The 115093-nt window shown below is 66.5% G+C and carries 106 protein-coding genes and 1 pseudogene (1 of these 107 cut by a window edge); 79 read left to right on the forward strand and 28 right to left on the reverse strand.

Features of this window, described 5'->3' with window-relative positions; all coding sequences use genetic code 11:
• On the reverse strand, positions 1-1000 hold a 1000-nt coding region (locus AB839_RS05860; RefSeq protein WP_156476620.1), incomplete at its 3' end, for a Clp protease N-terminal domain-containing protein.
• A gap of 403 nt (positions 1001-1403) precedes the next feature.
• Here AB839_RS05860 and AB839_RS05865 point away from each other — a divergent pair.
• Positions 1404-3680, forward strand: coding sequence for an FdhF/YdeP family oxidoreductase (locus AB839_RS05865; RefSeq protein WP_061478654.1), 2277 nt, complete (start codon positions 1404-1406; stop codon positions 3678-3680).
• Between the two features lie 523 nt (positions 3681-4203).
• Here the strand turns inward: AB839_RS05865 and AB839_RS05870 are convergent.
• Positions 4204-4683: a GNAT family N-acetyltransferase gene (locus tag AB839_RS05870; protein ID WP_061478655.1), complete on the reverse strand. Its 480-nt coding sequence runs from the start codon at positions 4681-4683 to the stop codon at positions 4204-4206.
• A gap of 133 nt (positions 4684-4816) precedes the next feature.
• On the opposite strand from AB839_RS05870, the gene AB839_RS05875 reads away from it, so the two are divergent.
• Complete coding sequence (locus AB839_RS05875; protein WP_061478656.1) at positions 4817-7012, forward strand: hypothetical protein; 2196 nt, start codon at positions 4817-4819, stop codon at positions 7010-7012.
• A gap of 73 nt (positions 7013-7085) precedes the next feature.
• Positions 7086-7571 (forward strand): TspO/MBR family protein, encoded by a 486-nt coding sequence (locus AB839_RS05880; protein ID WP_061478657.1) that lies wholly within the window; start codon positions 7086-7088, stop codon positions 7569-7571.
• Between the two features lie 10 nt (positions 7572-7581).
• Here the strand turns inward: AB839_RS05880 and AB839_RS05885 are convergent, their stop codons facing one another.
• Positions 7582-7875 carry a hypothetical protein gene (locus AB839_RS05885; RefSeq protein WP_061478658.1) on the reverse strand — a complete coding sequence of 98 codons (294 nt, stop codon included), beginning with the start codon at positions 7873-7875 and terminating at the stop codon, positions 7582-7584.
• 127 nt (positions 7876-8002) lie between these two features.
• Here AB839_RS05885 and AB839_RS21010 point away from each other — a divergent pair, with 127 nt between their 5' ends.
• From AB839_RS21010 to AB839_RS05905, 4 genes are all read left to right on the forward strand, one after another.
• Positions 8003-8590: a biliverdin-producing heme oxygenase gene (locus AB839_RS21010; protein WP_197467670.1), complete on the forward strand. Its 588-nt coding sequence runs from the start codon at positions 8003-8005 to the stop codon at positions 8588-8590.
• Between the two features lie 115 nt (positions 8591-8705).
• Positions 8706-10946: an ATP-binding protein gene (locus AB839_RS05895; protein WP_061478660.1), complete on the forward strand. Its 2241-nt coding sequence runs from the start codon at positions 8706-8708 to the stop codon at positions 10944-10946.
• Complete coding sequence (locus AB839_RS05900) at positions 10943-11410, forward strand: response regulator (protein ID WP_049414761.1); 468 nt, start codon at positions 10943-10945, stop codon at positions 11408-11410. The genes AB839_RS05895 and AB839_RS05900 overlap by 4 nt, the downstream gene beginning before the upstream one ends.
• Complete coding sequence (locus AB839_RS05905) at positions 11403-13802, forward strand: hybrid sensor histidine kinase/response regulator (protein ID WP_061478661.1); 2400 nt, start codon at positions 11403-11405, stop codon at positions 13800-13802. Before AB839_RS05900 ends, AB839_RS05905 begins: the two co-directional genes overlap by 8 nt.
• A 2-nt stretch (positions 13803-13804) precedes the next feature.
• On the opposite strand, the gene AB839_RS05910 is transcribed toward AB839_RS05905, so the two are convergent.
• From AB839_RS05910 to AB839_RS05920, 3 genes are read right to left on the reverse strand one after another with little or no spacing between them, the layout of a single operon-like run.
• The gene (locus AB839_RS05910; RefSeq protein ID WP_061478732.1) at positions 13805-14497 is read right to left on the reverse strand and encodes an NAD-dependent epimerase/dehydratase family protein; all 693 of its coding nucleotides are present in this window, start codon (positions 14495-14497) and stop codon (positions 13805-13807) included.
• Between the two features lie 13 nt (positions 14498-14510).
• Entirely contained in the window at positions 14511-15185 is a 675-nt protein-coding gene (locus tag AB839_RS05915; RefSeq protein WP_061478662.1) for a ChrR family anti-sigma-E factor, read from the reverse strand.
• Positions 15182-15805 (reverse strand): sigma-70 family RNA polymerase sigma factor, encoded by a 624-nt coding sequence (locus AB839_RS05920; protein ID WP_061478663.1) that lies wholly within the window; start codon positions 15803-15805, stop codon positions 15182-15184. The genes AB839_RS05915 and AB839_RS05920 overlap by 4 nt, the downstream gene beginning before the upstream one ends.
• A gap of 131 nt (positions 15806-15936) precedes the next feature.
• Between AB839_RS05920 and AB839_RS05925 the strand changes: the two genes are divergently transcribed.
• The 11 genes from AB839_RS05925 (at position 15937) to AB839_RS05975 (ending at position 27282) form a co-directional block, all read left to right on the forward strand.
• On the forward strand, positions 15937-16704 hold the full coding sequence (locus AB839_RS05925) for a hypothetical protein (protein WP_061478733.1): 768 nt from the start codon (positions 15937-15939) through the stop codon (positions 16702-16704).
• An 81-nt stretch (positions 16705-16785) separates the two neighbouring features.
• On the forward strand, positions 16786-17736 hold the full coding sequence (locus AB839_RS05930; RefSeq protein WP_061478664.1) for an acyl-CoA desaturase: 951 nt from the start codon (positions 16786-16788) through the stop codon (positions 17734-17736).
• A gap of 1 nt (position 17737) precedes the next feature.
• A complete protein-coding gene (locus AB839_RS05935) occupies positions 17738-19015 on the forward strand; it encodes an FAD-dependent oxidoreductase (protein WP_061478665.1) in 1278 nt (425 codons plus the stop codon).
• Positions 19012-19779 carry a DUF1365 domain-containing protein gene (locus AB839_RS05940; protein WP_061478666.1) on the forward strand — a complete coding sequence of 256 codons (768 nt, stop codon included), beginning with the start codon at positions 19012-19014 and terminating at the stop codon, positions 19777-19779. The genes AB839_RS05935 and AB839_RS05940 overlap by 4 nt, the downstream gene beginning before the upstream one ends.
• Positions 19776-21035, forward strand: a complete 1260-nt coding sequence (locus tag AB839_RS05945) for a cyclopropane-fatty-acyl-phospholipid synthase family protein (protein ID WP_061478667.1) — start codon at positions 19776-19778, stop codon at positions 21033-21035. Before AB839_RS05940 ends, AB839_RS05945 begins: the two co-directional genes overlap by 4 nt.
• A 1-nt stretch (position 21036) precedes the next feature.
• Positions 21037-21582: a DUF2878 domain-containing protein gene (locus AB839_RS05950; RefSeq protein WP_061478668.1), complete on the forward strand. Its 546-nt coding sequence runs from the start codon at positions 21037-21039 to the stop codon at positions 21580-21582.
• A complete protein-coding gene (locus tag AB839_RS05955; protein ID WP_061478669.1) occupies positions 21579-22364 on the forward strand; it encodes a DUF1295 domain-containing protein in 786 nt (261 codons plus the stop codon). Before AB839_RS05950 ends, AB839_RS05955 begins: the two co-directional genes overlap by 4 nt.
• Positions 22361-23434, forward strand: a complete 1074-nt coding sequence (locus AB839_RS05960) for a cyclopropane-fatty-acyl-phospholipid synthase family protein (protein WP_061478670.1) — start codon at positions 22361-22363, stop codon at positions 23432-23434. Before AB839_RS05955 ends, AB839_RS05960 begins: the two co-directional genes overlap by 4 nt.
• An 8-nt stretch (positions 23435-23442) precedes the next feature.
• A complete protein-coding gene (locus AB839_RS05965; protein ID WP_061478671.1) occupies positions 23443-23976 on the forward strand; it encodes a lipocalin family protein in 534 nt (177 codons plus the stop codon).
• A 289-nt stretch (positions 23977-24265) separates the two neighbouring features.
• Positions 24266-24916: a response regulator transcription factor gene (locus tag AB839_RS05970; protein WP_241776749.1), complete on the forward strand. Its 651-nt coding sequence runs from the start codon at positions 24266-24268 to the stop codon at positions 24914-24916.
• Positions 24913-27282 (forward strand): ATP-binding protein, encoded by a 2370-nt coding sequence (locus tag AB839_RS05975; RefSeq protein WP_061478673.1) that lies wholly within the window; start codon positions 24913-24915, stop codon positions 27280-27282. The genes AB839_RS05970 and AB839_RS05975 overlap by 4 nt, the downstream gene beginning before the upstream one ends.
• Here the strand turns inward: AB839_RS05975 and AB839_RS05980 are convergent.
• From AB839_RS05980 to AB839_RS06020, 9 genes are all read right to left on the reverse strand, one after another.
• Positions 27239-27994, reverse strand: coding sequence for a SapC family protein (locus tag AB839_RS05980; RefSeq protein WP_061478674.1), 756 nt, complete (start codon positions 27992-27994; stop codon positions 27239-27241). The genes AB839_RS05975 and AB839_RS05980 overlap by 44 nt on opposite strands.
• Before the next feature lie 110 nt (positions 27995-28104).
• Positions 28105-28377 (reverse strand): hypothetical protein, encoded by a 273-nt coding sequence (locus AB839_RS05985; RefSeq protein ID WP_005409616.1) that lies wholly within the window; start codon positions 28375-28377, stop codon positions 28105-28107.
• Positions 28378-28628: 251 nt separating this feature from the next.
• Positions 28629-30665: an elongation factor G gene (gene fusA / locus AB839_RS05990; RefSeq protein WP_061478675.1), complete on the reverse strand. Its 2037-nt coding sequence runs from the start codon at positions 30663-30665 to the stop codon at positions 28629-28631.
• 415 nt (positions 30666-31080) lie between these two features.
• Positions 31081-31830, reverse strand: a complete 750-nt coding sequence (locus AB839_RS05995) for a hypothetical protein (protein WP_061478676.1) — start codon at positions 31828-31830, stop codon at positions 31081-31083.
• 64 nt (positions 31831-31894) lie between these two features.
• A complete protein-coding gene (locus AB839_RS06000) occupies positions 31895-32656 on the reverse strand; it encodes a heme ABC transporter ATP-binding protein (RefSeq protein WP_061478677.1) in 762 nt (253 codons plus the stop codon).
• Complete coding sequence (locus AB839_RS06005; protein WP_061478678.1) at positions 32653-33696, reverse strand: iron ABC transporter permease; 1044 nt, start codon at positions 33694-33696, stop codon at positions 32653-32655. Before AB839_RS06005 ends, AB839_RS06000 begins: the two co-directional genes overlap by 4 nt.
• Positions 33693-34739: an ABC transporter substrate-binding protein gene (locus AB839_RS06010; RefSeq protein WP_061478679.1), complete on the reverse strand. Its 1047-nt coding sequence runs from the start codon at positions 34737-34739 to the stop codon at positions 33693-33695. The genes AB839_RS06005 and AB839_RS06010 overlap by 4 nt, the downstream gene beginning before the upstream one ends.
• A 51-nt stretch (positions 34740-34790) precedes the next feature.
• Positions 34791-36167: a YncE family protein gene (locus tag AB839_RS06015; protein WP_061478680.1), complete on the reverse strand. Its 1377-nt coding sequence runs from the start codon at positions 36165-36167 to the stop codon at positions 34791-34793.
• Between the two features lie 122 nt (positions 36168-36289).
• Complete coding sequence (locus AB839_RS06020; protein ID WP_061478681.1) at positions 36290-37318, reverse strand: alpha/beta hydrolase-fold protein; 1029 nt, start codon at positions 37316-37318, stop codon at positions 36290-36292.
• Positions 37319-37639: 321 nt separating this feature from the next.
• Here AB839_RS06020 and AB839_RS06025 point away from each other — a divergent pair, with 321 nt between their 5' ends.
• Entirely contained in the window at positions 37640-38014 is a 375-nt protein-coding gene (locus AB839_RS06025) for a hypothetical protein (protein ID WP_061478682.1), read from the forward strand.
• 73 nt (positions 38015-38087) lie between these two features.
• Here the strand turns inward: AB839_RS06025 and AB839_RS06030 are convergent, their stop codons facing one another.
• The 5 genes from AB839_RS06030 to AB839_RS06050 all read right to left on the reverse strand — a co-directional run bounded on the left by AB839_RS06030 (position 38088) and on the right by AB839_RS06050 (position 45254).
• Positions 38088-38459, reverse strand: coding sequence for a DUF805 domain-containing protein (locus AB839_RS06030; RefSeq protein WP_026346975.1), 372 nt, complete (start codon positions 38457-38459; stop codon positions 38088-38090).
• Between the two features lie 188 nt (positions 38460-38647).
• Positions 38648-39925 carry a replication-associated recombination protein A gene (locus AB839_RS06035; RefSeq protein WP_227836677.1) on the reverse strand — a complete coding sequence of 426 codons (1278 nt, stop codon included), beginning with the start codon at positions 39923-39925 and terminating at the stop codon, positions 38648-38650.
• Positions 39926-40166: 241 nt separating this feature from the next.
• Positions 40167-40805, reverse strand: a complete 639-nt coding sequence (gene lolA, locus AB839_RS06040; protein ID WP_005413289.1) for an outer membrane lipoprotein chaperone LolA — start codon at positions 40803-40805, stop codon at positions 40167-40169.
• A gap of 111 nt (positions 40806-40916) precedes the next feature.
• Positions 40917-42854 (reverse strand): DUF3857 domain-containing protein, encoded by a 1938-nt coding sequence (locus AB839_RS06045; RefSeq protein ID WP_061478683.1) that lies wholly within the window; start codon positions 42852-42854, stop codon positions 40917-40919.
• A gap of 39 nt (positions 42855-42893) precedes the next feature.
• A complete protein-coding gene (locus AB839_RS06050) occupies positions 42894-45254 on the reverse strand; it encodes a DNA translocase FtsK (RefSeq protein WP_061478684.1) in 2361 nt (786 codons plus the stop codon).
• A gap of 233 nt (positions 45255-45487) precedes the next feature.
• On the opposite strand from AB839_RS06050, the gene trxB reads away from it, so the two are divergent.
• Positions 45488-46459 (forward strand): thioredoxin-disulfide reductase, encoded by a 972-nt coding sequence (gene trxB, locus AB839_RS06055; protein WP_005416486.1) that lies wholly within the window; start codon positions 45488-45490, stop codon positions 46457-46459.
• Positions 46460-46559: 100 nt separating this feature from the next.
• Here the strand turns inward: trxB and AB839_RS06060 are convergent, their stop codons facing one another.
• On the reverse strand, positions 46560-48038 hold the full coding sequence (locus AB839_RS06060) for an N-acetylmuramoyl-L-alanine amidase (RefSeq protein WP_061478685.1): 1479 nt from the start codon (positions 48036-48038) through the stop codon (positions 46560-46562).
• 192 nt (positions 48039-48230) lie between these two features.
• On the opposite strand from AB839_RS06060, the gene AB839_RS06065 reads away from it, so the two are divergent.
• The 4 genes and pseudogenes from AB839_RS06065 (at position 48231) to AB839_RS06080 (ending at position 51050) form a co-directional block, all read left to right on the forward strand.
• Positions 48231-49355 (forward strand): GNAT family N-acetyltransferase, encoded by a 1125-nt coding sequence (locus AB839_RS06065; RefSeq protein WP_061478686.1) that lies wholly within the window; start codon positions 48231-48233, stop codon positions 49353-49355.
• A gap of 65 nt (positions 49356-49420) precedes the next feature.
• Positions 49421-50086 (forward strand): annotated as a pseudogene (aat, locus tag AB839_RS06070) (leucyl/phenylalanyl-tRNA--protein transferase); the annotation flags it as partial.
• 161 nt (positions 50087-50247) lie between these two features.
• On the forward strand, positions 50248-50466 hold the full coding sequence (gene infA, locus AB839_RS06075; protein ID WP_005409596.1) for a translation initiation factor IF-1: 219 nt from the start codon (positions 50248-50250) through the stop codon (positions 50464-50466).
• Positions 50467-50555: 89 nt separating this feature from the next.
• Positions 50556-51050 (forward strand): hypothetical protein, encoded by a 495-nt coding sequence (locus AB839_RS06080; protein ID WP_313770389.1) that lies wholly within the window; start codon positions 50556-50558, stop codon positions 51048-51050.
• A gap of 72 nt (positions 51051-51122) precedes the next feature.
• Here AB839_RS06080 and clpA read toward each other — a convergent pair whose 3' ends face one another.
• Positions 51123-53408: an ATP-dependent Clp protease ATP-binding subunit ClpA gene (gene clpA / locus AB839_RS06085; RefSeq protein ID WP_061478688.1), complete on the reverse strand. Its 2286-nt coding sequence runs from the start codon at positions 53406-53408 to the stop codon at positions 51123-51125.
• Between the two features lie 138 nt (positions 53409-53546).
• Here clpA and AB839_RS06090 point away from each other — a divergent pair, with 138 nt between their 5' ends.
• A complete protein-coding gene (locus AB839_RS06090) occupies positions 53547-54359 on the forward strand; it encodes an APH(6) family putative aminoglycoside O-phosphotransferase (protein ID WP_061478689.1) in 813 nt (270 codons plus the stop codon).
• A 175-nt stretch (positions 54360-54534) separates the two neighbouring features.
• Here AB839_RS06090 and clpS read toward each other — a convergent pair whose 3' ends face one another.
• The gene (gene clpS, locus AB839_RS06095) at positions 54535-54861 is read right to left on the reverse strand and encodes an ATP-dependent Clp protease adapter ClpS (protein ID WP_005416477.1); all 327 of its coding nucleotides are present in this window, start codon (positions 54859-54861) and stop codon (positions 54535-54537) included.
• A gap of 112 nt (positions 54862-54973) precedes the next feature.
• Here clpS and AB839_RS06100 point away from each other — a divergent pair, with 112 nt between their 5' ends.
• From AB839_RS06100 to AB839_RS06140, 9 genes are all read left to right on the forward strand, one after another.
• Positions 54974-55447 carry a hypothetical protein gene (locus AB839_RS06100; RefSeq protein ID WP_005416476.1) on the forward strand — a complete coding sequence of 158 codons (474 nt, stop codon included), beginning with the start codon at positions 54974-54976 and terminating at the stop codon, positions 55445-55447.
• 1 nt (position 55448) lies between these two features.
• A complete protein-coding gene (locus tag AB839_RS06105; RefSeq protein WP_061478690.1) occupies positions 55449-55910 on the forward strand; it encodes an NUDIX hydrolase in 462 nt (153 codons plus the stop codon).
• Complete coding sequence (mnmA, locus tag AB839_RS06110; protein WP_061478691.1) at positions 55907-57049, forward strand: tRNA 2-thiouridine(34) synthase MnmA; 1143 nt, start codon at positions 55907-55909, stop codon at positions 57047-57049. Before AB839_RS06105 ends, mnmA begins: the two co-directional genes overlap by 4 nt.
• A complete protein-coding gene (gene hflD / locus AB839_RS06115) occupies positions 57046-57660 on the forward strand; it encodes a high frequency lysogenization protein HflD (RefSeq protein WP_005416473.1) in 615 nt (204 codons plus the stop codon). The genes mnmA and hflD overlap by 4 nt, the downstream gene beginning before the upstream one ends.
• A 162-nt stretch (positions 57661-57822) precedes the next feature.
• Positions 57823-59013 carry a methyl-accepting chemotaxis protein gene (locus AB839_RS06120; RefSeq protein ID WP_014647075.1) on the forward strand — a complete coding sequence of 397 codons (1191 nt, stop codon included), beginning with the start codon at positions 57823-57825 and terminating at the stop codon, positions 59011-59013.
• 98 nt (positions 59014-59111) lie between these two features.
• The gene (locus tag AB839_RS06125) at positions 59112-59327 is read left to right on the forward strand and encodes a hypothetical protein (protein WP_061478692.1); all 216 of its coding nucleotides are present in this window, start codon (positions 59112-59114) and stop codon (positions 59325-59327) included.
• 135 nt (positions 59328-59462) lie between these two features.
• Positions 59463-59927 carry a hypothetical protein gene (locus AB839_RS06130; protein ID WP_061478693.1) on the forward strand — a complete coding sequence of 155 codons (465 nt, stop codon included), beginning with the start codon at positions 59463-59465 and terminating at the stop codon, positions 59925-59927.
• A 108-nt stretch (positions 59928-60035) separates the two neighbouring features.
• On the forward strand, positions 60036-60542 hold the full coding sequence (locus AB839_RS06135; protein ID WP_061478694.1) for a hypothetical protein: 507 nt from the start codon (positions 60036-60038) through the stop codon (positions 60540-60542).
• A gap of 140 nt (positions 60543-60682) precedes the next feature.
• Complete coding sequence (locus AB839_RS06140; protein WP_197467671.1) at positions 60683-61828, forward strand: GAD-like domain-containing protein; 1146 nt, start codon at positions 60683-60685, stop codon at positions 61826-61828.
• 202 nt (positions 61829-62030) lie between these two features.
• Here AB839_RS06140 and AB839_RS06145 read toward each other — a convergent pair whose 3' ends face one another.
• The gene (locus AB839_RS06145; RefSeq protein WP_061478696.1) at positions 62031-64790 is read right to left on the reverse strand and encodes an EAL domain-containing protein; all 2760 of its coding nucleotides are present in this window, start codon (positions 64788-64790) and stop codon (positions 62031-62033) included.
• Between the two features lie 130 nt (positions 64791-64920).
• On the opposite strand from AB839_RS06145, the gene AB839_RS06150 reads away from it, so the two are divergent.
• Positions 64921-67023, forward strand: a complete 2103-nt coding sequence (locus AB839_RS06150) for a PAS domain S-box protein (protein WP_061478697.1) — start codon at positions 64921-64923, stop codon at positions 67021-67023.
• A 3-nt stretch (positions 67024-67026) separates the two neighbouring features.
• Positions 67027-68799: an EAL domain-containing protein gene (locus tag AB839_RS06155; protein ID WP_005416466.1), complete on the forward strand. Its 1773-nt coding sequence runs from the start codon at positions 67027-67029 to the stop codon at positions 68797-68799.
• Between the two features lie 93 nt (positions 68800-68892).
• On the opposite strand, the gene AB839_RS06160 is transcribed toward AB839_RS06155, so the two are convergent.
• The 4 genes from AB839_RS06160 to flgA form a co-directional block, all read right to left on the reverse strand.
• On the reverse strand, positions 68893-70113 hold the full coding sequence (locus AB839_RS06160) for an ATP-binding protein (protein WP_053496680.1): 1221 nt from the start codon (positions 70111-70113) through the stop codon (positions 68893-68895).
• 91 nt (positions 70114-70204) lie between these two features.
• Positions 70205-70543: a FlgN family protein gene (locus AB839_RS06165; RefSeq protein WP_014037132.1), complete on the reverse strand. Its 339-nt coding sequence runs from the start codon at positions 70541-70543 to the stop codon at positions 70205-70207.
• Complete coding sequence (gene flgM, locus AB839_RS06170) at positions 70540-70845, reverse strand: flagellar biosynthesis anti-sigma factor FlgM (RefSeq protein WP_005409579.1); 306 nt, start codon at positions 70843-70845, stop codon at positions 70540-70542. Before flgM ends, AB839_RS06165 begins: the two co-directional genes overlap by 4 nt.
• Positions 70846-70920: 75 nt before the next feature.
• Positions 70921-71577, reverse strand: a complete 657-nt coding sequence (flgA, locus tag AB839_RS06175; RefSeq protein ID WP_061478698.1) for a flagellar basal body P-ring formation chaperone FlgA — start codon at positions 71575-71577, stop codon at positions 70921-70923.
• 165 nt (positions 71578-71742) lie between these two features.
• Between flgA and AB839_RS06180 the strand changes: the two genes are divergently transcribed.
• From AB839_RS06180 to AB839_RS06395, 43 genes are all read left to right on the forward strand, one after another.
• Positions 71743-72687 (forward strand): chemotaxis protein, encoded by a 945-nt coding sequence (locus tag AB839_RS06180; protein ID WP_019659622.1) that lies wholly within the window; start codon positions 71743-71745, stop codon positions 72685-72687.
• A gap of 156 nt (positions 72688-72843) precedes the next feature.
• Complete coding sequence (gene flgB / locus AB839_RS06185; protein WP_005409576.1) at positions 72844-73239, forward strand: flagellar basal body rod protein FlgB; 396 nt, start codon at positions 72844-72846, stop codon at positions 73237-73239.
• 3 nt (positions 73240-73242) lie between these two features.
• Positions 73243-73650, forward strand: coding sequence for a flagellar basal body rod protein FlgC (gene flgC / locus AB839_RS06190; RefSeq protein ID WP_005416461.1), 408 nt, complete (start codon positions 73243-73245; stop codon positions 73648-73650).
• A gap of 23 nt (positions 73651-73673) precedes the next feature.
• Positions 73674-74357: a flagellar hook capping FlgD N-terminal domain-containing protein gene (locus AB839_RS06195; protein ID WP_005416460.1), complete on the forward strand. Its 684-nt coding sequence runs from the start codon at positions 73674-73676 to the stop codon at positions 74355-74357.
• A 32-nt stretch (positions 74358-74389) separates the two neighbouring features.
• Positions 74390-75613, forward strand: a complete 1224-nt coding sequence (gene flgE, locus AB839_RS06200) for a flagellar hook protein FlgE (RefSeq protein WP_061478699.1) — start codon at positions 74390-74392, stop codon at positions 75611-75613.
• A 32-nt stretch (positions 75614-75645) separates the two neighbouring features.
• Complete coding sequence (locus tag AB839_RS06205; RefSeq protein WP_049412405.1) at positions 75646-76395, forward strand: flagellar basal body rod protein FlgF; 750 nt, start codon at positions 75646-75648, stop codon at positions 76393-76395.
• A gap of 102 nt (positions 76396-76497) precedes the next feature.
• Positions 76498-77283, forward strand: a complete 786-nt coding sequence (flgG, locus tag AB839_RS06210; protein WP_005416457.1) for a flagellar basal-body rod protein FlgG — start codon at positions 76498-76500, stop codon at positions 77281-77283.
• Between the two features lie 22 nt (positions 77284-77305).
• Positions 77306-77998, forward strand: a complete 693-nt coding sequence (flgH, locus tag AB839_RS06215; RefSeq protein WP_005416456.1) for a flagellar basal body L-ring protein FlgH — start codon at positions 77306-77308, stop codon at positions 77996-77998.
• A gap of 2 nt (positions 77999-78000) precedes the next feature.
• Entirely contained in the window at positions 78001-79137 is a 1137-nt protein-coding gene (locus tag AB839_RS06220; RefSeq protein WP_134968535.1) for a flagellar basal body P-ring protein FlgI, read from the forward strand.
• Position 79138: 1 nt separating this feature from the next.
• Positions 79139-80338, forward strand: coding sequence for a flagellar assembly peptidoglycan hydrolase FlgJ (gene flgJ, locus AB839_RS06225; protein ID WP_061478700.1), 1200 nt, complete (start codon positions 79139-79141; stop codon positions 80336-80338).
• Between the two features lie 8 nt (positions 80339-80346).
• On the forward strand, positions 80347-82227 hold the full coding sequence (flgK, locus tag AB839_RS06230; protein WP_061478701.1) for a flagellar hook-associated protein FlgK: 1881 nt from the start codon (positions 80347-80349) through the stop codon (positions 82225-82227).
• The gene (gene flgL / locus AB839_RS06235) at positions 82224-83426 is read left to right on the forward strand and encodes a flagellar hook-associated protein FlgL (RefSeq protein ID WP_061478702.1); all 1203 of its coding nucleotides are present in this window, start codon (positions 82224-82226) and stop codon (positions 83424-83426) included. The genes flgK and flgL overlap by 4 nt, the downstream gene beginning before the upstream one ends.
• A 399-nt stretch (positions 83427-83825) precedes the next feature.
• The gene (locus tag AB839_RS06245; protein ID WP_061478704.1) at positions 83826-85043 is read left to right on the forward strand and encodes a flagellin; all 1218 of its coding nucleotides are present in this window, start codon (positions 83826-83828) and stop codon (positions 85041-85043) included.
• 72 nt (positions 85044-85115) lie between these two features.
• A complete protein-coding gene (locus AB839_RS06250) occupies positions 85116-86306 on the forward strand; it encodes a flagellin (protein ID WP_061478705.1) in 1191 nt (396 codons plus the stop codon).
• Positions 86307-86392: 86 nt separating this feature from the next.
• Positions 86393-87562, forward strand: coding sequence for a flagellin (locus AB839_RS06255; protein ID WP_061478706.1), 1170 nt, complete (start codon positions 86393-86395; stop codon positions 87560-87562).
• 441 nt (positions 87563-88003) lie between these two features.
• Entirely contained in the window at positions 88004-89419 is a 1416-nt protein-coding gene (fliD, locus tag AB839_RS06260; RefSeq protein WP_061478707.1) for a flagellar filament capping protein FliD, read from the forward strand.
• Positions 89420-89547: 128 nt separating this feature from the next.
• Positions 89548-89964 (forward strand): flagellar export chaperone FliS, encoded by a 417-nt coding sequence (gene fliS, locus AB839_RS06265; RefSeq protein WP_005416447.1) that lies wholly within the window; start codon positions 89548-89550, stop codon positions 89962-89964.
• Positions 89961-90254 (forward strand): hypothetical protein, encoded by a 294-nt coding sequence (locus tag AB839_RS06270; protein ID WP_005416446.1) that lies wholly within the window; start codon positions 89961-89963, stop codon positions 90252-90254. Before fliS ends, AB839_RS06270 begins: the two co-directional genes overlap by 4 nt.
• Positions 90251-90829: a PilZ domain-containing protein gene (locus AB839_RS06275; RefSeq protein ID WP_061478708.1), complete on the forward strand. Its 579-nt coding sequence runs from the start codon at positions 90251-90253 to the stop codon at positions 90827-90829. The genes AB839_RS06270 and AB839_RS06275 overlap by 4 nt, the downstream gene beginning before the upstream one ends.
• Positions 90830-90921: 92 nt before the next feature.
• Positions 90922-91554: a response regulator transcription factor gene (locus tag AB839_RS06280; RefSeq protein ID WP_005413261.1), complete on the forward strand. Its 633-nt coding sequence runs from the start codon at positions 90922-90924 to the stop codon at positions 91552-91554.
• 284 nt (positions 91555-91838) lie between these two features.
• Entirely contained in the window at positions 91839-93248 is a 1410-nt protein-coding gene (rpoN, locus tag AB839_RS06285; RefSeq protein WP_061478709.1) for an RNA polymerase factor sigma-54, read from the forward strand.
• 14 nt (positions 93249-93262) lie between these two features.
• A complete protein-coding gene (locus AB839_RS06290; protein WP_005409556.1) occupies positions 93263-93640 on the forward strand; it encodes a response regulator transcription factor in 378 nt (125 codons plus the stop codon).
• Entirely contained in the window at positions 93637-95139 is a 1503-nt protein-coding gene (locus AB839_RS06295) for a sigma-54 dependent transcriptional regulator (RefSeq protein WP_061478710.1), read from the forward strand. Before AB839_RS06290 ends, AB839_RS06295 begins: the two co-directional genes overlap by 4 nt.
• Positions 95140-95325: 186 nt before the next feature.
• Positions 95326-95742 (forward strand): hypothetical protein, encoded by a 417-nt coding sequence (locus AB839_RS06300; protein ID WP_061478711.1) that lies wholly within the window; start codon positions 95326-95328, stop codon positions 95740-95742.
• 428 nt (positions 95743-96170) lie between these two features.
• A complete protein-coding gene (gene fliE / locus AB839_RS06305; RefSeq protein WP_061478712.1) occupies positions 96171-96536 on the forward strand; it encodes a flagellar hook-basal body complex protein FliE in 366 nt (121 codons plus the stop codon).
• Between the two features lie 13 nt (positions 96537-96549).
• Positions 96550-98196: a flagellar basal-body MS-ring/collar protein FliF gene (gene fliF, locus AB839_RS06310; protein ID WP_061478713.1), complete on the forward strand. Its 1647-nt coding sequence runs from the start codon at positions 96550-96552 to the stop codon at positions 98194-98196.
• Positions 98197-98203: 7 nt separating this feature from the next.
• Positions 98204-99190, forward strand: a complete 987-nt coding sequence (gene fliG, locus AB839_RS06315; RefSeq protein WP_024958226.1) for a flagellar motor switch protein FliG — start codon at positions 98204-98206, stop codon at positions 99188-99190.
• Between the two features lie 29 nt (positions 99191-99219).
• Positions 99220-99828 (forward strand): FliH/SctL family protein, encoded by a 609-nt coding sequence (locus AB839_RS06320; protein WP_180886214.1) that lies wholly within the window; start codon positions 99220-99222, stop codon positions 99826-99828.
• A complete protein-coding gene (locus AB839_RS06325) occupies positions 99825-101210 on the forward strand; it encodes a FliI/YscN family ATPase (RefSeq protein ID WP_061478715.1) in 1386 nt (461 codons plus the stop codon). The genes AB839_RS06320 and AB839_RS06325 overlap by 4 nt, the downstream gene beginning before the upstream one ends.
• A 3-nt stretch (positions 101211-101213) precedes the next feature.
• Positions 101214-101681 (forward strand): flagellar export protein FliJ, encoded by a 468-nt coding sequence (gene fliJ / locus AB839_RS06330; protein WP_005416437.1) that lies wholly within the window; start codon positions 101214-101216, stop codon positions 101679-101681.
• A complete protein-coding gene (locus tag AB839_RS06335; RefSeq protein ID WP_061478716.1) occupies positions 101681-102850 on the forward strand; it encodes a flagellar hook-length control protein FliK in 1170 nt (389 codons plus the stop codon). Before fliJ ends, AB839_RS06335 begins: the two co-directional genes overlap by 1 nt.
• 128 nt (positions 102851-102978) lie before the next feature.
• Positions 102979-103494 carry a flagellar basal body-associated FliL family protein gene (locus AB839_RS06340; RefSeq protein WP_005416435.1) on the forward strand — a complete coding sequence of 172 codons (516 nt, stop codon included), beginning with the start codon at positions 102979-102981 and terminating at the stop codon, positions 103492-103494.
• Positions 103495-103504: 10 nt separating this feature from the next.
• Entirely contained in the window at positions 103505-104509 is a 1005-nt protein-coding gene (gene fliM, locus AB839_RS06345) for a flagellar motor switch protein FliM (protein WP_005416434.1), read from the forward strand.
• Positions 104506-104841: a flagellar motor switch protein FliN gene (fliN, locus tag AB839_RS06350; RefSeq protein ID WP_005409543.1), complete on the forward strand. Its 336-nt coding sequence runs from the start codon at positions 104506-104508 to the stop codon at positions 104839-104841. Before fliM ends, fliN begins: the two co-directional genes overlap by 4 nt.
• Complete coding sequence (gene fliO / locus AB839_RS06355) at positions 104838-105257, forward strand: flagellar biosynthetic protein FliO (protein WP_061478717.1); 420 nt, start codon at positions 104838-104840, stop codon at positions 105255-105257. Before fliN ends, fliO begins: the two co-directional genes overlap by 4 nt.
• A 1-nt stretch (position 105258) precedes the next feature.
• Positions 105259-106038, forward strand: a complete 780-nt coding sequence (gene fliP / locus AB839_RS06360; protein ID WP_061478718.1) for a flagellar type III secretion system pore protein FliP — start codon at positions 105259-105261, stop codon at positions 106036-106038.
• A 59-nt stretch (positions 106039-106097) separates the two neighbouring features.
• On the forward strand, positions 106098-106367 hold the full coding sequence (locus tag AB839_RS06365) for a flagellar biosynthetic protein FliQ (protein ID WP_005413254.1): 270 nt from the start codon (positions 106098-106100) through the stop codon (positions 106365-106367).
• Between the two features lie 13 nt (positions 106368-106380).
• A complete protein-coding gene (gene fliR, locus AB839_RS06370) occupies positions 106381-107172 on the forward strand; it encodes a flagellar biosynthetic protein FliR (protein WP_061478719.1) in 792 nt (263 codons plus the stop codon).
• Positions 107173-107450: 278 nt separating this feature from the next.
• Positions 107451-109583: a bifunctional diguanylate cyclase/phosphodiesterase gene (locus tag AB839_RS06375; protein ID WP_061478720.1), complete on the forward strand. Its 2133-nt coding sequence runs from the start codon at positions 107451-107453 to the stop codon at positions 109581-109583.
• Between the two features lie 207 nt (positions 109584-109790).
• Positions 109791-110921 carry a flagellar biosynthesis protein FlhB gene (gene flhB, locus AB839_RS06380; RefSeq protein WP_061478721.1) on the forward strand — a complete coding sequence of 377 codons (1131 nt, stop codon included), beginning with the start codon at positions 109791-109793 and terminating at the stop codon, positions 110919-110921.
• 44 nt (positions 110922-110965) lie between these two features.
• Positions 110966-113026, forward strand: coding sequence for a flagellar biosynthesis protein FlhA (gene flhA, locus AB839_RS06385; RefSeq protein ID WP_197467672.1), 2061 nt, complete (start codon positions 110966-110968; stop codon positions 113024-113026).
• Between the two features lie 145 nt (positions 113027-113171).
• Positions 113172-114800 carry a flagellar biosynthesis protein FlhF gene (gene flhF, locus AB839_RS06390; RefSeq protein WP_061478723.1) on the forward strand — a complete coding sequence of 543 codons (1629 nt, stop codon included), beginning with the start codon at positions 113172-113174 and terminating at the stop codon, positions 114798-114800.
• Positions 114787-115093, forward strand: the 5' end (the start) of a protein-coding gene (locus AB839_RS06395) for a P-loop NTPase (RefSeq protein ID WP_061478724.1). 581 nt of this gene lie beyond the right edge of the window; the window shows 307 of its 888 coding nt (coding positions 1-307); its start codon is at positions 114787-114789; its stop codon lies beyond the right edge, outside the window. The genes flhF and AB839_RS06395 overlap by 14 nt, the downstream gene beginning before the upstream one ends.

Consider the following 115093-nt stretch of genomic DNA (forward strand, 5'->3'; position numbering starts at 1 on the left):
GGAAGCGGCGCTCCAGCGCAGCGTCCTTCTCGATGTACTTGCGGTATTCGTCCAGCGTGGTCGCACCGATGCAGTGCAGCTCGCCGCGTGCCAGCGCCGGCTTCAGCATGTTGCCGGCATCCATCGCGCCATCAGCCTTGCCGGCGCCGACCATGGTGTGCAGCTCGTCGATGAACAGGATGATCTGGCCTTCGTTCTTGGCCAGGTCGTTGAGTACGCCCTTCAGGCGCTCCTCGAATTCACCGCGGAACTTGGCGCCGGCGATCAGCGCGCCCATGTCCAGCGACAGCACACGCTTGCCGCGCAGGCCTTCGGGCACTTCGTCATTGATGATGCGCTGGGCCAGCCCTTCCACGATCGCGGTCTTGCCCACGCCGGGCTCGCCGATGAGCACCGGGTTGTTCTTGGTCCGGCGCTGCAGCACCTGGATGGTGCGGCGGATTTCCTCGTCACGGCCGATCACCGGGTCGAGCTTGCCGCTCTCGGCGCGCGCGGTCAGGTCGATGGTGTACTTCTCCAGCGCCTGCCGCTGCTCCTCGGCGTTCTCCGACTGCACGTTCTCGCCGCCGCGCAGCTTGTCGATGGCCGCCTGCAGGCGGGTCTTGTCGGCACCGGCGGCGCGCAGCGCCATGCCCAGCGTGCCACCATCCTCCAGCGCCGCCAGCACGAACCACTCGCTGGCGATGAAGGCATCACCGTGCTGCTGGGCCAGCTTGTCGGTCTGGTTCAGCAGGCGCCCCAGGTCATTGCCCATCGAGACGTTGCCGGCCTGACCGGACACCTTGGGCAGTGCGTCCAGCGCCTCGGTCAGGCGCTCGCGCAGGACCGGTACGTTCACCCCGGCCTGGGCCAGCAGCGGGCGCGTGCTGCCGCCCTGCTGGTCCAGCAGCGCGCTGAACAGGTGGACCGGTTCGATGATGCTGTTGTCGCGGCCCACGGCCAGCGACTGTGCGTCTGCCAGCGCCTGCTGGAAACGCGAGGTGAGCTTGTCCATCCGCATTCGACGACCCCGATCGTTGATAAATGAAGGTGCAAGGAGGGTAGCGCCTAAGGGATATGCGACAGCCCATCAGGGAACTTCAAGGGCTAATCAAGGCTTCCCAATGGTGGCTATCCAGCCAGAACCGTATCGAATTCGCGAACAGCGTAGCCCGACGACCAACGCTCAAACAACGGCCAAAATGTCTGTGCAGACGGACAATCTGTCCAATCCAGGATCGTCACATGGAAACAACATTGTGGCGCCCAGTCTCCTGCTACGGAGGGGCCAGATGGCTCCTGAAGTACCCCGCGCCAAGCGTTCCGGGACCCTCCCGCTCTTGTTCTCGCTCGTTATCCCATCTATCGATATCCCATCTATCGATGTACTGACACATGAGTGTACTGACACATGAGGTGGTGCTATGGCAGAGAAGGACATTCCCGGCATTCGTAAGTACGACGCGCCGGCTGGTGGTTGGGGGGCACTGCGTGCAACTGCAAAGGCAATCAGTGAACAGATGGTGGCACCTGAGGCAGCCATCACGCTGTTCCGGACAAACAAGCCAGAAGGCTTTGATTGCCCAGGGTGTGCATGGCCAGATCGTAAGCACACATCGACCTTCCAGTTCTGCGAGAACGGTGCAAAGGCCGTGACCTGGGAGGCCACGAAGAAGCGGGTGACCCCGGAATTCTTCGCCGCCAACACTGTTACATCACTGTTGGAATGGACGGACTATCAACTGGAAGATCAGGGCCGCCTAACCAATCCCATGGCCTACAACCCGGAAAAGGACATCTTTGAGGCAGTTGATTGGGACCAGGCACTCAGTCGAATCGGCGAGATACTGCGGTCGCAGGCAGATCCGAACATGGTTGAGTTCTACACATCTGGCCGCGCTTCCAATGAAGCGGCCTTCCTGTACCAGATCTTTGCCCGTGAGTACGGGACCAACAATTTTCCGGACTGCTCCAACATGTGCCATGAGGCGACCAGCGTCGGGCTCCCTCAGTCGATCGGGATCGGGAAAGGAACCGTTTCGTTGGACGATTTTGATTCCTGCGAACTGATCATCGCCATGGGACACAATCCCGGCACGAACCATCCCCGCATGATGGGTACCCTGCACGAAGTATCCAGGCGTGGCGCACCCATCATCGTATTCAATCCATTGCGCGAGCGAGCACTTGAGCGCTTTGCCGATCCGCAGGACGCATTGGAGATGGCGACCTTCGGTGCAACCGAGATCGCTTCAACCTATTTGCAGCCACGTGTCGGAGGTGATGCCGCGGCGCTGAAGGGCATCATGAAGGCCCTCCTTGAGATGGATGCCATCCACGGGGAGGCCGCCAACATCCTCGATCGCGAGTTCATACGTGGGCACACGCACGGCTTTGAAGCCTTTGCTGACGATCTGCGCTCTACTGTGTGGGGCGATATCGTGACCCAGTCCGGCCTATCCGAAGACGACTTGCGCAAGGTCGCGGCAGCCTACGCCAAATCCAACGCAACCATCGTTACCTATGGGATGGGTGTGACCCAGCACAGCACGGGAACCGAGAACGTCCAGCAGATTGCGAATCTCCTTCTGTTGAGGGGGAATTTTGGGAAGCCTGGCGCGGGCATATGCCCATTACGGGGGCATTCAAACGTCCAAGGGGATCGCAGCGTCGGGATCACCGAAAAGCCCAGCGCAGACATGATCGACAGGATCGAGAAGCGATTCGGTTTCCGTGCCCCAAGCCACCACGGTCACGACGCAGTTGCTGCCATGCAGGCCATCATTGACGGCCGCTCACGGGCGCTCATATGCCTCGGTGGCAACCTCGCGGTTGCCCTGCCGGACTCAGACGCTTGCTTTGCAGGCATGCGAGGGTTGGAGCTGTCCGTGCATATTGCGACCAAATTGAATCGAAGCCATTTGCTGGTCGGAAAGAACACATTCATCCTGCCGTGCCTGGGCAGAACCGAGCAGGATCTGCAGGCGACGGGCCCCCAAGCCGTGACGGTCGAAGACTCCATGTCCATGGTGCACGCATCGCGCGGAAAGCTGAAACCCGCCTCCGATCTATTGCGATCGGAACCCGCAATCGTTGCAGGGATTGCCAGCGCGACCCTGCCGTCCAGCACGGTGCGCTGGTCGGACATGGTCGCAGACTACGACGTGATACGCGACGCAATTGAAGCCGTCTTCCCCGAGTTCTCGGATTACAACGCCAGAATTCGCATCCCTGGTGGATTCCGCCTTCCTCTCCCTCCCACTGAGCGGGTGTGGCCAACCGCCTCGGGAAAGGCAGAGTTCATCCGGTTCCAAGGGTTGGCCGAAGATCCGACACCAATCGACTCTGCAGTTCTAAAGCTCGCCACCCTGCGGAGCCATGACCAATACAACACCACGATCTACAGCCTCGATGACCGCTACCGTGGCGTGTTTGGCAGGCGCGACGTTGTTTTTATGAATGAAGAAGACATGAGCGAGCGCGGCATCCAGCAAGGCGATCAGATTCGCATAACCACTGCGCTCGACAATGAGCAAGGCCGGGTCCTGGAGAACGTCATTGCCATTGGTTACAAGATCTCCCGCGGCTCCGTGGCAACGTACTATCCCGAGGGAAATTGCCTCATTCCTTTGAACTACATTGATCCGGTAAGCGGCACCCCCTCTTACAAGTCTGTACCGGTTCATATCACTTTGGCGTAGAGGGAGCTACCCCTCACCCAGGCATCCGATGGTGTGCTCCGGATTCGGCCAAGAGTAGAAGTATGGGCCGTCTCCGTTGCACGCCTCAGCTGCGTGGTTCCCGGCCTGGGATGACGCCTACCCAGGGTCGACAGCAGCGAGTCTTGCCTCCCCCCTGTGACAGGGTGCCGATAGGATTACTGCACGCACGACGGCTCGCTTCAGCTGCAGCACGCCGATCGCCCTCCTCGCCGTGCTCTGAAGACGATATCCGTCTGAGTGGGAGCGCATAGTGTTCGATCGCTAGCATGTGCTATACGGCGCCGCAACGGTTGACTCCCCGCTTGCCCGTCGTTGATCGAGCGGCCGGAAGGAAGAGATCGGCGCGCAGGTAGATCCATCCTCCGATAGCCATGGAGCTGAGTGCAGTGTGCCCGAAGGGCGCCACTTGGCGCGGCGCGCCACTCGGCTGCGTCGCGCAGGCCGCCAAGACCCGCACAAGCAAGGAAAGGACAGCAGCTCGCCAGCCCGTCCCTGAAGCCCTCTACAGAAACCGGTGCATCACGTAGACATCCACCAGGCCCAGCGTCCCATGCCGGAACGCCTTCGGTAGCGTTCCCACCACCTCGAACCCCAGCTTCCGGTACAGCGCCACCGCCGGGCCATTGGTACTGACCACGTAATTGAACTGCATGGCCAGGAATCCTTCCGCACTCGCCCGCTCCAGGCTGTGCTCCACCAGCGCCCGGCCCACGCCTTGCCCTTGTGCCGGCGCATCCACCACATACGTGGCGCTGGCCACATGCGCCCCCAGATCAGGGAAGTTCGGGCCCATCTTGTACATGCCCACAACCCGGCCCTCCAGCATAGCTACATGAGGTGCCTGGGCCTGGAACCAGTGCGCGCGAAACGTTTCGACTCCAAAAGAGCCGGCAAAGGGCAGCGCATCCTGCGCCGCAATGGCCGCCTTGAACATGCCCCACATCGCGTCGAAATCGCCTGCACGGGCGGGCCGGATCTCCATGCGTCTCCTGCAGATCTGTGGTGATGACCAGGCCGGACACTACCAGAATCCAGCCCGTGCCCCATGGCTGCTTCACGCGCCACCGCCATCGGCTCCGCAATAGTTGTGGAAATTCCGGCCCTCAGAGCAGTAGATGTCTCCTGTTTCCGTGCACATCCCGCACCGGCTTCGACGGTGGCGCGTTCCCGCCTACGTCCTGCTGGGCATCTACCTGCTGTACCTGCTGGCCGGCAACATCTTCCTCAATTCCCCGCTGTTCGACCAGGTCACCAACCGCAAGCCGCACAAGTTCGTGATGACCACCGGCCCGGCCATCACGCTGCTGCCCGGCCATGTCATCGCCTGGAACGTGCACATGCGCGGCCACGTGAACCACACGGTCTACGTGCTGCATGCCGAGCGCGCCAGCGCCCGGTTGGCGGTGCTGCCCCTGTTCCAGCGCGAGGTACGGGTTCCGCGCTTGCAGGCGACGGGGGTTTCCGCCGAAATCAGCCGCGTCGAAGAAGCCATCCCGCCACCGCCGCGCAGCGACCGCGGCTGGACGCTCCGTTTCGATGCCATCCACAGCGACAGCATCCGCAGCGCACGCTTTGGCAAGTTGCTGATCATTGGCAAGGGCCGGGGTACGGTGGGCTTCCTCAAGCAGCTGCGCGGCGGGCCGTCGGAGCTCTTCGAATCCGAGGTGGCGTTCAGCGATGCGGACACCAGTTTTGACGGCGTGCAGCTGTTGGGCGACATGGATCTCACCGCGCGCTTCAGCTATCCGCGCCACTATCGGGACCAGGCGCCCGGTCTGGCCAAGTTGAAGTTGCTGCATGCCCAGCTCGAGGTCGACGCCCGCAGCCAGGGCCTGCGCATGGACACGGATGCCACAACGCCGAAGATCTCCAGCGCGCCCGTGCCCGGACGCCTGCAGCTGGCGCTGCACCTGATCGACGGCCAGCTGCAGCCCGGGGACCGCGCAATCTGGCAGGTGCCACTCTACCTGGGTGACGGCGCCCCCGATCGCGGCGTGCTGGCGCTGCAGTTCAATGTGTCCAACGACCTGCGCCTGCAGGCCCGCCTGCCGCCAAAGCCCGGCTCAGGCAGCGAAGTGGATGCCGATCTGCACATCAGTGGCCGGAACATTCCCTTCCAGCAGCCCGCCCAGCTGCTGGAACGCAGCTCCGGCACAGTGCGCGGCGAATGGACGTTCACTTCGCTCAACTGGATCCCTGCCCTGTTCGTTCGCAAGCCGTGGCTGCAGCTGGACGGCGGCGGCACGCTGAAGGCGGACCTGCGCGTGCGCAACGGCGAACTGATCGAAGGCAGCACCGTGGACATTCCGGCCGCCGAAGCCGTGGCCGAAGTCGCCGGCGTACGACTGGCGGGCACGGCCAGCGCCCATGGCGAACTGAAGGCCGGCAGCCCCAGCCAGGCACAGCTGGCTGTCCGGCTGCCACGATTCACTGCTCGGCCAACCGATGCCAAGGACGTGCGCCTGTTCGACGGCCGTGATCTGGCCCTGGACCTGACCGGTGATGGTCGCCTGCAGGAGCTGCGCAAGGGTGTCCGCGCGCACCTGCGCTTCAGCCAAGCAACGATTCCCGACCTGGCCGCCTACAACCGCTACCTGGACTCGCCGCAGGTGCGACTGCTCCGTGGCACCGGCAGCCTGAGCGGCGATGCCACGCTCGACACCGATGGACGCGTCGGCCAAGGCACTGCCCGGCTGCTGGGGCGCAATGCCAGCGCCAAGGTGGCAGGGCTGGACATGGGCGGCGACGTCGACGTGAAGGCAACGCTGCGCCGCGGTGACTTCAATCAGCGTCATTTCGATCTGTCCGGCACCACCGTCGAGCTGCGCAATGTGCAGGTGGCGGATACAGAGCAAACAAGCGCATGGAAAGGCCGCGTGGCCTTCAAGCGTGGCCGCATCGACGCGCAGTCGCCCTTCCAGGTCGATGCCACCACGGATCTGGATCTCAGCGATGCCCGCCCGTTGCTTGCACTGTTCGCAGAGCGTACCGACTACCCGCGCTGGACCCTGTCGCTGTTGGATTCCGGCCAGGTGCAGGCACGGGCGACGCTGCGCTGGCGCCCGGGCCATCTGATCATCGATGGATTGCAGGCCGAGAACGATCGGCTTTCGGTACGCGCGCGGCTGGATCTGCTCGACCAGCGCAAGCGCGGTGATCTCTACCTGCGCTGGGGGCTGCTGGGTGCGGGCATCGAGCTGGACGGTGACCAGCGCCAATGGCACCTGGCCAGGGCACGCGAGTGGTTTGACCAGCGACCTTCCCTGTTGCCAGCGAGCCAGGGAGCCGGTGCCGTCGGCTCTTCAGATTGAAGGCCGACAGCCTGCATCCATTCGCTGCCCCTGTGCGTAGACAGGCCGCATACGTATCAAGGAGCTGCACGGTATGAAGCGGAGTTCACAGGTTTCCGGACTTCTGGGATGGGTGGCGATCACCTTCGTTGCGGCAACCCTGGGGGCGTGGGCGTCCACGTCCGCGGCAAGCTTCTACGCCAGCCTTGCCCTCCCCGCATGGGCACCACCGGCCAGCGTCTTTGGCCCGGTGTGGACACTGCTCTACGCCATGATGGCGGTTGCCGCGTGGCTGGTCTGGCGCGAACGCGGTTGGCGCGGCGCACGGCCCGCGGTGCTGCTCTATCTGGTGCAGCTGGCCGTCAACGCGCTATGGAGCTGGCTGTTCTTCGGCTGGAAGCTGGGCGCGCTTGCCTTCGCCGACATTCTTGTATTGATCGTGTTGGTGTGCGCGACGATCGTCATGTTCGCGCGCATCCGCCGGCTTGCGGCGGTGCTGCTGCTTCCTTACCTTGCCTGGATTTCGTTCGCCTCGGCGCTCAACTTCGCCGTCTGGCGGGCCAATCCCGGGCTGCTGTGATCTCTGCTGCTCACGCCTGGGCCACGGCCTGCGGGCGCCAGGTTCGCAGCAGGGCCGGCTTGAACGCCTGCTGCCCGCAACCGGTGGGGCACCGCACTACCCGCGCCGCGGTATGGCTGACCAGGCCCTGCCCTTCTTCTGCCTTGAAGATCGTCTCGCAGGAAAGGCAACGCGCTACCAGCGAGTACAGGTGCAGCAGCCGGCCGCTGGCGGGATCCTGTAGTGCATCCACATCCAGCAGTTCAAATTGGCAGCTGTCAGGGAGCATGCGGTACTCGGGCGCGGATGCGGTCTGCAGGTTCACGGGCGTGGCATCTGTTGGAAGTGCAGTCACCGTAGGGCAGTCGCTGTCTAGCCGGCGTGCAGCGCAGATGTGCTGGCCGCGAAACCTGCACCGGCCTCCGCATCGAAATCTGCTAGGGTGCGCGCCGATGCCTACATCCATATTGCCAGCACAGCCCGATCACCCCATTGCCCTAAGCGCCGCCCTGAAAGCGCACACCCGAACGGCCCACGATCGCCTCGACCAGCACCTGTTGCAGCAACACATCTTCGCGTCGCGCCAGCGTTACCTCTGCTTCCTGCGCGTGCAATGGCACTTCCATAGCGCCGTTGCGCCGCTGTACCGGATGCAGGATCCGGGCGCGACCCGCTTGCCGCTGATCGAGGAGGATCTTCGCGACCTCGGCGCTTCCATGCCGGTACCCCATGCCTGGCAACCGCAGCCTCAAGCATTCTCGAAAGCGACCGTTCTGGGCTGGCGCTACGTGGCGGAGGGCTCGACGCTGGGAGCGTCCGTGCTGTTGAAGATGGCCGCTGCGTTGCAGCTTCATGCCGGGTACGGGGCGCGCCACCTGCGCCCTTCCAACCTCGGTGTGGCCGAGTACTGGAGACGCGAGCGGGAGGAGCTGGATGCGCTCGTTTTAAGTGGCCAGGAGCGCGCACAGGCATGCAGGGGCGCGACAGACGCCTTCCAGTTCATCCGTCGCTGCGTAGATGAAGAATTCAGGTTTGAATGAAAGCCCCTTCACATTCACGTGGTGGTATGCGGCGGCACGCTTTTGCTTCACCATCCATGCACACCGGATGCAGTGCTGGGCTGTTCCAGCCATCCACGAATCATGAGTCCCGCCCTTGACGCCTCCTGCCGAATCCGCGCACGACACTGCCTTGTCCCGTTGCGCGCGCGAACCGATCCACACCCCCGGCGCGATCCAGCCCTACGGTGTGCTTCTGGTCGTTGAACCGCAGTCCCTGCAGGTACGCGAGCGCGCCATCAGCCACCCCGGGCTGCTGAAACAGTTCGGCGAACCGTTGATGAAGCACGTCAGTGAGGTGCTGGGCGGCGTGCTGGCACCGTTCCAAGGCGCGTTGCAACAGGCGACGGTGGGCAGCAGCGCGCATGTCGGTGCCGTGCACCTGGATGGGCACGGCCGCCATCAGCTGCTGGTGCACCGCTCCGCCACGGACCTTCTGGTTGAGCTGGAAGCACCGGTTCCCGGCCAGCCCGGCTCGCTGGAAGAACTGTATCCAGCCATCCGCGAGCTGATGACCGGCATTGAATCGGCAGCGACGGTGGAAGACCTGTGCAGGCTTGCGGCCGCGCACATGCGGCGGCTCACCGGCTTTGACCGCACCCTGGTCTATCAATTCGATGCCGGCTGGAATGGCATCGTGGTGGCCGAAGATGGCAATGGCCTGTTGCCATCCTACCTCGACCTGCGCTTCCCGGAGTCGGACATTCCCGCACAGGCCCGCGAACTCTACCGCCGGAACCGGGTGCGCCTGATCGCGGACAACAACTACACCCCTGCCCCGCTGATGCGGGCCGAAGACCACCGCGAGGCGCCACCGACCGACCTGAGCCTGGCTGTGCTGCGCAGCGTGTCCCCCGTGCATCTTCAGTACATGCGCAACATGGGGACCGGGGCGTCGATGTCGGTGTCACTTGTACATGAGGGGCGGTTGTGGGGCCTGATGTCCTGCCATACCGTGCAGCCACGCCGCCTGCCCTACCACGTGCGTACTGCCTGCGAGTTCATGGGCCAGATCCTGTCGCTGCAGATCGCGCTGAAGGAGCGCGCCCGTGCAATCGAAGAGCGCGTGGCCCGGCGTTCGGTGCTGGTCAAGCTCTTGGCACGCATGGCCGGTGATGAGGACTTCATGGCTGCACTGCGCCACGACGAGGCCAGCCTGCTGTCGCTGACCGGCGCGGCCGGTGCGGCCATCGTACACAAGGGCGACTGCATGCGCGTGGGTGAGTGCCCACCGGCCAGCGACGTGCTGGCCCTGGCCGATTGGCTGGCTACCCGGCAGGCCGGGCAGGAAACCTACTGCACCGACCACCTTGCCGCCCACTGGTCGCCTGCCGCACACCTGGCCGATGTAGCCAGCGGCCTGCTGGCAGTGTCCATTTCGCAGCTGCATGACAGCTACCTGATGTGGTTCCGGCCGGAGGTGGTGCGAACCGTGCGCTGGGGGGGAGACCCCCGCAAGACCGCAGCGCCCGGCGTGGCACTGTCCCCGCGGAGCTCCTTCGATGCCTGGAAAGAGACCGTGCGGCAGCGCAGCCTGCCGTGGAATGATGCTGATTGCGATGCGGCGCACGAGATGCGCACAGCCATCGTCGATATCGTGCTGCGCAAGGCCGAGGAGATGGCGGAGCTGAACGAGCAGCTCCTGCGCAGCAACAAGGAACTGGAGGCCTTTTCCTATTCGGTCAGCCACGACCTGCGCGCCCCCTTCCGCCACATCGTGGGCTATTCGGAGCTGCTTGGCAGCTCGGCGGGCGAACGCCTCAACGAGACCGAGCGCCGCTTCCTGGATACGATCGTCGATTCGGCAAAGTCCGCCGGCACACTGGTGGACGACCTGCTCAGCTTCTCGCAGATGGGACGCTCCACGCTGGGGCGGGTGCGTCTGGACATGGCTGCGCTGGCCGAGGACGTGCGCCGGAGCCTGGCGCTGGATTACGACGGCCGCGACGTGCAGTGGACGCTCGCGCCGCTGCCGGAGGTGGAAGCCGACCCGACGATGCTTCGTCTGGTCTGGCAGAACCTGCTGGCCAACGCGATCAAGTTCACCCGCGAGCGCGAGCACGCGATGATCGAGATTGGGCACGACCGCAGCGACGACGAAGATCACTTCTTCGTGCGCGACAACGGCTGCGGCTTCGACATGCGTTACGTCGACAAGCTGTTCGGTGTGTTCCAGCGCCTGCACCACGTGGAAGAATTCGAAGGCACCGGCATCGGTCTGGCCAACGTACGCCGCATCATCGGCCGCCATGGCGGCCGTACCTGGGCCGAGGGCGAGCCCGGCAAGGGCGCCACCATTCACTTCACCCTACCCCGCTCCACAGGAGAACACCCATGAGGGACCTGCGGCCGATCCTCCTGGTGGAGGACAGCCCCAAGGATGCAGAGCTGACGATGGCCGCGCTTGCGCGCTGCCAGCTGCTCAACGATGTCATCCATGTACGCGACGGCGCCGAAGCGCTGGACTACCTGCGCTGCGAAGGCAAGTTTGCCGGCGCCATGCACGGCGGTCCGGTGGTGGTGCTGCTGGACCTCAAGCTGCCCAAGGTCAATGGCCTTGAAGTACTGGAACAGGTACGCGGCGATGCGAATCTGAGCAGCACGCCGGTGGTGATGCTGACCTCCTCGCGCGAAGAGCAGGACCTGGTACGCAGTTACGAACTGGGCGTCAACGCGTTCGTGGTCAAGCCGGTCGACTTCAAGGAATTCTTTGACGCCATCCAGGGCCTGGGCATGTTCTGGGGCATCACCAACCAGCCGCCACCGCATCGGCCCAACGGTTCGGGGCAGCGCAATGCGTGATGGATCGCGCCGCAGCGAGCGCCTGCGCATCCTCATGCTGGAGGACAGCGCGCTTGATGCGGAGCTGATCAGCGCCCAGCTGCAGCGTGCCGGCCTCGATTTCGAGGCCGAGCGCCTGTGGACCCGCAACGCGTTCATCGAGGCCATCGAAAACCGCCCGTTCGACGTGATCCTCGCCGATCATGTCCTGCCAGGCTTCGATGGTGACGCAGCACTTGCCCTGGCGCGCGAGCGCGTGCCGCAGACGCCTTTCATCTTTGTTTCCGGCACCCTGACCGAGGAACTGGCAGTACAGGCACTCACGCGCGGTGCCCGCGACTACGTGGTGAAGCAACGCCTGCAACGCTTGCCCGATGCGATCCGACGCGCCCGCCAAGAGGCGCACGAGCGTACCCAGCTGGCCAATGCGCAGGCCGCGCTGAACGAAAGCCAGGCCCAGCTGCAGATGGTGACCGATGCCGTCCCGGCGCTGATCGCCCAGTTGGACAAGGACCATCGCTACCGGTTTGCCAACAAGGCGTTCCTGGACTGGCATGGATTCAGCCTTGCAGAACTGCTGGGTCGGCCGGCTCGGGATGTCAGCGGCATTTCCGCCTTCGAGCACGCCCTGCCCAGCCTGGAACGGGTACTGCAGGGCGAGCGCACCCGCTTCCAGGTCGAACTGATCCATCGCAGCGGCGAATCACGATTCGTACAGATGGACTGCGTGCCTGAGCATGCCGCCGATGGCAGTGTGGCCGGGTATATCTGCCTGGGCAGCGACGTCTCGCTGCTGAAACAGGCCGAGCTGGCCCTGCGCGAAGACAACCAGCTGCTCGAGCAGCAGGTACAGGCACGCACGGCCGAGTTGCGCGCCAGCAAGCGGCGCCTGCAGGCGATCTTCGAATCCAGTTTCCAGCACCAGGTGCTGCTGGATCTGTCCGGACGCGTGGTCGATGCCAATGACGCGTCACTGGCCGCGGTGCTGGCAGACAAGAAGGACGTCGTTGGCCAACGCTTCGCCGAATCGGTCTGGTTCGGCACCACCGAGGGCATGGCAGCGCTGATCGATCGGGCCGTGGCCGCAGCGGTACAGGGCCGCAGTTCACTGCATGCGCTGGAACTGGAACTCCCGACCGGGCGGCGCAGCTTTGATTTCTCGTTCCGTCCACTACTCGATACGGAGGGCGTGGTCACCGCTGTGGTCTCCGAGGCCGTGGAAACCACCGCGCGCGTGCACGCTGAGCATGCCCTGCGCCAGTCGCAGAAAATCGAGGCGGTCGGCCAGCTCACCGGCGGCATCGCACATGATTTCAACAACATCCTGACGGTCATCTCAGGCAACGTCGAGCACGCCATGCTGCTCAGCGAGCGCGCGGGCGAACCCGGAGCGATGGTGAGCCGTGCGCTGGACAATGCACTGAAGGGTGTCGGCCGTGCCGCCAGCCTGACCCAGCGCCTGCTGGCGTTTGCCCGCCGCCAGCCGCTGCGCAGCCAGGCCGCCAACCTCAACGAGCGCCTGCTGGACATGCACGACATGCTGCAGCGTGCGCTGGGTGAGCTGGTGCAGTTGGAGATCCGCAGCGCCGAGGACATCTGGTGCGTCGAGATCGACGTCAGCCAGCTGGAGGCCTCTGTACTGAACCTGGCGGTGAATGCCCGCGATGCGATGCCGCACGGCGGCAGGCTGGTGATCGAGGTCGACAACAGCCACCTCGACCACGACTACGCCGCACTGTTCCCGGACGCAACGCCGGGCGAGTACGTGATGCTGCGGGTGCGTGACAACGGCCACGGCATGGACGCGGCGACGCTTGCCCGGGTCTTCGAACCCTTCTTCACTACCAAGCAGGTTGGCCGTGGCACCGGCCTGGGCCTATCGATGGTGCATGGCTTCGTCAAGCAGTCCGGGGGCCACGTGCTGATCGATTCGGTGGAAGGCGGCGGCACCAGCATCACCATGATGTTCCCGCGCTCACCGCTGGCCCTGCCCTCCGAAGCGCGCACCCCGCAGACCGGCCTGGCGAGCTACTCGCCGCGCGAGGAAACCATCCTGGTGACTGAGGACAACGACGATGTCCGCGCCTACACGGTGGATGCACTGCGGCTGCTGGGCTACCGGGTATTGGAAGCCCACGACGGCCCCTCCGCGCTGCGGCTGCTGGAACGCCCTGATACCAAGGTGGACCTGCTGTTCTCTGACGTGGTGATGCCCGGCATGTCGGGCTGGGAGCTGGTGCGTGAAGTCCGTGAGCGCTGGCCGGAAGTTGCCGTCCTGTTCACGTCGGGCTATCCGCGCGACCACGACCAGGTGGGCAGCCAGGGCCGGGCCGTTGCGCTGCTGCCGAAGCCGTTTACCCGCAGTGACCTGGCGACTGCGGTGCGCACCGCGCTGGAGGCGATGCCACACTGAGATCAGGACGCCGGATCGCGCGCGCCAGCGGCGATCCGATTGATGTCCGCGCATTCCACTGTGCCCGGCGGATGCTCCCTGGCGGCCAAGGCAACCATCGCCTGGCCCAGTGCCAGATTGCTCGTCACCAGCGAAGGCGCAACCGCGCCGGCCAGTTTCATCAATGGCGCACCGCCCCAGTACAGCGGCTTCAGCAGTGCATGACGGGTGCCGGTACCCGGGACCGGACGAACGCCTCCGGGACGCAGCATCACCGTGCGCACCGGCAGGGCCTGCAATGCCACTTCGGTCTCGCCCTTGACCCTCAGCGGCATTACCCGGCTCTGCGGATCCGCTCCCGCACCGGATACATACAGAAAGCGCCCCTCGGGATTCGCCGCCGCCCAGGCGCGTGCAACCGCCAGCGTGATGTCCAGGGTCACGCGTCGATACTCGGCCTCTGCCGTGCCGACCGGTGGCGCACCGGCACAGTAGAAGCATGCGTCGAAGCCTGCCAGTTGCTCATGCCGGCCTTGCATTTGCAGAAAATCGGGGACGATCAGTTCGCTGCCAGGCCCGTTCAGGCTGCCCGGCCTGCGGACCAGGGCAGTCAGGTGGGCCACCTGCGGCGAGCGCTGGCAGGCCAGCGCAACACCCTGCCCCACCAGGCCCGCAGCACCGGTCAACAGAATCCTCAACGCACCTTTCCCGGTCATGGTCGCACCCACGCTAGAGTCTCACGAAACGCTGGATCTTCCGCGCCAACCAGCCACTGAACACCAACGGCGCGTCCAGCGCTGACACGCAGATGCAGGGAACACCGGGTGCAGTTACCGGTTGATGCTCCACCTCCTCGTCCAGGTCCGCCACGTCGCCCGGCGCGAACAGCCCCAGCGCGTCGTTGTACGAGCCTCGAAGGATCTGGGTCAGTTCGCTGCGGCCATGGCTGTGCATCGGCAGGCACTTGCCCGGGGCAATCTTCAGCATGATCAGCGAGGGCATCTGCTCAGCCCTGATGCAGTGCACGCCGGGCGCCATCCAGCGCCAGCGCAGGGCACTGAGCGAAGCGCCGAAGTAAGGATGCAACGAGGCGGGCAGATGGTCCGGATCGGCCTCGGGCCGCTCCCTCGGCACCGGGCGCCTGGTTCCGGTGATGGCGCTCGGCGCGTCCGAGGCCAGCTGCATCAGCATGGCCTCGCGCAACTGCTCGCGACGCGTATCGGCCGCGGGCGGTTGGGTCTGCTCCAGCAGAACCGAGCCGATCGCCTCGGCATCGCGCAGGCGCTGGCGGCAGTGGGGGCACTGCTCAAGGTGGGCACCGGCCACGATGCTCAACGGCGCCGGCAGCGCGCCGGCGGCATAGCTCATCAGCGTGGATTCGTGCAGGTGGTGATGCGGATTCACAGCGCACCTCCCACTTTGGCCTGCAGTTGCAGGAACGCACGTCGCAGGTGTGACTTTACCGTTCCCAGCGGCATGCCCAGCGCCTGGGCAATCTCGCTGTGGCTCTTCGCCTCGAAATAGGACATCCGCACCAGCCTCGCCTGCACGGCGGGCAGCTCGTTGATGCGCTGGCGAAGGCGCGCCTGGTCGGCGAACTGCTCGGCGCTGCTGCGCTCGATCATGTCCACGGCCGCGGCGTCTTCCACCGCTGCCTGCACCTGCATCCAACTGCGCTCTCGACGGATGCGGTCGATATGCAGGTTGCGCGCGATCCGGTACAGCCAGGTACTCAGCGCGCCTTGGGCCGCATCATACTCGGCCGCCCGCAACCACAGGCGCAGCAGGCACTCCTGCGCCATTTCCTCGGCCACGGCGTCGGGTGCCCCCAGGCCACGCAGATACACGCACAGCCGCGGCATGAAGTAGTCATAGATCCGCATGAAACAGCCGCGGTCGCGCAGCCGCGCCACACTGTCCATGTCATCGGCCCAGTTCGTCGGCTCGCTGCTGGGCTGCTGGGAACTGGACACGGTGCGTGCGGTATCGAAGTTGAGGAGGGTGCTGGCAGCGTCAGGGTACATCTGCGTGAGCGGCGGGCAGGTGAAGGTCTGTCCTCTCTACGCGCAGGGGCGGCCATTGGATGCAGCAGGCACTGTGCATCCAAGCAGCCGCGCCCGCCGTATGACCTGAGCCTCCCTACCGGATGAACACCATGCGCACTGCCTGGCTGCTGCTGTGCCTGCCCCATGCCGCGCTGGCGGCGCCCTGGCTGCGCAACGAGGGCGTGGCCACCTCGGCGCAGGGCGACCTTCTCTATCGTGAAGTGCACTGGCGGCGCGGCCCATCGGAGGGGGCCGAGCGCTGGGTGCTCTATCAGTGCCCGGATGGCCGCCCCTTCGCCCGCAAGCATCTACCGGCCAGCGCCCGCCCGCAGGCCCGGGGTTATTCGCTGCAGGACAGCCGTAGCGGGCAAACCGCTGAAGTCGACGCGAGTGGCGAGTCGGTGTCGATCGCCTGGAAAGAAGATGCCGCCAGCGAGCTGCGTCAGCGTCGGCTTGAACTGGCACCGGATGCGGTGATCGACACGGGCTTCGACGCCGCGGTGCGCCAGCATTGGCCAGCGCTGCTGCGAGGTGAGCGCATCAGCCTGCCCTTCCTGGTGCCGGGGCGGCAGCGCTTCTTCCCGGTGCAGGTGCGGCGTACCGGCCCTGTTCGCTGGCAGGGCATCGACGCCCAGGCCATCGAGGTCAGTCTGGACACGTGGTACGGCGGCATCGCGCCGCGCCTGTCGCTGGTCTATGCCAGCGCCGACCGCCGCCTGCTGGAATTCCGCGGAACCAGCAACCTGCGCGATACCCGCGGCACCTACCCACAGGTCACGGTGCGCTTCAGTTCGCCGGTGGCCGAGCGGCCCGCCAGCGAATTGCAACAGGCCTGGGCGCAACCGCTGATCGAACGCTGCAGCGTGATGCCCAAGTGAAGCCGGAATTTTCCACAGTCGGCCGCATCCATTGCGCGCACTGCTGCGTAAAGGAAGACACGACACCCGCCGAGAACCGCCATGGCCTCTGTAGCGCCCCTCCCCCGCCGACGCTGGCGCCTGCTGCGCACCCTGAAGCGCTGGGTCGACACCGGCAGCGCTGCAGACCACGCCACTGGCAAGCCCGGACGCATCGACTGGCTGCGCGCCGTACCGTTCGCGTTGATGCACCTGGCCTGCATCGCGGTGATCTGGGTAGGCATCTCGTGGACGGCAGTGATCGTCGCCGCAGCCCTCTACGCAGTGCGCATGTTTGCGATCACCGCCTTTTACCACCGCTACTTCTCGCACCGGACGTTCCAGGCATCGCGAACGGTGCAATTCGTGTTCGCGGTGATCGGCGCGTCCAGCGTGCAACGTGGGCCGCTGTGGTGGGCGGCCCACCATCGCCATCACCATCGGCATGCCGACCAACCGCTGGACCCGCACTCGCCGCGCGAAGGCGGCTTCTGGCGCAGCCACATGGGCTGGTTCCTCACCCGCGAGGCATTCGCCACGGATCTATCGCGCGTGCCTGACCTGGCGCGCTTCCCCGAGCTGCGCTGGCTGGACCGCTTTGATACGGCGGTGCCGGTACTGCTGGCTGCCGCGCTGTACGCACTCGGCGCCGGCCTGGAGCGCTGGGCGCCCGGACTGCACACCTCTGGCCCGCAGTTGCTGGTGTGGGGCTTCTTCATTTCCACCGTGGTGCTGTTCCACGCCACCGTCACCATCAACTCGCTGGCCCATCGTTTTGGCCGGCGGCGCTTCGAGACCCGTGACGACAGCCGCAACAACCTCTGGCTGGCGCTGCTTACCTTCGGTGAAGGCTGGCACAACAACCACCATTTCTTCCCTGGGACCGTCCGCCAAGGGTTCCGCTGGTGGGAGATCGACCTGACCTGGTACGGGCTGCGCGCAATGGCGGCCATGGGCCTGGTGAGGGGGCTCAAGCCCATCCCCGAGTGGGTACTGACCAAGGCGAGGTACTGACATGCGCATCGCGATCATCGGCTCCGGCATTGCCGGCCTGGCCAGTGCCTGGTGGCTGGACGGCGAACACGAAGTGACGCTGTTCGAGGCCAACGATTACCTGGGCGGACATACCCACACCCATGACGTGCAGGTGGACGGCACGCGCATGGCGGTGGATACCGGTTTCATCGTCTTCAATCCCCTGCACTACCCACTGCTGACGGCACTGTTCGAAGAACTGGGTGTGGCCTCGCAGCCGACCACCATGAGCTTCTCCATGCACAGCGAGCGAAGTGGCGTCGAGTACAACGCCACTTCGCTGGATGGCCTGTTCTGCCAACGTCGCAATCTGGTTTCGCCACGTTTCTGGGGAATGCTGGCCGACCTGCGCCGGTTCTACCGGGATGCGCCGCTGCTGCTGGCGGAAGACGAAGGCCCGACACTGGGCCAGTACCTGCGCAGCCAGCGCTACGGCACCGCTTTCATCGACGAGCACCTGCTGCCGATGGCTTCGGCACTGTGGTCGTCACCGACCGCCACGGTCATGCAGTTCCCGGCCCGCTACCTGGCCCAGTTCATGGCCAACCACCAGATGCTGCAGATGACCGGGCGCGCCCCCTGGCGGGTGGTCAGCGGTGGCTCGGCACGCTATGTCGATGCCCTTCGCGCCCGCTGGCGGGTGCGTGAGCGGCTGGAATGCCCGGTTCACTCGGTCGAACGCATGCCGTGGGGCGCGCGCGTGCACAGCGCGGCCGGCGTGGAGGGGTTCGACGAGGTCATCCTGGCGTGCCACAGCGACCAGGCGCTTGCCCTGCTGCGTGACGCCGATCAGGTCGAACGCGAAGTACTCGGCGCCATCCGCTACCAGCCCAACGAAGCAGTACTGCATACCGATGCATCGTTGCTGCCGCGCAACCGCAAAGCATGGGCTGCATGGAATGCACACGTTCCCAGGGATCCAGGCGCGCCCTGTACGGTCAGCTATTGCATGAACCTCCTGCAGGGCCTGCCCGGTGACACCCCGCTGGTCGTGACCCTCAACCGCAGCGAGGCGATCGATCCGGCCAAGGTGCTACGCAGGCTGCACTATGCCCACCCGGTGCACGATCATGCCGCTATCCGCGCCCAGCAGCGCTGGGCAGAGCTGCAGGGCCGCCGCCACACCTGGTTCGCCGGCGCATACTGGGGCTGGGGCTTCCACGAAGACGGCATCCGCAGCGCCCGCCGCGTGGTGGACGCGATGCGCGAGTGCACCGCGCACCTTGACAGCGTTGCGCCCGGCGAGGTGGCAGCGTGAGTGCCAGCGCACTCTACTTCGGGCAGGTGATGCACCGACGGCATCATCCGCAGCCCCACGCGTTCCGCTATCCGATCGCGCAGCTGCTGCTCGATCTGGACGAGCTGGAGACCGTGTTCGCCGGGCGCTGGCTGTGGTCGGTCAATCGCCGCAACCTGGCCGAGTTCCGCCGCAGCGATTACTTCGGCAATCCCGCACAACCGCTGGCCGATGCGGTGCGCGATCATGCTGCGGCTACCCTGGGCTATCGGCCTGCCGGCCCGGTACGCCTGCTCACCCATCTTCGCTTCGGCGGGCACGTATTCAACCCGGTCAGCTTCTACTACTGCTACCAGTCCGATGGCAGCACCCTGGACTGCATCGTCGCCGAGATCACCAATACGCCCTGGAAGGAACGGCACGCCTATGTGCTGCCAGCCGCCACGGCCACCCACGAAGGCGCCTCGCTGCGCTGGCGGTTCGACAAGCGCTTCCATGTCTCGCCGTTCATGCCGATGGATTGCCACTACGACTGGCGGTTCAACCGCCCGGATGATGATCTGCGCGTGCACATGCAGGTCTGGCGCCAAGGCGTTCGCCAGTTTGATGCCACCCAGGCCATGCAGCGACACGCCCTGGACGGCCGCGGGCTGGCCCGGGTCCTGGCCTGCTATCCCTTGATGACCCTGCAGGTGATGGCCGCCATCCACTGGCACGCGCTGCGGCTGTGGCTGAAACGCAACCCCGTGCATGACCACCCTGCCCTTGCCGAGAAACCGCGATGAACTCGATGACTCCCCTGGTCGCCCTGCCACGTCCCGGCGCCTTGGATGCCTTCCTGCGCCGCCGCCTGCTGCAACAGCTTGCCCCCATGCGCGACGGCCGCCTGTGCGTGCGTGATGCACTCGGCGAAGTCTGGCTGGGCGATGCCCATGGCGAGCTGCATGTGACCGTCACCATCGATGACCCGGCGTTCTACCGCAAGGTTGCAGCGCAAGGCAGCGTGGGCGCAGGTGAAAGCTACATACAGGGGGAATGGCACTGCGATGACCTGGTGGCGCTGATCCGGCTGCTGGTACGCAATCGCGACCTGCTCGACGGCATGGAGCGCGGCCCGGCCCGCGTGGGTGGCTGGCTGCTGCGCGGCTGGAACCGCCTGCGCCGCAACAGCCGTGAAGGCAGCCGCCGCAACATTGCCGCGCACTACGACCTTGGCAACGACTTCTTTGCCCTGTTCCTGTCGCCGGACCTGATGTATTCCTCAGCCCTGTTCGACACAGAAGACGAGTCGCTGGAATCCGCCTCCCGGCGCAAGCTGGACCGCATCTGCCAGCAGCTCCAGCTCAAGCCGGGCGATCGCGTGGTGGAGATCGGCACCGGCTGGGGTGGTTTTGCGCTGCACGCCGCGCAGCACTACGGCTGCCACGTCACCACCACCACCATCTCCGCCGAGCAGCACGCGCTGGCTGCCCAGCGCGTGCAGGCAGCTGGCCTGCAGGACCGGGTCACGCTGCTGATGCAGGACTACCGCGACCTGCAGGGCCAGTTCGACAAGCTGGTGTCGATCGAGATGATCGAAGCCATCGGCGCGGAATACCTGGACACCTACATGGCCACGCTGCAGCGCCTGCTCAAGCCTGATGGCGTTGCCCTGCTGCAGGCCATCACCATCGAGGACCATCGCTACGAGCAGGCCCGGCGCAGCGTCGACTACATCAAGCGCTATGTGTTCCCCGGCAGCTTCATTCCGTCGATCAACGCGATCATGGCCGCCAAAACGCGCTCCAGCGACCTGCAGCTGATCGCCCAGCAGGACTTCGGTCACTCCTACGCGCTGACCCTGCGCGCCTGGCGCCAGCGCTTCCTCGCCCGGTTGCCCGACGTGCAGGCGCAGGGCTTCGATACGCGCTTCTGCCGCCTGTGGGAGTTCTACCTGGCCTACTGCGAGGGCGGCTTCCTGGAGCGCTCGATCGGGGTCTCCCATCTGCTGATGGCGCGCCCGGCGCATCGCCCGGGCGCCTCATCGGGCCAAGGCAGCTGAGATGCGCAGGTTCTGGCCCAATCTGCTTGGCAACCAGCTGGTCTGGCTGTGCGCCGTAGCCGGCGCCGGGCGCGGCTGGCAGTGGCCGGCGTTGCTGGCAGCCTCTCTCTACATCGGCAGCCAGCTGCTGACGTCGCCGCAACCACGGCTGGACCTTCGGTTGATGGTGTTGGCACTGGCCTGCGCATGGCTGGTCGATGCCAGCGCCTCCGCCAGCGGCACCGTGCGCTACGCCGCCGCCCCGCTGGGCTGGGTGCCGCCCCCCTGGATCATGGCGCTGTGGGCCGCGTTCGCGATGACGCTGACCACCTCGATGCGCTTCCTGCTGCGCCACCCGGCCTTGCCAGCTCTGTTCGGCCTGCTGTTGGCACCGCTGGCCTATCTCTCCGCAGCGCGCGGTTTCGATGCGGTCCGTTTCGCCACACCCACGTGGCAGGGCCTGCTGGTGTTGGGTGCGGGCTGGAGCATCGCGCTTTCGCTGCTGTGCGTCACCGCTCGTCGCGGCTCTCGCACCACCCCGCCCTCCCTGGCCGGAGCATCGTCATGATCAATCTGCTGTGGGTACTGCTGTATGCCGTGCTGGTGATGAGCTGGGGCTGGGCCTGGCAGCGCCGCCACCAGAACATCGGCGTTGTCGACGTGCTCTGGGCCAAGTGCGTGGGTGCCTCGGCCCTGCTGCTGGCGCTGCTCGGCGATGGCGCGATGTTGCCTCGGGTTGCGTTGGGCCTGCTCGGCGGCCTGTGGGGCAGCCGGTTGGCGCTGCACCTGTGGCGCCGGGTCCGTAGTGAACCCGAAGACGGGCGCTACCGTTATCTGCGCGAACACTGGCAGAGCCACCAGGGCAAGATCTTTGGCTTCTTCATGGCGCAGGCGCTGCTGGTCGTGCTGTTCGCCCTGCCCTTCGTTGCGGTGGCAGCCAATTCCCATGCCGGCCTGACACCGTGGACAGTCGCCGCAGCACTGGCCTGGCTGTTGAGCGTCGGCGGCGAGAGCCTGGCCGATCGCCAGCTCGCGCGTTTCCGCGCCGACCCGGCGAACAAGGGCCGCACTTGCCGCGAGGGGCTCTGGCGTTATTCACGCCACCCCAACTACTTCTTCGAGTGGCTGCACTGGTTCACCTATGTGCTGCTTGCCGTCGGTTCCCCCCTGTGGTGGCTGACGTGGGCTGGGCCGCTGCTGATGTATCTGTTCCTGCGCTATCTCAGCGGCATCCCCTTCACCGAGAAGCAGGCGTTGCGCAGCCGCGGCGACGACTACCGTGCCTACCAGCGCAGCACGCCGATGTTCTTTCCCTGGTTCCCCCGTTCTTCCAAGGAGCATTCCGCATGAGCGCGATCCCGTCACTGAATCCGGCTGAAGATGCGGAAACCGGGCTGATCGCCTGGGCCGAACGCGGGCTGGTTCCCGATGCGGCGCTGCGTGCCGGCATCCGGCGCCTGTGCGCGCAACGCCTGCACGAGGAATCGGCGGGAGGTATCGAGGCACAGTCCGCACGCTTCAGCCGTCGCATCGCAGAACTGACCGACAGTCCGCTCGCATTGCATACCGACGCGGCCAACCGCCAGCACTACGAAGTTCCCGCGGCGTTCTTCCAGGCCTGCCTGGGCAAGCGGCTGAAGTACAGCAGCTGCTACTACCCTACCGGGCGCGAAACGCTGGACCAGGCTGAGGAAGCGATGCTGGAACTGTATGGTCAGCGCGCCGGACTTGCCGACGGCCAGCAGATTCTCGAACTGGGCTGTGGCTGGGGTTCGCTGACCCTGTGGATGGCCGAACGCTATCGGCAGGCCAACATCACTGCGGTGTCCAACTCGCACAGCCAACGCCAGCACATCATGGCGCAGTGCCAGGCCAGGGGCCTGCACAACGTCGAGGTACTGACCTGCGACGTCAACCAGCTTGAGCTGCCCACGGCACGCTTCGATCGCTGTCTCTCGGTGGAAATGTTCGAACATGTGCGCAATTACCAGCGACTGCTGGCGCACATCGCGCGGTGGCTGAAGCCCGACGGCGCGCTGTTCGTGCACATCTTCGCCCATCGCACGCTGATGTACCCGTTCGAGACCGAGGGCGGCGACAACTGGATGGGCCGTCATTTCTTCACCGGTGGACTGATGCCGGCCGCCGACACGCTGCTGCATTTCCAGCGCGACCTGCGACTCGATCAGCGCTGGCTGCTGGACGGCACCCACTACCAGCGCACCGCCGACCATTGGCTGGCCAACCAGGATGCGGCCCGCGAGGCGGTGATGCCGGTACTGGTCGCAACCTACGGCCAGGCGGCGGCGAAGATATGGTGGCAGCGCTGGCGCATGTTCTGGATGGCCTGCGCCGAGCTGTTCGGCTACGACGATGGCCAGCAGTGGCTGGTTGCCCACTATCTGTTCCGTCCCCGTTGAGGTGTGACATGCGCATGCGCTCCCTGCTTCCCCTGCTGGCCTTGAGCCTGTTCGGTTCCGGCTGCAGCTCCAGCGATACCCGTCCCCTGCCCCGCCCGCCCTCGGTGGACGTGCCGCGCTTCATGGGCGACTGGTATGTGATCGCCCACATACCCTCATGGCCGGAGCGCGAGGCCTTCGACGCGGTGGAGAGCTATGCGCTGCGGCCGGACGGGCGCATCCAGACGACCTTCACCTATCGCAAGGGCAGTTTCGACGCCCCGCAGAAGTCCATGCACCCGGTTGGACGGGTCGAGAAGAACGGCAATGGCGCGATCTGGGGCATGCAGTTCATCTGGCCGATCCAGGCCGAGTATGTGATTGCCTGGCTGGACGACGACTATGGCCAGACCATCGTCGCACGCAGCAAGCGCGACTATGTCTGGTACATGGCACGTACCCCGCACGTATCGGACAGCGACTACCAGCACGCCGTGCAGCGCATCGCGGCCATGGGCTACGACACCGGCAGGCTCAGGCGCGTGCCGCAGTCGGTGCGATAGATTGCGCTACCGCCCACTACTCGGCTCGCGGGTGACCAGGCACGCCGGCGTGACGCATCACATTGATGTCCTGCCAAAGGGTGCCGGCAGCCCTGCAATCCAGGCCAGCTGTACCCAGCGAGAGCGCGCCAGGGCACTGGGTCCCCGCGGCTTTCAACCCGACGATATGTCCCGCCCATGGATCAGCACTTATCGATGGAGTTCATCCATCGATCTTTAGGAATAGTCGTAAAAACGCAACAAATTCGATGTTCGACGCGACAGCGGCGCCAGAATGGTGGCCACGCCCATGGGCGCTGATCACCTCCCGCGCATGAATGGATTTCCTGCACCGCGCCGGCTTCGCCTGGCGCTCCTGGACGACCATGAAGTCGTCCGTCGCGGCACCGCCCTGCACCTGTCAGGCGATCTCCGGTTCGACATCGTCGCCAGCCATGGTTGCAGCGACGCGCTGATCAACAGTCTGCACCGCATGCCCGTGGATGTGGCCATCATCGATCTCACGCTCGCCCGTGGCGACCTGGGCGGCATCGAGCTGGTTACGTCGCTGTGCCGCGAATTCCCGCGCACGTCAATGCTGGCCTTCGCCACGCTCTGCCCCACCACGAATCTCAACAGCCTGATCGATGCCGGACTCAGTGGGTTCGTCAGCAAGGCCGAACCCCTTGCGGCATTGTCCGACGCCATCGTGCGCGTCTTCCAGGGCCTGATCCGGATTCCGCCGGACGTCAGGCTGGCCGGCGATCGTGGCGAGCTCAGCCGCAACGAGCGGGAGGTACTTGAGCTGCTGCTGGAAGGCCTGACCGTATCGGAGATCGCGCTGCGCCGGCACCGCAGCATCAAGACCGTCAGCACACAGAAGGTCGCGGTGCTGCGCAAGCTGGGATTGCGCAGCGATGTGGAGATCTATGCGCTGCGTGAACGGCTGGAGTCGCCGTGAGGCGCCATGCGCCATTGCGTCCGTGCCTGCTGATCCGGGGGTTGCTGGTACTGCTTCTCCTTCCCGCCGCGTCGGCGGAAGATATCCGGTCAGCACGCTGGCTGCCGGGCAGCAGCGTGCGGGTCTCCACCGCTCCGTCCCTACGCCCCGTGCCCGCGGCGATAGCCGATCCGTCATCACCGCCGACGCTCGCCCATGGCTACGCCAACCTGGTGGCGCGTCACGCCCAACTCAGCTTCCTGGAACACCCCTATCCGACGACCGCCGCATCAATCCTCGCTGTATGTCATCACGAGGCCGACCTGGTCATGGTGTTTGGCGGCGCGAGACACCAGAAGCTGCCCTGCCCCGACCTCGCCGCGTCCAGCCGCTTCCGGGGTGGCGCCACCCTGCTGGCAGGGCGCGCCGGCGAATGGCTGCCACGGGAGATACGCGAGCTCGACGGCCGGGTGGTGGCCGTCGTTGAAGGCGGGCCCTACGCCGGCTGGCTGCGCGCGCATCATCCTCAGATCCGGCTGCAGCACCTGCCTGATCGGTACGCAGCATTGACGGCAGTTCAATCCGGCCTGGCCGACGTGGCGATTGGCCTGGAATCCACGCTGCGCCCGCTGGTTCGACGCCATTTCAACGGCAGCCTGCGCCTGCAGCCATTCGACAGCGACTTCTCCACCGACCTCTACCTGCTCGTCCGCCAGGAAGACCAGCAGCTGCTTGAACGCATCGGACAGGCGTTGCGGGAGATCACGCTGGAGGAGCATGCGAGCCTGCTCCACCTGTGGGCAGGCCAGACCCTGCCAGCGGCGGCGGGAAACGCACTGGACTGGATGCAGGCCTCGCCCCCGCGCGGCTGGCTGCTGCTGCCCCCTCTGCTGGTCGCCCTGTTGCTGTGGCCCATGACCCGTCACCTGCGGGTACGCGGCGATCGCCGCAGCGCGCAGGCCATCGGGATGATCAGTCACGAGATGCGCAATTCGGCACAGGCCGTACTGGCCTCGATCGAGCTGCTTGGACAATCGACACTGCCGAAAGGCGAGCGCGATCTGCTCGCCGCTGCCAGCAGCGCCGGCCAATCCCTGCGCGGCCTGTTGAATCGCGCACTGGACTTTTCGCGCCTCGCCAGCGGCGCTTTCAGGCCGCATGCACAAGCCTGTGATGCGACCCAGCTTTGCCGGCAGGCACTGGAGGCCATTCGGCCACAGGCGCAACAGAAAGGCCTGCAACTGCATCTTGATGCCCCGACCGAACCTTCGCCGATCATTCGGGTGGACATTGATGCGCTACGCCAGATTGCCAGCAATCTGCTGGCCAATGCGGTGAAGTTCAGTGATATCGGCGGCATCGAACTGCGCCTGCGGCTGCTTCCAGCAGCGCGGCCGCAAGAGCTGCTGCTGGAGGTGATCGACAGCGGGATCGGGATCGCGCCAGCACAGGTAGCCGAACTGTTCCAGCCTTTCCGTCAAGGCAGCGGTGGGCATCAGCGTGGCGGTAGTGGCCTCGGGCTTTCCATTGCGCGCGAGCTGGCACGTGCGATGGGGGGCGATCTGACCGTGCACAGCGTCCTCGGTCGCGGCAGCCGCTTCATCCTGCGCCTGCCGGTATGCGCTGCTGACTCTGCCGAGAGTGTCCGGGACATGCCCGTGGAGGGCACGCCACTGGCCGGGCTGCAACTGCTGCTGGTGGAGGACCACGCACTCAATCGCCACGTCATTGCCGAACAGTTGCGGCGCTGGGGCGCCGAGGTATGTGCCCTGGAAGACGCGGCCAGCGCGCTGGCCGAACAGATACGCCACCCCCGCCCAGCCGCACTGATCGACATTGGGCTGCGTGGCATCGATGGCTACGCATTGGCACGCGAACTGCGCGCCCGTAGCGGGCATCCGGTCCGTCTGATCGCCTTGTCAGCCCGCAGCGGGCGACGTCACCATGCACGCTGCCGCCGCTCGGGTTTCGACGCGGTGCTGGCCAAGCCGCTGCGCGCCGCCGAACTGCTCGCTGCGCTGGGCATTCCGGAGCCGGAGAGCCTGGACGCGCTTGAGCAGGCGACTGAAATGGACGCGGCCTACAGCGCCGACATCTGCGATGAACTCGGCAGGATCGAGCGGATTGTCGATCATGCAGACGCATCGGCGCTCGGTCATCACGCGCACCGATTGCAGGGCGCGCTACAGATGCTGGGTCAATGCGAGCACGCCGCCATCGCGGCCGAGCTGGTCGATCTGGCGCAGGACGCCACGCCGGACTGGACCGACGCACGGCGCCTGCTGGGCGTACTGCAGGCCGGACAGGGCGCCCGCGTCGCGGGAACCCTGCCCACCCCCTTGATCACGCGGCCAGGCGCTCGACCTGGCGACGGGTCAGGTCATTGAAGCGACCCAGCGACATCAGGTGCTGATGGATCAGCGCCAGCCAGCCGCTGCGGTGCCACTCGACCACGGTCGCTTCCGGCAACGCCACGAACTTCTCAACGTCCACCACCAGGAAGCCATTGAGGTTGAACTCGCGGCCATCCGGAGTGCGCACGGTGGCGTTGCGCTCGACCAGCAGGCCGTTGTCGATCAGGGCCTTGGAGAAGGCCTGGGTCTGTTCGTGTTCGCGGGTGTACTGGCCGCAGAACTCCAGCGCCTGCTGCACCATCTCGGTGGCCTTGCCATCAACGAACAGCGGCTGGCCTTCTTCGCCACCCTTGACCACGCGCGGGCTCTCCTCGTCGATGCCCAGCAGGAAATCATTCTCCGCACCGGTGTCGATGAAGATGAAGGGGTGGCGGCGCAGGTAGGCGGGAATATAGGCCTCGTCTTCCCACAGGCCATCCTTGATGAACAGGTTCTGGTCGGACACGCCCACGGCAGCCATCGGAACCGCGCTCGGGCCGGCAAACAGGATCGGGAAGTGGTGCAGGGCCAGCGAGAACTCGCCCAGCACCAGCGGAATGGCATTGTTGCCGGCGGCGAACTCGAGCTTGCCCGGCAGGATGCGCAGATCGGCATGCACATCGGCCTGCAGCGGCACCGGGCGGGTATAGAACAGGGGGGCGCCGCTCGGCGCCGCTTCGGTGGTGGTGTCGCTGGTGGTGGTCATGTTGGGAACCGTTCGATCATGCGCGCCTGCCATCCCGGGCGCGCCAGCGGGAACAACCTGAATCCCGCATTATCAACAAGCTCGATGACAACGGCCACCCCACCGGCGAACTATTTCAGCTGCAGGGGGTAGCGCTGCCAGAGTACGTGGACCAGGAAACCGGCCAGCTCGGTGTCGCGGGCACTGACCGCCGCACGGATCTTGTCCAGCAGCACCATGTCACTGCAGGAACGCACGTCGGCATGGTTGGCCTGCCCCGCCCTGCGCGCACGATAGCGCGCCGCCCGCTGCGCATCGCTCATCGCGTACCCGAACTTGGGCGGACGACCGCGCTTGCGCGGCAGGGTCAGCTCCAGGGTTCCGGGGTCTTTGTCATCACGCATGAGAGGGGTGCGGGCGGCGGCGAGCAACGGGGGGTGCGCAATTTATCGTGAGGCATCACTTTAATCCAGCTTTTTCTACAGATTTGGTGCGATGCAGCGCCAATGTTGCCGTGTCGGTGCGGATCCATCCACGCATGGCGTGGATCTACTGCAGAGCTCGCGACCCGGTCACCCGGTAGATCCACGCCATGCGCGGATACGGAAACCCGGACAAAAAAAGGGGAGCCCGCGAACGGGCCCCCTTGCCTTCTTCATGCCGCGCGTACTGGCTCATAGCCGTGCAGGTGCGCCTCACTGCTGGCCCGCCCCTGGCTGAGCGAACGCAGCGAGGTGGTGTACCCCACCAGCTGCGCCAGTGGCGCGAAACCACTGACCTCGGCACGACCGTCCTGGTCCTCGATGCGGGCGATGCGGCCATGGCGCCGGTTGAGGTCGCCGACCACATCACCCACCGACGCCGACGGCGAATGCACCGTCACCGCCATCACCGGCTCCAGCAGCTGCGTTCCACCCTCGGCCAGCGCCGCCTTGATCGCCTCGGCGCCTGCGCGATGGAACGCCATCTCCGAAGAGTCCTTGGCATGGGTCTGGCCATCGACAAGACTGACCTCGATGCCGACCACCGGATGACCCTGCGGACCTTCCGACAGCGCGGCACGCACGCCCTTTTCCACCGCTGCGATGAAGCTGCGCGGCACCACGCCACCGACGATGCGGTCGTTGAACACGACAAGGTCGTTGTCGCGCGGCGCCACATCCAGCACCACATGCGCAAACTGGCCCTGGCCACCGGTCTGCTTGACCAGCCGCCCGACGACACCGGTCATCGGGCGCATCGGCGTCTCCTGGTAGGCCACGCGTGGCGCACCTACGGCCACCTCGACCTTCCATTCGCTGCGCAGGCGCTCGACCATCACTTCCAAGTGCAGCTCGCCCATGCCCCAGACCAGGGTTTCACCCGTTTCCCGGTCCGTTTCCACACGGAACGAGGGGTCTTCCTGGGCCAGGCTGGCCAGCCCCTGCGCCATCCGGATCAGGTCCGCCGCACGCGCCGGCTCCAACCGCCAGGCCAGCACCGGCGCCTGAGCCTGGATGTTCTCCAGGCGCAGCGGCTGCGCACGGCTGCTCAGCGTCTCGCCACTGACCGCATCCTTCCAGCCCAGTACCGCGACGATGTCACCGGCCACGGCCTGCTCGATGTCATGGGTCTGGTCGGCCTGCACCCGCACCAGGCGACTGACACGCCGCCCTTGCGGATGCTGCGAACTGGCCACCGCGTCGCCCACCTTCAAGGTGCCCGAGTACAGCCGCACGAAGCTCAATGCGCCGTGCTGCTGGTGGGTGATCTTGAACAGCAGGCCTGCCAGTGGACCGTCCGGATCCGGCGGCAGCATCACCTCGCCCTCATCGCTTTCGGCGCTGACAGCAGGGCGATCCAGCGGCGACGGCAGGTAATCGACCACGGCATCCAGCAGCGTCTCGATGCCCTTGTCCTTGAACGCAGCACCGGCCAGCACAGGCACGCCTGCACCTGCCAGCGTCGCCCGGCGGATTGCCGCGCGCAGCGCCCCGGCATCGATCACGCGACCTTCCAGCCAGGCATCGGCCAGTTCTTCGTCATGATCGGCCACAGCTTCGACCAGCGCATCGCGCTGGGCCTGCCATTGGGCCCGCGCCGCTTCGTCCCACGGGGTCACCGTGGTTGCGCCGTCCTCCTGCCACTGCAGCACGCGCTCATCGACCAGATCGACCCAGCCATTGAAGCCGCTTTCGCTGCCCAACGGCACGCCCAGCGCCCACGGCCGCGCGCGCAGCTTGTCCTGCAGCTGCACCAGCACGCGTTCAAACGAAGCGCCTACGCGGTCCATCTTGTTGACGAAAGCGATCAGCGGCACGTGATGGCGACGCGCCTGGCGCCACACCGTCTCGGACTGCGGCTGCACGCCATCCACGGCCGAGAACACCGCCACGGCGCCGTCGAGTACCCGCAGGGATCGCTCGACTTCGATGGCGAAGTCGATGTGGCCGGGGGTGTCGATCAGGGTCAGCCGATGCGGCGGCAGATCACGCGGTGCCCACTGCGCCTGCACGGCGGCCGCGCCAATGGTGATGCCACGTTCGCGCTCGATCGCCGAGAAGTCGGTGGTCGCATTGCCGTCGTGCACTTCGCCGACGCGATGGATCTCGCCGCTTTTCCACAGCAGGCGTTCGGTCAGCGTGGTCTTGCCGGCGTCGATGTGGGCAATGATGCCAAGGTTGCGACGGCGGGAAAGGACTTGGGTGTTCATGAGATAGGTTCCTGCAAAGCCAACTACGGGGGCCGCGCACCCCGGTTGGCGACAGGGTGCGCGGCTAGCGTTCGGTCTCGGCGATCTGGTGCATGGCACGTTCTCCTTGCGGTACGTCGGGTTAGGGAAATGAAACTGCAGAAACGAAAAGAGCGCCCCGAAGGGCGCTCTGTGGATGATCCAGCGATAGCCGCTTCAGCGGCCCTGTGGAGCTCCAGGCAGACACGCCCGTTCCGCACTTGCGCGGGTCAGGGTGAAAAACTTCAGGAGCGGCATCCGGTTCATGGGGCGCATTCTAGACCTGCCAATCTGGCGCGCAAGTGAATATTGCGCACATAAATGGAACGATGAGGCCGACAACGATCGGGGTCAGATCCCTTTGCCCCTGGCAAAGGGATCTGACCCCTGGCAGCCCTCACTTGCAGCCGTGCAGCTTGCGCGCCTCGGCCACTGTTGCAGGCTGGTCATCCCCCATCGACATCCAGCCCTTCAACGAAATCGCCGGGTCCACGTGCGGCAGCCGTGGGCCACCATGAATCACGACCTCGATCCAGCTCCCCACCGGCGCCAGCTCGGACAGGCGTGCCGCCTGATCATCCTCGGTGCTGAATGTGTCGTCCGGGCCCGCCGGCGGCGTGGTATTCACGGTTTCCGTCTTACGGGTTCGGACCCGAAGAGCACCATCCGGCAGCCGCTGACTGATCACGTCGTAGCGCTCGATACCGTATGCCCAGCTGTTCTCGCCAACACTGCGGGTCTCGCTACCGTCATCCGCCACGGTCACCACCTCGCCTGCCGGCCCGGCAACGCCCGCGACAGCCCCCAAGCCGGACATCAGTGCCTGATAGACGATCATCTGCCGCTGCTCGGTAGTCAGCGCTCCGGCCTTGAGCTTGGCGGCAGGAATCTGCAGATACGCCGCTTCACTGCACAGCACCAGCACCTGCTGGTCGTCCCAGCTCACCGACATTTCCTCGTTGGCAAAGTACTGCGTCTTCATCGACGTCACTGTGGCACCGTCGCCACTGGAATGCCGGGTTTCGATCAGCGAGGCGTTCTCGGCCGCGTTGGTCAGCGAAACCTGGGAGGTCGACGCTGCATGGGCTGCGTAAACGGAAGCAATCATCGCGGCATGCAGCACGCTGCGGGTAACGGTGCGGAACATGGCATCAGTCCATTGAAGAAAACGAAGCCGCCATGATACCCGGAGCAACCGGGCGGACTTTCGCTCAGGCCACCACCACCAGCGGCACCCCGCGCCGCGGATGCTCCAGCACCACCACGTCCTGCTGGTAGACGCGCCGCAGGTTGTCTTCGGTCAGCACCTGCAACGGCGTGCCATCGGCCGCCACCCTGCCCTGCTCCAGCAGCACGATGCGGTCGGCATAGCCCGCGGCCAGATTGAGGTCGTGCAGCACCACGATCACGCACGCACCGGCTTCGGCACAGGCACGCACGCTGCGCAGCGTGCGCTCCTGATGGCGCAGGTCCAGCGCAGCAGTGGGCTCATCCAGCAGCAGCAATGGGGTGTCCTGTGCCAGCACGCGCGCGAACGTGGTCCGGGCGGACTCGCCACCGGAGAGCTGCTGAACCTCGCGCAGGCGCAGCGCCTGCAGTTCGGCGGCATCGATGGCCGCTTCCACCCGGGCATCGTCCGTGATCGGGTCCGGCGGGTGTGGCAACCGGCCCATCGCCACCACCTCCTCTACGCTGAAGGCGAAACGCACGCCGTGCTCCTGCGGCATTACCGCGCGCTCGCGCGCCAGCGGCCCCGCCTTGTAGCTGGCCAGCGGCCTGCCCAGCAGGCTCACCTCGCCCGCATCGGCGCGCAGGTCGCCGGCCGCGACCGCCAACAGCGTGGACTTGCCCGCACCGTTCGGGCCCACCAGTGCGGTCACCGTACCTGGTTCGAACGCCAGCGAAATGCCGTGCAGGATCTCGCGTTGCTGGCGGCGCACCACCACATCGTGCAGCTTCAGCAGCACACTCATGGCACCGCCTTGCGGCGCTGCTGCAGCACCAGCCAGAGGAAGAACGGCGCACCCAGCGCGGCCGAGAACAGGCCCAGCGGAATCTCCGCGGGCGGGTCCAGCGTGCGCGCGGCCGTATCCGCCACCACGATCAGCAGTGCACCCAGCAGGCCGGACAACGGCAGCAACCAGCGATGGCCGGGACCCACCAGCAGGCGCGCCACGTGCGGCACCACCAGGCCGACGAAGCTGATCGAGCCCGCAAACGCCACTGCCGCCCCGACCAGCAGCGCGCTGAACGCCACCAGTCGACGCCGCGTGCTGGTCACATCCAGCCCCAGATGCTGGGCCTGGCGCTCGCCCAGCGCCAGCATATCCAGCGGCGTTGCCAATCGTTGCAGCGCCAGCACACCGATGGCAAACAGCGGTACCACGGCGGCCACGTCGGCCCAGTTGGCACGTGCCAGCGAGCCCATCTGCCAGAACACCAGCGACTGCAGCTCGCTTTCGCTTGCGATATAGGTGAGAAAACCGATCAGCGCCGAACAGAAGGCCGCCATCGCGATACCGACCAGCAGCAGCGTCGCATTGCCACTGCCCTTGCCCGGCCGCGCCAGCGCATAGGTCAGACCGATGGCCAGGGCGCCACCGACGAAGGCGGCAACCGGCACCAGCCAACCGGCGGCACCCGCAGCGCCGAGAACAATGGCAGCCACTGCACCCAGCGCAGCACCCTGGCTGACACCGACGATGCCGGGGTCGGCCAACGGATTGCCGAACAGGCCCTGCAGGCTGGCACCGGCCATCGCCAACGACGCACCGACCATCGCGCCCAACAGGGCACGCGGTATGCGCAGCTGCCAGACCACCGCCAGATCGCGGCTGCTGACCGCCTGTGGGTCAAGCAGGCCCAGCTTCACCGCCAGTGCCTGCATCACCTCCAGCGGTGGCAACCGCAACGGACCCACGGCGAACGACGCCAGCACTGCCCCCAGCAGTGCCAGCAACGCCACCATCAACATCGCCCGCCCGCGACGGCGGCGCCGATCCGCCGGACTCATGCCTTCGGCAACGCCGCCAGGGCCTTGGCCAGCGCCAGCGCACCCGCACCAGAACCCACGCTGGTGTACTTCAGCTGCACATCCGGCATCACCCAGACCCGATTGGCCTGCCCAGCCGGGGTCTGCTTCAGCGTCGGGTACGCCTTCCACAGGCCTTCGGCACCGCCGAACAGCTGCAGGTCATGCTCGGTCACCAGGATCACTTCCGGTGCCGCCGCGACCACGCCCTCATTGCTCAGCTGCGAGTAGTTCTTCACCCCGGCCTCGGTACCGATGTTGATGCCGCCCGCCAGGGCGATCAACTGCGCCGAGGCGCTGTCGGCACCGGCAACGGTCGGGGAGCCACCGGCGCCGGTGGCCGAGACGTGGATCACTCGTGGTGCATGGCCCAGGCCCTTGCCAATCGCTGCAGCCTCGTCGAGCTGACGCTGCACCTGCGTGGCCAGTGTTTGCCCCGCTTCGGCCAGCCCTAGTGCGGCGGCGACCTTGCGCACCTTGTCCGGCGCCGGCTGCAGGTCATCGATGACCACCGCCGGCTCGCCCACCTCGCGCAGCTTTTTCGCCAGCTCGGTGTGGCGGCGCAGGCTGTTGCCGAGGAACAGCGAGCCCTGCAGGCTCAGCACGCCCTCCACGCCGGTGGTGCGGTTGAACAGGAACTGGTGCGGCGCGGCCAGGCCGGCCTGCGTGGTGGTGTTGGTCGGTGCCGCGTACACCTGCTGGCCCAGGCCCAGTGCCTCGATCACTGCGATGACGTCGTCGCCCCCGGCGATGATGCGGCTGGTGTCGGCAACCTCGACGTCTGCGCCATCGTCGGAATGCACCTGGGCCGGCAGCACGGCCTTCTGGCCGTGCACGGAGGGCAGTTCGGCACCGGCCACGCGCTGCCAGCCTGCCGGCAACGCGGTGTCCGCAGCGGCGGTTGCGGCGGGCGGCTCGGCGGCCTTGTGGCCATCCGACGGCGTTGACGAGCCACTGCAGGCAGACAGCGCCAGCGAAACAGCCAACGGAAGCGCACACAGGCGCAGACGGGACGCGATGTTCATGCTCGTTCTCCTTGCTGGCAGGGCGACGTGCAGGCCGCCCTGCCCTGTGACTTACTGCTTCGGGGTGATGCGGGTGATGCGGTCACCCTTCGGATCTTCGGCGCCACGCGACTTGTTCACCGCAAACACGTTGCCCTTGCCATCGGCACGCACATGGTTGGGAAGGGTGCCGCCATCGAGGTTGGCAACCACCTTGCCGTCGCCGTTCACCACGGTGACCGTACCGGCGCCGCGATTGCTGACATAGGCCAGGCCGGAGGCATCATCGAAGGCGACGTTCAGCGCGCCGGCGCCGACCGGCACATCGTGCAGCACCTTGCCGGCGGCCACGTCGACGATCAGCAGGTTGTCGGTGCCCTGCGAGGCCACGTACAGGCGGTTGCGCGCCGCGTCGAAGGCCACGCCCGAGGCACTGATCGAATTGCCCAGATCGATGACCTTCTCGACCTTGCCGCTGGCCACATCGATCACTGCCGCCTCCGGGGTGCCGATGCTGACGGTGAACAGCTTGCCGCCCTTCTCGTCCAGCACCAGGCTCATCGGGGTGAACTTGCCGTCGTCCACGCCGGATTCCAGCGTCACCGGCGGCAGCTCCTTGAACGTCTTCGCATCGAACACCGACAGGTGGTCCTCACCCGTGGCCGAAGCGAACACCTTGCCGTGGGTGCCATCGACCACCACGTCGCGCGCATGCGGCACGGTGTCGACAGGGAACTGGTGGACCAGCGAGAGGTCCTTCTGGCGATAGACCGCAATCGAATTCTGGCGGGTATTGGTCACCCAGACATTGCCATTGATGTCATCCACGCCCACACCGTAGACCGCATAGACCGCGCCGTTGGTGCTGCCCGGCACCTGCGCCGGGGTGATCGCCCTGGTCACCTTCAGCGACTTCGGGTCCAGCTTCAGCAACTGCGACTGGGTCACCGGCGGACGGCCCACCGCCGAGGTCACGAACACCGCATTGCTGGCGGCGCTGTAAACGGACTGGTACAGGCCCGGCACCAGCTTGTTGGACTGGGTGGCGAACTGCGCCTGGCCGGACAGCGGCAGCTGCGGCGACACGCGCAGCTTCAGCACCGTGGCCGCAGCCGGCTGGCTGGCGCGCACCACCACCGGGTGGGTGCCCGGCACCGCATCGGCCGGAATGCTCAGCTGGGTCTTGAAGTTGCCATCGGCATCGACCTCCAGCGGCTGCGTGTTGAGCACGCTGTCGCCACGCAGCAGGCTGACCTTCTGGCCCGGCACGAAGCCACGACCAACTACGTCGGCAGTGCTGCCGGGCACCACGTTCTCACCGCGCGAGACAACCTCACCCTTGAAGGTGGCGTTGGCCGGCTGGTCGAACACCGGCTGGGCGGTGGCGGCCACCGCCAGCAGCAGGCCGGCGGCGAGAGAGGTGAGGCGGAAAGACGGACGGAACGACATGGCAGGCTCCTTGCACACGTAGGCCGCGCCGCGTGGCGCGGGATTCATCGGTTGCCTGGGCCGCTGCACGCCGGCAGCCTCGCCTGGGTAGTGGGGTCGCACGGCATGGCGTGCGAAGGCATTCATTCGGCGGCACTGTCCCCGCCACTGGGCGCGCCGTCGCCGGCGCTGCGGTCGGACACGCCATACAGTTCATGCAGCGCAGCGTGGAACGAGGCCGGCAGCATCGGGCCGTGTCCCAGCCCCGGGAACTCGCGGTACTGCACGCTCAGGCCCGGCACCTTGGCCAACCGTTCTGACAACTGCATCGCCGCATCCGGCGTGGCGCCACCGATGCGGCGCAGATGCGCGACCACCCGTGGGTTGCTCATGTCACGCTTGCCACGATCACCAACACGCTCGGCACCGCCCAGCATCAACCAGAGCTTTGCCGGCTGGCCGTGCACGTTCTGCACGAACTGCTGCTCCGGATCACCCAGCGCCGCGCCCTGGCTCCACCACAGCGACGGACTGGCTGCCAGATAGGACTGGAACGCGGCAGGTCGCGTGTACAGCGCATTGAGCACGAATAGCCCGCCCAGCGAATGGCCCCACAGCGCCTGCTGCTGCGTATCGATGCGTGCGCGTCGCTCGACTTCCGGCTTGATGCGGCGCTCGATCACATCCAGGAAAGCCGCAGCGCCGCCGCCGACGGCCTGGGTCGTGCCGCTCTCGTCGTCGGCACGGTCGATCCACGCGGTGTAGTCGAAGGTACGCGCCTTGGAATCGATGCGCAGCTCGTTGTCGTAGCCGATCAGCACCAGTACCGGCGGCGCCTTGCGCGCGGCCAGCTCGGCCAGCAGCGGCTGGTCCAGCACCATGGCCACGGCATTGCCATCCAGCGCGTACAGCACCGGGGACGGGGTCTTGCCGGCCCTGGCCGGAATCGCCAGGTTCACCCGCCAACGGCGCTGCTGGTCCGGGCTGTCCACCACGAAACGTTCAAAGCGATAGCTGGCCGCCGGCTCGTCCAGCACGGTGTGGCCGATCTTCTGCAGCGGATTGCGTTGCTGCGCATGGGCGTAGGGCGTGGCCATCAGGACCCCCATCAACAGGGCGGCCATGCCGCGGGCCAGTGGACCACGGCGCAAAGGCGGGACGAAATGCTTCATCAGCGGCGGCAGAAGCGGCCGATGGCCGCCGGTTCACAGGGGACCGCAGTCTACCTTAAACGCGAATGATTATCACATCGATCAAACGTCACACTGTGTATCACGCGTGCGATGCGTTCATTTTCCCGGTTGCGCCGGAAACACCGGATCCACTATTTTGCCGGACAGCGGGGCGCAGGAGCGCCCTTCCCTCGCAGGGCTGCGGATGGATGGGCAATCGAGCCGCCGGCCGCGCCCTGTCCTTTGCCAAACCCATCCACGCATGGCGTGGATCTACTGACCACCATCCACGGGAATGAATCCCGTGACTGCGAGAACACCTTGAAGCGCACCGCCCTGATCGCCCTTTCCCTCGGCCTCCTTGCGCCACTGGCCGCCCATGCCGCACAGGACCTGCCAACGCTCTACCAGGCCTTTGAAGAGGCCGGCAATTCGTCTCTGGGCATGGACGAACTCAACCAGACGGTGACATTCACTGCCGTGGCCCTGGGTGTCTCCAGCAACCTGGCGGGCGAGCCGCTGATCGAGGCCGGCGACGACCAGGGCAATGTCCTGGCCCGGCTGACCAGCGACGACGAACAGCAGGCGGCCAAGCTGGGCGCACTGGAAGAAGGCGCGACTTTCACCGCAAGCTGCACGCTGCAGTTCAGCTCGGGAACGGATTACCTGTCCTTCGGCGACTGCAGCATCAAGTAAGAAGGAAGCCGGCGAAACGCCGGCTTCGTTTTCCCGCCCTGTAGAAGTCGAGCCATTCTCGACTCACGCAGTCTCACGGCCCCGCAGGCACCGGGCCGTAGACGTTCTCCTGCGGTGTGCCCGGCAGCAGCGCGAACACGAAGATCACCAGGCCACCGAACGGAACAAAGGCCAGCAGGTACATCCAGCCCGACTGGTTGCAGTCGTGCAGGCGGCGCACGGTGACGGCGATGACCGGCACGAACGTCGCCAGCCAGAACACGACGAACAGGATGATCGACGCGATGCCCAGCACATCGGACTGCATCACCAACCCGGCGATGAGCGGCACCATCAGGACGGCCGAGACGATCAACAGGAACAGCTGGAACATCCAGTATTCGCGACGGTTGGCACGGCCCTCGAACTGGGCGTAACGCTTCAACGGCAGAATCATTTCCTGCACGGCATCAATCCTTGAAAAAGTAGCCGCGCAGTGTGCCAAAGGAGCGCCCGCAGGACAATGTGGTGACGAACCACACTCGACTGCGATTACCCCTGTAGAGCCGAGCCCTGCTCGGCTGCTGTTTCCGCAGGTGCTGCTGGATCGGTCCAGAGCGGAGTCGAGCGTGGCTCGACGCTACATAAGCCGACTCAACGGCCCTTTGCGGCCCTCGCCGCTTCACGCTCGGCGCGCAGGCGATCAAGCTTTTCCTTCAGCTTGATCTCCAGGCCCCGCGGCACCGGGTTGTAGTACACCCGTTCGCCCATCGCATCCGGGAAGCCGGTCTGGTCCAGCGCGATGCCACCTTCAGCATCATGGTCGTACTGGTATTCGGCGCCATAGCCCAGCTCCTTCATCAGCTTGGTTGGCGCATTGCGCAAGTGCAGGGGCACCTCTTCGGTACCGCTCTGGCGCACGTCGGCCTTGGCCTGGTTGAACGCGGCGTAGCCCGCGTTCGACTTGGCGGTGCTGGCCAGGTACAGCACCAGCTGGGCGAACGCGAGCTCGCCTTCCGGGCTACCGAGCCGCTCGTAGATGTCCCAGGCTTCCAGCGCCATGCTCTGCGCGCGCGGATCGGCCAGGCCGATGTCCTCGATGGCCATGCGGGTCAGCCGGCGCGCGAGATAGGACGGATCGCAACCGCCGTCCAGCATGCGGGTCAGCCAGTACAGCGCAGCATCGGGGTTGGAGCTGCGCACGGATTTGTGCAGTGCTGAGATCTGGTCGTAGAACTGCTCGCCGCCCTTGTCGAAGCGGCGGGTACGATCGGCCAGCACCTGGGTCAGGGTCTGCGGCGTGATGCGACCGCCCTCCCCGCCCGCCAGTTCGGCGGCGATTTCAAGAAGGGTCAGTGCGCGGCGCACGTCACCATCAGCGGCAGTGGCGATTTCCAGCAGCAGCTCGGGCGCAACCTCGATGCCCTCCTCGCCAAGGCCGCGTTCGCGGTCGCCCAGCGCACGTTCCAGCGCTTCGACGATATCGGTTGGTGATACCGCTTCCAGCACGTGCACGCGGCAACGCGACAGCAGCGCCGAGTTCAGCTCGAACGACGGATTCTCGGTGGTGGCACCGACGAACAGGATCGTGCCGCGCTCGATGTGCGGCAGGAACGCATCCTGCTGCGCCTTGTTGAAGCGGTGCACCTCGTCCACGAACAGCACGGTGCGCCGGCCCTCGGCGAAGCGCTGTGCGGCCTCTGCCAGCACCTGACGCACTTCCGGCAGCCCGGACAGCACGGCGGAGATGGCACGGAACTCGGCATCGGAGTACTCGGCCAGCAGCAGCGACAGCGTGGTCTTGCCGCAGCCCGGCGGCCCCCAAAGGATCATCGAGTGCACACGCCCGGATTCGACTGCACGGCGCAATGCGCTGTCCGGCGCCAGCAGGCGCTTCTGCCCGACCATTTCGTCGAGGGTGCGCGGGCGCATACGCTCGGCCAGCGGGCGCAGATGTTCCCGATCTACGCTCAGCAGATCGGGGCCGGGGAAGGAAGTTGAACGATGTCTTGCCACCCGCACATTGTACCGCGACAGGGTGACGACGATTCCGGTAGTGCCGGCCGCTGGCCGGCAGATCAAAATTGCGTCAACCAAGGTTGACACCCACCAAGGCGGTGCCGGTTGACACCCACCGGAGCAGGCAGCGCCGGGCCATGCCCGGCTTCCCCGATCAATTACCGATGACGTCGGTGCCCTTCGGCGGCGTAAAGCTGAAGGTGCCAGCCGCAAAGCCCGGGTTGCGCTTCCAGCCGCTGAAGCTGATCACGGTGCGCTGGCCGACGGCGTCGGTGATTTCCATCTTGGCCAGGCCCTGCGCATTGAAGCCCAGCGCGGCGTACTGGAAGCTGGCTTCGGTCTCGCGCTTCGGCGACAGCGACAGCCACTGCAGGCCGTCGCGCTGCGCGGCCTCTTCGCTGACGTCGTACTGCTGTTCCAGCAGCGCCGGGTTGATCAGCGCGGTCAGCGGGCTGTTCTGTTCTTCCTTGCCCTGCTCGCGCACGGTGGCCTGCTCCAGGTCCGGCTCGTACATCCAGACCTTCTTGCCGTCGGCCACGATCAGCTGTTCGTGCGGGCGCACGTATTCCCAGCGGAACAGGCGCGGCGCCGACAGGGCCACGCGGCCACTGGTCGATTCCTTCACCTTGCCGCGGCTATCGAACACCTGCTGGCTGAACTGTCCGTCCAGGCCCTTCAGGCCACTGGTGAAGGTCTTCAGGTCATCGCGAGCGCCAGCCCAGGCACTGCCGGCGGCGGCGCAGGCCACGGCCAGCGTGGTGGTGGCAAGGAAACGGCGGAAGCGGAAGTTCATGCGGAAATCCTGTGGGCGCGGGCGCCAGGAAAGGTGGTTGCCAGTGTGCCCGGAGAAAGATGAATGGGCGATCAGGGCGACATTATGCCGCCCTGAACGTCCATCGGCGATTCAGCCGCCAGATGCCGGCAGCTTGCCGTACAGCACCTGGCCGCGGAAGCCGCGACGCACTTCGCGGTACAGCGCGCGGAACGCGGGGTAGTCCTGCGGCTGGCACAGCGCCTCCGGCCCACGCACCGCGTTCTGCCGCAAGCGGTGGTGCACGATCACGTCCTGGCCCTCGCGGCTCCAGTCCACCCGGTATTCGCCAGCGGCATTGGCAAAGCGCTGGCTGGCCGGAATGGCGATGATCGGCGCATTGGCCGGGAACTGCAGGCGATAGGTTTCCTCGCGCAGGCTGGCATTGCAGTAGAACGGCGTCTCGTTGGCCGGCGCCGAGGCGGTGGCGTACAAGCCACGCACCGACTCGCCACCCGGCGGGTCCGGCACGGCCATGCCGCCGGCCACGCTGAAGTCGGCGTAATCCTCAGCCTGGAAGGCCATGCGGTAGCCGAACGGCCGGGTCAGGTCGACCGGCACGCCCTGGATCTGCAGCTGCCCTCGCCCATCGAAACCGGACGAGGCCATGATCTGCTCTTCAGCGCGCGCACGGTTCTGCGCGTTGAGCTGGGAGAACTGCGCACGCATGCCGATCTCGGCGTTCTCGCCAAGTTTCGGAATCGTCTCGCCGCGCAGGTTGCCGTCGGCGTCGAAGGTGAATCGCACTTCCATCGAGGTGGCATTGCGCTCCGGCGTGTTGGCCGGGGTACGCGCCAGCGTGGCATCACGGGTACGCATCACCGGCGCACCCAGGTCACCTTCCGGCAACTGCCCGAAGCGCGCCCACGCGGTAGTCGAATCCAGGTAAAGATCAAACTCGGGGATGTAGGTGATGGCGTGGTTGAAGCGGCCCAGCACCGGAATCTTCGGCAGCGTCGGGCCGCCCCCCGCACCGATCAGCACCGGCGAGCTGGCGATGCCCTTGGCCGCCAGCAGCGCCTCGAGGATCGTCACATGGTCCTTGCAGTCACCGTAGTGGTTGTCGAGGATGCTCTGCGCGCTGTTCGGCTCCAGGCCGCCGTTGCCCAGGTACACCGCCACATAGCGGATGTTCTGCGCCACCCAGCGATACAGCGCGTCAGCCTGCTCGCGGCGGTCACTGATGCCGGCGGTGATCTCATCAGCGAGCGCCTGCAGCGCCGGGGTCACCTCGGCCGCCGGGCCCGCCTTGAGCTGGTAGGCGCGCCCCATCTGCGACCAGTCACGATACGTGCTGGCCATGATGTTCGGGCCGAACTCCCAGCCCGCCGCCGACCAGTTCTGCGCCGGCATCGCCTCGCGGCGCTGGTAGCGCCAGCGCCATTGCGCCTGGCCATTCTTCACTGTCGGCCGGTCACTGCCCTGCACGCCGCGGCTGTCGACGAACATCGGCAGGTTGGCCGGCGCACTCAGGGTGACCTCGGCGTCCTCGTACTCGGTGAAGACGTTGAAGGTCTCCCACAGGCCGAAATAGCCCGGGAAGTACGGCGTGGCCTGGGTGCGGCGCACCTGGTAGTACAGGCGCGTGCCCGGGGCCAGGTTCGGGAACACGATCACCCGCACCTTGCGGTCGGCATACATCGCCGCCGAAGCGCTGGAGTAGCTCTCCTGCGTGTAGATACGGTCGGCCGGAACGTCGCGGCGCTGGCCGTCGGCAGTGATGGTGTAGGCGCCGAGCACTTCCAGCGTTTCCATCTTCTCGCTGTAGCTCAGCCGCACCTGGCTGAACTGCTCGACGGAGGCCTTGGTCTTGAGCAGGACTTCGTAGGTTTCGGTCTGCACATTGCCCGCATCGGGCCGCACCTGGTAGTCGGCGCGGTAACGGACAATGCTGAAATTATTGCTGGCTTCGGTATCGCCGCTGGTGGATGGCGGCGCCGTGGCGGGCGCGGAGGTGGCGGTTTCTGCCAGTGCCGGGCCGGCAGCCATCAGGGCTGCCAGCGCCAGCGCGCTTGGTACGGGGTGAAGCATGCGTCGGTTCCTTGGACGTCGTGGGGGATACGTCGGGTCTTACTTCGGCGGCGGCGGTGCCAGCACCGTGCGGTCGCCGTTGTGCTCGGGCGGGCTGACCACGCCGGCCGCTTCCATGGCCTCGATCAGTCGCGCTGCACGGTTGTAGCCGATCTTCAGCCGGCGCTGCACGCCGGAAATCGATGCACGACGGGTCTCGGTGACCACCCGCAGCGCTTCGTCATACAACGGGTCGGACTCGTCGCCGGCCGCACTGGTCTCGGGCAGGCCAGTGGCGCCGACGACCACGCCGTCGCCCATTGTCTGCACTTCGTCCAGCACGCCGTCGACATAGTCGGCCGGGCCCATCGCCTTGAGGTGCTCGACCACGCGATGCACTTCGTCGTCGGACACGAACGCACCATGCACGCGCTCGGGCAGCGCAGTACCCGGCGGCAGGTACAGCATGTCGCCGTGGCCGAGCAGGGTCTCCGCGCCGGACTGGTCGAGAATGGTGCGCGAGTCGATCTTGGAGCTGACCTGGAAGGCGATACGGGTCGGAATGTTGGCCTTGATCAGGCCGGTGATCACATCCACCGACGGGCGCTGCGTGGCCAGGATCAGGTGGATGCCGGCCGCACGCGCCTTCTGCGCCAGGCGCGCGATCAGCTCTTCCACCTTCTTGCCGACGATCATCATCATGTCGGCGAATTCGTCGATGAAGATGACGATGAACGGCAGCGTTTCGAGCGGACGCGGTGCCTCGCCCAGCTCCGGGTTCGGCTTGAACAGCGGGTCCATCAGCGGCTGGCCGGCGTCCTGGGCTTCCTTCACCTTCTTGTTGAAGCCGGCCAGGTTGCGCACGCCCACCGCGCTCATCAGCTTGTAGCGGCGCTCCATCTCGGCCACGCACCAGCGCAGGCCGTTGGCGGCCTCCTTCATGTCGGTGACCACCGGCGCCAGCAGGTGCGGAATGCCCTGGTAGACGCTCAGCTCGAGCATCTTCGGGTCGATCATCAGCATCCGCAGGTCTTTCGGCGAGGCCTTGAACAGCAGGCTCAGCACCATCGCGTTGACCGCCACCGACTTGCCCGAACCGGTGGTACCGGCCACCAGCAAGTGCGGCATGCGCGCCAGATCGGCCACGGTCGGGCGGCCGGCGATGTCCTTGCCCAGCGCCAGGGTCAGCACGCTGGCCGACTTGTCATATTCCTTCGAGCGCAGCAGCTCGGACAGGAAGATCATCTCGCGGGTGACGTTGGGAATTTCCAGGCCGATCACCGACTTGCCCGGGATGACGTCGACCACGCGCACCGACTTCACCGACAGGCCGCGCGCGATGTCCTTGTCCAGCGAACTGATCTGGCTGACCTTGATGCCCGGTGCCGGCTCGATCTCGAAGCGGGTGATGACCGGGCCAGGGTTGGCGCCGACCACCTGCGCATCGATGCGGAAGTCCTTCAGCTTGAACTCGATCTGCCGCGACAGCGTTTCCAGCGTTTCTTCGTCGTAGCCCTTCGGCTGCGGCTTGGGATCATCCAGCAGCGCCAGCGGCGGCAGGTCGGAACCATCGCCGTTGACGCCACGGAACATCGGAATCTGGGTATCGCGCTTGGCCCGATCACTCTTCTCGATCACCGGCTCCGGACGCGGCTCGATCTTCACCGGCTCGCGCTTGGCGCGCACCTCGGCGTCGGCCTTGCGCACTTCCTGGCGCTCCTCGCGCATCACCCGGGTCTGCTTCCACTCGGTGACTTCTTCCTTCTTGCGTTCCAGCAACGGCGCCAGCGACATCACGCCACGGCCGATCTTCTCCATCACCGTAAACCAGGACAGCCCGGTGGCCAGGGTGATCGAGGCCAGCAGCAATACCAGCACGAACAGGTTGGCGCCCAGCGCGCCGAAGCCCACCGTGAGCGAATTGCCCACCAGCTTGCCGAGGATGCCGCCAGCGCTGGAGACGTCGCCACTGAACAGGCGCACGTGCAGGAAGCCGGTGCCGGCAATCAGGAAGCCGACCAGGCCAACCAGGCGCAGCGCCGGGTCCAGATCGTTGTCACCCTTGCTCTCGCGCTTGAGGCCGAACATGGCGATCCACGCCAACGCGCCGAGCACCACCGGCAACAGGAAGGCGATGTAGCCGAACAGCTGCAGCAGCACGTCGGCGATCCAGGCGCCGGCGCGGCCACCCAGGTTGTGCACTGGCGCGACCACGCTGCCGGTATGCGACCAGCCCGGATCAGTCGCTGAATAGGTGAAAAGACTGGCCGCCAGATACAGCAGGGCCGGCGCGATGGCGATCAGGCCCAGGTCGCGCCAGAGGCGCTGGCGGCGTGGATTGTCGGTCGTCGCCGCCGCGGCCGTGCGACGTGACGCCTTGCTGTCGTCGGACTTGGAGCGTTCGGGGACCTGCTTCGCCACCTTAGACCATACCTTTGGAATGCGCTGTTAGTGATTGATAATAAATGAGACGGCGTCAGTTTTCAGTTATGCGACGCCCGACAGGGCAATCCGGGGCCCGGAACCACCGCTGGATGACGGCGTTCTGTTCATCGGCTTGAATCGCCCTGCCCCAGCCGCCACTCTATGACCTGCCGAGGATGCTGCGCAAACGTCGCCAGCGCCTTGCCCCATCTACCTTTTCGCGAGTTTACATGAGCACCAGCCTGCCCTCCCGCCACCAGCGCCTCGTCATCCTCGGTTCCGGACCGGCCGGCTGGACCGCCGCCGTCTACGCCGCCCGTGCCAACCTGAAGCCGGTCGTCATCACCGGCCTGCAGCAGGGTGGCCAGCTGATGACCACCACCGAGGTGGACAACTGGCCGGGTGACGCCCACGGCCTGATGGGCCCGGACCTGATGGCGCGCATGCAGGCGCACGCCGAGCGCTTCGAGACCGAGGTCATCTTCGACCATATCCACACCGCCGACCTGTCGCAGCGCCCGTTCAAGCTGATCGGCGACAGCCACGAGTACACCTGCGACGCGCTGATCATCGCCACTGGCGCCACCGCCAAGTACCTGGGCATCCCGACTGAAGAGACCTTCAAGGGCCGCGGCGTCTCCGCCTGCGCCACCTGTGACGGCTTCTTCTACCGCGACCAGGACGTGGTCGTGGTCGGCGGCGGCAACACCGCCGTGGAAGAGGCGCTGTACCTGTCCAACATCGCCCGCAAGGTCTACCTGGTCCACCGCCGCGACACCCTGAAGGCGGAAAAGATCATGCAGGACAAGCTGTTCAGGAAGGTGGCCGAGGGCAAGATCGAGACCGTCTGGCACCACCAGGTGGAGGAAGTGCTGGGCAACGACGCCGGCGTGACCGGCGTGCGCGTGAAGTCCACCCTGGACGGCAGCACCCGCGACATCGACGCCCACGGTTTCTTCGTGGCCATCGGCCACCATCCGAACACGACCCTGTTCGACGGCCAGCTGGCGATGAACAACGGCTACCTGGAAATCCGCTCGGGCCTGGGCGGCAACGCCACCCAGACCTCGGTGGAAGGCGTGTTCGCCGCCGGTGATGTGGCCGACCAGCACTACCGCCAGGCGATCACTTCGGCCGGCTTCGGCTGCATGGCCGCGCTGGACGCCGAGCGCTACCTGGACGCGCAGGGGAAGGCCAGCTGAGAAGCGAACCTGCTTCTGTAGAGTCGAGCCATGCTCGACTAAGGAAAACGGGCGCGCAAGCGCCCGTTTTCGCAACCCCACTACCCGCTCCAGGCACCACTCAGGCCCGGACACAGGACTGGGTGAACGCCACCGGCGCCGCGACGACATCGTCCGCATCGCGCATCAGGACATTCCAGCGGACTGAGCCGGGCTCCGTGGAGGAGCAGCTCACTCCGAACTTCACCGGCGCATCCGGATCCTCAAAGCGGCCCTTCCACGGCGTGCAGTATCCGGGCCGATCACAATCTGCCACGACCACTTCAAGCTCCAGGGGGTACTGGGGATTGCCCGCGAAAGCCACTGTCAGCTCGCGCATCGCCTGCAGCGGAACCTCGACATCGGGGATGGGGTGGAGCATCAAAGGCTCACAAGCCTTGTCCTGTGCCCACAGGCGATAGCCCTTCTCCACCCCTTTCATGGAGGCCGAGCGGAAGACGGGGTCCTGCAAGGCAGCCACATCGTCAGGATTGGAGTGGTAGGCGGTTTCGATGATCACCGAGGGCATCGTCCCAATGCGGTTCTCGCCGTGCCTGGCCGAGGTCGAACTCTCGCGAATCGGGAAATCCCGATAACCCGGTTGCGCTCGGATGATTTCACGCATCCCACAGAGAATGCTATCCGCCAGCGCCTTGTCCTGCGGTTTGTCCTGATGATAGTAGACCTCGGTTCCACGCAGACTGGCTGAATCGCTGCCATTGGTGTGCAGGCTCAGCATCACATCCACACCCAGATGGTTTGCGTAGTTGGGGCGAGCCCGTATGTCCTCTTCCTTTTCGCGAGCAGACTCTGGGCTGTTCGGAAACTCATTCCACATGTCGGTGCGTTCGGGGAAAAGCGCCTTGAGGTGGTAGCGGGATGACATGTGCTCCCATGGCTTCCCGGACTCCGGATGGAGTTCCGTGGAGCGGCTGCGTGCCCGGTGCACGGTCAAACCGCTACGTTGTTCGATCAATCCTTGCAGTTCGTCGCCAAACAGTGGACTCAGCGTGTCTTCCTGAATGCCGAGAGGCGCTGGGCGCTGAAACTTCCATTCTCTGCTGGGATGCAAACTGATGTAGCCATGGCTTGCTGATACCAAAGCTGAGGTATGCGTCGATCTCGCCCGCGCCTGCGGCGGAACGGCGAGATCCTCCGGGTAGTACTCCTCAAGGGTTTTTCCGTCGAATAGGAAATCAATGTCATTCACAATCAGTCCTGACTTTTCGGCATAGAACCTCAACGAGGACGCCATCGGAATCAGGAAGAGTTCGTCATAACCCCGATCGGGGCCCGGAAGATATCCAGGCCCAAAGCTGATCACCATTGATCTTGCCTTCGCATTGAGACGGATGCTGACGCTGACGTGTCGCAGCTCACCCCTCTCCTGCAAATGACGCGTCAACTGGCTCCCAACTTCACGCTCCAACAGCGCAACCACCTCCGCGTAGGCACTTGGATCCTCAAGCACTTTTGCTGGCTGATCTCCAGAAGCCCAAACAGGTGACACAAAGAACAAGCCACACGCGACCACGGCAGAAGCAAGCTTCAATCCCTTCATTGTTCATTTCTCCATGTGGTTGGATGCGCGCCACTCATGCAGCGCCCCGCCACCCTGCCGAGCCGTGCGCCGGTGATTCCGCACCAGATGCACACGGTTGGAGAATTCAAACTTTCCTCATGCCCCCGCAGAGCAAACCAACCCACCCCCGCCAGCACCGTTCGCGATCCACCTGACTTATCCTTGCCAACCATGCCCTCCCCCCGCTTCCTCGACTCCCTGCAGTCCATTCCCGCCACCGACTGGGATGCCCTGCACGACGGCCGCAACCCCTTCGTCAGCCACGCTTTCCTCTCAGGCCTGGAACAACACGGCTGCCTGCGCGAGGACTGGGGCTGGCAGCCCCGGCACTTCACTCTGTGGGAAGGCGGGACGCTGGTCGGCGCCATTCCCGGCTACCTGAAGTCCAATTCGCACGGCGAGTTCGTGTTCGACCACGCCTGGGCCAACGCCTATGCCCGCCACGGCCGCGACTACTACCCGAAGTGGCTGGGCGCGGTGCCGTACTCGCCGGTCACCGGGCCGCGCCTGCTGGCCCGTCACGATTCAGAGCGCACCACGCTGCTGTCGGCGTTGCGCGATGCACTGCCGGCACTGGCCGTGTCATCGGCCCATATCAATTTCCACACCGCAGCGGACGAGGCGCTGTTCGGCGATGACTGGCTGCTGCGCGAGGACGTGCAGTTCCAGTGGCAGAACCCGGGTGACTGGGCGACATTCGACCAGTTCCTTGGCGCGATGCACCACAAGCACCGCAAGAACATCCGCCAGGAACGGGCCAAGGTCGCCCGCCAGGGCATCACCTTCCGCGTGGTGCATGGCGACGACGCCAGCCGCGCCGACCTGCAGGCGATGTACCGCTTCTACCTGCAGACCTTCCTGGAATACGGCAATGCCCCGGCGCTGACCGAGGCTTTCCTGCGCCATCTGGCCATTTCATTGGGGCGTGGGCTGGTGCTGTTCCTGGCCGAGCAGGAAGGCCAGCCAATCGCCGGCGCACTTTGCCTGCGCGGTGGTGACACGCTGTACGGTCGCTACTGGGGCGGCGCCACATTGCCCGGCCTGCATTTCGAAGCCTGCTACTACCAGGGCATCGAATACTGCCTGCGCGAAGGGCTGAGCCGTTTCGAGCCGGGCGCACAGGGCGAGCACAAGCTGGCGCGAGGCTTCCTGCCGACGCTGGTACGCAGCCGGCACTGGGTGGCCGACGCGGATTTCTCCGAGGCGTTGCAGGAGTGGTGCCGGCAGGAACGGCGTGATGTGCGTCGGTACCGGCAGGAGCTGCTGGGGCACAGCCCATTTCGCGCGGACGGGTGACCAGCCAACCAAGGTTGGCAGCTACCGCGGCATTCGCGCGGGGCCGCGACGACTACAATGCCGGCATGACCCGCCAGCTGCCCTGGCGCCTGGCCGATGCGCCGGACGCTGCCTTCCCTCCGGCCGAGACCGCCCTGCGCCAGCCCGACGGCCTGCTCGCCGTGGGCGGCGACCTGCATCCAGCGCGCCTGCTCAACGCCTACGCCGGCGGCATCTTTCCGTGGTTCAGCGAGGGCGAGCCGATCCTGTGGTGGTCGCCCGACCCGCGCATGGTGTTCCGCACCGATGGCGTGCACCTGTCCAGCCGCTTCCGCCGCCAGCTGCGCGGCAGCACTTGGGAGGTCACCGCCGACACCGCCTTCAGCCAGGTGATGCGCGCCTGTGCGGCGGCACCTCGGCCCGGCCAGGACGGCACCTGGATCAGCCCGGCGATGGTCGAGGCCTACAGCCAGTTGCACGACCTCGGCTTCGCCCATTCGTTCGAAGTCTGGGACCGTCAGTCGCTGGTCGGCGGCATCTACGGGGTGGCCATCGGGTCGATGTTCTTCGGCGAGAGCATGTTCAGTGGCGCCAGCGGTGGTTCCAAGATCGCGCTGGCGGCACTGGCGTCCACGATTCACGGCTGGGGCTGGGAGCTGATCGACGCCCAGGTGGAAAATCCGCACCTGCTGCGGATGGGCGCCGAACACCTGCCGCGCGCGGAATTCCTGCAGCACGTGCGCCAGGCCGTGCGCCATGACGGCCGTGAAGGACCTTGGACGCGGGCGGTGGGACGCCTGCCGGCACGGGATTTGGCAGGGGGTTAACACAAACTTTGCAAGCAGCGCCGGTCACGCGTAAAATACCGCGCCTTAGGCCCAGCGTGGCCGTTTTCTGAACCGCACAGGACTACATGTCGAAAGACGATTCCATCGAGTTCGAGGGCACCGTCAGCGAGACGCTGCCGAACACCACTTTCCGCGTTCGTCTGGAAAATGGGCACGAAATCATCGCCCACATCTCCGGCCGCATGCGCAAGAACTACATCCGCATCCTCACCGGTGACCGGGTCAAGGTTGAAATGACCCCGTACGACCTGACCAAGGGTCGTATCACCTACCGCATGAAGTAAGCGGTCGGCGCGCTGCGCCACTTCGACAAGGCCAGCCCTGGTTGCTGGCCTTTTGTCATGCCTGCAATCCGGCCCTGCCGGAGGTCATCGTGACCGAACTCACCGTGACGTCGGTCAGCCCTGCTTGCGGCAGATTCGCATCTGCATCCGTAGCGGCATCGTGGGACCCGGTCCAGTCCGGATCGCCATCCCCCTGCCCTGCCATGAACATGCTCCCGCTGACCGTTCTGCTCGTCGCCCTTGCCGTGTCCGCCAGCGCAGCGCCCGTGCACGCCGCCGACACCCTTTCCACCCCCAGTGACTGCGTCCAGCTGGGCAGCGACCAGCAACTGGTGCGCGCCGGCGCCTCGCGCAACGTCCTGCTGCGCAATGGCCAGGACCACTACGTCGTGCATTTCCAGGACGACTGCTCGGCGGCAGGCTACTCGCGGAAACTGAGCTTCGCCACGGACGGCCAGCAGGGCCTGCTGTGCGCTGCCGGCCGCAGCCAGCTGAACACCGATTCCAGCCGCTGCATCGTGTCGCAGATCGAGCCAGTCGACGAGGCAACCTTCAAGAAGAAAGCCCGCCAGCGCAGCCGCTGACGGCGCACATGACAAGGGCGGCCGAAGCCGCCCTTGTCATTTCAGGTCCGCCGAAACCGGCCGGGGGTCAGTTCATTCCACCGTGACCGGCAGCAGGCGCTCCGGTTCGGCCTGGGTTTCGACCACCAGCTCGTCGTCGCGCACATCGATGCTCACCTTGCCGCCGTTGACCAGCTTGCCGAACAGCAGCTCGTCGGCCAGCGGACGCTTGATCCTGTCCTGGATCACGCGGGCCATCGGACGCGCACCCATCAGCGGGTCGAAGCCGTGGTGGGCCAGCCAGTCGCGTGCAGTTGGCGTGGCCGACAGGCTGACGTGCTTGTCCTGCAGCAGCATTTCCAGCTCGATCAGGAACTTGTCGACCACGCGCAGGATGTGCTCGAAGCCCAGCGCCTGGAACTGCACCACCGCATCGAGGCGGTTGCGGAACTCCGGGGTGAAGCTGCGGCGGATGGTCTCCATCGCGTCGGTGGCATGGTCCTGCTTGGTGAAGCCGATCGAGCGCCGCGAGGCCTGCGCCGCGCCGGCATTGGTGGTCATCACCAGCACCACGTTCTTGAAGTTGGCCTCGCGACCGTTGGTATCGGTCAGCACGCCGCGGTCCATCACCTGCAACAGGATGTTGAAGATGTCCGGGTGCGCCTTCTCGATCTCATCCAGCAGCAGCACGCAGTGCGGCGTCTTGACGATCTTCTCGGTCAGCAGGCCACCCTGGTCGAAGCCGACGTAGCCCGGAGGGGCACCGATCAGGCGGCTGATCGAATGCGGCTCCATGTACTCGGACATGTCGAAGCGGACCAGCTCGATGCCCAGCTGCAGCGCCAGCTGCTTGGTCACCTCGGTCTTGCCGACACCGGTCGGGCCGGCGAACAGGAAGTTGCCGATCGGCTTTTCCGGATTGCCCAGGCCCGAACGGGCCAGCTTGATCGCCGAGGACAGCGTCTCGATGGCCGGGTCCTGGCCGAAGATCACCATCTTCAGGTTGCGCTCCAGATGCTGCAGCACGTCCTTGTCGGTGGCACTGACCTGCTTGGTCGGGATGCGCGCCATCTTGGCCACGATCGCCTCCACTTCCTCGACGTCGATCAGCTCCTTGCGCTGCCCTTCCGGCAGCAGGCGCTGGCGGGCACCGGCCTCGTCGATCACGTCGATGGCCTTGTCCGGCAGCAGGCGGTCGCCGATGTGCTTCACCGACAGGTCCACTGCAGCCTGCAGCGCCTCGTCGGAGTAGGTCACGCTGTGGTGCAGCTCGTACTTGGACTTCAGGCCCTGCAGGATCTCGTAGGTCTCGCCCACGGTAGGCTCGACGATATCGATCTTCTGGAAGCGGCGGGCCAGCGCCCGATCCTTCTCGAAGATGCCGCGGTATTCCTGGAAAGTGGTCGAACCGATGCAGCGCAGCTCGCCGGAGGCCAGGGCCGGCTTGATCAGGTTGGACGCATCCATGGTGCCGCCCGACGCCGAGCCGGCGCCGATGATGGTGTGGATCTCGTCGATGAACAGCACTGCGTTGGGCACCTTCTTCAGCGCGGTCAACACACCCTTCAGCCGCTTCTCGAAGTCGCCGCGGTACTTGGTGCCGGCCACCAGCGCGCCCAGGTCGAGCGAGTAGATCACCGCGTCGGCCAGCACGTCGGGTACCGAGCCCTCGACGATGCGGCGGGCCAGGCCCTCGGCGATGGCGGTCTTGCCCACGCCGGCCTCGCCCACGTACAACGGGTTGTTCTTGCGGCGGCGGCACAGGACCTGGATGGTGCGCTCGATCTCGTCGCCACGACCGACCAGGGGATCGATGCGGCCGGACCGGGCCTGTTCGTTGAGGTTGCTGGCGAATTCGGTCAGGGCATCGCCCTTCGGCTCGCCCTCCCCGCCTTCCATGCGGCCCTCGCCGTCGGAGGAGGAGGACGGCTGCTCGCCTTCCTCGCCCAGCTTGGCGATGCCGTGGGATAGATAATTGACCACATCCAGCCGGGTCACGTCCTGCTGGTTGAGGTAGTAGACGGCGTGGGAGTCCTTTTCGCCGAAGATGGCGACCAGCACGTTGGCGCCGGTGACCTCCTTCTTGCCCGAGGACTGCACGTGGTACACGGCCCGCTGCAGCACCCGCTGGAAGCCCAGGGTCGGCTGGGTGTCACGGCCGTCATCCTCGGCCAGGCGGGACACCGAGGCCTCGATGGCCTGCTCCAGCTCCTGGCGCAGGCGTTCGGCGTCGGCACCACAGGCTTTCAGGACGGCCTGGGCGGACGGGTTGTCGAGCAGTGCCAACAGCAGGTGTTCGACCGTCATGAACTCATGCCGGGCCTCACGGGCGCGCTTGTAGCACTGGCCGATGGTGTGTTCGAGGTCTTTGCTGAACATGGATTACTCCGGCGGCAGATGGGAACAATATGCGGCCTGACTACGCGATTTCCATCACCCTAGCGGATTGCTGCGTTCAGATGGCGTTAGCACTGCAGAACGCTTGATCTTCGTTCACTCCAGAAGACCTCAACCGGCATGAGCGAACCCTACCTGAGCCGCTGGCGATTGCGGCGTGATGGCCCGGCCATGGAAACACCTCACGCCCGGCTCTGGCCGGTGCTGACCGCTGCCGGCGAGCCGGCGATGCTGAAGATCAGCAGCGAAGCGGAGGAGCAGAACAGCCATCGCCTACTGCGCTGGTGGGACGGCGATGGCGCTGCCCGCCTGCTGGCCCACGCCGGGCCGGCGATCCTGATCGAGCGTGCCGGCGGCGACTCGCTGCGGCAACGCTCGATCGAGGGCGACGATGAGGCCTGCACCACGATCCTGTGCCAGGTCCTGCAACGGCTGCACCGGCCACGGAGCGCGCCGCCAGCGGAACTGGTCTGCCTGCGTACATGGTTCGCCGATCTGCTGCAGCCAAGGGCCGCGCTACCGCCGCTGCTGGAACAGTGCAGATCACTGGCGGAGGCGTTACTGATGGAAGAACGCGAGGTCCGGCCCCTGCACGGTGACCTGCACCACGACAACGTGCTGGATTTCGGCAGGCGCGGCTGGCTGGCGATCGATCCGAAGCGGCTGCTGGGCGACCGTGCGTTCGATTACACGACGCTGTTCAGCAACCCGGATCTCTGCGGCCCGGGCATCCACGTTGCGACGCGGCCCGAGCGGTTTGCCGCACGGCTGGAACAGGTCACTGCACTGGCCAGCCTGGAACGTACACGCCTGCTGCGCTGGATCGCGGCCAGCGCAGGGCTGTCGGCGGTGTGGTTCCGCGATGACGGCGACCCGGCCGACGTGGACGAGGCCGTGGCACGGATGGCGCTGGAGGCGCTGGCGGCGGGGTGATCTCGACCTGTAGAGCCGAGCCCATGCTCGGCTGTGCTTCCGGGAATGCGGAACATCTGAACGAAAAGCAGCCGAGCGCAGGCTCGGCTCTACAGGCCTCTGCTTCGGTAGGTGCCCGCCTTGGTGGGCACACTGGGTCCGGGATCGTTGTGCCCGGACGAGAATCGCCAGCCGGTCAGGCCTTTTCCATCGTGCACAGCAGCGGATGCTGGTTCATCCGCGAGTACTCGTTGACCTGGGCAACCTTGGTCTCCGCCACTTCACGGGTGAAGACACCGCAGACGCCGCGGCCGCGGGTGTGGACGTGCAGCATCACCTGGGTGGCCTTGTCCAGGTCCATGCTGAAGAACTGCTGCAGCACATCCACCACGAAATCCATCGGGGTGTAGTCGTCGTTGAGCAGCATCACCTGGTAGAACGGCGGCGGCGCCACTTCCGGGCGCGCGGGCTCTACGGCAACGCCGTGCTCGTGCTGGGAATCGGGGGAGGACTCATGGGGCATCCGTCCATTATAGGGGCTCGGGCAGGCCTGCGTCGGCCCGCCGCAGATTGGACGGCACGCACGCCCACCGTCACAATTGCATCCTCTCCCAACACTGTTTCACAGGATCTTCATGAAAAGGACCCTTCTTCCCGCCCTGCTGATCGCGCTGGCCGCTGCCGGCTCTGCCACTGCCGCAACCAGCGCCGACAAGTCCGTGGCCCGCCACCTGGACAAGCTGGGCTATACCTACGAAGTCGACGAGGATGGCGACTACCGCATGGTCTTCGACGTCGAGGGTGACCGCACCCAGATGGTCTACGTGCGCTCGGCGGTGGAGGATTTCGGCAGCCACAACATCCGTGAGATCTGGTCGCCGGCCTACAACGCCAAGACCAAGCAGTTCCCGGTGGCCGTGGCCAACCGCCTGCTGGAAGATTCGCAGGACGCCAAGATGGGCGGCTGGGTGAAGCAGGACACCACCGCCATGTTCGTGGTCAAGATCGACGCCGATGCCACCCCGGACCAGCTCAGCGACGCCATCGATGCGGCCATCCGCACCGCCGACGCGATGGAGCTGGAGCTGACCAAGAAGGACGAGTTCTGAGTTGAACGCCACGCCGGACCCGCGCTGGGCACCGCACGCCACCGTCGCCACGGTAGTGGTTGACGGCGGCCGCGTGCTGCTGGTCGAAGAGACCATTGAAGGCCGCCAGGTGCTGAACCAGCCGGCCGGCCACCTCGAGCCAGGCGAAAGCCTGGCCGAGGCAGCCCTGCGCGAGACCCGGGAGGAAACCGGCTGGACCGTGCAGCTGACCCATTTCATCGGCTGCTACCAGTGGACTGCCGGCGACGGCACCGCCTTCCTGCGCTTCTGCTACGCAGCGCGCCCGGTCTCGCACGACCCGGCCCAACCGCTGGATACCGGCATCGACCGCGCGCTGTGGCTGACCCCGGCCGAGCTGCAGGCCGCCGGCGAGCGCCAGCGCAGCCCGCTGGTCTGGGAGGTGGTGGCGGATTACCTGGGTGGCCAGCGCCATCCGCTTTCGCTGGTCCGGGAGGTCGCATGAGTACACCGCGCGTGATGGTGGGCGTCTCGGGTGGTGTCGACTCTTCGGTCGCCGCCTGGCGCCTGGTCCAGCAGGGCGAGGCCGTGGCCGGCCTGTTCATGCAGAACTGGGCCGACGACGGCAGCGGTGACTGCCGCGCCGAGGATGACCGCCGCGATGCGGTCGCCGTATGCGGCCTGCTCGGTATCCCGTTCCACTTCCGGGACTTTTCCAGCGAGTACTGGCAGGGCGTGTTCGAGCACTTCCTGGCCGAATACGCCGCTGGCCGCACGCCGAACCCGGACGTGCTGTGCAACCGCGAGGTGAAGTTCAAGCATTTCCTGGATGCCGCCCGCGAGCTGGGCGCCGAGCGCATCGCCACCGGCCACTACGCGCGGGTGACCCAGCGCGGCCACCAGTGGCTGCTGCTGCGCGGCGCCGACCGTTCCAAGGACCAGAGCTACTTCCTGCACCAGCTGGGCCAGGAGCAGCTGGCGGCCACCCTGTTCCCGATCGGCGACCTGGAGAAGAGCGACCTGCGGCGGATCGCACGTGACGTCAGCCTGCCGACCCACGCCAAGAAGGACTCCACCGGCATCTGCTTCATTGGTGAGCGCGACTTCCGTGAATTCCTCGGCCGTTACCTGCCGGCCAAGCCCGGCCAGATCCTCGACCCGGCCGACGGCAGCGTCATCGCCGAACATCCGGGCGTGTTCTATTTCACCCTGGGCCAGCGCGAAGGCCTGAACATCGGCGGCGTACGTGGACGTCCGGCCGCGCCGTGGTACGTGGTCGGCAAGGATGTGGCCAGCAACGTGCTGTACGTCGACCAGGACCGCGACAGCCCATGGATGCTGTCCGAGCGCCTGCGATCGGAGGCGGCGCATTGGATCTCGGGCTCGCCAACCGCGCGGCGATTCGAATGCACCGCCCAGACCCGCTACCGACAGCCCGATGAGCCGTGTACGGTCGACGTGCTGGACGATGGCAGCGTGCTGGTCACCTTCGCGCGCCCGCAGCGTGCCGTTACCCCCGGTCAATCGCTGGTGCTGTATGACGGTGATGTGTGCCTGGGTGGCGCGGTGATCGCCGCCACCGATGCGCCGCTGGAACAGCGCCTGCGCACCACCCCCTCCCCTTTTGAGGTAATCGCTGCATGAGTTTCACTGTCGACGACCGCGTCCTGGCCCTGGCCGGCATTGCCCAGGCCCTGCAGCAGGTACGCCGCATCGCCGATACCGGCCATTCCGACGCCGCCGCCGTGCGCACCGCCGTGGACAGCGTGTTCCGTGTCGATGCGTCCTCGCCGCAGGCGGTGTTCGGTGACCGCCATGCACTGAAGGCCGGGCTGCGCCTCCTGCACAACTATTTCCGCAACCAGGGCCAGGATCCGATCCTGCCGAAGCTGGCGCTGTCGGTGCTGCAGCTGGAGCGCCGCTTCGTTCAGGATGGCGCCACCGTGAACAAGGTTGCTTCGGGCATCGAGCGTGCCCAGCGCCAGGCCACCGAACTGGGCGACAGCGGCCACCCGGATGTGCTGGCCAGCCTGGGAAGCCTGTACGCGGACACCATCAGCCACCTCAAGCCGCGTGTGATGGTGCAGGGCAACCCGCACTACCTGGGCCAGGCCGGCGTGGTGGCCGAGATTCGGGCCCTGCTGTTGGCGGCGGTGCGCTCGGCAGTGCTGTGGCGCCAGCTGGGCGGCAGCTACTGGGACTTCCTGTTCGGGCGAAAGGCGATGATCGAGGCCGTGGACCGGCAGCTGGCCTGAGGGTGTGGGGTCAGAGCCCTTTTCCATGGAAAAGGGATCCGACCCCGAGACCGCACAGGCGCCGGAAAACTGGCGCATTCAGAATGCACTTCCAGGCACATCGACGTTAAAGAGAAAGGGGGGACGGCCGATACATCCTCCGTGCACCTCCCGAGAACGTCCATGTACTCACGCATTTTCATCCGTCTGGCCGCCCCCCTGGCTCTGACCCTGCTGCTCCCATTCGCCATCGGATTCGAATGGCCGGCCGCCCTGCGCTGGGCGATCCTGACCACGATGACGCTGAGTTGGCTCGGCTTCGCGTGGTGGACCACCCGCGCCCAGGCGCATCGTTCCCCGGAACATGCCCGTGTCCTGCGTGAGCAGGACCAGTTGCTGACCGAACTGCGCAACTTCGTCGGCAACGAAATCGACGGTTCGCGTGGTGAAGTGGAACGCGCCCGCGACCTGATCCGCCAGGCGGTCTCCAGCCTGGGCGGCAGCTTCGATGCGATGAACCGCAAGTCGCGCCAGCAGAGCCAGGCGCTGTCGCGCATCGTCGACCGCGCCGGCGATGAAGGCAATGCCGGCCTCGACGTTGCCCGTTTCGCCCAGCACGCCAGCCACCGCATGGAACAGCTGGTGGAAGCGCTGGAACAGGTGAGCGGCCAGAGCAGCACCACCGTGCAGCACATCGACCAGATGGCGCAGCACCTGGATGGCATCTTCGCGCTGCTGGAAGACGTCAAGTCGATCGCCGACCAGACCAACCTGCTGGCGCTGAACGCCGCCATCGAAGCGGCCCGTGCCGGTGAAGCCGGTCGTGGCTTCGCCGTGGTCGCCGACGAGGTACGCAACCTGTCCGAGCGCTCGACCACCTTCAACGAGCAGATCCGCAAACTGGCGCACAGCTCCAAGGACGCCATCGCCAAGGTGCGCGAGACCGTCTCGCACATGGCCTCGCGTGACATGGACCGCTCCCGCGAAGCGCGCCAGGAAGCGGCGGCAATGCTCGACAACGTCGCGCAGATCAATGCCTCGCTCGGCGACGGCATGCGCGAAGTGTCCGAGTGCGCCCGTGCGATCGATGGCAGCGTGGCCGAAGCCGTGCGCGCCCTGCAGTTCGAAGACATCGCCACCCAGGCGCTGGGCGGCGTGCACACCCACCTGGACCGCCTGACCGCGATCAACCGTGAAGCGGTGGCCCTGCAGGAGCTGCTGCACCGCAATGGCGGCGTGTTCGACGAGGAGATCGCCAGCGCCCTGCAGCGCACCGGCAACCGCCTGCGCGAGCTGCGCAGCGAATGGGAACGCCCGCCACACAAGCCCGTCGCCCAGCAGAGCATGGGCGCCGGCACCGTCGAGCTGTTCTGATCCTGATGTCCGCTGCCCTCGCCGGCAGCCCGCAAGGCCCCGGTTCGTCCGGGGCCTTTGCCTGTGACCCGCCGCTGGATGCATCCTGTAAGCGCACCATGACCCTGATCCGCGCCCTGCCCTCCCTCACCGACACCGAGCGCCCGCGCAAGGCGAGCGTGCGTGAGCAGCTTCAACAGCTGGAAGAGGTCGCCCGCGAAGAGATCCGCGAACTGCAGCAGCTGGCGGACGCGCGCCCGGCGCCATCGCCGGCGGACGAGGCGCTGCTGGGCCTGGCTTGGGACCTGGGGTTGGATGGGGAAGCGCTGAAGTAGATCCACGCCATGCGTGGATGGACGACGCGATACCTGCAACCTCTGCCTTGCCTGTCGCCCTTTAGGATTTGTTGCATAGGCTGAGGAAGGGGAAGAGGACATACTGCCGCCCTCCCCCGTCTCTCTGGCCTCTGAATGACGTTCAATCTGGAAGAAGCCCGCGAGGCTTTTGAGCAATTCCTGATGTTGATGGACGACCAGATTGAATGGCTGGTCGCGCAGGCTCAAATGCATGGCATTGAACTGGATTGCAGCCTCGAAAGCCTCGACAGGCTGGAACGCCTCCATGACTTGATGGCAGCCACGCTATCTGAGGACGAGCGGGACTCTCTGAGGGTCGTGTTCGCCCGATATCTAGGGGAGACCGTCAGGCTGCTACACGGCGGGAAGTGGGCCCTGCCACTTGATGACTCTAAGGACATCCACTTCAACAGGCCCGTCATCATGGGGCACTCACGCTACCCCCTGTGTGAATTCAGTCCCATCCATGCGATTCGCGCCTACTCGCTTCGCCGCCGCCCGGGGCTGATCAGGAGCATCGTAGCCAGCAGCGTTGATCCGCAGATCCTGGACCTAAGCGATCTCGCCGAAGAAGATTGACCCAAGTCGATCCCGAGAAACGCATGACCTGCTGCACGGACTCGCCCCCCGCGGGGGCGGCCACGGCTGCCCATGGCATGATTGCCCGGTCCCGTCCATGGAAGACCGATGGCCATCGCCCTGATCGCACTCCTGCTGTTGGAGACCGTCCTCCTGATGGCCTGGGTAGCCGGCTATTTCAGCTGGGGCATCATCCTGTTCAACGAACGCATTGCGGCGTCACCGGCCATGCAGGCCCGCCTCTCGCTGGGCAGCCTGGAGCGTGACCTGCCGCAGGACAAGTGGCTGCGACTGGCCTTCCATGCGCTGCCCGATGGCAGCATGGCGTTCCGCGAGAGCTTCGCGCCGAGCTTCGGCCTGCGCTACTTCCCCGTGATGCGCGGTCGCATCGTACTCAACGCGCGACGGCACGAGGTGCGGGTGATCGGCCTGTGCAGCTGGTTCGTGGCGATCCTGTCGCTGTTGCTGTTGCCGCTGGTGGCGATGCGCCCGACGGTGGCGCCGATGCTGCTGGTACTGCCGCTGTTCCTGGCCAGCTATCTGGTCCAGAAGCGGCGCTATGCGGCCATTGTAGAAGCGCTGCGCATGCAGCTGAGGGCGGATTTTCCGAGGTAGATCCACTCCATGCGTGGATGATCGACAGGCACAGGCATCCGTGCCGACCAACGGTCGGCCCCCACCAGAATCGGCGCCGTCGGTAGATCCACGCCATGCGTGGATCATGCCCCGCGATGCCTGTGTTTCGGATTGTTTGCATGGACCGTAAGCGCTCGGCCCTTCATCGTAAAGGGCCGATTCCGGTTCAGACCAGCCCAATGACCAGTGCAGCCCTCTGCCTTTCACTAGGTTTGCAGCTCCCGGTTGCCTCAGAACCACTTGCCGTAGATCGCAGCTCCCTGCTCGCCCTTCAGCAGGCGCTCCAGTCCTTCGGCCAGTTTCAACAGCCCTACTCCGCACCTGTAGATGTGACCGATCCTGATGCAGGCGTGACCGATGCAACTGTCGAGATCTCCGCCGGGTGTGTGCAGGATGGTCCACAGGTCATCATCCTGGACGCCGATGTTGACGACTCATCCGAGCGCTATCTTGTACTGAGCGAGCCATGGCAAAGCCTTCCGGCGGGAACGTTGCTAATCGTCTGCGGAGACGATGCTGTTGTCATTTCAACCCAGGACTTGAGCGAGGTGCTTGCGCGAGCCGAGATCATGCTGACATTTCTCGACCTGCTGCCTGGAGATTCGGAAGCCAGGGACCACCTGGACAGTTGCTCGGCAGTCTCGGATTCCGACGCTTCCGGCCCCATCGTGAAGAGCCTTCTGGATCAACTCTGCGCCAGCACTCCAGGATCGCCTGTCACTGACACCACGCTGACACTCTGGAAGGGCAGATTTCCGGACGCACTGCTGGCACTGTGGCAGCGCGACGGTCTCGCGCGCTATCACGATGATCGACTGACGATGGTCGATCCTGCTCAGTACGATACCGTCCTCGACGCCTTGCTCGCAGGCAGCACGCTACGGGGCAAGGATGACTTTCACGTATACGCGATCTCACCATTCGGCCAGATGCTGATCTGTGGCGAACGTACTGGCGTCGAACTCACATTTGAACCATATGAAGGTTATCTATGCGCGTCTGCACTGATGACCTCCCCAACAAACAACACCATAAAAAACCAACGACTGCACGACTTCCTGCTGACATTGGATGATCCCGAACTGGATGTTCTGGCGGAGGACGGGGAGCCAATGTTCTGGCGAGCCCGTGAGTTGTTGGGGCCGCTGGGCGACGGAGAGATTTACAGCTCGAAGGAGCCGGTGTCAGAGCACGGCTGGCGGCTGGGCAGTTTGGTGAAACGCGAGACGCTGGATGTGCTCGGAGAGCTTGCGCAACGTCGCTGACGGCGGACACTTGAGCGGGCGAACCGGCGTGCATGCCGACCAAGGTCGGCAACTACCAGATGCTGGCTCTTTGAGTAGATCCACGCCATGCGTGGATGATCGCGAGCGCCAGGGCATCCGTGCCGACCAACGGTCGGCACCCACCAGAGCTGGGCGCACCAGAGTCAGGCCACACCGGGCCGGCATCTGCCAGCGCAGATCGTCAGCGGACCAGCACCGCTTCGCTGCTGGCGTCGGTGCGCATCGGTAACGGACGCTGCTGGCGCAGCCACTGCGCCAGGTCGCGCGGGCTGAGCGGGCGCGAGTACAGGTAACCCTGGATCTCGTCGCAGCCCTGGCGGCGCAGCATGTCTTCTTCCTGGTGCGTTTCCACGCCCTCGGCCACCACCTTCATGCCCAGCGCGTGGCCCAGGTGCACGATGGCCTGGGTCACTTCGGCCGTGCCGGAGTCGTGCAGCATGCCCTGCACGAAACTGCGGTCGATCTTCAGGCGACCCACCGGGAAGCGGTTGAGGTAGTTGAGGTTGGAGAAGCCGGTACCGAAGTCGTCCACCGCCAGCGGCACGCCGTGCCGTTCGAGCACGTCGAAGCAGTGGCGCAGGATGTCGGTGTCACGGATCAGCGCCGATTCGGTCAGTTCCAGCTCCAGCCGCTGAGGCGGCCAGCCGTGGGCATGGCAGATGTCGATCACGCGCTCGGCGAAGCCGCGATCACGCAGCTGCACCGCCGACACGTTGACCGCGATGCGGTCGAAATGCAGTCCTGCCTGGTCCCAGGCGGTTGCCTGACGGCAGGCTTCGTTCAGTACCCAGTCGCCGATGCGCACGATCTCGCCGCATTTCTCGGCGATGGGAATGAACTCGGCCGGGCTGCAATAGCCGATGCCGGGGCGATGCCAGCGCAGCAGTGCTTCGATTGCCGGCGGCTCGCCCTGGTGGGCATGCAGCAGCGGCTGATAGGCCAGGCTGAACTCCTCGCGCTCGATCGCACCGTGCAGCGCGTGCTCAAGCTCCAGCCTGCGCTGGATGCGGGCCAGTGCGTCCTGGCTGTAATACTGGTAGGTGTTGCGTCCGGCTTCCTTGGCCGCGTACATCGCGGCGTCGGCAGCGCGCAGCAGTGAATCGAAATCGGTCTGCGCATCGCCCAGCATCGCGATGCCGACGCTGGCACCGACCTTCAACGTGGTTTCCCCGCGGCGCAACGGCTCGGCCAGCGAGGCAATCAGCTTGCGGGCGACATGTCCCGCATCCTCGGGCTCAGCCAGGTCGCGCAGTACGACGATGAACTCGTCGCCGCTGAAACGGCCAAACAGATCGTTGTTGCGCAGGTTCTGGTGCAGGCGGGTGGCGGCAGCCTTCAGCAGCGCATCACCCGTGGCGTGACCGAAGCTGTCGTTGATGGTCTTGAAGCCGTCCAGGTCGATGAACAGCATCGCCAACGAGGTGCCGCGATCACGCGCCTCCTCGATGGCCTCGGCAGTCTGTTCACCGAGCAGCACGCGATTGGGCAGGCCGGTCAGCAGATCGTAGTGGGCCAGCAGTTCGATGCGCTCGTTGGCCTCGCGCTCGCGGGTGATGTCACGGAACAGGACGACGAAGCGCGGCGGCAGTCCGTCACGACGATCCAGCTCGATCAGCACCTGCACCCAGACACGCAGGCCGGACTGGCGGTAGAAGCACAGGTCCAGCTGCTCGGGCAGGCCGCCGTTGGCGATGCGGGCCAGCGCCGCCTCGAACGCATCGCGCGAGTCTTCGGTGTACAGCGCCATCGCCTGGTCGAGGGTGATCGGTTCCTTGCGCAGGCCGTGGATGCGATAGCACTCCTCGGTCCATTGCATGCTCCGTGTCTGCACCTCGATCTCGCAACCGCCGATGCGGCCCAGCGCGGAAACCCGGTTCAGCAGTTCGGTGCGCCAACGAATCAATGCGTCGGTCTGATGCTGTTCGGTGATGTTCTGCACCTGGCCGAGCAGGCGCTTGGGCTGCCCGTCCAAGTCCAGCAGCGGCTGCATCCACAGCCGCAGGTGCTGTGATGGCTCATGGCCGCGGGTCAGCTCCAGCTCGAGATTGGCGGCACGACCATCGCGCCACAGCCGCCGCCATGCCGCACGCAGCGCGCCACGCGAGCGCGGGTGCAGCTGCTTCAGCCAGCGCCGCTGGCCGGGCACGGCGCCGTGCTCCAGTGCCAGCAGCGAGCGCAGTTCCGGCGACCACCAGAAGTGCCCGCTGTTGGGGTCGAACGACCAGCTGCCCATGCTGGCGATACGTTGGGCTTCGCTCAGGTGCAGCTGCTGCTCCTGCAGCAGCGATTCGAGCTGCTTCTGCTGTTCGATATCGGTATGCGTGCCGACCATGCGCAGCGGCTGACCATCGGCGGTGCGCGCGACCACGCGGCCGCGATCCAGCACCCAACGCCACTGGCCATCGGCCTGGCGGAAGCGGAACTGTGCACTGTACTGCTCGCTGCGCCCGCGCAGGTGCTCGTCGAGCGCGGCGCGCACCTGGTCGATGTCCTCGCTGTGCACGCGCGACAGCAGTTCGGTGGCCGTCTCGTCGCCCAGCGCCGGCGTGCGCGCCACCCGGTCACTGGGGATGTCCCAGTCCCACAGGCTATGGCCGGCGCTGTCCAGTGCCAGTTCCCAGCGCCCGCCCCCGTCGACCGGCACCGGCTCGGGAATGCTCAGGGTGAACGCCAGCAGGTTGCCCGCACCGTCATGCACGGCGCGCAGGTGACCGTCGTAGTGGCCGCGCGGGCCGCCCGGCAGCGTGCAGGGCACGATGCCGCCATCGGCGGCCATCAGGCGCAGATCTTCCAGCATCGGCGCATAGGCCGCCACGGTGGCCGGCAGGCCATGCTCGCGCGCGGCCGGATTGGCCGCCAGCGGGCGCCCGGTACGGTCGACGATGACCAGCGCCGACGCAAGCGGGTGCTGCAGCAGGCTGGCGATGATCCCTTGGTCCACGCGATCTTGCTCCGGATGACTCGCCCGTCAGCGGGGCACGCAGTGGTTAACGGCGCCTGCGGCGGATAATTGAGTGGTGACGGCACGCTGCGGGGTAAGATGATCGGCGCCCCTTTCACCCACCCCGTCCATGCCCGCAGAACCGACCGGCAACGCCCCAGTTCCCGACCCGCGGATGGCGCAGGCGCTGAGCCGTGACCGGCGGCGGGTGGTGTTGAGCTACCTGGTGATGGCGCTGGCCTGGATGATCTCCACCGACAGCGTGGTGCAGGCGCTGGTGCCCGATCCGCAGCAGGCGGCCCTGTGGCAGGGCCTGAAGGGCTCGTTCTTCGCCTTGGCCAGCGCGGGCCTGCTGTACCTGCTGCTGCGCCCGCTGGCCGAGCATGTGCTGCATACCCACGCCCGCCAGCAGGCCTCGGAGCTGCGCCTGCGGCAGATGTTCGAGGGCAACCCCGGCCCGATCCTCGTCTATGACCTGGACACATTGGCGATCCTCGATGCCAACCCAGCCGCCTGCACCGCTTTCGGCTGGGAGCGCGATGAGCTGCTGGAACAGACCATCGACGCCTTGTGGCCACCCGGCCAGGGCCAGGCGCTGCAGGCCAAGCTGGAGGCGATCCGCGAGGCGCCCGAAGAGCTGTGCATCCTGCGCGCGCAGCTGCAGCTGCGCGATGGCGCGCTGCGGCACATGGAACTGCGCTCCAACGCGATCAGTTACGACGGCCACAATGCGCGCCTGCTGATCGCCATCGACCGCACCGCCGAGGATCTGGCCCAGCTGCGTCGCGACCAGGCGCTGGCACGGGTGGAAGAGGCCCACGAACTGGCCCGCATCGGTGCCTGGGAGCTCGACCCGTCCACCGGGCTGGGCCGCTATTCCAACCAAGTCTATCGCCTGCTCGGCCGCCGCCCGCCCGAAGCCCGCCGCTGGCACCGCTTCGACGAACTGCTGGTGCCGGCCGACCCGGCCACCGCTACCCAGACCGAGCAGCTGCTGGCCGAGCTGTGCTCCGGCGAGCCGGTGCAGGTGGACGTGCTGCTACCGCTGCTGTCGATGGACGGGCGCGCGCTGATGGTGCACCTGCGCGCCGCCAGTGGTCTTGATGAAGCTGGCCGCAACCGCGTGCTGGGCACGCTGCAGGACGTGACCGAACGCGAGCAGTCGCGGCGCCTGCTGCGCGAGCGCGAAGAGCAGTTCCGCGAGCTGGTGCGGGTACTGCCCGACGGCGTGGTGATCCTCTCCGACGAACATGTGCTGTACGCCAACGCCTGGGCCGCCGGCCTGTTCGGCTACGGCAGCCATACCCTGCTGGGCGAGCCCTTGTCGGCGCTGGTCGCTGCCGCAGACCTGCCGCGGGTGCGCAGCCAGCTGCGTGCCGGCCAGCCACACCTGGGACCGGGCCATAGCAGCGTGGTGGCCATGCAGCGCGGCGACGGCCGCAGCTTCCATGCCGGCCTGGCGGTGGGCGACGTGCGCTACGGTGGCCGCGACTGCAAGCTGCTGATCGTGCGCGACCTCAGTGATTCCGAACGCATCCGCAGCGCGCTGGAAACCAGCAACCGCGAACTGCAGGCGATGGCCGGGCGGCTGTTCTCGCTGCAGGAGGACGAGCGTCGTGCGATTTCGCGCGACCTGCACGATGACATCGGCCAGGCCATCACCGCGATCAAGCTGTCGGCGCACGCGGCGCTGGAAGAGGACGATCCGCAGCGGCGTGGGCAGGATCTGGCGCAGATCGTCAGCCTGGCCGACACCACCGTGGCCAAACTGCGCGACATCTCCACCCTGCTGCGCCCCCCGCAGCTGGATGCACTGGGCCTGGAGGCAGCGCTCAGCTGGCAGGCGCGGGTTCTGTTCCGCTCCTCGCCGGTGGAGCTGCTGGCCGAGATCGAGCCGTTGCCGCATCGCCCCGACAACAGCATCGAACAGGCCTGCTTCCGCATCGCACAGGAAAGCCTGACCAATGCGCTGCGCCATGCGCGCGCCAGCCAGGTCCTGCTGCAGCTGCGCGATGTCGGCCAGCGCGGCCTGCACCTGCAGATCCGCGATGACGGCGAGGGCTTCGATCCGGACGGCCCGCGCGGCCTGGGCCTGATCGTGATGCGCGAGCGCGCACAGAGCGTCGGTGGCCACGTGCGGATTGAATCCGCGCATGGCGAAGGCACCCTGGTCGATGTCCACCTCCCCTACCAGGCGGCCAGCAGGGCTGCCGTCGATTCACCGGAATACTGAGCCATGTGGAATCCCAACCTGCCCCCGGTCAGCATTGATGACGCTCCCGACCGCCTTGGCGCCGGCAACCCCGAACTGCAGGCAATGGTTGCCGAGGCAGCCTCAGGCGGCATCGCGCTGATGCTGATGCACGTGGACATCGACCATTTCGCATCGGTCAACGAAAACATGAGTGCCGAAGTGGGCGACCAGGCGCTGGTGCTGGTGGCACAGCGCCTGCAGTCTTACCTGCGCGGGCGCGGCAAGCTGTGGCGGCATGGCAGCGACGAGTTCCTGATCGCGGTGCCGCGCACCGCCGATCTGCCGTTGCCGGAGGATTTCGCCGAGGAGATCCGCCAGCAGATGGAGCTGCCGCTGTCGGTGCTGCCGTACACGTTGTTCATGACCGGCAAGCTGGGCGTGAGCCTGTGCCCGGAACATGCCAGCAGCACCTCGCGCCTGCTCGACCATGCCGAGGATGCGCTGTACCAGGCCGCCCGCGAAGGCGGCAATGCCGTGCGCATCCATGCGGTGGACACCCCGCCGAGTGCGCACAGCGAGAGCATCATCGCGCGCCAGATCGTCGATGCCATTCCCAATGGCGAGCTGAAGCTGCGCTACCAGCCGCTGGTAAGCGCGCGCGACGGCCACGTGGTGGGCATGGAAGCGCTGCTGCGCTGGCAGTCGCCGACCCTGGGCATGCTGGTGCCGGAGCGCTTCATGCGCACCGCCGAACGCCTGGGCATCATCGTGCAGATCGGCACCTGGGTGCTGGAAGGCGCCTTGAAGCAGGCGCGGCTGTGGCGCGACCAGGGCTTTGATGACTTCACCATCGCAGTGAACGTGTCCACCCTGCAGCTGCTGCGGCCGAACTTCTTCGCCGAAGTGATGTCACTGCTGCAGGCGGCGGGCGTACCGGCGCATATGCTGACGCTGGAGATCAACGAGAGTGCGCTGACCAACAACGTCAATTTCGTCCACGAAACGCTGGCCAACCTGCGCAACGAAGGCATCAGCCTGAGCCTGGACAACTTCGGTACCGGCGACTCCAGCCTCAGCGCGCTGGTGCGCTACCCGGTGGACAAGCTGAAGATCGACCGCAGTTTCATCAAGAGCGCGCCGGCCGGCAATCGTGAAGCGGCCATCGCCCGCGCGATCATCGCCATGGGCCACCAGCTGGGCATGACCGTGATCGCCAACGGCGTGGAATCACAGGCCCAGCTGGGCTTCCTGCGCCGCAACGACTGCGACGTGTTCCAGGGCTACCTGTTCGGCGAACCGATGTCGGCCGATGCCGCCGGCATGACCCTGCGCCGCCGCTACCTGCGTCCGGAAGCCTTCGCCGAGACCCGCCCGGACCGGACGCTGCTGCTGCTGGATGACGAGGAGAACGTGCTGCGCTCGCTGGTGCGCCTGTTCCGCCGCGACGGCTACCGCATCCTGGCTGCCGGCAACGTGCGTGATGCGTTCGACCTGCTGGCGATCAATGACGTGCAGGTGATCCTGTCCGACCAGCGCATGAGCGACATGAGCGGCACCGAGTTCCTGGGCCGGGTGAAGATGCTGTACCCGGATACGATCCGCCTGGTGCTGTCGGGCTACACCGATCTGAACACGGTGACCGATGCGATCAACCGCGGCGCGATCTATCGCTTCCTGACCAAGCCGTGGAACGACGACGAACTGCGCAAGCACATCCACCAGGCGTTCCGCACGTACGAGGAACAGCGCCGCAGCAATGCCGGCCCGGCGCCGGTGGAAAGCGGGGATGGCGGCGAGGATCGGCCCTTGCGGTGATGATCCCATCTGGTAGAGCCGGCCGCTGGCCGGCTGCTCTGGATATCGGGTTCAATGAGGTTGCCGGCCAGCGGCCGGCACTACCAGAAGCGGTCAGCGCGGCTGCTTGACCGGCAGCACCACACGGAAGCGCGAGCCCACGCCGGGCGTGCTGTCCAGGTCGATGCGGCCGTGGTGCTTGTTGATGATGCTGTAGGAGATCGACAGGCCCAGGCCGGTGCCACTGCCCACCGGCTTGGTGGTGAAGAACGGATCGAAGATGCGCTGGCGCAGTTCCGGCGAGATGCCACCGCCGGTATCTTCGAACTCAACCCAGACGTGATCGCCATCAACGCCGGTACGCACGGTGATCGTGCCGCGCTCGGCGATGGCATGGCCGGCGTTGAGCAGCAGGTTCATGTAGACCTGGTTCAACTCCGATGGCAGGCACTCCACCAGGGGCAACTGGCCAAACTCGCGCACCAGGGTGACCTTGTACTTGAGTTCGTTCCAGATGATGTTGATGGTCGATTCCAGGCCCGCGTGCAGGTCGACCAGCTTCCACGACTCGTCGCGGCCGGAATACGAGAAATCCTTCAGGTCGCGCACGATGCGGGTGACCCGCTCGATGCCTTCGCGCGATTCCGCCATCAGCTGCGGCAGGTCGCGGCTGATGAAATCGATATCCAGGCGGTCACGGATATCATCGATTTCCGGGATCAGCGCTTTCGGGTCCGGCGCACGCAGGGCGCGCTCGTAGGCTTCGATCACGGTAAACAGGCTGCGCAGGTATTCCTGCAGGCTGCCCAGGTTGGAGTGCACGTAACCGATCGGGTTGTTGATCTCGTGCGCGACGCCGGCGGCCAGCTGGCCGATTGACGCCATCTTCTCCGACTGCAGCAGCTTTTCCTGGGTGCCATTGAGGCGCAGGTAGGCCTGGCGCAGTTCGGCATGGCGCTGCTGCAGCTCGCGTTCGTAGTCCTCCTGCCCTTCGATGTGGCGGAACAGGGCGAGGAAATGCCCCTGGCCGACCGGACCATGGTGGTACAGATGGGCGATGACCACGCCCTCGCCCAGCGGCAGGCTGCCATTCCAGTGACCATGCTGGCGAGCCTGTTCCAGCGCATCGGGCGGCAGCAGTTCGCGCAGGCGCTGCGGCGGCGGCAACCCGCCGTCCTCGCCACTGGCCAGCAGGTTCTGTGCGGCCGGATTGGCCAGGGCCACCCGCCCGTCATCGGTGAACAGCAGCAGGCCTTCGCGCAGGCGCTCAAGCAGGGCCTGCAGCACCGGCTGCGGCGGAAGGGGGGCGGTAACCAGGGCGTTGGCAGCGGACACGGCGACTCGGGACGTTCGAACAGGCGCCCAATATACGCGGTCATGCAGCGGGCTTCAGCCCACCGGGAGGGGGTGTGCGACCGCCGTCGCGTCAGGCGACGGCGAGTGGCCGGCCGATGCTGACCGTGTGCGACTGGCCCTTGGCATCGTAGGCCGAGGCATCTTCGGTACGGCCGAGCTGGCGCAGCGCCCAGTTCACCTCGCGGCGACGGCGCGACAGCAGTACGCCGTTGGCGCGGTTGCGCTCGGCCAGTTCCTGCAGCTGTTCGCCCTCGCCCACCGGCGGCGCGCCTTCCAGCGCACGCAGCGCTTCCAGCTTGGCGCCGGTGGCCCGGATCAGGGCGTGCACGTCGTGCTCGACCAGGGCCTGGCGTTCAACGTCCAGGGCCTGGGCGAGGCGCTGCAGCGGCTCGCTCATCGCCGCAGTCATCCGTGCAGCTGCTGGTCCAGATCGAGCATGCGCGATGCGATCGCGTCCGGATTGATCTTGTAGGTGCCGTTCTGCAGCGACTCGCGCACGGCGGCCACGCGCTGGGCGTCGATCGCCGGGGCGGTGGTCAGCTCGCGCTCGATGGCCTGCAGGTTGGTGGCCTCGCCGGTCAGGCGCAGGCTGTCGGCCGCCTCGACCGGGCGCGCCGCCGCATCGGTGCTGACACCGGGCTTGTTGGCCGGGGTCGTCACGCTGCGCAGTGCCTGGGGGACCTGCAGGTTGCCGTCGATTTTCTGGCTCATGGGGTGTCCTGGAGTTGCCGTTCACAAGGGATAACGGCCGCAGGGCCGTGATCTTTAGGGATATTTTGCGGTAATTCAACGCGCCACGATTACGTCACCTGCGGCATCGACCGTGCCTTGCACGATCCGCCGCGAGGACAGGTTCTCGACCGAGACCCGTTCGTTCTCACCGGCATCACCCATCGCACGGCCGGCAATCCGGACCTCGACCGAACCGCGACGCGACACCAGGGCCACATTGTCTCCTCGCTTGATGAGACGCTGCACCACCAGATCGTTGTTCGACAGCAGGGCCCCGGCCTGCAGCGGACGGCGGGCGACGCGGCCGATCGCTGCATTGGGATCGGACAGCACCGCGCCGGCAATCCGGGCAGCGTCACGCTGGGCAGTGGTGATATCGGCGGCAGTGAGGGTTTCTCCAGTGCCGATTCCGCGGTTGAGCACCAGTACGGTCTGGTTGCGCCGCACCTTTACCGGCACGAACAGGCGCCAGCCGCCCGCATCCGGACAGCTGACCTCCACCGTGGTGTTGGCGGTGGGTTGCACCTGCAACGCGCTGCCACATTTCGGCAGGCGCAGCGCATCGGCCACCTGGGCCTCGCCCTCGCTGCCCGCCGGCAGCGTCGACAAGGCCGCCGCGCGGATGCTCGCCACCGGCTGCCAGTCGGCGGCAGCCGCCCACGGCGAGGCCAGTGCCAGCGCGATGGCGAATAGAGATGTGACCCGGCGCATGGCGCCTCCTTCAATCGGCAAGAGCTGGCCCAGGTGCGTGCAAGGCGTGTGCCAGAGGGGCAGAGCTGCCTCGGTCGAACATGGCGCGACACCACAATTGCGGTGTGCAGCGCGCAGTGGCAGAGCGCCCTCAAGTTTGGCGCCCAACGCGCCGATACAGCAGCCATGTCCCATGACCTGCTCAACCGGATCGACCAGCGGACCCGCCTGGCCGGCCACAACCGCCTGGCGCTGCTGCTGTTCCGTCTCGGCGGACGTCAGCTTTTTGGCGTCAATGTCTTCAAGGTGCAGGAAGTCCTGCGCCGCCCGGAGCTGTTCCAGGTGCCCGGCCTGCCCAGCCAGTTCGCCGGCGTGGCCGACGTGCGCGGCCGCTCGGTGCCGGTGCTGGACCTGGGCCTGGCGATCGGCCACCCCGAACGTGAGCCCGATGCCGATACCTCGCCGGGTTACCTGGTCGTCACCGAATTCAACCGCTCGATCCAGGGGTTCCTGGTCAGCGGCGTCGAACGCATCGTCAACATCGCGGTGGAAGACATCCACCCGCCGCCGGAGCTTGGCGCCGAGTCGAGCTACCTGACCGCGGTAACCCGCTTCCAGGGTGAGCTGATCCAGGTGATCGACGTTGAAAGCGTGCTGGCCGATATCGCCCAGGTCCGCGGTGACGCCGTACTCGATCCGGCGATGGCAATGCCCGCCGATGGCCCCCAGCTGCAGGTGCTGGTGGTGGACGACTCGCGCGTGGCCCGCCAGCAGATCCGCAGCGTGCTGGATCAGCTGGGCGTGGGTGCCACCCTGCTTTCCGATGGCAAGCAGGCTCTCGACCACCTGTTGCAGATCCACGCCTCGGGCGAAAACCCGGCCGAACGCTATGCCATGGTCATCTCCGACATCGAGATGCCGGCCATGGACGGGTACACGCTGACGACGGAAATCCGGCGCCATCCGGGCCTGGCCGGCCTCTACGTGCTGCTGCACACCTCGCTGTCGGGCGTCTTCAACAACGCCATGGTCGAGCGTGTCGGCGCCAACGCGTTCGTCGCCAAGTACTCGCCGCACGAGCTGGCTGACTTCGTGCTGGACCGCCTGCGCAAGGTGGCGATGGCGGCGTAGGGCCACGTCACGGGTCTCCGCCGGGCATGGCCCGGCGCTACCACAACCTCCCCGACCCCTGGGGTAGCGCCGGGCCATGCCCGGCGGACGCGATGTCGCGCGTGCTTTGGCACACCCCTTGCAGCTTCCCGGGCAACGTTCCCGTGGGAGTGCACCGTGCGCAACCTGATTACCGACTACCTGGGCGTCCACGCCCAGGCCATGCCGTTGCGCGAACAGCGGATGAAGCTGATCGCCAGCAACCTCGGCAATGCCGACACCCCCGGCTACAAGGCCCAGGACCTGGACTTCGATGCCGCCCTGCGCCATGCCCAGGGGCAGGATGCCAACGGCCTGATGGCCACCACCCATGAGCAGCACTACGAAATCAGTAGTGGCCTGAACCCGTTCCAGATCGCGCGCGAGGGCGTGCAGCCCAGCCTGGACGGCAACACCGTCGATCCCGATGCCGAGCGTGCCGCCTATGGCCGAGCCGCGCTCGAGTACCGCGCCTCGCTCAGCTTCGTCGAGAGCAAGGTGCGTTCCATGCTGACCGCGATCACCGGGCAATAAGCCATGAGCAACCTGCCGATCTTCGATATCGCCGGCTCCGCGCTGCAGGCGCAGTCGGTGCGCATGAGCACCATCGCCTCCAATCTCTCCAACGCCGACACCGTGGCCGGGTCTGCCGACGCCGTGTACAAGCCGCTGGAGCCGATCTTCCAGGCCGTCACCAGCAAGAACGATCCCAACATCACCTCGGTGAAGGTGAAGGAGATCACCCAGAGCGAGGCGGCGCCGATCAAGCGCTACGAGCCGGGCCACCCGCTGGCAGACGCCGATGGCTACATCTACCAGCCCGACGTCGATCCGGTGGCGCAGATGGTCAACCTGATCTCGACCTCGCGCAATTACCAGGCCGGCGTGGAGATGTTGACCACCGCCAAGGAACTGGCCCTGGCCACCTTGACCATGGGCCGCTGAGGCCCGCAGCACCGGATACCGCCATGACCACCGCCGTCAACAACCAGACCAGCCAGGACGTCTATTCCGCGCTGGGCCTGAACGCCCCCAACAGCAACGCCACGAAAAAGAAGAACACGCTCGACCAGGCCGACTTCCTGCGCCTGATGACCGAGCAGCTGCAGCACCAGGATCCTCTGAAGCCGATGGACAACACGCAGATGGTCGCGCAGATGGCGCAGATGTCCACCGTGCAGGGCATCACCGATCTGAACAAGACGGTGAAGGGCTTCCAGGAGTCGATGGCCAGCGACCAGGTGCTGCGTGGCGCGGCGCTGGTCGGCCACCAGGTGCTGGTGCCGTCGGAAAAGCTGGTGCTGGAGAAGGAAGGCAGCGTCGAGGGCACGGTGGCCGCGCCGTCGGCCGGCATCATCACCGTGGATATCACCGATGCCACCGGCGCCAAGGTCACCTCGCTGAGCGTGGAAGCCAAGGCGGCAGGCGAAACCGCCTTCCAGTGGGACGGCAAGGACGCCAACGGCAAGCGCATGGAACCGGGCAAGTACTCCATCGTTGCCAACCATGTCGATACCGCCGGCAAGAGCACCAAGCTGTCCACCTATGTGCAGGCGCCGGTGGAAAGCGTGACCGTCGGGTCCGACGGCCTGTACCTGAACCTCAAGGGCCTGGGCACGGCCCCGATCGACTACGTGCTCCGCGTCAGCTGAGCCGCACATCCCGCATCAACCAGGAGCATCCCATGGGCTTCAATGTCTCGCTGTCCGGCATCAATGCCGCCAACACCGACCTGAGCGTCACCGCCAACAACGTCGCCAACGTCAACACCACCGGCTTCAAGCAGTCGCGCGCCGAGTTCGCCGATCTGTTCGCCTCCACCAGCTATGGCCTGTCGAAGAACCAGACCGGCTCGGGCGTGCGCGTCTCCAACGTCGCCCAGCAGTTCATCCAGGGCCACAACGAGCAGACCGGGCGCAGCCTGGACATGGCCATTTCCGGTGAGGGCTTCTTCACCATGAACATGAACGGTTCGCGTGTGTACTCGCGTGCCGGCAACTTCCAGACCGATTCGGCCGGCTATGTGGTCAATCCGCAGGGCGCGCGCCTGCAGGTGTTCGCGCCGAATGCCGATGGCACCAACTTCGATGCCGGCCGCCTGGTCGACCTGCAGCTGTTGACCACCGACAGCCCGCCGAAGCAGACCAGCGAAGTGAAGGTGGGCTTCACCCTGCCGGCCAACGCCAAGCAGCCGACCGTGGCCACGTTCGACCCGACCGACTCCAACAGCTACAACCACTCCAGCGGCGGCATCACCGTGTACGACTCGCTGGGCGTGAGCCATATCCAGGTCTCGTACTTCGTGAAGGGCGCCAACCCGAACGAATGGACCGTGCACAACTATGTCGATGGCCAGCCCGCCGGCACCCCGACCGCGGTCGCCTTCGACAACAGCGGCAAGCTGACCGCCCCGGCCAACGGCAAGGTTGGCCTCGGCACCTTCACCCCGACCACGGGCGCTGGCCAGCTGAACATGACGCTGGACATCAGCGGTTCGACCCAGTACGGCGAGAAGTTCGCCCTGCGCAACACTCAGCAGGACGGCTATGCCGCCGGCAAGCTCAACGAGATCACTGTGTCCGAGTCGGGCGTGGTCTATGCGCGCTACTCCAACGGCGACGACAAGCCCCTGGGCCAGGTCGCACTGACCACCTTCAACAACACCCAGGGACTGGAATCGAAGGGCAACAACCTGTGGGTGGAGACCTTCGAATCGGGCACGCCGCGCACCGGCATGCCGGACACCTCCAACCTCGGCAAGATCCAGGCCGGTTCGCTGGAAGCGTCCACCGTCGATCTCACCGAGCAGCTGGTCAACATGATCACCGCGCAGCGCAACTTCCAGGCCAACGCGCAGATGATCACCACGCAGGACCAGATCACCCAGACCGTCATCAACATCCGTTGATGAGCTGCTGACCCTGTCACGGAACTCCCCGCATGGATAAAGCCCTTTACGTGGCGATGACCGGTGCCCGCGCCTCCCTGCAGGCGCAGGGAACGCTCAGCCACAACCTCGCCAACTCGGACACTCCTGGCTTCAAGGAAGCGCTGGCCAACACCGAAGCCTTCCCGATCAAGGGTCCGGGCTTTGCCTCGCGGGTGGATGCGCTGCACGTCGACGCCGGCTTCAACCGCCGGCCCGGCGCGCAGCACATCACCGGCAAACCGCTGGACCTTGCACTGCAGAGCGGCACCTGGCTGGCGGTGCAGGCGAGCGATGGCAGCGAAGCGTATACGCGTGGCGCAGCCCTGTCGGTGACGCCGAACGGCCAGCTGGTGACCTCTGGCGGGCGCACGGTGCTGGATGACAACAACAACCCGATCGCCATTCCGCCCTACCAGGCGATGGAGATCGGCGCCGACGGCACGATCTCGATCATCCCGCAGGGAGAAGGCCCGCAGACGATGGCGCAGATCGGCCGGATCAAGGTGGTGCAGGCGCCGGACGAGCGACTCGAGCGCGGCCTGGATGGCCTGTTCCGCAACACCGACCCGCGCCAGCCGTTCGCACCGGCACAGGGCACCGCCGTGCACAGCGGGCAACTGGAAGGCAGCAACGTCGATGCTGCCGGTGCGCTGGTGCAGATGATCCAGCTGCAGCGCCAGTACGAAATGCAGGTGCAGGTGATCAAGCACGGCGACGACAACGCGCGCAGCGCCAACAGCCTGCTCCGCCTGGGCAGCTGACGGATTTCCGGCGCCGCCCGGGCGCGGCGCTGGCACACCGCTTGCACACCCGCTACCAAGGGCCGCACCACGCGGCCGGCTTCACCAGACAGGACACCGAAGATGAACCAGGCATTGTGGATCGCGAAAACCGGACTGGATGCGCAGCAGATGCGCATGTCGGTGGTTTCCAACAATCTCGCCAACACCAACACCACCGGCTTCAAGCAGGACCGCGCCAGCTTCGAGGACCTGCTGTACCAGCAGGTGCGCCAGCCGGGCGGCTCTTCGTCGGCGCAGACGCAGCTGCCGACCGGCCTGCAGCTGGGTACCGGCGTGCGCGTGGTCGCCACCGCCAAGAACTTCGAGCAGGGTGGCCAGCAGCAGACCGGCCGCGCACTGGACGTGATGGTCAACGGACGCGGCTTCTTCGAAGTGCAGATGCCCGACGGCAGCTCGGCCTACACCCGTGATGGCTCGTTCAAGATCAACCAGGACAGCGAGCTGGTCACCAACAGCGGCTACCCGGTGCAGCCGGGCATCCAGATTCCCGAGGGCGCGCAGTCGGTCACCATCGGCAGCGACGGCACCATCAGCGTAAAGATGGCCGATAACGCCGCGTCGGTGGAAGTCGGTGCGCTGACCCTGACCGACTTCGTCAATCCGGCCGGCCTGCAGGCGCGCGGCGAGAACCTGTTCCTGGAAACCACGGCCTCGGGCCCGGCCCAGAACGGCAATCCCGGCCTGAACGGTCTCGGCACCGTGGTGCAGGGTGCGCTGGAAGGCAGCAACGTCAATGTGGTGGAAGAGCTGGTGTCGATGATCGAAACCCAGCGCGCCTACGAAATGAATGCCAAGGCGATCTCCACCACCGACTCGATGCTCGGCTATCTCAACAACAAGATCTGACCGGCCCAACCGGGAAACCGCCATGTCGCCCATTTCCAACCTCGCCCGTACTGCCCTCGCCTGCACTGTGGTCGCCCTGCTCGGTGGCTGCGTGATCGCGGGCGACGTGCGCCCCTATCCGGCGATGGCACCGATCCAGCCGATCATGCCGCCGCAGGCCGCGCCCACCGCCGGTGCGATCTACGCCGCTGGCCCGACCCTGCAGTTGTATTCGGACCGCCGCGCACGCGATGTCGGCGACCTCCTGACGATTACCCTGCTGGAAAACACCACCGCGCAGACCAGCGCCAACACGGCCACCAACAAGGAATCCAACCTGAGCCTGGGCACGCCGTCCATCCTCGGTGCACCGGTCACCCTGGGCGGCAAGGACATCCTCAGTGCCACCGCCAAGGGCGCGCGTGACTTCACCGGCAAGGGCAACAGCGCGCAGAGCAACCGCCTGCAGGGCAGCGTCACGGTCACCGTGATCCAGCGCCTGCCCAACGGCAACCTGGTGGTGCAGGGGCAGAAGAACCTGCGGCTGAACCAGGGCGATGAACTGGTGCAGGTGCAGGGCATCGTGCGCCCGGGCGACATCAGCCAGGACAACACCATTCCTTCCAGCCGCGTGGCTGAGGCCCGCATCGTCTACGGCGGCCGCGGACCGGTCGCGCAGTCCAACGCGATGGGCTGGCTGAGCCGCTTCTTCAATTCCGGCCTGACGCCGTTCTGAGTATGGCCATGAACTTCTCCTTCTCTACCTTCTGGCAGCAACGCGTGACGTTGATCGCGTCGCTGATGCTGCTGATCGTCGCCGCCCCGGCCAGCGCCGAGCGCATCAAGGACCTCGCCCAGGTCGGCGGCGTGCGCGGCAATGCGCTGGTGGGCTATGGCCTGGTGGTCGGCCTGGATGGCAGCGGCGACCGTACCAGCCAGGCGCCCTTCACCGTGCAGAGCCTGAAAAACCTCCTTGGCGAGCTGGGCGTGAACGTGCCACCGAACGTCAACCCGCAGCTGAAGAACGTGGCCGCCGTGGCGATCCACGCCGAACTGCCGCCGTTCGCCAAGCCGGGCCAGCCGATCGACATCACGGTGTCTTCGATCGGCAACGCGGTGTCGCTGCGCGGCGGTTCGCTGCTGATGGCCCCGCTGCGCGGCGCCGATGGCCAGATCTATGCCATCGCCCAGGGCAATCTGATCGTGGGTGGCTTTGGCGCGCAGGGCAAGGACGGTTCCCGTGTATCGGTGAACGTGCCCAGCGTCGGCCGTATTCCCAACGGCGCCACCGTGGAGCGTGCCCTGCCCGATCCGCTGGCCAACGGCGGCGACATCACCCTGAACCTGCACAACAACGATTTCACCACGGTCTCGCGCATGGTCGCCGCGCTCAACAACGCGTTCGGCGAAGGTGCGGCACGCGCGATCGATGGCGTGACCGTCGCCGTCACCGCACCGACCGATCCGGGCGCACGCATCGGCCTGCTGGCGCGCATCGAGAACCTGGAACTGACCCCGGGCAGCGCCCCGGCCAAGGTGGTGGTCAATTCACGCACCGGCACCGTGGTCATCGGCCAGCAGGTGCGCGTCGGCCCTGCGGCGATTTCGCATGGTTCGCTGACGGTGACGATCCAGGAGAACACCAACGTCAGCCAGCCCAATGCGCTGTCGGGCGGCCGTACCGTGGCCAGCCCGCAATCCACCATCACTGCCACCAACGACGGCAGCCGCATGTTCAAGTTCAGCGGCGGCACCACCCTGGACGAAATCGTGCATGCGGTGAACGCCGTGGGTGCGGCACCGGGCGACCTGATCGCGATCCTGGAAGCCCTGAAGCAGGCCGGCGCACTGAGTGCCGAGCTCGAGGTGATCTGACATGCGCATCAATCCCGCATTCGACCTGCACCCGGCGCAGCAGAACGATCCGGCGAAGATCGACAAGGTCGCTCGCCAGCTGGAAGGCCAGTTCGCACAGATGCTGGTCAAGAGCATGCGCGATGCCAGCTTCGGCGACTCGCTGTTTCCCGGCGAGAACAAGATGTTCCGCGACATGTACGACCAGAAGATTGCCGAGGCGATGACCCGCGGCAAGGGCCTGGGCCTGTCCGGCATGATCACCCGCCAGCTGTCCGGCCAGGCCACCGAAGGTCCGGCACTGGATACCCGCGTGGATCCGGCCAAGGCCAGCCGCGCTTACCAGCTCAACGCGCCGGCCAGGCCGGCACTGTCGCTGCCCCTGGAAGATGGCAGCCAGGCCGTGCGCATGCTGCAGCAGATGGCCGCAGGCGCGCAGCACGGTGCGCAGGCCGCGCTGGCACCGATGGAACAGGCACTGGACCTGATCGCCGGCCGTGAGAGCAGCGGCCTGCACCGCTCGCTGGGCACCGAGGATCCGTACATCGGCAGCCTGCAGGGCGAGGACTGGGCCGCCAACAGCGACCAGTGGACGGCGACGGCCAGCAATCGCGGCACGGCCGTGAGCCCGGCCGATGCCCTGGCCACGCGCACCGCTGTCGCCCAGCTCGGCGAGCACACCCCGGAAGGCTTCGTCGCCAGCATCTGGCAGCACGCGCAGAGTGCGGCCAGGGAACTGGGCGTGGATGCCCGCGCCCTAGTCGCCCAGGCGGCGCTGGAAACCGGCTGGGGCAAGCGCCACATCAAGCATGCCGATGGCAGCACCTCGCACAACCTGTTCGGCATCAAGGCCACTGGCTGGAACGGCCAGCGCGCCACGGCCGGCACCCATGAATATGTCGATGGCGTGCGCCGCAACGAAACCGCCAGCTTCCGCGCCTACGGTTCAGCGGCCGAGAGCTTTGCCGACTACGTGCGCCTGCTGAAGACAAGCCCGCGCTACCAGCAGGCCCTGCAGGCCGGCACCGACGTGCAGGGCTTCGCCCGTGGCCTCCAGCGCGCCGGTTACGCCACCGATCCGCGCTACGCCGCCAAGATCGCTGCGATCGCCGGCGGCCCGACCATCGAGCGCGCCGTAGCCGCCGTGGCCGACGCCGGCTCGCGCCTTGGCCAGACCTTCGCCAGCACCGCGACCGCGGCGCTGGGTATCACTCGTCGTTGAGGAACACCATGTCCAGCGTACTTTCCACCGGTACCGGTGCCCTGCTCGCCTTCCAGCGAGCGTTGGCGACCACCAGCCACAACGTGGCCAACCTCAATACACCCGGCTACAGCCGGCAGAAGGTCAACTTCGCCACCGCCGATCCACAGAACTATGGCTACGGCACGGTCGGCAACGGCACCCGCATCACTGACATCCGTCGCACGGCCGACCAGCTGGCGATCTCGCGCCTGCTCGACAGCAGCGGTGAGCTGGCGCGCCTGAAGCAGCTTTCGGGCATGGCCGACCGGGTCAACGCGCTGTTCTCCGATGCTGCCACCAACGTGGCCGGCGTCTGGTCGAACTTCTTCGACTCGGTCAGTGGCCTGTCGTCCAACGCGGCCGGCACCGCCGACCGCCAGAACATGCTCGACGGTGGCAAGGCGCTGGCCAACCGCTTCGTGCAGCTCAACACGCACCTGAACAATCTCAACAGCGAGGTCAACAACGGCCTGCTGGCCGGTGCGACCGAGGTCAACCGCCTTGCGCAGGAGATCGCGCAGATCAACGGTGCCATCGGAACCAACATCGCCTCGGCTGCACCGGACCTGCTCGACCGCCGCGATCAGCTGATCACCCAGCTGATCGGCTACACCGGTGGCACCGCGGTGATCCAGGACGGCGGCATCATGAATGTCTACACTGCCGGCGGCAACGCGCTGGTGGTGGGCACCACGGCGACCAAGGTCACCACCGTGGCCGATCCGTACCAGCCCGAGCGCCTGCAGTTGGCACTGGAGACCCAGGGCAACACCATCCGTCTCGACCCGAAAGCGGTCGGTGGCCAGATCGGGGGCCTGCTGGAATTCCGCGACACCGTGCTGACGCCTGCGCAGGCCGAACTGGGCAAGCTGGCGGTGGGTCTGGCCGAGAGCTTCAACCAGGTCCACCACCAGGGTGTGGATCTGTATGGCCAGATGGGCGGGGACTTCTTCACCATCGGCAGCCCGCGCGTGACCGGCAACAACAGCAATACCGGAACCGCCAGCCTCAGCGCCACCTATGGCGACCTGGGCAAACTGGACGCGCAGAACGTGGTGCTGCAGTTCGATGGCACCACCTGGAAGGCCAGCCGCGCCGACACCGGCGCCAGCATTCCCCTGACCGGTACCGGCACCGCCGCCGATCCGCTGGTGATCAACGGCGTGAACCTGGTCGTCGGCGGCACTCCGGCAGCCAATGACCGCTTCCTGCTGCAGCCCACCGCTGGCGTGGCCGGCAGCCTGGAGATGGCCATCACCGATCCGTCGCGCATTGCCGCGGCCGCCGCAGTCAAGGGCGCAGCCGCCACCGCCAACACCGGTACCGGCAAGCTGAGCGGCGTCACCGTCACCGATTCGGCCAACGCCAACCTGCGCAATCCGTCGGCGATCGTGTTCACCTCGGCGACCACCTACACCATCGACGGTGGCCCGCCTCAGACCTATACGCCTGGCCAGACCATCAGTGCCAACGGCTGGAGCTTCGTACTGGACGGGGCGCCGAAGGTGGGCGATACCTTCAACATCACCCCGACCCCGGCCGGTTCGTCGGACAACAGCAACGCCTCCAGGTTGGCCAAGGTGGAAAGCACGAAGGCCTTCAACGCCGGAACAGTGACACTGAACGGTGCACTGGGTGGCCTGACCACCCAGGTCGGCGCCGCCGCCCGCTCGGCCGAGTACTCGCTCGATGCGCAGCTGGTGATCAATGACAAAGCACAGGAAGCCCGCGACGAGGTCTCCGGCGTGAACCTGGACGAAGAGGCCGCCGACATGCTGCGCCTGCAGCAGGCCTACCAGGCCGCCTCGCAGCTGATCTCCACCGCCGACAGCATGTTCCAGACCATCCTGGGAGCCGTCCGCCGATGAGCAGCCGCATCTCCACCAGCATGATGTTCAACCAGTCGGTGTCGCTGATGATGGCCAAGCAGGCCAAGCTCAGCCACCTGGAGCAGCAGATCGCTACTGGCAGCAAGATCGTCAGCGCCAAGGACGATCCGGTTGCCGCCGGCACTGCAGTCGGCCTTGACCGCAGCCTGGCCGCACTGGACCGCATGAAGCTCAACGCCGGCAATGTGCAGAACCGCCTGGGCGTGCAGGAAAACACCCTGGCGCAGGTCAACGACCTGATGGCGCGCGTCAACGATCTGACCATCCAGGCCAGCAATCCGGCGCTGAGCGCGGCGGACAAGAAGACGCTGATCACCGAAGTCAACCAGATCCGCGATGGCCTGCTGTCGCTGGCCAACGCCGACGATGGTACCGGCCGCTATGTGTTCGGTGGCACCAACGACGGTGACCCGCCGTTTGCCAAGATCAACGGCAAGGTCGTCTATCGCGGCGACCAGACCCAGCGCCAGGTTGAAGTCGGCCCCGATACCTATGTGCGCGACGCCCTGCCCGGCAGCGAGATCTTCATGCGCATCCCTACCGGCGACGGCTTCGTTGACGGCAGCGCCGCGGCCGGCAACACCGGCAACGGCGTGCTGACCAACATCACCCGCGACGGCAGCGACAGCTGGAACGGCCAGGGCTTCAGCGTGCGCTTCACCACCGGCACCCAGTACGAGGTGGTGGATGGTGCGGGCAACGTGACCGGCACCGGCACCTACAAGGCTGGCGACGACCTGGAAGTGAACGGTGTACGCCTGAGCATCACCGGCGCACCCGCAGCGGGCGACAGCTTCAGCGTACAGGCCGCCAGCAGCCGCGACATCTTCGCCACCATGGACAACCTGGTCGCCGCGCTGGGTGCCGACACCGGTACCACCGCGCAGATGACTGCGCAGCAGAATCAGCTGCAGAGCGCACTGCGCGACGTGGCGCGCGCCTCGGAGCGGATGATCGATTCGCGCGCTGCGGGAGGCGCGCAGCTGAAGGCGCTGGACAACGCGGCGGAGATGCGCGAGGCCAATGGCGTGACCCTGAAAACCACGCTGTCGCAGATGCGCGACCTGGATTACGCCGATGCGCTGAGCCAGTACCAGCTGCAGAGCACCGCACTGCAGGCGGCGCAGACGATCTTCTCGCAGATGCAGTCGATGTCGCTGTTCAACAAGCTGCGCTGACGCCACGCCCGAGTCAGTCCCGAAAGGCCGCGATGCCCTGCATCGCGGCCTTTTTCGTTTGCGCGCCTGCCCGCCACCACGCGGCCCTCTGGCCATCTCCGGCCGATTCTCCGTGATTGCCCATCAAGCCGGGTCGCACCCCGCCGATACCTTCATCAGCGCTGGTCAGGCCCTGCCCGACCGCCCCTCCCGGGGTCGCTTCCATCCTGGCAACAGGGCTGAAAACCCCGGGAAAACAGCTTCAGGCAACGAATTCCGGCTTCAGCGGAATTCACGGCTAAAGGTTGTTGACAAAGCGCCGTTATTCATTTGGCAACGGCGAAGCACACAGCCACACAAAAAAACAGGCGGCGCTTCGTTTCATTCACCAACGGGTTCCATATAAGAGGAGACGACCCCATGGCACAGGTAATCAACACCAATACGATGTCGCTCAACGCTCAGCGCAACCTGAGCACCAGCGGCAGCTCGCTCGCCACCACCATCCAGCGCCTCTCGTCCGGCCTGCGCATCAACAGCGCGAAGGACGACGCGGCCGGCCTGGCCATCAGCGAGCGCTTCACCACCCAGATCCGTGGTCTGGACGTGGCCATCCGCAACGCCAATGACGGCATCTCGCTGGCCCAGGTCGCCGAAGGTTCGCTGAACGAAGTCGGCAACAACCTGCAGCGCATCCGCGAACTGGGCGTGCAGGCCTCCAACGCCACCAACTCGGCCAGCGACCGCAAGGCCCTGCAGGCTGAAGTGACCCAGCTGGTCTCGGAAATCGATCGTGTGGCCAAGCAGGCCGACTTCAACGGCACCAAGCTGCTGGACGGCAGCTTCACCAGCCAGCTGTTCCAGGTGGGCGCCAACGCCGGCCAGGCCATCGCCATCAACAGCGTGGTCAACGCCAAGGCCGATTCGCTGGGGGCTGCCACCTTCGCCAACGGCTACACCGGCACTGCGCTGGCGGTGGACAAGGCCACGGCCGACACCACCTACTCCGGCCTGCAGGTCTCGGTCACCCCGCCGGGCGGCACCGCCACCACGGTCACCATCAGCGACTTCACCGTGAAGGCCGGCGAGTCGATCACCTCGGCCACCGCTGCTGCGATCAACAACAAGCTGGGTGAAACCGGCGTGGTGGCCTCGGTCAATGCCGGCGTCATCAGCCTGGCTTCGGTCAAGGATGGCCAGACCTTCGCCTTGGGCGTCAGCGCAGCAACCCCGCCGGCCGGCGTCACCGCCGCGACCATTGCCGGCCTGGGCCTGACCGAGACCAGCACCGACGGCGGCACCCTGACCGGTGCAGCGGCCAGCTTCGTCAAGGACCTGAACGTCACCACCGCCGAAGGCGCACAGAAGGCGATGTCGATCGTCGACAAGGCCCTGGAATCGGTCAACAGCGTCCGCGCCGACCTCGGCGCGATCCAGAACCGCTTCACCTCGGTGGTCGCCAACCTGCAGACCTCCTCGGAGAACCTGTCCGCATCGCGCAGCCGCATCCGCGATACCGACTTCGCCAAGGAAACCGCCGAACTGACCCGCACCCAGATCCTGCAGCAGGCCGGTACGGCCATGCTGGCCCAGGCCAACCAGGTACCGCAGAACGTGCTCAGCCTGTTGCAGCGCTGACATGAGCCGCCCCCGGGGCACGTCGGGGGCGTCTGACCCAACTCACGTGCAACCGCTCAAGGACCTCTCCTCATGGCACAAGTCATCAACACCAATACGATGTCGTTGAATGCTCAGCGTAACCTGAGCACCAGCGGCAGCTCGCTGGCTACCACCATCCAGCGCCTGTCCTCCGGTTCGCGCATCAACAGCGCCAAGGACGACGCCGCCGGCCTGGCGATCTCCGAGCGCTTCGGCACGCAGATCCGCGGTACCGACGTCGCCATCCGCAATGCCAACGACGGCATCTCGCTGGCCCAGGTCGCCGAAGGTTCGCTGACCGAAATCGGCAACAACCTGCAGCGCGTCCGTGAGCTGTCGGTGCAGGCCGCCAACGCCACCAACTCGGCCAGCGACCGCAAGGCGCTGCAGGCCGAAGTGACCCAGCTGGTCTCGGAAATCGACCGCGTCGCCAAGCAGTCGGACTTCAACGGCACCAAGCTGCTGGACGGTTCGTTCTCCAGCCAGCTGTTCCAGGTCGGTGCCAACGCCGGCCAGGCCATCGCCATCGACAAGACCATCGATGCCAAGGCCAACGCCCTGGGCGGCGCCAAGTTCGACACCAACTCGCTGGCCCTGGCCGACCCGGGCACCAACGCCGACCTCAAGGTCACTGGCCTGCAGATCAATGGCGTGACCATCGCCGACGTCGATGTCAAGCAGGGTGCCGACGCCGCTGCCACCGGCAAGGCCTCCCGCGAGGCGCTGGTGACTGCCATCAACGCCAAGATCGGTGAGACCGGTGTCTACGCCGAAGTGAACGGCACCGCTGGCGTCACCCTGACCTCGGTCAAGGACAGCGTCAACGCCGATGGCTCGTTCAAGGCCATCACCGCTTCGGTGGGCACCTGGACCGGCGCTACCGCACCGACCTTCACCGCCACGCTGGCGACCGCCGCACCGGCGTCCAAGTTCGCCAGCGACCTGGACGTCAGCACGGTCAAGGGCGCACAGCAGGCGATGGAAGTGGTCGACAAGGCCCTGAGTGCGATCAACAGCACTCGTGCCGACCTGGGCGCCGTGCAGAACCGCTTCACCTCGGTGGTGGCCAACCTGCAGACCTCGTCGGAGAACCTGTCGGCTTCGCGTAGCCGCATCAAGGACACCGACTTCGCCAAGGAAACCGCAGAGCTGACCCGCACGCAGATCCTGCAGCAGGCCGGTACGGCCATGCTGGCCCAGGCCAACCAGGTGCCGCAGGGCGTGCTCAGCCTGCTGCGCTGATCCGCTCCCTGATCGACCGCCGGGTGGCATCTGAACCGCCGCCCGGCTTCTGAAACACGTTCCACCTTCGCCAAAGGAAAAGCACCATGGCACAAGTCATCAACACCAACACCATGTCCCTGAATGCTCAGCGCAACCTGAGCACCAGCGGCAGCTCGCTGGCCACCACCATCCAGCGCCTGTCCTCCGGTTCGCGCATCAACAGCGCCAAGGACGACGCCGCCGGCCTGGCGATCTCCGAGCGCTTCGGCACGCAGATCCGCGGTACCGACGTCGCCATCCGCAACGCCAACGACGGCATCTCGCTGGCCCAGGTCGCCGAAGGTTCGCTGACCGAAATCGGCAACAACCTGCAGCGCGTCCGTGAGCTGTCGGTGCAGGCCGCCAACGCCACCAATTCGGCCAGCGACCGCAAGGCGCTGCAGGCCGAAGTGACCCAGCTGGTCTCGGAAATCGACCGCGTCGCCAAGCAGTCGGACTTCAACGGCACCAAGCTGCTGGACGGCTCGTTCTCCAGCCAGCTGTTCCAGGTCGGCGCCAACGCCGGCCAGGCCATCGCCATCGACAAGACCATCGACGCCAAGGCCAACGCCCTCGGTGGTGCCCAGTTCGCCACGGCCACTGCTGCCGTCACCGGTGCCGACAACGTTGATACCGCTGTTGCCGCGTTCACCATCACCGACAGCAAGGGCACCGTCGTCAACTTCGACGCGATGACCGTGAAGAGCGTCGGCGATGCGGCCGCCAACACCGCGGCAGCCGGCAAGGCCGTCGCAACCGCGATCAATGCCAAGATCGGCGAGACCGGCGTCTATGCCGAAGCCGACGCGGCCGGCGCGCTCACCCTGACCTCGGTCAAGGACAGCGTCAACAATGCCGGTGCTTTCACGGCCTTCAGCAGCACCATCGCTGGGTTCACCGCAGGTGCCGCGCCGACCGCCAAGTTCGCCGACAAGATCGACGTGTCCACCGTGAAGGGTGCACAGCAGGCGATGGAAGTGGTCGACAAGGCCCTGGGTGCGATCAACAGCACCCGCGCCGACCTCGGTGCGATCCAGAACCGCTTCACCTCGGTCGTGGCCAACCTGCAGACCTCGTCGGAAAACCTGTCGGCTTCGCGCAGCCGCATCAAGGACACCGACTTTGCCAAGGAAACCGCAGAGCTGACCCGCACCCAGATCCTGCAGCAGGCCGGTACGGCCATGCTGGCCCAGGCCAACCAGGTGCCGCAGGGCGTGCTCAGCCTGCTGCGCTGATCCACGGCAAGAAGGCGCCGCTACCGTCGGGTCGAACCGACGGTAGCGGCAACCGGGAAGCCACGATGCACGAAGGCGCGGGCCATGCCCGGCCCGGGATCAGTCCCGAACCGGCTTGGCATCGCCCGCTCCTGCGGACCTCTCTTTCAGCGCTGTACCTTTGACTGTACGTACCGGGCGGCTTCGTCTCCCCCCGATTGTCAGTAGCCTGATCCCTCCCCTGCATTGGGGGAGGGCTTTTTGCAGACTCCCGGCAGCCCGCGGTGAACCCACCCGCACCCTGCCCCAGCTCTCCTGCAACCCGCGTGCCAGAACCTGCGCCAGGCGAGTGGCACGGCACGTGCATCAACGAAGTCCTCAAGACCCAGCGGCGCAGGCCGCTATTTTCGTTGACGACGGGCCAGCGCACGACGGCCGGGCCCGGATACCAGGAGAAACGACGTGGCAGACTTTGGATACGGTGGCATTGGCTCGGGACTGGATATTTCCAGCATCGTCAACCAGCTGGTCGCAGCTGACCGCAAGCCCGCCGACAATGCGCTGAACCTGCAGCAGTCCAAGGCCAAGATGCAGCTGTCGTCGATCGGCACCATCACTTCGGCCTTCGACAAGCTGAAGACGGCGCTGACCGCACTGAAGGCCACCACCGCGTTCGACACGCGCACGGTGACCGCCAGCAAAGGCGGCGACAAGGGCACCGACGAGATCCTGACGGCGTCGGTCGCGCTGTATGACGTTGGCACCACCAAGGCTGCGGCCTCCAACGGCACGCACGTGGTCAATGTCACCTCGCTGGCCACCGCGCACAAACTGATCGCCGATACTTCGGTACCCAAGACCGACACGTTTGCTGCCGGAACCTTGACGCTGACCGTTGGCGTGGGCGACAAGGCCAAGACCATGAACGTGGAGGTGGAGGACGGCGACACGCTGACCACCATCCGCAACAAGATCGATGCGGCCGGCCGCAAGGAAGGCGTGCAGGCCACCCTGATCAGCTCCGGCGACAACCAGTACCTGTCGATCGCCCAGGAGAAGACCGGTGCCGCCAACGCGATCAAGCTCGAGTACGCAGGCAGCGATGCCAAGCTGGGGGGGCTGGTCAACAGCCTGAAGCAGAACACCGCCGCCGCCGACGCCGAGCTGACCATCGATGGCGTGAAGGTCGTCAGCGCCAGCAATACCGTGGCCGATGCGGTTCCGGGGCTGACCCTGAACCTGAAGATGCCGGGCACCAGCACGGTGACCATCAGCACCGACACTGCGGCGGCCACCAAGGTGATGCAGGAGTTCGTAACGGCCTACAACGCCGCACTGGCGGCGATCAACACCGAAACCAAGTACGACGCCAAGACCAAGGAAGCCTCCACGCTGACCGGCGATGCGCAGATGCGCGGCGCCACCAGCCAGCTGCGCTCGGTGATGTCGAGCGTGCTCAAGGACCTGGCCGGTGACAAGCTCGATGCCAAGGCGATCGGTTTGGATACCCGCGGCTACCCCAATGCCGACGGCACGCTGATCCTGGACACCACCAAGTTCGCCGCCGCACTGGCCAGCCAGCCGGAGAAGATGCGCCAGGCGATCACCGGTGATTCCGGCGGTGCCGGCAAGCTGTACACGCTGGTCGATGGCTATGTCAGCACCACGGTCGGCAAGGAAGGCGCGTTCGTCGCGCGCACCAAAGGCCTGAACACCACGCTGGACAACATCGACAAGCGCCGCAAGGATCTCGACACGCGGATGAAGAGCGTGGAAGAGCGCTACAAGAAGCAGTTCATCGCGCTGGACAGCCTGATGGGCAAGTTGCAGCAGAGCAACACGGCGCTGCAGCAGCAGCTGGCACAGTTGAACCGCTGACGATGCGTGCGTGGCACTCAAGTTTGCCGCGCAATGCACCGATAACGGACGCAACAGCAATCATCGCCGCGCCGCCGGCACCGATCCCCACGATCACCCGACGGCACCCCGCGCAAGGAGAATCACGAATGTACGGTTCCAGCCGTCAATATGCCGAGCAATACCGCCAGGTGGGAGTGACCAGTGCGGTCGCCGATGCCGATCCGCACAAGCTGGTGGCGATGCTGCTGGCCGGCGCGCTGGAGCGCGTGCGTCGCGCCCTGGCCAGCCTCGAGCGCGGCGACCAGGCCGGCAAGGGCAAGGCGATCGGCGAAGTCTGCGCGATCGTCGGCCACCTCAACGGCTCACTGGACCATGAGGCCGGCGGCGAGATCGCAGGCAACCTGTCGGCCCTGTACGATTACGTGCTGCAGCGCCTCACCGAAGCCAACCTGCACAACGACCGCGCCGCGCTGGATGAATCGCTGCAGCTGCTGGGCGAGATCGACAGCGCCTGGAACGCGATCCCGCACGAACAGCGCCGGCCGGCTGCGGTGGCGCCATGAGCCTGCCCGAACTGCACGCGCAGCTGGATGCCTTCGAGAAGGCACTGGGCGATGATGCCCTGGACCAGGCCGACAGCCTGCTCGACGGGCACGACAGCACCCTGCATGCCCTGCTCAGCCAGCCGCTGACCGCTGCGGACCACGCGCCGCTGAGCGCCCTGTTCGAGCGCCAGCAGAGCCTTCTCGGCCTGCTGCGCCAGCGCCGCGATGCAGCGGCCGCACTGATGAATGACGGCCAGCGCTCTCTTCGCGCCGCCCATGCCTACCTGCAGGCAGAATCGCTGGCATGACCCAGCTGCCGACCACGTCGCTGCACCATCCTGCGGAAAGCGAGCTGTTCGACGAAACGCTCAGCTGCGAGCTGGCCCTGCCGGCCGAGTTCCAGGCGGGCAGCGCGGCCGGACGCACCAGCGGTGCCGAAGGCCTGCTGCGCAGCCTGGCACTGGTCGAAGACAGCCGTGTTGACGAGCACGACGAACGCAACGAGGCCACCCTGCAGCTGCAACGCCTTGAAGCCAAGCTGGACCTGGCGATGGTGCTGCTCGGCCGCCTGGTGCGCCAGCAGGGCCTGGAACTGCCCCTGCGCCCGGTGCGCTGGTCGCGCCGTGGCATCCGCCTGCAGCTGGGCCCGCGCAGCGGTGCCAGCCCCGGCCAGGCCGGCGTGGTGCGCCTGCAGCCCAGCGACTGGCTGCCCGACCACATCGACCTGCCGGTGGAAGTGATCGCCGAGGCAGCCGACGGCGGCGGCGGCCACTTCCTGTGGCTGCGCTTCCAGCGCCTGGGCGACGGCCTGGAAATGGCCATGGAGCGGCACCTGTTCCGACTTCACCGCCGGCAGGTGGCCGAGGCACGTCGGGCGCGCTGAAAGCTGCCACCATCACGCTTGGCGGGCAAGCCTTGGCGCGCCCGTTCAGCTAAGTTAAGGTGGACTCCCCTACACGGATCTGTTGCGTGCCTGTGCGAGTTCTCATCGTCGACGATCACACCCTCGTCCGCGCCGGCCTGGCGCGGCTGCTGCAGGGGTTTGCCGACGTGCAGCTCGTCGCCGAGGCCAGCAACGCCGAACAGGCATTGCAGCTGGCCCTGCAGCACGCGCCGGATGTGGTGCTGATGGATCTCTCGTTGCCGGGCCGCACCGGCCTGGAAGCGCTCAGCGACATCCGCCTGCGCGCCCCCGGCACCCGGGTGGTGATGATGACCATGCACGACGATGCCGCGCATGTGCGCGATGCCCTGGATCGTGGCGCGGTCGGGTTCGTGGTGAAGGATGCAGCACCGCAGGAGCTGGAACTGGCGCTGCGCGCCGCGCATGCCGGCCAGGTGTTCCTGAGTCCCCAGATCTCGGCCAAGATGCTGGCCCCCATGCTGGGCCGCGAGAAGCCTACCGGCATTGCCGCGCTGTCGCCGCGCCAGCGCGAGATCCTGCGCCGCATCGGCAAGGGCGAAAGCAACAAGGAAATCGCCGCCGACCTCGGCATCAGCGTGAAGACGGTGGAAACCCACCGCGCACGCATGATGGAGTCATTGGGCTGCCGCCGCGCCAATGACCTGTTGCTGCTGGCCGCGCGCCACCAGCACGAGCTGGAGTAAGCGCCAGTAGCGGGCAAGGCCCTGCACTGACGACGAATTCCCGTCACCCCGACATTCCCTGACAGGAATCCGTACACCGGCCGCCGCGAACCCCGCCGCTTCGGCACGACGAATCAATGACTTGGCGGCGCGCTTCGTCAATATCCCGAGCCAATGTAGGGATAACCCCTACATCCTGTCGGGACAACCACGAACCCCCTCAGGAACCCCCCGATTCCGCCCACGCCGGATCAAAAGCAAGATGCGTTCCACAAGGCGCCGGGGAGCGGCGCCGGGGAACCACGATGAAGGCTGCACTCTCGACCCAGCTGGGCCAACAACTTCACCTCACCCCTCAGCTGCTGCAGTCGATCCGGCTGCTGCAGCTCGATGGCCTGCACCTGGAACAGGAAATCCAGCGCCTGCTGGACTCCAACCCGCTACTGGAGATCGAAGAGGCCGAAGCGCCTGCCGCTGATGCCACCGAGGCCGCAGCCACCACGCTGGACACCGCTGCGTTCGACGAGTTGCCGGAGTCTTCGATGTGGGACGTGGCCGGCGCCAGCTGGCAGGACGGCGACGACGATCGCATGGCGCGCATTGCCGCCGGTGAGTCGACCGACCCGCAGCTACGCGTGCTGCAGCGCCTGGCGCTGGACATGGACGACCGCGAACTGGCGGTGGCCGCGTTCTGGCTCGACCACTGCGACGAGGCCGGCTACCTGCAGGCGCCACTGGCGCAGCTGCAGCTGCTGGCCAGCGCCCAGTTCGACATCGCCGCCGAAGGCGTCGAGGCCATCCGCCAGCAGCTGCTGCACGGTGAACCGGCTGGCATGGCTGCGCAGGACCTGCGCGAAGGCCTGCAGGCACAGCTGCGCAGCCTGCACGGTGTGGTCCCCGCGCGTCACCTGGCCGCCCGCATCCTCGATGGCGCGCTCGAGGCACTGGCCGCGCACGACTACCCCGCCCTCGCCCGCCAGCACGACGCCGAGATCGACGACGTGCGCGAGGCGGTGCGCCTGATCCTCTCGCTGCAGCCGCGCCCCGGCGACAGCCTGCTGCCCGAACGCAACGCGGTGGTGGTGCCGGACGTCGTGGCCTGGCACGCCGATGGGCAATGGAAGGTGGCACTGAACCCGGCCACCAGCCGCCGCGTCTCGATCAACAGCCAGTACGAACAGGCGCTGGCCGAAACCAGCGAAGCCGCGCCGGCACTGCGTGAGATGCTGCAGGAGGCGCGCTGGTTCAGCCGCGGCCTGTCGATGCGCTACGACACCCTGCTGCGCACCGCGCGGGTGATCGTCGAGCGCCAGGCCGCCTTCCTGGTCCGTGGCGAAGAGGCCATGGCGCCGCTGACCCTGAAGGAAGTGGCCGAGGAAATCGGCATGCACGAGTCCACCGTCTCACGCATCACCACCGGCAAGTTCCTGCAGACACCGCGCGGCACCTTCGAACTGAAGCACTTCTTCGCGGTGCGCCTGGAAGGCGCCAGCGTCTCCGGCCAGGCGGTGAAAGCCATGGTCCGCCGCCTGATCGACGCCGAACCCGCCGGCCGTCCGCTGGCCGACGAGGCCATTGCCGGCCTGCTGTCACGCCAGGGGGTGAACATTGCCCGCCGAACCGTCGCAAAATACCGAGAACAACTGGATATCGCCCCGGCCCGCGAACGGCGCCGGCTCAGCGCCAGGCAACCGCAGCTGGCCCGGGTGGGCTGAAAAGGATGTTGGACATGAACAAGCTCACGGTCCTGCTGGTCGATGACCACGAGGGCTTCATCAACGCGGCGATGCGCCATTTCCGCAAGATCGACTGGCTGCAGATCGTCGGCAGTGCCGGCAACGGCCTGGAAGCGATCGAGCGCTCGGAAACGCTGCGCCCGCAGGTGGTGCTGATGGACCTGGCCATGCCGGAGATGGGTGGCCTGCAGGCCACCCGCCTGATCAAGTCGCAGGACGATGCACCGTACATCGTGATCGCCAGCCACTTCGATGACGCCGAGCACCGCGAACACGCGCTGCGTGCCGGTGCCGACAACTTTGTCAGCAAGCTGTCCTACATCCAGGAAGTGATGCCGATCCTGGAAGGCCTCAGGGAGGAACAGTCGTGAGTGAATCGCGCATCCTGGTGCTGGACAACGACGCCGTGCGCGCAGAGCGTACCGTTGCCCTGCTGGAATTCATGGACTTCAATCCGCGCTGGGTGTCCGACGCGGCCGACTTCGACCTGGGCCGGCAGCGCCAGAACGACTGGATGGCGGTGATCGTCGGCAGCCTGGACGACAGCCCCGCCAGCACCGCGCTGTACAACTGGCTGGGCGGCAGCAGCCTGCCGCCTCCGGTGCTGCTGGCCGATGGTGATGCTGCAGTGTTTGCCCGGCAGCACGGGCTGCATGAAGCGAATATCTGGCCGCTGGAAACGCCGCTGCGCCACGCACAGATGGAAGCCCTGCTGCGCCGCGCCAGCCTCAAGCGCCTGGACGCCGAGCATCAGGCCGGCGCCGCCCAGGACCAGGGGCCCACCGGCAACGGCCCGGCAGTGACCGCCCTGCGCACGATGATCGAGCAGGTTGCCGCATTCGATACCACCGTGCTCGTGCTGGGCGAATCCGGTACCGGCAAGGAAGTGGTGTCGCGCGCCATCCACCAGCGCTCGCCGCGCCGTGACGGCCCGTTCGTGGCGATCAACTGCGGCGCCATTCCGGCCGACCTGCTGGAAAGCGAACTGTTCGGCCATGAGAAGGGCGCCTTCACCGGCGCGCTGACCGCGCGCAAGGGCCGTTTCGAAATGGCCGAGGGCGGCACCCTGCTGCTCGACGAAATCGGCGACATGAGCCTGCCGATGCAGGTGAAGCTGCTGCGCGTGTTGCAGGAACGCAGCTTCGAGCGCGTCGGCGGCAACCAGACCATCCGCTGCAACGTGCGCGTGGTGGCCGCGACCCACCGCGACCTGGAGACCCGCATCGCCGAGGGCAAGTTCCGCGAGGATCTGTTCTACCGCCTCAACGTGTTCCCGATCGAAGTGCCCGCACTGCGCGAGCGCCGCGAAGACCTGCCAGCGCTGGTGGAAACCATCGCCGCGCAGCTGGCCCGCACCGGCCGTGGCGAAGTGCGCTTCACCCCGGAAGCGCTGCAGGCCCTGGCCGGCTACGAATGGCCGGGCAACGTGCGCGAGCTGACCAACCTGGTCGAGCGCCTGGCGGTGCTGCATCCGGGTGGTTCGGTGCGCGTGCAGGACCTGCCAGCCCGTTACCGTGGCGATGCGGCACTGGCCGCCGCCACGCCGGCACCGCCACAGCCGGCCGCCAGCGAAGAACGCCTGGACCTGCGCAGCTTCTCCTTCCACACCCCGGGCAGCGGCAACCAGCCGGCGCTGGAGCACGGCATCGCCGTCAATCGCCCGGCGGCGCCGGCGGCGCTGCCTGACGAAGGCATGGACCTGCGCAACCACATGGCCAACATCGAACTGGGCCTGATCAACGAAGCACTGGAACGCACCCAGGGCGTGGTCGCCCACGCCGCCCAGCTGCTCGGCCTGCGCCGCACCACCCTGGTGGAAAAGCTGCGCAAGTACGGCATCGAGCGCGAGCAGGCCGAACTGGCCGGCTGAAACGCATCGCCAGCATGAAGGGGGCACGAACGCCTGGGCTTGCCCGGGCGTTGGTGTTTCTGGCGCCTGGGCTCACATCCCTTTGCTACGGAACGCGATCTGAGCCCATTGCTTTTGCATGTTTTCCTAGAGACAACACGGCCGCAGTGCGGAGCATGGCAGGGACACCCCCATGGAGGTTCCACCATGCATCGCCTTGCCCTGCTCGCCAGCCCGCTCTACCCGGCCCTGGTCACTGCCGCCAACTGCACCCTGCCCGCAACGCTGGACCAGCGCCAGTTGACCAACCTCAGCGACCCGCTGTACGCGCCGGACAACCCCAACGCCGGACGCATGGTGCAGCTCAGCTTTGCCGGCAGCCAGTACGTGCTGGACATCCTCGGCACTGACTTGCGCATCGGCGGCAGCTACCGCTACCAGCGCCTGGCCCCGCATATCGCGGAAATCCAGATGACCGAGGCCCACCCGGCCGGTTCCGCCCACTACACCCTGCTGCTGACCTGCCAGAGCGACCGCCAGGGTCGCTTCATCTACACCCAGCACGACGGCCCCATCGCCCCGCGCCAGCGCCAGAATTCCGGCCGCTGGACCCTGCACCCATAGGCCAGAAAACCGACGCCGGATAAATGGCGCCACGACCGGGGGCAGAGCCCGTTGCGTTGCAACGAGATCTGACCCCATCCGATTAGTGCCGACCAACGGTCGGCACCCACCATCAGCAGCAGGTTCCAACAGATCGCGGCCAACTGTCGAAGGCGGGGTGGGTCCGGTTGCGGGGGCGTGAGCGCCATGGATGGCGCGACCGAGCCTACAGGGACGTATTCACGGCGTCCCCCGCAACCGGACCCACCCCGCCACCCCACGGATAGCCCGATTTTGACGTTGATGTTGACGTCGCGTCGGCGGGTGCAGGGTGCAGCCCTGCCAGCACACCCACAACCCTCACTTCACTGAATCGAAAACCGGTTTCGGCACGGCACTTGCACCTGCTCCAGCAGACAACCCCATCCCTGTTTCTGGAACCGTTGCAGATGTCCCACTCCGTCACTTCGATCCTTTCGCAGATCCGCTCCTATCAGACCCAGATGGGACAGCCGGCGCTCAACCCGCTGGGCGAAGCGCCGCGCAGCAACGCCCTGCCGGGCACGGTGCTGGACGCGCCGCAGGCCCAGCCGGCCAGCTTCACCGAAACCCTGCGTGGTGCGATTGCCGGCGTCAACGATGCGCAGCAGAAGTCCGGCGCCCTCGCCAAGGCCTTCGAAATGGGCGACCCCAGCGCCGACCTGGCCAAGGTGATGGTCGCCTCGCAGCAGTCCCAGATCGCCTTCCGCGCCACCGTGGAAGTCCGCAACCGTCTCGTCCAGGCCTACCAGGACGTGATGAACATGCCGCTGTAAGGAACATTGACGCATGGCACTGACGCTCTCCAAGGACAGCCTGAACGCCGAGAAGGCCGGGCAATGGTTCGACCGCCTGCAGAGTCTGCAGATCACCCGTCGGCTGGGCCTGATGGCGATGATCGCGGTGGCGGTGGCGGCAGGCCTGTCCGTGTTCTTCTGGTCACAGAAGCCGGGCATGGTCCCGCTGTACACCGGCCTGGACCAGAAGGCGACCGCTGAAGCGACCGACCTGCTGCGCGCGGCGCAGATTCCGTTCGCGCTCGATCCGGCCACCGGTGGCATCACCGTGCCGGAAAAGAACCTGCACGACGCCCGCCTGAAGCTGGCCGGCTCCGGCCTGACCGACAGCGGCAAGCTCGGCTTCGAGCTGATGGAACGCGATCCGGGCTTCGGCGTCAGCCAGTTCGTGGAAAGCGCGCGCTACCAGCACGCGCTGGAAACAGAGCTGTCGCGCACCATCAACACGCTGCGCCCGGTACGTGATTCACGCGTGCATCTGGCCATTCCCAAGCCCAGCGCCTTCACCCGCCAGCGTGACGTGGCCAGCGCCTCGGTCACCCTGGAACTGCGTGGCGGCCAGCAGCTGGAACGCAGCCAGGTGGACGCCATCGTGCACATGGTCGCGGCCAGCATTCCGGACCTGGCGCCGGAACGGGTGACCGTGGTCGACCAGAGCGGGCGCATGCTCAGCATCACCGACCCGAACAGCGAGGCGGCGGTCAACGCCGCGCAGTTCGAGCAGGTGCGACGCCAGGAAACCTCGTTCAACCAGCGCATCCGCGAGCTGCTGGAGCCGATGACCGGCCCCGGCCGGGTCAATCCGGAAGTGAGCGTGGACATGGACTTCTCGGTGACCGAGGAAGCCCGTGAGCTCTACAACGGTGAACCGCAGAAGCTGCGCAGCGAGCAGATGAGCGAGAACACCACCAGCACGCCGGGGCCGCAGGGCGTGCCGGGTGCCACCAGCAACAGCCCGCCGGGCCAGCAGGCCGCGCCGGCCACCGCGCAGGCCCCGACCGAAAGCAGCAAGAACGCCACCCGCAACTACGAGCTGGACCGCACCCTGCAGCACACCCGCCAGCCGGCCGGCCGCATCAAGCGCGTGTCGGTGGCGGTACTGGTGGACAACGTGCCGCGCGCCGGTGCCAACGGCAAGGTCAGCCCGCAACCGCTGTCGGCCGCGGAACTGACCCGCGTCGAGGCGCTGGTGAAGCAGGCCGTCGGCTTCAACGCCGAGCGTGGCGACACCGTGTCGGTGATGAATGCCCCGTTCGTGCGTGACACCACGCCGGTCGAAGGCCCGGCCTGGTGGGAACTGCCATGGGTGCACGATGCCGGCCGCATGCTCCTCGGCGCGGTGGTGGTGCTGGCGTTGTTGTTCGGCGTACTGCGCCCGGCGCTGCGCGCGATCACCGGCCAGAACAGGAAGGACGACCCGCAGGCGCTGGAGCCGCATACGGCGGATGTGCAGCTGGTCGATGACGATGGCATGCCGCTGCCGGCGCTGGGCACCGACCGGGCAAGCCTGGGCGGACCGGATGCGCTCGCACTGCCGGTGGATTCATATGAGGAACGACTGCGGATGGCGCGTGAAGCCGTGAAGACCGACTCCAAGCGCGTGGCCCAGGTGGTCAAGGGCTGGGTGGCCAATGACTGAGGCACAACTGACCGGTGTACAGCGCGCGGCCGTGCTGCTGCTTTCGCTGGGTGAGCTGGATGCGGCCGAAGTGCTGCGCCACATGGAACCCAAGGAGGTGCAGAAGATCGGCATCGCCATGGCCACCATGACCGACATCACCCGCGAGCAGGTGGAACGGGTGATGGACCAGTTCGGCCAGGAACTGGGCTCGAAGACCTCGCTGGGCGTCGGCTCTGACGACTATATCCGCAACATGCTGGTGCAGGCGTTGGGCAGCGAGAAGGCCGGCAACCTGATCGACCGCATCCTGCTCGGCCGCAACACCACCGGCCTGGACGCGCTGAAGTGGATGGACCCGCGTGCGGTGGCCGACCTGGTGCGCAACGAGCACCCGCAGATCATCGCCATCGTGATGGCGCACCTGGAAACCGACCAGGCCGCCGACGCGCTGAAGCTGCTGCCGGACCGCACCCGCGTGGATGTGCTGCTGCGCATCGCCACCCTCGACGGTATTCCGCCGAACGCGCTCAATGAACTCAACGAGATCATGGAGCGCCAGTTCGCGGGCAACCAGAACCTGAAGTCATCGAACATCGGCGGCGTGCAGTGCGCGGCCAACATCCTGAACTTCATGGACAGCGGCCAGGACCAGGCGATCCTGGGCGAAATCGCGCGCATCGATGCGCCGTTGAGCAACCGCATCCAGGACCTGATGTTCGTGTTCGACGACCTGGTCGACCTGGACGACCGCGAGATGCAGCTGGTGCTGCGCGAGGTGAGCGGCGAGCGCCTGGGCCTGGCCCTGCGCGGTGCCGACATCAAGGTGCGCGACAAGATCACCCGCAACATGTCGCAGCGCGCGGCCGAAATCCTGCTCGAAGACATGGAGGCCCGCGGTCCGGTGCGCCTGTCCGACGTGGAAGGCGCGCAGCGCGAGATCCTGGCCATCGTCAAGCGCATGGCCGATGAAGGCACCGTCACCATCGGTGGCAGCGCGGAGGCCATGCTGTGAGCAACGTCGTGCGCTGGCTTGCCCCGGACCTGCTGGCCCAGCCCGAACCAGTGCTGGAGCAGGAGGATGCGTTCGCACTCACCGAGCCGGATCCGGAGCACGAACCGGAGCCGCCGCTGCAGCTGCCGACCCTTGAAGAGATCCAGGCGATCCAGGACAGCGCCGAGAAGGAAGGGTTCGAACAGGGCCATGCCGACGGCTACGGCCAGGGCCAAGCCGAAGTACGTCGCCTCGCCGCACAGATCGAAGGGATCCTGGACAACTTCAGCCGGCCGCTGGTGCGGCTGGAGAACGAAGTGGTCGGCGCCCTCGGCGAACTGGCGGTGCGCATCGCCGGCGCACTGGTCGGCCGCGCCTACGAAGCCGAGCCGGCACTGCTGGCGCAGCTGGTCGGCGAAGCGATCGACGCCGTGGGGGGCAGCACCCGCGAGGTGGAAGTGCGGCTGCACCCGGATGACATCGCCGCGCTTGCTCCGCTGCTGAATCTTTCGCCGACGCAGCGCCTGGTACCGGATACCAGCCTCAGCCGTGGCGACCTGCGCGTGCACGCCGAAGCCGTGCGCATCGACGGCACGCTGGAAGCCCGCCTGCGCGGTGCGCTGGATGCGGTGATCCGCCAGACCGGAGCGACGGCATGAGTGCCGGAGCACAAACCACTCCGCCGCCGGCCGACTGGGCCGTGGCCCGCAACCTGCGCCTGGCCCGGCGCTTGGATGGCCTGCGCGTGGACACCGCGCATGGTCGTGGCCTGATCCGCGAGGGCGTGTTGCGCCGTGCGGTCGGGCTGACCCTGGAAGCGGTCGGCTGCGAAGCGCCGCTGGGTGCCAGCTGCAAGGTGGAAGTGGTCGATGGTGGCTGGGTCGACGCCGAAGTGGTCGGCTTCGCCGGCGAACGCACCTACCTGATGCCCAGCGCCGAACTGCATGGCCTGCTGCCCAACGCGCGGGTGGTGCCATCGGCGCGCCGAGGCGGCGTGGAAGTGGGCGAAGGCCTGCTCGGCCGCGTCATCGACAGCGACGGCGTGCCGCTGGATGGCAAGGGCCCGATCCGCGCCGAAGGCCATGTTGGCATGGCCGGCGTGTCGATCAATCCGCTGGCGCGTGAACCGATCACCCAGCCGCTGGACGTGGGCGTGCGCGCGATCAACGCGCTGCTGCCGATCGGCCGCGGCCAGCGCGTTGGCCTGTTCGCCGGCTCCGGCGTCGGCAAGTCGACGCTGCTGGGCATGATGACCCGCTACACCGCCGCCGACGTGATCGTGGTCGGCCTGATCGGTGAACGTGGCCGCGAAGTGCGCGATTTCGTCGAGACCACGCTGGGCGAGGAAGGCCTGCGCCGCGCCGTGGTGGTCGCCAGCCCTGCCGACCGGCCGCCGCTGGCGCGACTGCATGGTGCCTACCGCGCCACCGCCATTGCCGAGTGGTTCCGCGACCAGGGCCTGAATGTACTGCTGCTGATGGACTCGCTGACCCGCTTCGCCCAGGCGCAGCGCGAGATCGGGCTGTCGGTCGGCGAACCGCCGACCACCCGCGGCTATCCGCCGTCGGTGTTCGCCAAGCTGCCGGCACTGGTCGAACGCGCCGGCAATGGCGCCAAGGGCCGTGGCTCGATCACCGCGTTCTACACGGTGCTGACCGAAGGCGATGATCCGCAGGATCCGATCGCCGATGCCGCGCGCGCGATCCTCGATGGCCACATCCTGCTCTCGCGCCGCGTGGCCGACAGCGGGCTGTACCCGGCCATCGACGTCGAATCGTCAGTCAGCCGCGTGGTCACGGAAATCGCCGACGAACCGTGGCGCCTGCGCATCCGCAAGTTGAAGCGACTGGTCTCGGCCTACTCGGCCAACCGGGACCTGATCGCGATCGGTGCCTACCAGCGCGGCAACGACGCGGCCACCGACGAAGCCCTGGAACGCTGGCCGGAAATCATGGAGTTCCTCGGCCAGGACGTTGCCAAGGCCGCAGATCTCCCGCACAGCCAGGCGGCGCTGCAGCTCCTGGTGGAACAAGAGAGTTAAGCCATGAACCAGTCCAAGCGCATCGATCCCCTGCTCAAGCGGGCCCAGGAACATGAGGACGCGGTCGCCCGCGACCTGGCCGAACGCCAGCGCGTGCTCGACACCCATCTGTCGCGACTGGACGAACTGCGCCGCTATGCCGAGGAGTACGCCAACGCACAGATGGCGGCGACCAGCCCGGCACAGTTGCTCAACCGCCGCGCCTTCCTCGATCGACTGGACAGCGCGGTCGAGCAGCAGCAGGCCACGGTCAATGGCAACCGCGAAAAAGTGGAGGCCGAGCGCGCACGCCTGATCCTGGCCAGCCGTGACAAGGCGGTGCTGGAGCAGCTGGCCGCCAGCTACCGGGCGCAGGAAAAGGTGGTGACCGACCGCCGCGACCAGCGCGAGATGGACGACATTGGCGCACGGCGTGCACGCCTGGTGCAGGCCGAAGACCAGGACGGCGCCGAGCAGGGAGGCCGCTCGTGATGCCCGCCCCGCTCGCCAGCAGCGCCAACACGGCCACGCCCGCCACCAGCAACAGTGCCGCACGCGCCTCGCGCAGCGAAGGCGGAAAGGACTTCAGCCAGCTGCTGCAGGGCGGCGCACCGTCTGCACCCACGCCAGCCGGCAGCGCCACGACACCGATGCCATCCACGCCGAGCCAACCATCGACCGCCGACAGCAATGGCCAGGCACCGGGTGAACGCACCGCGGACGCCGAAGCGGCAACCGCTGAAACGTCGTCGCTGCCGCCCGTTGCCGTGACCCCGGCTGGACCCGGCACCGAAAAGGACAAGCCCGCCGCGACCGAGGACGCCCCGTGGCCACCGCCCGGCCTGGCCGGCCTGGTACTGGCGATGCCGACGCCTGCCGATCCGGCCGTTGCGCTGCCGACCACCGCTGCACCAGCGCTGGCCAGCGACGGTAGCGCGCTGCCTGCTGCTGCCCCCGCCACGAACCCGACACTGCCTGCAGATGCGCCGGCGACGGCTACCACAACCCCAGCGGCGGCTGACGGCAAACCGGCGGCGACCAGCGCGGATGATGCCGCGGCGCTGCCACTGCCGGAGATGATCCTGCCGGGCAAGCGCGCCGAGCGTGGCGAAGGCAGTGACGTGGCCGTCGTTGGCGACCGCGCCAGTGCGCCGTTGCTGCACGCACCGGCAGCGGCCGCCGTACAGGACCTGAAGGCGGCACTCGCCACCGGCAACGCGATCTTCAATGGCGAACCGACGCCGAAACCCGTGCTGGGTGACGATGGCTTCGACCAGGCCATCGGCGCACGCCTGGGCTGGCTGGCCGACCAGAAGATCGGCCACGCCCACATCCGCCTGAGCCCGGACGACCTGGGCCCGGTCGACGTGCGCCTGCAGTTGAACGGCGACAAGGTGCATGCCAGCTTCAGCAGCCCGCACGTGGACGTTCGGCAAGCGCTGGAAAGCAGCCTGCCGCGCCTGCGCGAGCTGCTGGGCGAACAGGGCTTCCAGCTGGCCCACGCCGATGTCGGCCACCAGGCACCGGGCGGTGACGGCAATGCGCCGGGCCAGCCCGGTGGCAGCGGCATCATCGGCGACGGAGAACCGACGCCGGGCGACGACAGCGTGTCGTCGGCGCAGTTGATCCGCCAGCGCGGACTGCTGGACGCTTACGCCTGACAGCCGTGCCGACCAAGGTTGGCACCTACCGCCACAGGTTTCCGACGGAATTCCGTCGCATCCCGCTGCCCGGCCTTCGGCACACCCCTTGCATATCCCGGTGAAGCAACCCTCAGGAGCTTCACCCCGTGGCCGCAGCCGCTGACAAAACCAAGAAGACCGCCGAGAAGGACAAGGCCGCCAAGCCGCGTAGTCCGATCCTGATCACCGCGCTGGTGGCCGTACTGGCCGCCGCTGCTGCCGGTGGCGGCGTGTGGTTCTTCACCCAGTCCAAGCACGAAGAGAAGACCGCACAGGCGCCGAAGAAGAGCGCGACTCCAGCCCCGGCCCAGTACTTCGCACTGGATCCGGCCTTCGTGGTCAACCTCAATGGCCCGGTCGACGGCCCACGCTACCTGCAGCTGGAGGTTCAGCTGATGACCCGCGACCCGGCCGCGCTGGAAGCGATCAAGACCCACGCCCCGGCCATCCGTGCGCGCCTGCTGATGCTGTTCTCGCAGGTCAGCCCGGACCAGATCGCCGATGTCGCCGGCAAGCAGAAGCTGCAGGCCGCCTCATTGGCCGAGGTGCAGAAGGTGCTCAAGGCCGAGACCGGCAGCAACGGCGCCGACGATCTGCTGTTCACCAGCTTCGTGACCCAGTAAGGGCCCACCGATGAATGATCTGCTGTCCCAGGACGAGATCGATGCCCTGCTCCACGGCGTGGACAGTGGCGCGGTCGAGACCGATGCGGAACCCCCGTCAGGCGAAGCGCGCTCGTACGACTTCGCCAGCCAGGACCGCATCATCCGTGGTCGCATGCCGACCCTGGAAATGGTCCATGAGCGCTTCGCGCGCCTGTGGCGGATCGGCCTGTTCAACCTGATCCGCCGCTCGGCCGAACTGTCGGTGCGCGGCATCGAGCTGATCAAGTTCAACGACTACATGCACTCGCTGTATGTACCGACCAACCTGAACCTGATCCGCTTCAAGCCGCTGCGCGGCACCGGCCTGATCGTGTTCGAGCCGACCCTGGTGTTCGCCATCGTCGACAACTTCTTCGGCGGCGACGGGCGCTACCCCACCCGCATCGAGGGCCGCGAGTTCACGGCTACTGAAATGCGGGTGATCCACCTGCTGTTGAAGCAGACCTTCGCCGATCTGCGCGAAGCGTGGGCACCGGTGATGGATGTCGACTTCGAGTACATCAACTCGGAGATCAACCCGCATTTCGCCAACATCGTGACCCCGCGCGAGTACGTGGTGGTGTGCCGCCTGCACGTCGAGCTCGACGGTGGCGGCGGCGACATCCACGTCACCCTGCCCTACTCGATGCTGGAACCGATCCGCGAACTGCTCGACGCCGGCATCCAGAGCGACCGCAACGACCGCGACGAGAGCTGGGGCAAGACCCTGCGTGAGCAGCTCAACGTCGCCGAAGTCACCCTGTCCAGCGTGCTGGCCAGCAAGCGCATGACCCTGCGCGACCTGACCCAGTTGAAGGTCGGCGACATCCTGCCGATCGAGCTGAGCCCGCAGGTGCCGCTGTGCGTGGAGAACATCCCCGTGTTCACCGGCGAGTTCGGCATCGCCAACGGCATGAACGCCGTGAAGATCACCGCTACCCATCCGCCGGGCACCCGCCCGCGCGTACCCGTCATCCAGGAAGACCCGCAATGAACGATATCGACGCCCTCGAACCGACCCCGGCCCAGTTCAGCAGCCTGCAGGCCGATGAGGCGAATGGTCCGGACCTGAACCTGGACGTGATCCTCGATGTGCCGGTGACCCTGTCGCTGGAAGTCGGTCGTGCCCGCCTGCCGATCCGCAACCTGCTGCAGCTCAACCAGGGGTCGGTGGTGGAACTGGAGCGCGGTGCAGGCGAATCGCTGGACGTGTTCGTCAACGGCACCCTGATCGCCCACGGCGAAGTAGTAGTGATCAATGACCGCTTCGGCGTGCGCCTGACCGACGTGGTCAGCCCCAGCGAGCGTATCCGGAGACTGCGTTGAGCCTGCTGGCCTCCACCCTGCTGGCGGTCGGCAAGGCCGTAGTGCCGATCGGCCCGCAGGTCGGCCAGCATGCGGCCGCCGCACCCAGCCTGTTCGGTGCGGTGCTGGCGCTGCTGGCGGTACTGGCACTGGTGATCGGCCTGGGCTGGCTGCTCAAGCGCATGCCTGGCAGCGGCTTCCGCCCTGCCGAAGGCATGAAGCTGGTGGCCAGCCTGAGCGTGGGCGCCAAGGAACGCGTGGTGGTGGTCGAGGTCAATGGCCAGCAACTGCTGCTGGGCGTCACCGCCGGTGGCATCAACACCCTGCATACCCTGCCCGAGCCGCTGCCGCCACCGGCGCCGGTGCGCGTGCCGGACTTCAAGAATCTTCCGAATTTCGCCCAGCTGCTGCAGCAGCGGCTGCGCAAGGATCCCTGACATGCGTGTCCCCCGTACCCGTCCCGCCACCCTGATGCCGTGGCTGCTGTTGCTTGCCCTGTGCCTGTTGCCGGCACTGGCGTTCGCCGCGCCCGGCGCGCCGACCACCCCGCTGCCGGACGTCAACGTCGGCAAGATCGGCGGTGCACCGGTCAGCCTGCCGCTGCAGACCCTGCTGCTGATGACGGCGATCACCCTGATCCCGTCGATGTTGCTGGTGCTGACCTCGTTCACCCGCATCATCATCGTGCTGGGCCTGCTGCGCCAGGCGCTGGGTACCGGGCAGACCCCGTCCAACCAGGTGCTGCTGGGCCTGGCCCTCTTCCTCACCGCGATGGTAATGATGCCGACCTGGGACAAGGCCTGGAGCGCCGGCATGGCGCCGTACCTCAATGGCGAGATCGACTTCCAGACCGCCTGGACGCTGACCACCACGCCGTTGCGCGGCTTCATGCTGGCGCAGATCCGCGAGACCGACCTGATGACCTTCGCCGGCATCGCCGGGCACGGCACCTACGCCAGCCCCGATGCGATCCCGTTCCCGGTGCTGGTCGCTTCGTTCGTCACCAGTGAACTGAAGACCGCCTTCGAGATCGGATTCCTGATCTTCATCCCGTTCGTGATCATCGACCTGGTCGTTGCCAGCGTGCTGATGTCGATGGGCATGATGATGCTGTCGCCGATGCTGGTCTCGGCGCCCTTCAAGATCCTGCTGTTCGTGCTGGTCGATGGCTGGGTGCTGACCGTGGGTACGTTGGCGGCGAGCTTCAATCCGGCCTGATATCCCCCGTAACGCGCAGTCGAGCAGGGCTCGACTCTACATGAGCAGATGGAACCCGAATGTCTCCCGAACTTGCCTTGACTGAACTGCGTGGCGGCCTGATCACCGTATTGTGGGTGGCCGGCCCGCTGCTGCTCACCGTACTGGTGGTGGGCGTGGTGGTCGGTGTCGTGCAGGCCGCGACCCAGCTCAATGAACCGACGATCGCCTTCGTCGCCAAGGCGGCAGCGCTGACCGCAGTGCTGTTCGCGCTGGGCAGCCTGCTGATCGGCCACCTGGTTGAATTCACCACGCTGCTGTTCCAGCGCATTCCACACCTGATCGGCTAGGACACGCGCCTCGATGGACGCCGCCACCCAGATGGCTGCCGACGGCCTGCAGGCCTTCGGCATGATCGGCACCGTACTGTGGACCATGCTGCGCATCGGTGCGGTGGCCATGGCCATGCCCATGGTCGGCACCCGCGCGGTGCCGGCACGGATCCGGGTGATCCTGGCCGGTACCCTTGCCATCGCGCTGGCCCCGCTGCTGCCCCCGGTGCCGGACTGGACCGGCTTCGACGCGGCTACGGTGCTGACCATTGCCCGTGAACTGGCCATCGGCGTGTCCATCGGCTTCATGCTGCGGCTGGTGTTCGAAGCCGGCGCGATGGCCGGCGAACTGATCGCACAAGGCACCGGCCTGGCCTTCGCGCAGATGAGTGACCCGTTGCGCGGTGGCACCTCCGGTGTGATCGGACAGTGGTTCTACCTGCTGTTCGGGCTGCTGTTCTTCACCGCCAACGGCCACCTGGCGCTGATCTCGCTGCTGGTGGACAGCTATCGCGCGCTGCCGATTGGCGCCCCGCTGCCGGATCCCCATGCCTTCTTCAGCATCGCCCCGACCTTCCTGCTGACCGTGCTGCGCGGCGCGCTGAGCCTGGCCATCCCGCTGACCGTGGCGATGCTGGCGGTGAATCTGGCCTTCGGTGTCCTGGCGCGTGCCGCCCCTGCGCTGAACCCGATCCAGCTGGGCCTGCCGGTCTCGCTGCTGCTGGGCCTGTTCCTCCTGGCGCTGCTGGCCGGGGAAATGGGGCCGCCGGTACAGCGCCTGTTCGACGCCGCCTTCCAGGCCGCGGACGCGGTCACACGCTGACCCGGTCATCACGTTCTACTGCTTGCCATGCATTTGTTTCTGTAGAGCCGAGCCCATGCTCGGCTGCCTTCGGCAGGAGTGGCAGCCGAGCATGGGCTCGGCTCTACAGGGGCGCAATTTCACGGATTGCCGCTTGAAGTCCCCCCGGGTCTGCGCGTTAGAGTGAATGCGCGGCAACCGGGGGGATGCCGCACCTGGCCGACGCCCGTTCGCGTTGGCCTGCCTCATGCATGCCCCACCGTGGTTTCCGTCGACAGGCAAGTCCGGGAGACTGACGAATGCTGGTAGGCACGTACAACCCGTGGCTGGTGGCGATCTCACTGCTGGTCGCCGTGATGGCGTCGTACACGGCGCTGGCCATGGCCGGGCGCACGGTCACCGCCCCGGGCCGGGCAGCCGCCTGGTGGTGGCGCCTGGGGGGCGGATTCGCCATGGGCCTGGGTATCTGGTCGATGCACTTCATCGGCATGCTGGCCTTCGATCTGCCCATTGCACTGGGCTACGACCTGCCCATCACCCTGCTCTCGCTGGCCCTGGCGATCGCCTCGTCGGTGTTCGCACTGTGGCTGGTCTCGCTGCGCACCCTGCCCCATCCGCGATTGGCCGGCGGTGCCCTGCTGATGGGCACCGGCATTGCCGGCATGCACTACGTCGGCATGGCAGCGATGCGCATGCAGCCCGGGATCGACTACGACCCGGGCTGGCTGCTGCTCTCCCTGGTGGTGGCGGTGGCCGCGTCATGGACCGCGCTGTACGTGGCGTTCCGCCTGCGCGCGCAGCGCACCCGCGTCGGTGACCGGTTGGCGGCCGCCGGCCTGCTCGGCCTGGCCATCGTCGGCATGCACTACACCGGCATGGCGGCCGCGCGCTTCCCGGAAGGCAGCATCTGCGGCGCGGCGGTCGGTGACGGCCTGCAGAGCGAGTGGCTGGCGATGCTGGTGGTGGTGTTGACGGTTGCGATCCTGGCGGTGGTGCTGGTGGTCTCGTGGCTGGACCAGCGGGTGGAGGCGCAGCTGCTGCGGCTTCGCAACTCGATGCTGAGCACCTCGTTGACCGATGCCCAGCAGGAATTGACCCAAGCCGCGCTGCACGACCCGCTGACCCGCCTGCCGAACCGCCTGCTGCTGCAGCGGCGCATCGTGCAGGCGCTGGCCGAAGCCGAACAGGGGGGCAGCCGTTTCGCGGTGATGTTCATGGACCTGGACGGATTCAAGCAGGTCAATGATGCCTACGGCCATCAGGCCGGCGACGCACTGCTGGTGGCGGTGGCCGAGCGTACCCGCCAGCTGCTCCGGCCCAACGATATGCTGGCCCGTCTGGGCGGCGACGAGTTCGTGCTGGTGGTGCGCATCGAGCACGACGAGGACCTGCCCACCCTCGCCCGGCGCATCCTGCAGGCGGTGGGCAGCGGCCCGTTGCTGCCGGACAACGAACTGCAGGTAACTGCCAGCATCGGCGTGGCGATCTGCCCCGACCACGCTGCCAGCGAGCGCCAGTTGATGGCCTTCGCCGACGCGGCGATGTACCAGGCCAAGGAATCCGGACGCAACGCCTTCGTGCTGTTCGCCGACTGGATGAACGACAGTGCCGAGCAGCAGTTCCGGCTGCTGGCCGACCTGCGCCGTGCGATCGGCAGCGAGCAGCTGTTCCTGCACTATCAGCCGAAGATCCGCGTGGCCACGCAGAAGGTGGCCGGTGCCGAAGCGCTGATCCGCTGGAAGCACCCGGAGCACGGGCTGATCCCACCGGACCGCTTCATCCGCCTGGCCGAACGCAGCGGCGCGATCAACGAGATCGGTCGCTGGGCACTGGACCAGGCCTGCCAGCAACTGCGGCGCTGGCGCGACGCCGGGCATGAAGGCTGGTCGATGTCGGTGAACCTGTCGCCGGTGCAGTTCAGTTCGCCACACCTGCTGCAGGATGTGCGTGAAGTGATCGAACGCCATGGCATTGCCCCGCGCCACCTGGTGCTGGAGATCACCGAAAGCACGGTCATGCGCGATACCGATACCAGCCTTCGCCTGCTGCAGGCCCTGTCGGCGCTGGGCGTGGGCATCTCCATCGATGATTTCGGAACTGGGTATTCCAGCCTGCTGTACCTGAAGCGGCTGCCGGCCACGGAGATCAAGATCGACCACGCGTTCGTGCGTGACCTGGAACACAGCGCCGAAGACGTGGTGATCGTCTCGGCGATCGTAGCGCTGGGCCACGCGCTGGACATGGACATCGTCGCCGAGGGCGTGGAGACTGCGGCGCAGCGTGCCTACCTGGAGCGGCTGGGCTGCGACTACCTGCAGGGCTACCTGCTGGGCCGCCCGGTTGATGCCGCACGCTTCATGCAGCTGCACGACCTGCCGCGACCGCGGGTGGAACTGGCGCAGAGCCCACCGCAACAACACCCGCCCGGATAACGCCGGGCAGCGCGACCACCCGCCATCACGGAACGATTCCTGCGGCACCCTCCTGTAGAGCCGAGCCCACGCTCGGCTGCGCCTCGCGCTTGGAGCCAACCGCAGCCGAGCATGGGCTCGGCTCTACAGGAGGGTCGTCGGTAGATCCATGCCATGCGTGGAACAGTTCTTGCACGCACCCCGGCAACCCCTGCCGCAGTACCCGCGATGTCCGAGAACGAATCCGCCGGCGAAAAGACCGAACAACCGACCGAAAAACGCCTGCGCGACGCCCGTGAACAGGGCAACCTGCCGCGCTCGCGCGAACTGGGCACCGCCGCCGTGTTCGGCGCCGGCGTGCTGGCGGTGATGGCCATGAGCGGCTCGATCGGACGCGGCGCCAGCGCCTGGATGAAGCAGGCGCTCAGCCCCGAGCAGAGCCTTCGGCAGAACCCGAAGGAACTGTTCGGCCACTTCGGTGATCTGCTGCTGCAGTTCATGCTGGTGATCGCGCCGCTGGTGCTGGTCTGCCTGCTGGCCAGCTTCGTCGCCCCGCTGGTGATGGGCGGCCTGCGCTGGTCGCAGAAGGCGTTGCTGCCCGACATCAACCGCATGAACCCGATGAGCGGGCTCAAGCGCCTGTATGGCCCGGAGGCCATTGCCGAGTTCACCAAATCGCTGCTGCGCGTGGCCTTCGTCGGCGTCGCCGCCGGGCTGGTGGTGTGGTCCGGCTTCGACACCCTGCGCGGCCTGATCCACCACCCGCTGGAGACGGCCATTACCGACGGCCTCGGCTTCACCCTGCGCCTGCTGCTGGCCACGGCCGGCGCGATGCTGGTGCTGGCCGCCATCGATGCGCCGTACCAGCGCTGGAACTGGATGCGCAAGCTGAAGATGACCCGTGAAGAGCTGCGCCGGGAAATGAAGGAAAGCGAGGGCAGCCCCGAGGTGAAGGGCCGTATCCGCCAGCTGCAGCAGCAGATGGCCAACCGCCGGATGATGGAAGCGGTGCCCACGGCGGACGTGGTGGTGGTCAACCCCACCCACTACGCGGTGGCCCTGAAATACGAGGGCGGCGCCATGAACGCCCCCACCGTGGTCGCGCTGGGCGTGGACGAGACCGCCCTGCGCATCCGTGAAGTGGCCGACGGCAACAAGGTCGCGATCGTCTCTGCCCCGCCTTTGGCACGCGCCTTGTATCGGGAAGGCCAACTCGGAAAGGAAATCCCCGTGAGACTGTATTCGGCCGTCGCCCAGGTCCTGTCCTACGTCTACCAGCTGCGCGCCTGGCGCACTGGCCCGATGCCGGACGCCCCGCACATCCAGGTGGATGAATTCGGCAAGGGAGGCCGCCCGTGAGCGCCCAGCCCGCCACCGGATTCAACACTCGACGCGCCCTGGAAATGATCCGCCAGGGCCTTGGCGCGCCGCTGATCGTGCTGGCCCTGCTGGCCATGGTCGTGGTCCCGCTGGCCGCGCCTGTCCTCGATGCGCTGTTCACCTTCAACATCGCCATCTCGCTGATGGTGCTGCTGGCGGTGGTCTACGTGAAGCGCCCGCTGGACTTCACCATCTTCCCGATCGTGCTGTTGATCACGACCATGCTGCGGCTGGCGCTGAACGTGGCCTCCACCCGCGTCATCCTGCTCAACGGCCAGAACGGCCACGACGCTGCGGGCAAGGTCATCGCCGCCTTCGGTGAATTCGTGATCGGCGGCAACTATGCGGTCGGCATCGTGGTGTTCGCGATCCTGACCATCATCAATTTCGTGGTCATCACCAAGGGCGCCGGCCGCGTCTCGGAAGTGACCGCGCGCTTCATCCTGGACGCGATGCCCGGCAAGCAGATGGCGATCGACGCCGACCTCAACGCCGGTTTGCTGACGCGCGAGGAAGCCAAGCTGCGCCGCGAGGAAGTCCGCGAGGAAGCCGACTTCTACGGTGCGATGGACGGTGCCAGCAAGTTCATCCGCGGCGACGCCATCGCCGGCATCCTGATCCTGTTCATCAACATGCTCGGCGGCCTGGCCGTGGGCGTGCTGCAGCATGGCATGCCGTTCGGCGACGCCGCTGCCACCTACACCCTGCTCTCCATCGGTGACGGCCTGGTGGCGCAGCTGCCGGCACTGCTGGTGTCCAGCGCGGTGGCGATGCTGGTCACCCGTGCCTCGCGCTCGCAGGACATGGCCCAGGCCATGACCGGCCAGGTGTTCGGCCAGTACCGCGCGCTGGCGATCACCGCCGGCATCATCGGCGTGGTCGGCCTGGTGCCGGGCATGCCCAACGTCGCTTTCCTGACGCTGTCCGCGATCCTCGGCTTCATCGCCTGGAAGGTCTACCGCAAGGGCAAGGCTCCGGCCGCCGACGCCGCGGCCGGCGGCACCGATGCTGCCGCACTCAATGCGCTGGGCCGCCAAGCCGCGCCGGCACCGACTGCGGAACTGAGCTGGGACGAGCTGCGTCCGGTCGATCCGCTGGGCCTGGAGGTCGGCTACCGGTTGATCCCGCTGGTGGACGCCAACCAGGGTGGCGAACTGATGGCGCGCATCAAGGGCGTTCGCCGCAAGCTGACCCAGGACGTCGGCTTCCTGATCCCGTCGGTGCATATCCGCGACAACCTGGAACTGCCGGCCAACGGCTATCGCGTGCTGGTGCACGGCGTGCCGGTGGCCACCGCCGAGATCCACCCCGACCGCGAACTGGCCCTGGACCCGGGCAGCGCCCTCGGCGCGCTGGAGGGCATCGCCGGCAAGGACCCTGCGTTCGACCTGGATGCCACCTGGATCCAGCCGCACCAGCGTGCCCAGGCCGAAACGCTGGGCTACACCGTGGTCGACCCGGCCACCGTGGTTGCCACCCACCTCTCGCACCTGATCCGCGAACACGCACCCGAGCTGCTCGGCCATGAGGAAGTGCAGCACCTGCTGGCCAACCTGGCCAAGAGCGCACCCAAGCTCGTCGAAGATCTGACGCCCAAGGCGCTGCCGCTGTCGGCGGTGGTGCGCGTGTTGCAGAACCTGCTGGTCGAGCGCATTCCGATCCGCCAGCTGCGCAAGATCGCCGAGGCACTGGTCGAACATGCGCCCAGCAGCCAGGACCCGGCCGTGCTGACCGCCGCGGTGCGCACCGCACTGGGCCGCTTCATCGTGCAGGAGATCGCCGGAATGTCGGCGGAGCTGCCGGTGTTCACCCTCAACCCGCAATTGGAACGTGTCTTGCAGGAGTCCACGCAGGGCAACGGCGCCGCGCTGGAACCCGGACTCGCTGAGCGACTGCACCAGAGCCTGGCCGAATGTGTCAGCAAGCAGGAAGCCCGCAACGAGCCCGCGGTCGTGCTGGTACCTGGCCCGGTGCGCGCCGCGCTGGCCCGCCTGGTCCGCCACAGCGTTCCTTCGCTGTCGGTCCTGGCCTACAGCGAGGTGCCGGAGGACAAGCGCCTGAAGCTGGTCGGAACGATCAGCTGACGCCGCCCGCCGATGCGCCAGAAAACAGACACCACTTTCGAACCAACGCAACAGACAGACACCAAGGGGAACCCGCACCGTGCAGACCACCGACCACCCGAGTTCCCCGACCGCCACCCCGCCGTCTTCGCCTCGTGACCACAGCATGAAAATCAAACGATTCGTCGCCGCCGACATGCGCTCGGCCATGAACCTGGTGCGCAAGGAGCATGGTCCTGACGCCGTGATCCTGTCCAACCGCCGGATCGAGGAAGGCATCGAGATCGTCGCCGCCGCCAACTACGACGAGAGCGCGGTACAGCGTGCACTGGAAGCCTCGCGCCGTGACGTTGCACCGCCGCCGGCACCCAAGCCGCGCACCGCCGCCGACGCGGTGATCGCCGCCGTCACCCGCCGCCGCAGCAGCACCCCGGCACCGGAACCGGTTGCCGCCACCACCTCGGCGGTGGCCGCCCTCGCCCGTGCAGCAGTGGGCGCTACCGGCCGCACCCTCGACAGCGCCGACGAGATCGTGCCGACCCGCGGCAGCACCGGCTTTGCCGCCACGCTGGCACGCGCCGCCGTCAATGAACCGGCACTGCCGGACCAGATCTACGCCCCGTTCGCCGAGGCCATCGTTGCTCCGGCGCCGGCACCGGCCGTCGTCGCGCCGGCCAACCGCGCCCGTTTCCAGATCGATCCGCCGCACCAGGCACATCACGAAAGCGTGGCGCCGGCGGTGCAGCCGCCGCCGCTGCCGACCGCAGCCCTGTCTGAAACGCAGCCGGAGGTCGCCGCCAGCGAACCGGCGTTGGCCGATGCCACCGTCGAAGCCGCGCCGACGCCGACGCTCGCCCCAGCCCCGGTGCTGACCGTGGTCGCCCAGGACGACGCCGAGATCCGCCAGCTGCGCCAGGAAGTGGCCGGCATGCGCCAGGTGATCGAGCGCGAAATGAACCGCTTCACCGACGAGCGCCTGCGCGGCTGCCCGGTGCGCGCCACCGCGCTGGACCTGATGGACGAGTACGGCTTCGATGCTGGCCTGGCCCGCGACGTCGCCATGCAGATCCCGCTGGAGACCGAGGCGCACCGAGGCCGCGGCCTGATGCTGGGGCTGATCTCGCGCAAGCTGCCGATCGCCCCGGTCGACCCGCTGGAGGAAGGCGGCGTGATCGCGCTGGTGGGCCCGACCGGCGCCGGCAAGACCACCACCATCGCCAAGCTGGCCTCGCGGTTCGCCGAGAAGCACGCACCGCGTGACGTCGCTCTGGTCACCACCGACACCACCCGCATCGGCGCCCGCGAGCAGCTGTATGGCTACGGCCGGCAGCTCGGCATAGCCGTCCACGAGGCCAACAGCGGCACCGACCTGGACCAGCTGCTGGAACGCCTGAAGGACTACAAGCTGGTACTGATCGACACCGCCGGGCTGGGCCCGCGCGACCGCGCGCTGGCCGCCCAGCTGCAGTGGCTGCGCGCCGCGCGCCAGGTGCGCACCCTGCTGGTGCTGCCGGCCAACACCAGCTTCGGCGACATGGACGAGGTGGTCCGCCGCTTCGGTGCCGCCAACCTGCAGGGCCTGGTGCTGAGCAAGCTGGACGAAACCGGCCGCTTCGGCAACGCCCTGTCGGTAGCCGTGGACCACGCCCTGCCGATCACCTGGGTGACCGACGGCCAGGACGTTCCGGACGACCTGCACCGGGCCAGTGCGGCCAATCTCGTACTTCGCCTTGAAGATTTGCGCCGAGCGGCCGATATGCCCTGCAACCCGGAGTTGAACCATGCCGTCGCGTGAGTACGCCAAGCTGACCAAGACCTTCCCGCTGTCGGCCACCCGCAGCGAGCCGCTCGGCCCTGTGCGCACCATCGCCGTGACCGGCGGCAAGGGCGGCGTGGGCAAGACCAACGTGTCGGCCAACCTGGCCGTGGCGCTGGCCGGCATGGGCAAGCGCACGCTGCTGCTGGACGCCGACCTCGGCCTGGCCAACATCGACGTGATCCTGGGCTTGAACCCCACCTATACGCTGGCCGACCTGGTTGCCGGCCGCTGCTCGCTGGACGACGTCATCGTCGAAGGCCCGAACGGCG

The sequence above is a fragment of the Stenotrophomonas sp. DDT-1 genome (genome assembly GCF_001580555.1).
GTDB classification, from domain to species: domain Bacteria; phylum Pseudomonadota; class Gammaproteobacteria; order Xanthomonadales; family Xanthomonadaceae; genus Stenotrophomonas; species Stenotrophomonas sepilia.

Bases quoted from the DNA above. Each gene is read 5' to 3' on its own strand.
- AB839_RS05865 (WP_061478654.1), top strand. From the start codon at position 1,404: ATGGCAGAGAAGGACATTCCCGGCATTCGTAAGTACGACGCGCCGGCT.
- AB839_RS05870 (WP_061478655.1), bottom strand. From the start codon at position 4,683: ATGGAGATCCGGCCCGCCCGTGCAGGCGATTTCGACGCGATGTGGGGC.
- AB839_RS05875 (WP_061478656.1), top strand. From the start codon at position 4,817: ATGTCTCCTGTTTCCGTGCACATCCCGCACCGGCTTCGACGGTGGCGC.
- AB839_RS05880 (WP_061478657.1), top strand. From the start codon at position 7,086: ATGAAGCGGAGTTCACAGGTTTCCGGACTTCTGGGATGGGTGGCGATC.
- AB839_RS21010 (WP_197467670.1), top strand. From the start codon at position 8,003: ATGCCTACATCCATATTGCCAGCACAGCCCGATCACCCCATTGCCCTA.
- AB839_RS05900 (WP_049414761.1), top strand. From the start codon at position 10,943: ATGAGGGACCTGCGGCCGATCCTCCTGGTGGAGGACAGCCCCAAGGAT.
- AB839_RS05905 (WP_061478661.1), top strand. From the start codon at position 11,403: ATGCGTGATGGATCGCGCCGCAGCGAGCGCCTGCGCATCCTCATGCTG.
- AB839_RS05910 (WP_061478732.1), bottom strand. From the start codon at position 14,497: ATGACCGGGAAAGGTGCGTTGAGGATTCTGTTGACCGGTGCTGCGGGC.
- AB839_RS05920 (WP_061478663.1), bottom strand. From the start codon at position 15,805: ATGTACCCTGACGCTGCCAGCACCCTCCTCAACTTCGATACCGCACGC.
- AB839_RS05925 (WP_061478733.1), top strand. From the start codon at position 15,937: ATGCGCACTGCCTGGCTGCTGCTGTGCCTGCCCCATGCCGCGCTGGCG.
- AB839_RS05930 (WP_061478664.1), top strand. From the start codon at position 16,786: ATGGCCTCTGTAGCGCCCCTCCCCCGCCGACGCTGGCGCCTGCTGCGC.
- AB839_RS05935 (WP_061478665.1), top strand. From the start codon at position 17,738: ATGCGCATCGCGATCATCGGCTCCGGCATTGCCGGCCTGGCCAGTGCC.
- AB839_RS05945 (WP_061478667.1), top strand. From the start codon at position 19,776: ATGAACTCGATGACTCCCCTGGTCGCCCTGCCACGTCCCGGCGCCTTG.
- AB839_RS05950 (WP_061478668.1), top strand. From the start codon at position 21,037: ATGCGCAGGTTCTGGCCCAATCTGCTTGGCAACCAGCTGGTCTGGCTG.
- AB839_RS05955 (WP_061478669.1), top strand. From the start codon at position 21,579: ATGATCAATCTGCTGTGGGTACTGCTGTATGCCGTGCTGGTGATGAGC.
- AB839_RS05960 (WP_061478670.1), top strand. From the start codon at position 22,361: ATGAGCGCGATCCCGTCACTGAATCCGGCTGAAGATGCGGAAACCGGG.
- AB839_RS05965 (WP_061478671.1), top strand. From the start codon at position 23,443: ATGCGCATGCGCTCCCTGCTTCCCCTGCTGGCCTTGAGCCTGTTCGGT.
- AB839_RS05970 (WP_241776749.1), top strand. From the start codon at position 24,266: ATGGGCGCTGATCACCTCCCGCGCATGAATGGATTTCCTGCACCGCGC.
- AB839_RS05980 (WP_061478674.1), bottom strand. From the start codon at position 27,994: ATGACCACCACCAGCGACACCACCACCGAAGCGGCGCCGAGCGGCGCC.
- AB839_RS05985 (WP_005409616.1), bottom strand. From the start codon at position 28,377: ATGCGTGATGACAAAGACCCCGGAACCCTGGAGCTGACCCTGCCGCGC.
- fusA (WP_061478675.1), bottom strand. From the start codon at position 30,665: ATGAACACCCAAGTCCTTTCCCGCCGTCGCAACCTTGGCATCATTGCC.
- AB839_RS05995 (WP_061478676.1), bottom strand. From the start codon at position 31,830: ATGTTCCGCACCGTTACCCGCAGCGTGCTGCATGCCGCGATGATTGCT.
- AB839_RS06000 (WP_061478677.1), bottom strand. From the start codon at position 32,656: ATGAGTGTGCTGCTGAAGCTGCACGATGTGGTGGTGCGCCGCCAGCAA.
- AB839_RS06005 (WP_061478678.1), bottom strand. From the start codon at position 33,696: ATGAGTCCGGCGGATCGGCGCCGCCGTCGCGGGCGGGCGATGTTGATG.
- AB839_RS06010 (WP_061478679.1), bottom strand. From the start codon at position 34,739: ATGAACATCGCGTCCCGTCTGCGCCTGTGTGCGCTTCCGTTGGCTGTT.
- AB839_RS06015 (WP_061478680.1), bottom strand. From the start codon at position 36,167: ATGTCGTTCCGTCCGTCTTTCCGCCTCACCTCTCTCGCCGCCGGCCTG.
- AB839_RS06020 (WP_061478681.1), bottom strand. From the start codon at position 37,318: ATGAAGCATTTCGTCCCGCCTTTGCGCCGTGGTCCACTGGCCCGCGGC.
- AB839_RS06035 (WP_227836677.1), bottom strand. From the start codon at position 39,925: ATGCGCCCGCGCACCCTCGACGAAATGGTCGGGCAGAAGCGCCTGCTG.
- lolA (WP_005413289.1), bottom strand. From the start codon at position 40,805: ATGAACTTCCGCTTCCGCCGTTTCCTTGCCACCACCACGCTGGCCGTG.
- AB839_RS06045 (WP_061478683.1), bottom strand. From the start codon at position 42,854: ATGCTTCACCCCGTACCAAGCGCGCTGGCGCTGGCAGCCCTGATGGCT.
- trxB (WP_005416486.1), top strand. From the start codon at position 45,488: ATGAGCACCAGCCTGCCCTCCCGCCACCAGCGCCTCGTCATCCTCGGT.
- AB839_RS06060 (WP_061478685.1), bottom strand. From the start codon at position 48,038: ATGAAGGGATTGAAGCTTGCTTCTGCCGTGGTCGCGTGTGGCTTGTTC.
- AB839_RS06065 (WP_061478686.1), top strand. From the start codon at position 48,231: ATGCCCTCCCCCCGCTTCCTCGACTCCCTGCAGTCCATTCCCGCCACC.
- infA (WP_005409596.1), top strand. From the start codon at position 50,248: ATGTCGAAAGACGATTCCATCGAGTTCGAGGGCACCGTCAGCGAGACG.
- clpA (WP_061478688.1), bottom strand. From the start codon at position 53,408: ATGTTCAGCAAAGACCTCGAACACACCATCGGCCAGTGCTACAAGCGC.
- AB839_RS06090 (WP_061478689.1), top strand. From the start codon at position 53,547: ATGAGCGAACCCTACCTGAGCCGCTGGCGATTGCGGCGTGATGGCCCG.
- clpS (WP_005416477.1), bottom strand. From the start codon at position 54,861: ATGCCCCATGAGTCCTCCCCCGATTCCCAGCACGAGCACGGCGTTGCC.
- AB839_RS06100 (WP_005416476.1), top strand. From the start codon at position 54,974: ATGAAAAGGACCCTTCTTCCCGCCCTGCTGATCGCGCTGGCCGCTGCC.
- mnmA (WP_061478691.1), top strand. From the start codon at position 55,907: ATGAGTACACCGCGCGTGATGGTGGGCGTCTCGGGTGGTGTCGACTCT.
- hflD (WP_005416473.1), top strand. From the start codon at position 57,046: ATGAGTTTCACTGTCGACGACCGCGTCCTGGCCCTGGCCGGCATTGCC.
- AB839_RS06120 (WP_014647075.1), top strand. From the start codon at position 57,823: ATGTACTCACGCATTTTCATCCGTCTGGCCGCCCCCCTGGCTCTGACC.
- AB839_RS06125 (WP_061478692.1), top strand. From the start codon at position 59,112: ATGACCCTGATCCGCGCCCTGCCCTCCCTCACCGACACCGAGCGCCCG.
- AB839_RS06130 (WP_061478693.1), top strand. From the start codon at position 59,463: ATGACGTTCAATCTGGAAGAAGCCCGCGAGGCTTTTGAGCAATTCCTG.
- AB839_RS06135 (WP_061478694.1), top strand. From the start codon at position 60,036: ATGGCCATCGCCCTGATCGCACTCCTGCTGTTGGAGACCGTCCTCCTG.
- AB839_RS06140 (WP_197467671.1), top strand. From the start codon at position 60,683: ATGGACCGTAAGCGCTCGGCCCTTCATCGTAAAGGGCCGATTCCGGTT.
- AB839_RS06150 (WP_061478697.1), top strand. From the start codon at position 64,921: ATGCCCGCAGAACCGACCGGCAACGCCCCAGTTCCCGACCCGCGGATG.
- AB839_RS06155 (WP_005416466.1), top strand. From the start codon at position 67,027: ATGTGGAATCCCAACCTGCCCCCGGTCAGCATTGATGACGCTCCCGAC.
- AB839_RS06165 (WP_014037132.1), bottom strand. From the start codon at position 70,543: ATGACTGCGGCGATGAGCGAGCCGCTGCAGCGCCTCGCCCAGGCCCTG.
- flgM (WP_005409579.1), bottom strand. From the start codon at position 70,845: ATGAGCCAGAAAATCGACGGCAACCTGCAGGTCCCCCAGGCACTGCGC.
- flgA (WP_061478698.1), bottom strand. From the start codon at position 71,577: ATGCGCCGGGTCACATCTCTATTCGCCATCGCGCTGGCACTGGCCTCG.
- AB839_RS06180 (WP_019659622.1), top strand. From the start codon at position 71,743: ATGTCCCATGACCTGCTCAACCGGATCGACCAGCGGACCCGCCTGGCC.
- flgC (WP_005416461.1), top strand. From the start codon at position 73,243: ATGAGCAACCTGCCGATCTTCGATATCGCCGGCTCCGCGCTGCAGGCG.
- AB839_RS06195 (WP_005416460.1), top strand. From the start codon at position 73,674: ATGACCACCGCCGTCAACAACCAGACCAGCCAGGACGTCTATTCCGCG.
- flgE (WP_061478699.1), top strand. From the start codon at position 74,390: ATGGGCTTCAATGTCTCGCTGTCCGGCATCAATGCCGCCAACACCGAC.
- AB839_RS06205 (WP_049412405.1), top strand. From the start codon at position 75,646: ATGGATAAAGCCCTTTACGTGGCGATGACCGGTGCCCGCGCCTCCCTG.
- flgG (WP_005416457.1), top strand. From the start codon at position 76,498: ATGAACCAGGCATTGTGGATCGCGAAAACCGGACTGGATGCGCAGCAG.
- flgH (WP_005416456.1), top strand. From the start codon at position 77,306: ATGTCGCCCATTTCCAACCTCGCCCGTACTGCCCTCGCCTGCACTGTG.
- AB839_RS06220 (WP_134968535.1), top strand. From the start codon at position 78,001: ATGGCCATGAACTTCTCCTTCTCTACCTTCTGGCAGCAACGCGTGACG.
- flgJ (WP_061478700.1), top strand. From the start codon at position 79,139: ATGCGCATCAATCCCGCATTCGACCTGCACCCGGCGCAGCAGAACGAT.
- flgK (WP_061478701.1), top strand. From the start codon at position 80,347: ATGTCCAGCGTACTTTCCACCGGTACCGGTGCCCTGCTCGCCTTCCAG.
- flgL (WP_061478702.1), top strand. From the start codon at position 82,224: ATGAGCAGCCGCATCTCCACCAGCATGATGTTCAACCAGTCGGTGTCG.
- AB839_RS06245 (WP_061478704.1), top strand. From the start codon at position 83,826: ATGGCACAGGTAATCAACACCAATACGATGTCGCTCAACGCTCAGCGC.
- AB839_RS06250 (WP_061478705.1), top strand. From the start codon at position 85,116: ATGGCACAAGTCATCAACACCAATACGATGTCGTTGAATGCTCAGCGT.
- AB839_RS06255 (WP_061478706.1), top strand. From the start codon at position 86,393: ATGGCACAAGTCATCAACACCAACACCATGTCCCTGAATGCTCAGCGC.
- fliS (WP_005416447.1), top strand. From the start codon at position 89,548: ATGTACGGTTCCAGCCGTCAATATGCCGAGCAATACCGCCAGGTGGGA.
- AB839_RS06270 (WP_005416446.1), top strand. From the start codon at position 89,961: ATGAGCCTGCCCGAACTGCACGCGCAGCTGGATGCCTTCGAGAAGGCA.
- AB839_RS06275 (WP_061478708.1), top strand. From the start codon at position 90,251: ATGACCCAGCTGCCGACCACGTCGCTGCACCATCCTGCGGAAAGCGAG.
- rpoN (WP_061478709.1), top strand. From the start codon at position 91,839: ATGAAGGCTGCACTCTCGACCCAGCTGGGCCAACAACTTCACCTCACC.
- AB839_RS06290 (WP_005409556.1), top strand. From the start codon at position 93,263: ATGAACAAGCTCACGGTCCTGCTGGTCGATGACCACGAGGGCTTCATC.
- AB839_RS06300 (WP_061478711.1), top strand. From the start codon at position 95,326: ATGCATCGCCTTGCCCTGCTCGCCAGCCCGCTCTACCCGGCCCTGGTC.
- fliE (WP_061478712.1), top strand. From the start codon at position 96,171: ATGTCCCACTCCGTCACTTCGATCCTTTCGCAGATCCGCTCCTATCAG.
- fliF (WP_061478713.1), top strand. From the start codon at position 96,550: ATGGCACTGACGCTCTCCAAGGACAGCCTGAACGCCGAGAAGGCCGGG.
- AB839_RS06325 (WP_061478715.1), top strand. From the start codon at position 99,825: ATGAGTGCCGGAGCACAAACCACTCCGCCGCCGGCCGACTGGGCCGTG.
- fliJ (WP_005416437.1), top strand. From the start codon at position 101,214: ATGAACCAGTCCAAGCGCATCGATCCCCTGCTCAAGCGGGCCCAGGAA.
- AB839_RS06335 (WP_061478716.1), top strand. From the start codon at position 101,681: ATGCCCGCCCCGCTCGCCAGCAGCGCCAACACGGCCACGCCCGCCACC.
- fliM (WP_005416434.1), top strand. From the start codon at position 103,505: ATGAATGATCTGCTGTCCCAGGACGAGATCGATGCCCTGCTCCACGGC.
- fliN (WP_005409543.1), top strand. From the start codon at position 104,506: ATGAACGATATCGACGCCCTCGAACCGACCCCGGCCCAGTTCAGCAGC.
- fliP (WP_061478718.1), top strand. From the start codon at position 105,259: ATGCGTGTCCCCCGTACCCGTCCCGCCACCCTGATGCCGTGGCTGCTG.
- AB839_RS06365 (WP_005413254.1), top strand. From the start codon at position 106,098: ATGTCTCCCGAACTTGCCTTGACTGAACTGCGTGGCGGCCTGATCACC.
- fliR (WP_061478719.1), top strand. From the start codon at position 106,381: ATGGACGCCGCCACCCAGATGGCTGCCGACGGCCTGCAGGCCTTCGGC.
- AB839_RS06375 (WP_061478720.1), top strand. From the start codon at position 107,451: ATGCTGGTAGGCACGTACAACCCGTGGCTGGTGGCGATCTCACTGCTG.
- flhB (WP_061478721.1), top strand. From the start codon at position 109,791: ATGTCCGAGAACGAATCCGCCGGCGAAAAGACCGAACAACCGACCGAA.
- flhA (WP_197467672.1), top strand. From the start codon at position 110,966: ATGATCCGCCAGGGCCTTGGCGCGCCGCTGATCGTGCTGGCCCTGCTG.
- flhF (WP_061478723.1), top strand. From the start codon at position 113,172: ATGAAAATCAAACGATTCGTCGCCGCCGACATGCGCTCGGCCATGAAC.